This window comes from Paenibacillus sp. 203 (assembly GCF_037027525.1).
Classification (GTDB): Bacteria; Bacillota; Bacilli; order Paenibacillales; family Paenibacillaceae; genus Paenibacillus; species Paenibacillus polymyxa_B.
Genome location: NZ_JAXCHD010000008.1, coordinates 115,344 through 230,686 on the forward strand (window position 1 = coordinate 115,344; position 115,343 = coordinate 230,686).

Here is a 115,343-nt window from a genome sequence, read left to right on the forward strand (position 1 = left end):
AGGAAACGGATCGGATTTGTTATACGAGTGAGCTTGATCCTAAGTATGTAGATGTGATTGTAAGTCGATATATTTCTCATATTGGCAGCGATAACGGCGTTTATCTGATTCGGGATGGTAAGCAATATAGCTATCAAGAAGTAGTTGCTGAGCCAGAATTAGAGAATGCGTAGTTAACCTTTTCTCAATAAAAGTGTAGATATAAATACAATTGCAGCGAACAAGGAAACACTGAAGCTAACTATGGCATACGTTTTTCGATTTGTCTTAAACTCGGAGATGCCAGAAAATAAAAACATGAGGCTGAGAAAAAGCTGTGTAAATAAGGATGCGAGTCGGTTATTACCAGGATAAGCAAGTGAAAAAAGGGACGTGATAACAACGGCAGCAGCACACGCATATTTAAGAATTGGAAATATATTTATTCTTTTGAGCATAGGTCAGTTTCCCCTTTCTATATTGATTAGTATTTAATGAACCCCATTATACAATATTATACAACTATTTGGTTCGCTACGGTAATCAGTATGACTATCAAGAAGTTGTTGCTGAGTCGGCAAGGTCAGAGGTATCATGTGCTGACTAAACTGAAAGGGTGATTCAATTGGGTAAGACAAAAGTGAATATGGTCTAAAGGGCATGCAAGCTGAAAAGGTAAATGTGCTAAGGGGTGAGGAGGCTCAGGAGGACAACGAGTTGATTCAGAAGGTGATTGAGGATATTGAGTTATTTTACGAGGCTGAGTTAGAAGGGTAAGCTGATACATATGGGGAATGGCTGATAGTTGGCTGTTCCCTATTTTCGTGCTGGTCATATAGCTACTACTTATAGGGAAAAGAAGGAATTACATTCAAATTTGTTGAATTAACTCTGATAAGACAAATCAACATGTTCAACAGCATGAAAAGGGGAAGCTACATGATCTGGAATATAAGAAATCTTGTCGTATTTGTATTTGTCATTGTCATGTGGATGATTGTGGATCATTTACATATTAATAATGTGTTAGCTTTTATAATCATTTTTATCCTGATGTTTCTCGTACTATATGTTCCTATTCTTTTTACTGTATTATGGGATTCTAATTTGAAGAGAATAGAGAAGTTTTTAATGTCGCGTAAGAATAAACCAGAATACCATCTATTTTATGCTCTAGCCAATGAAATCGATGAAGAAGTAGAAGACTCAACTCGACTATTGCTCCAAAAGTATAAAGGAATTCACAAACAAGCGTTATATAAAACCGTTTTTGCTTTCTATAAAAAAGAAATTTTGACGGTTAAAGAAGAAATCGAATTGATCAAACCACTGGCATATAAAAATTACTATCGAGCTATCGTGTGTATGGAAGAAGAGAATAATATGAAAGCTCATAAAATCATTCACGACATTCCAACGTCTTGGATGAAAAGCGCGCTTCTTTCCGAATTGGAGTTGAAATCAAATCATCATACAGAAGCATTAAAACTGGCACAACAAGCCGTGCATCAGTCCAAAGGTTTGCAAAAGTATGTGTTATTTAAAACCTTTCAACGGAAATTCCCTGAGCTGCAGCCTGTTGAGGAAAGGTAACTTAAAAAACAGAAGTCTATGCACATTCGCATAGGCTTTTTTTCATGCTGGAGGTAAGCATAAGATGAGTAAATTTAATGAAAAACCAAAAAGAAACAAGCCTAAGATACTGACCAAGTATGATCAATTTGTTGTGCCAAGGCTGAAGGATATTCCCGTTTGGGTACGTGAAGGAGCCACAGATGAAGAGATTGCTAGGCGACTAAACATTCATATCTGGACATTAGGCGACTATCGCAGGAAGCATCCCAAATTTGCAGAAGTATTGGAACGCCCAACTAAGTGGGAAACCCATGTATATCCTCGGTTAGCGGAAATCCAGCAATGGTTCAAAGAAGGCGTGAATGCAGAGGACATTATCAAGAAACTCGATATAGGTAAAACGACTTGGTACGAGTATATAGATAAACATCCGATGCTGGCTGAACTAGTCAAATGGAGCAGATCTGTCCCTATATCTCACGTGGAAAATTCACTTTTGAAAGCTGCTACGGGGTATGAATATGAAGAAATAAAAACGATCATTGAAGAGGACAAAAATGGAAAAAAGAAGACGCGCATCGAAAAAGTGAAACGGTATCAGCCTCCCAATCCGACAGCGATGATCTTCTACTTAAAGAATCGCGCACCCAACGAGTGGAATGATCGCCGTGAGCTGGTGGTGAATACGAAAGCACTGGAACAGGAACGCAAGCAGCTATTTTTGGATATGATTGAAGCCGATGTAGTATATGCCGATTATGAAGCTATCGAAGAATCAGTAGAGATGGAGGATGGATACAAAGAGTCGGATAATTCGCAGCCATAACGTTATGCCGTCAGTATTTGTATAGATAAACGTCAGTTTCAGCCCTGAATGAGCCTGTAAATTACCCGAATTCAGTGCATAAGATAAGTTATGTATGGAGTGGACTTTGCCCCACATCAACGGTATGATGTGACACACAAAGCGAAGGGTGGGGGCGAATATGGAGTATATTCAAGGGTTTGAAGCGCATTTACGGAGCAAGGATCGGAGTGAAAATACGGTTTCCTGCTATATTCGGGACGTATTACAGTTCATAGCTTGGTATCGGGGCAAGACGGAGTATGGGCTGGACAAGTGGATTGAATTGGATGGGGTAGAGTATAAGAAGCATCTGCAAAGCACCAACCAAGCGATACTGACCATCAACCGTAAGATCGCCAGTATCAACGTATTTGCTCAGTGGATGCACCAGCAAGGCTATATTAGGGAAGAGATACATATCGAAGCAGTCAGGAACAAGGTGGTTCGGCAATACAAAGGGTTAGCGGAAAAGGATTTGTGGAAGTTGAGAAATGAAATTCATCGTATGGGCAATCGGATGCACATTTGTATGATTGAATTATTGATTGGGACTGGCATACGAGTAAGCGAATTGGTTGGTATCAAGCTGAAGGACATAGAAATAAGCGAACGCAAAGGATTATTGAAGGTGCTTGGTAAGGGGAATTCCATACGAAATATACCATTAAATAAGGATGTGCGGAAAGCCATTACTCGATATCTTGAAATTAGGCCAAAAGTGGAATCAGAATATCTATGTATGGGGCAGCGTGGAGCATTGGAACGAAATGCGATCAACCTGATTTTGAACAAATACGGGGATCGAGTCAACGTAAAGGTCACGCCCCATATGCTGAGACATACACTTGGCTATAAGCTGGTCAAAACGACTCCATTGACGACCATCCAGCAAATCTTTGGACATGATCACGTAGCCACAACCAATATTTATACCCTAACAACACAGCAGGATATGGCTGAAGCTTTGGCAAATATCGAGTGGTGAGAAGCCACTCTTTTTGTCGTGGATGGAGGGGTTCTTCTATGTAGATAAACGGAGTCGCCAGCAAAGGGCGCAGAAATTTTTGTGATGATTTTATAGTGAATATGAGAAAGGAGTTATACCCATTGAAACAATAAAGCAAGAAGAGCAGCGACAAGCTGAACTGCTTAAGCAGTATATGGAGAAGCATTTTAAACCACCGAAAATGAAACAACTGATCGAAATGTTCTCTTTCTCTGAACTGCGCAAGCTTATTGGTGAGATGGACATTGAATTTTTTGCATTGGCCTATTTTCCTAAATACTTTGATCGAGTATTCGGCAAGTTTCACAAAGAGCTATTCACGGAATTAAGACATATGCTTGCAAATACAGGACTGATTACGGCTTTCGGACTCCCAAGGGAGCATGGAAAGTCCACGATCAGTTCTTTTTTATTTCCGCTGTATGCCACACTATATGATAAATCGCAGTTTACATTGATTATATCTGCGACAGAACAAATTGCTCTTCCGTTCCTCGATATGATTAAAGATGAGCTAGAAACGAATACGATGCTGATTAAGGATTTTGGGATTCGAAAAGGGAGCCGCTGGAACAACAACGAAATATGGCTCAAGAGTAAAGGTGGACTGGACTCATGTATTATGATTCGTGGTATAGATGGTAGTTTGAGAGGTATTCACTATAAGCATCATCGTCCTACTTTGGTTCTAATGGATGATTTGCTCAAGGAGGATACGGCTCGCTCCGAAGCCAAGCGAGAACAAATTAAAAATACGTTTACGGATGTCATTCTGCCTATTGGCACAAGGGATACGAATATCCTGATCTGTGGAACCATTCTCAACGAAGAGGACATTATGGCTGATCTGCTCAAGGGTAAAATTCCAGGTGTGAGAAGTGTTCGTAAAGCAGCTGTACTACAGTTTTCAGAGCGTGATGATCTATGGTCAGAGTGGGAACGAATGTATAATAATTTGCCGGATGAGGATAGGATTAATACGGCCTTGTCCTTTTTTATGGCGAATGAGGAGGAAATGCTGGAGGGTACGGAAATCCTGTGGAGCGAGTATTTGGACTATTATTATTTGATGTGCAAGAAGCAAGCGATGGGCGAGAAAAGTTTCTATAAAGAATTACAAAACGATCCGCGTTCAACAGACGAATACATATTTCAGAATCTCAAGCATTGGGATAGGTTGCCTGAATTTGAGGACATGGAACTTGCCATGTATATTGATCCAGCCATCAAAGCAGGGAAGAAGAACGACTATTCTGCGGTTTCGATTATTGGGCAGCATCGGAAAACGAAGCAGATGTACGTGATCGATGGCAATATCTATAAACTGTTGCCGGATGATTTGTTTCAAGTAGCCATTGAAAAATTGAAGCTTTACCCTGTAGATAAACTGGGTTTTGAAGTGAATCAAGCACAAAGCTATATGAAGCAGAAATTTGAAGAAGAGTTATGGAAAGCGAAGATACATACACCTGTAGAAAGTGTGCATTCAAAAGGGCAGAAGCATGAACGTATTATTAGCTTGGAACCGGAAATCAAGAAGGGACATATTCTGTTCAATGCAGATAACCTCAGATACAATCATCAGGTGAAGGACTACAATCGCAATTGTACATATGATGACGCGCCAGACAGTTTATATGGGGCTGTCCAATTGATTCAGTCGGTCAAGAGTCTAAAATTTTATGATCGCAGCTTGTTATTTTGAAGCTTCTGCTAGATATTCATTCATTATTTTGATCCGACCTCGGTAAGCTAACGAGTAGGAAAACGCAACAAATTTTATCCAATAGCGTCTTAATATGGAGGGGAGTTACTGTGCAACAAATTTAACCAAAAAGGGAGCTATCATTTATGAAAAAAGCATTCTTTGGGTTTTTTCTTGTAATCTTTTTATTTATTTCATCGTCAACTACTTATGCAGCAGAAAGTCAAATCAAAGTTAATGGTGTTGCTATTGCATCCGATGTGAAGCCCGAAATTAAGAACAAACGTACAATGATACCTCTACGTGTCATTAGTGAAAATTTGGGAGCTAGGGTCGAATGGTCCAATTCAAAGGTTATTCTCACTAAAATCGATATGAAAGTAATGTTAACACTGAACAGTAGTACAGCGGTGAAGAACGGTAAAAAGATGCTGCTTGATGTAAAACCATACATGAAAAATAAGCGCATATTTGTTCCACTTCGTTTTATTGCAGAGACGTTTGGATGCAATGTCAATTACAGCAACTTTGCAGTAGCTGTTAATACTGAGCCATTGTTTATAGATGGTGTACAAGTAAAAGCATTACAACATGAATACCATATGACTTTGGGCGGCGTAGTTCAGCAGATTAATGGAAATGCATATAACAAAACGATCTATAATACTTTTGTAAAAAACAAAGGTAAAAAGGTCGAAGCACCTGCAGACTACTCTTGGAGAGGTACTAGTGACACACTTGGGTCCTATTATAAAAATGCACAATATGATTTTCTAGACCCAAAAGGGAACAGCTTAGTTCGTTTTGATGTTTATTCTTTATTTCGTTCTTTTCCATCTGAACCTTTAACAGGATACCCAGAGATTTTGATTCATGACGTATCCAAAGATGAGTGGTACTTATTTAGCGATACCGCAAATCGATCCATTGAAGAGTTAATTTATACCGCTGAAAAGAACGGTTTTCTGAAGGTTATAAGTAATACAGTTGTATAAAGTGATTTTTTCTTATTACACTAATTGGAAACGATAGTTGACGAGCTTGTAATAGTATATCGATGCCAATAGATGTTTGTTATAGTCCCCGTTTGGCTTAATCACGGGTATGTAAGGAGGTTAATATTCTATGGACGGCTGGAATGAGGAGAAGGCTCTGGAACAGAGTGATATTCATCAATTGAGTGGTGAGATCTATCAGATCCTACACGAGAGGATTGACAAGCTAGGTGTAGCATATGGCATCGTTAGTGAATTTAGTTATAACCCTGAGGAACCACCGTTCTGGACTATTACTATCGAGGACTATGAAACTGTGCTTACCTTGGCCATCTTGTTCCAATATAAGAAACAGCATAGAAATTTGAAGGATGCGTTAACTCATTTTATGCGCGATCACTTCCCATACTTCACTTAAGCAGAGTATCAACGGTGAAAGGAAATTCAACTAACGGGGACACGTTAATTCAACAAGGAACTACCCAGTAAAGGTGGTTCTTTTCTTTATTCAAGCAACAATTACTTAACCTATTTTGAAAGGAAGCATGTATTTGCAAATTACGGAACAAATCGTATTAGAGTGTCTAAATGAACTCCACTCGATTACATTAGTTAAACAGAAATATGCAGATTACTATAGTGGTCAGCATGCTATTCTCAAGAACTATGCGATGCAAGAAAGCCGAAGCAATCAAAAGCTCATTTTCAATTTCCCACGTAAGTTCGTGGATAATGAAGTTGGCTACCTGCTCGGTAAGCCAGTGAACTATGTGTCCAAGTCAGATCAGGATGAAGCCATACATAATATAGATGTACATATGAACCATTGGGACAAGGAGCATAATTTGCAACTTCGGAAACAATCCGAAATTTTTGGCGAGAGCTTTGAGTTGAACTACATTGATTCGGATGGCCAGTTTTCAGCCACGGTGCTATCTCCTTTGAATGCCTATGTACTGGAAGACGGAACAGCAGAACGAAATGTATTACTTGGCTTACATAAATTTACCCGTCGATTCGATAAGCAAGTGTATTTGGACGTGTATACCGACCATGAGATTCTACACTATACAATCGGCAGCGATAGTAAACCTAATCAGAGTAAGCAAAACCAAGCACCTGAATTAAAATATATCGGCAAACATAATCACATCTTTGGAAGAGTCCCACTTATCTCCTGTCCAGCCAATACGGAGAGGAAAAGCGGCTTCCATGATGTGATTTCTTTATTTGATGCCTATAATGCGCTGAATTCCGATTTGGTCAATGAAATTGCAGATCATCGCAACGCCTATCTTGTGATCGAGAATGCCAAGCTGGAAGCAGAAGACTTATTGAATATGAAGAAGATGGGGATTATTCAGGTTCCCGCTGGAGGAAAGGTAAGCTGGCTTACGAAGGAGATTAACGATTCTTTTGTGAAGAATGAATTGGACAATATTGAACGAAAAATCTTTGACATGATGGATCAGGTTAATTTTAATGAGAATTGGGCCAGCAATACATCTTCCTTAGCTCTGAGAAACAAGCTGCTGAATTTGGAGAATCGAGTAGCAATGCGTGAAGCCTTAATGGAAAAGGCAATCAAGCAGCGTTTACGGAATTTCTTTACCTTTCTGCACATTAAAGAAGGTGTGCAATATGATTACCGTGATATCGCGGTGAAGTTTACTCGTAACTTGCCGACAGATTTGGTTGGGATGGCTGATGTGATTGTGAAACTGAAAGAAGTGGTCTCTCAGGAAACGTTGCTTACATTGCTTCCATTTGTGGAGAATCCGAAGCTGGAATTCAATAAATTTCATACGGAGCAGCAACGATTAATTGCTACGAATAAGGAGGTATCAAATGCAGAATAAAAATAGCATCAGGCGGCTGGTTAAGAATAATTGTGCGTGTTATCTCGGAGCGAAGCATGGTATCTCCAATTATTGCTGTTTACAGGATGGTCTATGTACATTCTTTAGTCAAAATGATGACCTGCCCCGTTGTACCTATTTTGAACAAGGAGTGTTGCCAACAGATGAGAAGCTGGAACGAGAATATAAGTCTGAGCGGAATGTAGAATCTGAATTTAAAACAGCGCAACCGAGGGTGAACTGTCAGAAATGTAAGGCTACTTTTTCAGCAAATTCAAACCGGCAGAAATATTGTGAGAAATGCAGAGATAAGAGCGCGAACGAAAAGTCGAAGTTACGGATGCGCCAGATGAGAAAAAGCAGGCTCGATGTTACGCTTTAGGCTATCAAGAAACCAATAAACTAAGGGGGAAAAACAACCCAAAATGTGGGAACAGTATGTTTGTACCTATTTCTCATTTTTGCGATTTCTAATGCGTAACATCATTGTAGCAGATATGACGTAAACAAATTCAACATACATATAGGTGTTCGGAAGCTCGATCCCAACAGGTTCAGTGTTACGCTTTAGACTATCCAAAATCCGCATAAACAAAGGATGAAAAATAGGCAAAAGTGGGGAGTTGGGGTGTTCGTACCTGTTCCTCGTTTTTGTGATTTCTAAAGCGTTACATTCCTGTCCTAAGCATGACATTAAACGGCTCAAACATACATAAGCGTGTTCGGTTCTGTGGAGTCGGATGGGCAATAAAGGAGATTAACGAGAATGAAATTAGAACAAGTGAAGCAGTTGATTGAGGAAAACCAAACGAATGAGGAATGGCAAACGTATCTTCAGGGTTTGAATCCGTATAGCGTAGAAGGGATAGAGCAATATATCCAATCTAATCAGCAAGCAAAAAGTTGGTTCGATAGCACAGTGGACAAACGATCAGCTAAATCCTTGGAAACGTGGAAAGCGAATCATCTAGAGAATCTATTGAATGCGGAGATTAAGAAGCGATTTCCGGCTAAAGATGAGAAAGAAATCGAAGTCGAGAAGCTACGAGCCGAAGTGGAGAATATGAAGCTAGAGAAGCAACGTGAACGGTTAACCAGTCAAGCGGTAAAAATAGCATCTGAGAAGAAACTTCCACTCCCTTTAGTGGATTTTTTTATTGGTGCGGATGAAGACACAACGACAGCTAAGTTAACTATGTTGGAACAATCGTTGCAACTAGCTATACAACAGCAAGTCGAGCAACGACTCAAAGGGGATGGATATACGCCCCCAGCTAGTTCAACGAGTAGTACATTTACATTGGATTCGATTAAAGAAATGTCTCCCAACGAGATTAACCAGAATTGGGATCAAGTCAAACAAGCATTGCAAAACAAATAATAATAAACGAAAAGGACAAGGTGAATAGATATGACAGTACAGAATTTTATTCCTACAATTTGGAGCGCACGTTTAAATGAGAGTCTGAAAAAGAATCTCGTATACGGAAATGTGGTCAACACCGATTATGAAGGTGAGATTCAAGGCCAAGGCTCCACCGTGAAAATTAATTCGATTGGGGCAGTAACAATTGGTAACTATGATAAAGTTGCAGGGATCGGTAATCCACAGGAACTGGATGCTACGCAAAAGACGTTGGTGATTGATCAGGCGAAGTATTTCAATTTTCAAGTCGATGATGTCGATGCTGCTCAAGCGAATGTGAATCTGCTGGATGGTGGAATTGTGGAAGCTTCCTATGGACTGGCCAATGTAGTGGATCAGTATCTTGCTGGATTTTATACGGAGGTTAAAGCAGAGAACACGATTGGCAATGATACAACGCCTGTTATTCCAACGAAAGATACAGCCTATGATTTGCTGATTGATCTTGGCGTGCTGCTGGATGAAAACAATGTACCAGAAAGCGAACGCTTTGTGGTGGTTCCCGCTTGGTATTATGGCTTGCTTTTGAAGGATGCACGCTTTACCAAAGACCCGAATATTATCCGTACAGGTTATGTCGGAGATATTGATGGCATGACGGTCTATAAATCCAACAATGTGCCAAATACCGCAGGAGCTAAGTATAAAATCATCGCAGGTCATAAGAGTGCGATTTCGTTTGCTGGGCAAGTGGATTCGGTGGAAGCCTTCAGACCAGAGAAGCAATTTTCAGATGCAGTGAAAGGATTGCAGGTATTCGGAGCTAAATGTATCAAGCCGGAAGCTCTCGCTGTACTCACAGCCAATAAATCTTAATTGAAAGTGGATGATATGAGAACACATTATAATAGAAGAAACACGTTTAGGGTGTCCGTTTTGGATACCCTTAATTTCATTTTTGGAGGGTGATAAGATGTGGTTTTTGAATCAAGAGACAGGCTGCACATGGGAAGTCACAGATCAGGAGTTAATGCTGCGGTTACAGTCTAGTGGGCATTATGAGCAAGTAGAGGAACCGCAACCAGATGAGACTGAAGAAGATGAACCTGTAACGAAAGCTCAAACTGTCAAGAATATGAAACGTACCGACAAGCACAAGTAAAGGAGGAACAGGAGACAGTACATGAGTGATTTAATGAATTTGATGAAGCGATTATTGAGTATGGAATCAACAGACATATCCAAGGATGATATCCTGATCCACTATTTGAATAAAGCGAGGAGTAATATTTTTGGCTATTGTAATGTGGTAACACTGCCTGTGGAATACGATCATGTCATGGTTGATTATGCCGCATATCTCTATAAGAATAGGGATTCAGTTGGCTTAACAAATAAGCAGGAAGGTGAACGATCAGTTACATACGAAACAGGGATTCCGGCAAGTATCCTGCTTGCTCTTCCTCTACCTAAAATCAAGGTAGGGACAGATTAATGTTCTATGATACGAAGCTGGAAATTTTAGATGCTGAATTCATTCCTGTCCAGTTGATTATGGCAGATGTGCAACCTTATCGCAAAAGCTTTTCATTTGAAGATGGTTACATACTAGAGACGACATATCGAGCTTTCTGTCCATTGGAATCTTTATTGCTGTCGAACTGCTATATTCGAATTAGCAAGGATGTTTTTATTATTTTGGACATGAAGAAATGGAGCGATTATATGGAGTTGTACCTGTATCAATGCAAGCAGGATTTTGGTTTGGAGGTGGAGGAGTGACAAGGAGCCTAGAGCCGATGATAGATTTCTTCCTGCGAGAGAAAGGCGAGCTTGTACACATAAAAGGTGTAAGACAGCTTGGTCTGATCCAGGATGCGACAAATAATATTCAAATGACCGATGAAAAAATTATTCGAGCAGCAACACCCTTACATACAGGAGATAGCGTGGATTATCGTGATGAACGCTATCTGATCACCAGTCAGGTGGATCGAAATGAACAGTCTTGTCGAGGCAGAATGAAAAAGTGTAATCAACGGCTAGCTTTAAACTGGGATGGACAAGTAAAATGGTTTGATGCTGTGGTAGAAGCCAGAACGTTTCAACGGAAACAGGTAAAGTTATCTCCATGCCAGATGGAAACATTATGGTTACTGTACAGGACAACGCAGATACGAGGGGTATTAGATTAAGTCAACGATTTTATATGACTCATCAGCCGTTTAAAATAGTGGGAATGGATCGTATCCTAAATGGCATCATCCTGTTAAGCTGCACATTAGATAGCATAAATACAGCTTATGATGACGTGGAAAATAACATTGCGGACAAATGGAAGTACGAGACTGCTCACACATACTCATTACATATACATCAGGGGACGATAGCTCATGTACCTCTAAACGAAACAATACCGTTGAATGTAACTGCTACGGATAATGGGAATGAGATAGCCAATCCGACGATTACCTATACATCCAGTGATCCGAGTATAATTAGCGTAGACCAGCATGGACAGGTTATGGGCATCGTTTTGGGACAAGCAAGTATCACTGCGAGGTTAACGTATCACCCGGCAGTACAAAGCACCATTGAAATGAGAGTTGTCGAAACAGGAACGCATATCTATTCGATAGCCATTACTGGCAATTCAGTTCTAAAAACAGGCCAGAGTGCCTCATACGTCAGTCATATCTATGATCATGGAACAGAAGTGTTTGACCAGTCGGTGGAGTGGAGCTTACGAAATCAAGATGATTCAACTCCGATCATGGGGGGCGTGACAGCCAGCACAGGAAATAGTGTAACCATAAAAGCCGGAAGAAGTAGTGGATCTAGCAACAAAGCTCTTGTACTGACTGCTACCTTAGTAAGCGATCCTAGTATTACCATAGAAAAGACCATTAGCCTTAAGAATTTATTCTAAGTTTTATATCTATCGGCTTGCCCTATAGGTGAACCATTTTTATTTCAAAGGAGCACATACATATGCAACGAAAATCTATTGATTACTTGCTCAGTCTGAGCCTGTTGAAGCAATGGAGATCACAAAATGTCATTACAGGAAGAAGAGTTTATAGCGATTGATCAGCTTAATAAAAAATCTTTCAAGTAGCTATAACATGGGCAGAAATGGACTTGATGATGTGCCGAAAGCATTATACCATGTGACCGTATAAAGAAGATATCGAAGGGAGAAACGTCTATGGCACAAGCCGCATCCGCAAAAAAAGTTGTGATCGTTCCCATTAAAACGATGGACATCGTAGAGGGAATTCAATCTATACAAAAGAAGAAAGTCGCTGCCTATTGCCGGGTCAGTACCGATTCCGAGGAGCAAAAGGAGAGCTATACCAATCAGGTGAATTACTATACCCAATACATTCAAAACAACTTGGAATGGGAAATGGCTGATATTTATGCAGATGAAGGCATCACCGGAACCAGCACTAAAAATAGAACGCATTTTAATCGGATGATACAGGATGCTCGAAACGGTAAACTGGATCTTATTCTAGTGAAATCTATTTCGAGGTTTGCCAGAAATACACTGGATTTATTGAAATATGTACGGGAACTCAAAAGTCTCGGAGTGGCTGTATTCTTTGAACGGGAGAATATTAATACACTGGATACCACAGGTGAAGTATTGCTAACCATCCTAAGTTCCCTTGCACAAGATGAGAGTCGAAATATTTCGGAAAACAGCCGGTGGGGAATACTACGTGGCTTCCAAAACGGCAAAGTTTTCTGTAACACGAACCGCTTCCTCGGCTATGATAAGGATGAACATGGTGAACTGGTCATTAATGAGAAGGAAGCCGAGATTGTACGGCGCATATACGAGGAGTATTTGGATGGCAAAAGCTATCAAGCGATAGCTAGAGGTTTGATGCGAGATCACATTAAAACAGTCACGGGTGGCGATACGTGGTGGGATTCCTCCATTACCTTAATTCTGACCAATGAGAAATATTACGGAGCTTTGCTTCAGCAAAAGACGGTAACGGTAGATTTTCTAACCCACAAACGAATAAGGAATAAAGGACAGGAGCAGCAATATTTAATTGAGGACAACCATGAACCGATTGTATCCAAGGAAATATTTGAAGCGGTGCAAAAGGAAAAGGAACGGAGGGCCAAGCTGAAAGGGAGTGTGATGGGGGAGAGTAAAAGATACTCCAGCAAATATGCACTGAGCAGTAAAGTATATTGTGGATGCTGCGGAGCTATTTTTAAACGGCGAACCTGGAACAGCAATAATCCATCCAAAAAAGTGGTATGGCAATGCAAAACATATGTCAATGAAGGTAAAGCAGTTTGTGATGCCAAATCGGTTGATGAACAAATTTTACATTCTGCGTTTGTACGAGTATTTAATCAGATGTATGAGAACAAGGAAAGATTCATACGAACGTTGAAAGCCAACATTGAATCGATACTATCGAGCAAAGTAGGGCAAGAACCGCTATTGGACATCGAAGGACAGATGCAACAATTGAAATTCGACTTGAAGGAACTAGTGAATCTTAAGCTACGGAATCAAATTGATGAGACTATATATGATGAAGAAACGAACAGACTTTCCAGTGAGCTAAACGAGCTACGGCAACAGCTGCTGATATTAGAGGAGGAAGAGGATCGAAAGGAAAAAATTAAGGAACGTGTCGATGAGATTATTCAACTTTTAAACTCGCGGCAAGATATACTGGAACAATTTGATGATAACCTATTTAATGCGTTGGTGGAGAAGATCACAATTCTCTCACCAGCGCATTTTGTTTTTACCTTGAAAAGTGGAATGAGCATAGATGAAATCATAGAAGATTAATAGAACATTGTTAAATGAATTTATCGGCTAGAGAAACCATAGTCTGAGACTATCAATGGGCTAACGAATATTTGTGGGCTGTATGACGGGAAGAATCAATCGAATCCCGTCTTTTACTCCTTCCATATACATGGATTGTTTGTCTTGACTTAGCTGATAACCTATGGCTTCTTCCCATTCAGATAGCAGATGTTGAATATCCTCGTTTTGATTCATTTTGAATTCATCCATTTGCGTGAATAGATTTTTGTCCTCTGGTAAATTTGAAGCCTGTTGTTCACTGGCTAGTTCTAATTGATAAAATTGTTGGCATAATGCTTCTTGAAACCAATCTGGCCAATTTGACATTGTGTGCTTCCCCTCCCGTGGTTGAAGTGTGTGTATGTTAACTCTGATGGGGAGGGATGGCAAGTCATTATTTTTGTGTAAAGGGATGTCTGCTATAGAGGCATCTCTCTAGTACTAAGTAGTTTCGAATAGAATTACAGAAAATGTTCTATTTCTTTTTTTATTACAAATAAAAGTATTGATTCTGTAAATCTTATCCACTATAATGCACATAGAGTTATTTTTATGAATAAATTTCCATAACCAAAGAAACGCTGGCCAGCTTTCGATTATAGCATTACATTAAAATATGGAGAGTGAGTTTATAATTATGCTGAAGAAAACAAAGATTACTCTTTCTATTCTACTCATGGCCGTTTCCATTCCGAGCTTGGCTGCAAATGCTCAAGGGCAAGAACCTTCGTCGAATGAATTTAACCAGTATATTAAAGACGCTATTGAGCAAGAAATCCAACTGGAGGCTCCTGCTGCTGCAAAAGGGATATCAACATTAAACAACAAAGATTTTGATCATTCTGTTGATAGCCTTATGGAAAAAGGAGTACTTAAACAGGATACAATTCAAAAAATCGAAAAGTTGCAGGATGCCGAAGTGGTTATATTGAATATTGACGAAACTGGTGATCTGGTTGATGCTACTTCTTCCAAACAAGGAGATATTAAAGACCAATTTGAAAAGAAAGTTACCGATGCAACTTATAAAAGCGATGAGCTGGGTGAGAGTAAAGTGAGCGACCATAAAATTACTCTTCAATCTACTTTATCGAATAGAGGCAATACTGCTGGAAAGGAGACGGGAGCATTTCATCGACTTCAAACGCCAGCAAGCAATTCGTCCATCGTATATAATGGTGTAATGGCAGATTCTATCACCCTGCCAACTTATGATATTGCAAATGCCGATGCTGATAATGAAGCCGCTTATATGTATACAGGGGTAGATGGAGTCGCGGAAGTTGGATTTGAGGGCTTGAAATCTAAGAGTACCTCAGCCGGGTGGTATCCTGTTTTCCATGCAAAGGTACTCCATACTGTCAACGAAGGAGATGACAACGGCTATAGCCAGCCAAATTCAAGAGATACCACCTATGTTTATAGATCTAAAAGATTTGATAATGGAGCTACTATAAATGGATACAAAGTATTTTACTATGCTGGGAAATCTGATGAGCCTACTTTAACCATTAGAGAGCAAATTAATTATTCCAATATTTATGTGGTTAAATTTAATGGACTGGGTACGACTGGACGGTCTGTTAAGAGAGTGACTGCCATAGCTATGAATGGAGTATCAAATAGTACTACTTCTTTTAAGCATGGGTTCACATCTGCAGTTTGGAATAATATGCGCTTTCTAGTTAACAACAGTGCCAGTGCGAAATATCCCCAAAATGTTACCAATTTAAGTGATGATGTGTGGAATCATGGCGGAAGAATTGATTATACGAACAGTAATAATGTCGAGAGATACTCATTCTATGCCCGATAAAGATATAATATTATAACATTCCTAATGTAATAATTGGAACTTCAGTTTTATTGGGCAGTTGATCCAAAAAATAACGAAGAGGTTCTGGTTGATGAATGGAGAAAGGTGATACACTATGTTAAAACGTATAATTTTGCCCTTAGCTTTTATCTTTGTGTTCGTTTCTTCTCTCTCAGTTGAGAACGCTTATGCGGGATCTAAATATAGGTATAATGTTGAAGTTACTGTAAATAATAAAACTTTGGCAATAGACTCCAATCCAAATAATAGCACTTTGACAACAGACATCAATCCGTATATAGAGAGATCCACCAACACAGTATATGTCCCTATTAAATTCATATCTGAGGGCTTGGGAGAGTCTGTCTCGTGGAACAGGCCTAAACAAGAAGTTACAATTAAATCGAAGAATGGTACAATTATACGATTAACCGTGGGTAGCAAAGTTGCATACGTGAATGATGAAGAAAAGATGATGCCAAGTGCTCCCGATATGCCGGAATATCCAAATCGGGTTATGGTTCCTCTTAGATTCGTTTCGGAAGTTCTGGGGGCTACAGTAAATTCAACCACGATCAATGGAACATTACATGTTGATATTAAGAAATAATGCTTAATTGTTTGGGAATGAGTAACAAACCAATTGCTCTTCAAGTCTGATACATAAGGCTTGAGGAGCAATAATAATAACAATTAATGCATAGCAGGAAAAGTTTGGAATAGGGGTTCGACTCCCCACTGAAAACCCGCTCAATGAGCGGGTTGTTACTTTTAATCATTCGAAATTGTAGACCAATGTAGTCATGAAATATTTAAGGTATAGAGTTTGATGGAGCTTGTAGACACTCTGCTACGTTTAAATCATGTTGTTGATAAAACCGCCGTCGTAATGCTTCGAGAAACCAATCTGGCCAATTTGACATAGCGCATTTTCCCTCCCGTGGTTTGAGTGTGTGTATGTTAACTCTGATGGGGAGGGATGGCAAGTTATTGTTTTGTGTAGGGATGTTGAATTATCTTTAAAAGTATATTTTTCATTAAGAGAATTTTTGGTTTATATATAGATTTAAATATCGAGAAAAATACCCATTTAAGTAATAAAAATAACAAAAAATAGGTCAATCATGGTAGTATGTGACCATAATCGACCTGTCAATGTAACGGATTAGCGTTATTGGGGTTATAAAAATAAAGCATCTAATGTTCGTACAACCGGAATGTAGGAATCTTTATACGGGTATTACAAGGGTTAGATGTGTTATTGGTTGAATGAAGGGTTCATTCGGCACTGGGTAGGGCTTTTTAATCAGCCGCCAAGTAACCCTTGATTTCATCAGCTAGTTCAAGTACTCTCCTCCAATCAGGTGAATTTCTAACTGCATTAACATTCCACTCATCGCCTTGCTGTAATTCTAGAACTAAGTCTCTTAAGATAGAACTTTTATACACCATCTCATCACTAAGTAGCCCTGCATCATTAAGTCTTTGTAAGACATCAGCGTGTAAAAATGAAATTACCCCTGTATCGAATTCTTCAAAGATATTGTACCCAATTACCATATCATCCTCACTTAGAAGATATGTTCCACATTTATCAATCGTATCTACGTATAGCTCCAATAGTTTTTCTGCGGATATTTTTTCCATTAAACAAATCCCCTTTATTTTTGAATAACTGTAGCCTTATCGCCGGGTAACGGTTTATAATCAGGTCCCACTACCTTGACTTTGCCTGTCTGACCACTTGAGAATCCAATGTATGACCCTTCATGTACCCCTCCTCCTGGATGATAGAACACAGACTTATCGCCGTTTGTGAATTTCCATCCAGTACCTGCTGAGCCATAAGTACCTTTCGTCCATCCATCTCCAAGAGTTCTTCCAACTTCATCAGCTGATTTACCCCATAGGGCTTTGGGATTACTTAGAATATCATCATAAGATTTTAACTCTGTTACCCATGTGAAATTTCCGTTTCCATATTTGCTTTTGTAGTAATCATTCCATTCTGCTCCTGTTCGAGGTATCTGTGCAGAATCACCCGTCCCCTCAGTTTTAGGAGGTTTCTCCTTGGGTTTTCCTGCTTTTGAAGGCATAACTTCTGATGCGTTCTCAATAGGTTCGGATACATTTTTTGTGGTGATGCTCTTCTGATCTATTCGTTGTTGAATTCTCCTCACATTTTCTCTTGCAAGCCTAGCACTCTCAGAAGCCCCTTCTTTGCCCATTCTGGAGAATTCATTTTTGAGGGCTCTACCTTCACCACCTCGACCGTCGAGTGCCAACGGCTCGTGTGTTAGGTTTGCATAGCTCATCCATCGTTGTTCCTCTGGAGTAATACCTACTTGATTGGATAGAATCAAAAAATCACCCGGATAATTTTGTTTCCAGTCATCGTAGTATTTAAAGTCTGGATCTCCATTCGCTTTACGAACTACCCCGTCCTCAGCACGGTAACTTCCTGACGGGATTTCAGGTCTGTAGTTCTCGTAAGCGGCCCAATGGAGATGGTCTCTATTAATTTTCTCATACTCTTCATCACTGATCTTAGGAGGAGTATTTTCTTTTTTTGCTTTAAGAGCAGCTTCCTTTTCTGCTTTAAGAGCAGCTTCAGTTCTAGCTTTTTCTTGTTCTTTATATTCCCTCAGCATTCTATCTCGAACACTTTTAGGAACTTGCTGATAGGCATGAGCCATAGCATTAGACTCTTTCAGCAGGTTTTGAACCAACTCCAATGGGCCACCGGAATCAGCCAAATGACGCGCACTCGTATATACTTTACCTAAAATCCACTTGCTATAGTAAGCTTGTTTAGCTTGCTCATGCTCATATTGACTGATTAGTCCTTGGAGTGCTAGACCAGCCAAGTGTTTCAACGGATGAATGCCGTTCCCCTTACCGGCTCCAATCGTAGGAGTTCCTTTGCTCCGAACGGGGATCATTGCGGTTGCTTTCAGAATGAGACCCGTCGCAGGCCCACCTAAAGCTCCCGCAACAACGCCAGCCACTTTTCCCATCACTGGAATGGAACCTAATAGCTTGGACACCGTACCCAACAAAGAGTTGGCCTGTTGAAGTGCAGCCGGACTTGTCACTTTGGCGGTAGGAGTGCTGCTTGATGATGTCTTAGCTGCTGATGGAGCTTGCGCCGCCTCGTATGCTTTGATGCTCATCAATGGAGGTTCAGGTACAGGAGGGAGGTCAGCTACGAAAACAGGAGCTTTCACCGTACCTTCCTGATATATCACCGGAGCTTTGGTATCCGTTTCACCATCCAGTACCATGCTGCTGGCTCCGCCTTTTAGAAACAGCGCCGTTCCAGCTTCCAGTGAAAGTTCCTCGCCAGCATCGAGCTTCACGTGACCACCCTGAATCTGCACATTCCCTGGACTGTCGATGGTAATGCCGCTACTTTCATGCAGTGTAATGGAAAATTCACCGGAGGTGCATAGAGTCAGCTCATGCTCAGACATTTCTACGCCGCTACCTTGCACATGTTGCCATACCTTCACATTCGGCTGTCCATTGGTGTGTCGTTGTTGCCGCAGTGAATCCGTTACATAGGCATCCTGTTCGCGGTGGGTAGGCAGATACAATTCCACCTGTTCTCCTACTTCAGGCATATCGTACCAGCCGCTATGTTCTTCAGCTACATATCGAGTCGCTACAGGAAACCAACAGGCTTTGGCAGGATCTTGCTTCGGGTCGATGTCCAGTTGAAGCTGCACAAAATCCTGTTGTACCTTGAGCACCGTTCCTGTCAGCGAAATCCCGGTGACCTGATCGTTTTCATAGCGGGCATAGTGGATATTCTGTTCGGCTTGAAGGTCATAGCGGGTACGCAGTAAGCCATCTGCTAAGGTTGTCACTGCCTGAACCACGACCAGTTCTTTTCCTTGCCCGATAGGTAACGTGATAAGGTCGCCCAGCGCATAGTATTGCAGACTTTCAATCATATAGGTGACATACGAGCCAGCACGTTCGCCTGGCTTTTTCCCATCCAGCTCATGAAACGTTTTTCGTACTCGATAAAATACATCCCGCTCCACCTTATGCTGTTTGCCTTCCGGCATTCCGAAGAAAACCTTGGGCGAGGCTGCGGTTACCTCTGGCACAAGGACGGAACCAAAGCGAGCAGCGAGACGTTTTAAAAACGCCCAATCAGTCTCCTCATATTGTAAAACAAATGCCTCCAGTTTGGCATAGTGGCTTACCGTATCAATGGCATCTCCGTACTGATATTTTCGAACCAGCGCAGTGACCAGATCATCATAAGTGCGGTGAATATCTTGATAGGAGCGTCTTTTTACCTTGATATCCATCTGGTACGAATGGGAAGCGGCCTCCAGTTCAAATGTATATACGCCTCGCACACAGTGTACGGACATACGTGTAACAATTCCATGGAACAGTCTTCTCAGCGGTTGTCCCTGATCATCCAACTGACGAATCACAATCGGCTCTTGCTCCATATCCTGTCCAATGCATGCAGCTCCGTGTTCTTCGGAGAGCATACCACTGATATGTAAATAGGCATGATCATTAATGGTACGTGTTATTTGAAGTTGTTGGATGTGTAGTGGCTGAAAGGGACCATAAAAGCGTAGGCTTTCATATCCGATCCCATCTGATAATACGCTCAAGTGAGTTCATAACTCCTTTCTAGATGCGATGGGTATTTCCAAGTAAAGCACGTCTTCTTGAAATTGCTTTTGATTAAAGAAGCCGCAGATGAGTATAACAGTGAGTCCATATAAATATGTATAACAAGGTTTGTACGCTAAAAAGGGGCGGGAGGTGATATTTAATAAACAACCCAGCATATGTATTTATCGGTTAAAAGAGAGATTTAGTTTACAGAATGACCCATTCATTGGGGGGGGCGATGTGTATTTTTGGAAGGAGGAAGTACGGAAGGGAAATGTGGAGTAGAAGAAAGCGTATAATAGATAAAAAATACAATAAAAAGGAATATATCCCTTCCGTCGTCTCAACACATGTGGAGTGTTGTTCACTATTGGTCAGAAAAGACTAATAGTTGAGGTGTATTGGCGTTTGAAAAAGGTAAAAATCAAAACAAACTTACTGATAAAAACATCAATAAGATTATCGAAACGTACCGAAATCGTGTAGATGTTGATAAATATGCTCACGTGGCATCACTTAAAGAAATCAAAGAAAACGAGTTTAACTTAAATATTCCTCGCTACGTGGATACGTTTGAAGAAGAGCAAGTCATTGACCTTGCCGAAGTGAGTAAGCTTTTAGAGCAAGATAAACAAGAAATCGCTGAACTTGAAGCCAAAATCAATGAACAGCTGAAAATTTTGGGTATTCATGTGTAGAAATTGACGAAAAGGGTCAAGGATATTATTCCTCGGCTCTTTTTTTAAGCTATTCGCATGGGAACGACGTAGGCTGGGGGAAGTTATGCCGTGCAGTATTTCTATGAACTGCGGTGCAGTACGTTATAGAAGATGGCAAGGAGGGCGGCGCTCTTCCTTTTTTTGCGAGTCTTTTGGGGAGTATGCTCCTCAATTGAGTATGATATACTCATTTAGATGTCTATGCTTAACATATACTGCCGTTTGAACTACGTTGCTTAAACATGTTATATGTGAAGAAGAAGCAAGGACATGAACAGGTTAGCTTTACCATCTTGGGACCAAAGATTTGTCCTGGTATTTATAGAGGAGTTTTTGATATGACGAATAATTTTTGGCGTGATTTGCCACGACCTTTTTTTATACTGGCACCGATGGAAGATGTGACGGATGTTGTGTTTCGCCATGTCGTAAGTGAAGCAGCCAGACCGGATGTGTTTTTTACGGAGTTTGCGAATACAGAGAGTTATTGTCACCCGGAGGGGAACAAAAGTGTACGCGGGCGTTTGACTTTTACAGAGGATGAACAGCCCATGGTGGCCCATATCTGGGGAGATAAGCCGGAATATTTCCGTGAAATGAGCATTGGTATGGCGAAAGAAGGCTTCAAAGGCATCGATATTAATATGGGTTGTCCTGTAGCGAATGTAGCGGAGAATGGGAAGGGAAGCGGCCTGATCTGCCGTCCCGAAATCGCAGCGGATATCATTCAGGCCGCCAAAGCCGGGGGACTGCCCGTCAGTGTGAAAACAAGGCTTGGTTTCACTGCCGTAGATGAATGGCGCGACTGGTTGACCCATATTTTAAAACAAGACATTGTGAATTTGTCCATTCATCTGCGGACCAGAGAGGAAATGAGCAAAGTAGACGCTCACTGGGAACTAATTCCGGAGATTAAGAAACTTCGTGATGAGGTGGCACCAGATACACTGCTGACCATTAACGGAGATATTCCGGACCGTCAGACCGGCTTGAAGCTCGCTGAGCAATATGGAGTGGATGGCATTATGATTGGGCGTGGTATTTTCCAGAATCCATTTGCGTTTGAGAAGGAGCCGAAGGAACACAGCAGTGAGGAATTGCTTGAATTGCTGCGGCTTCATCTAGATCTCCATGATCATTATTCAGCGCAGGAGCCACGTTCGTTCAGCCCTCTCGCCCGCTTCTTCAAAATATATGTCCGTGGATTCCGAGGGGCAAGTGAACTCAGAAACAGCTTAATGAACGCCAAATCAACAAGTGAAGTGCGTACATTGCTTGATGAGTTTGGAAGCAAGGATCATGATGAGGTAGAGGAACGTGGAAATTAAATTGCCAAGTTGAGGGTTGGGCTGTTAGTAGGCATTGAAAACATAGGAGGAATATATGTCCTGGAGTAAATTGAAGCAACAACTGGAGAGCTTCCTCTGTCCTGCGTTAGACGGAAGGGTAGAATACCGAGCGACCAGTTACCGTTATTTGTCTGATAAGTCTGGAATTTGTTATATAACTGTAGATAAGAAGAACATACTCAATATGAATGATATCACTAGTCCAATCAAATGGTATCAGACGGAGTTGGAAATCAAGAATGATCCCAATATCCAAGTTCCTATCAGCAATGAAGAAATTGAAGCGGTCAGAAAAGATACCAAAGGGACCGTTCCAGAGGATCGTCTACAAGTAATTGCAAGAGGTAGAAAAATATCAGAGCATGCAAAGGAGCTTTTGTCAGCACAGGCCTCATTAAGCAAGTCTAATTTTAATGTTGTAGCTAATAAATTTTTAACTACTTCTATAGAGGAAAGCTTAGAGAGTAATGATATCTTATTGAATATTCTAGCTTTAGTGGACAGACGAGTTGGAAAAAAGCGAATATTAAACATGACCGAGAAGATGAAGTTAAAGCATCCCAGTGTGCAGTATTTTTATGAACTAAGGCGTAGTACGTTATGAAAATAAATAAATTCCATTGATGGGGGCACGTCGTGTCAGGGTTGTCCTCACTGCAATTTGAAAAATGTATGGGAGAAACAGTAAAAAGGGGCGACAAGCCCCTCTTAATTGTGTGATGCTGATAATTTTCGTTTATTTACAGAAATCGTAGCAAATAGTTTCAAAATTTTTCATCGCAAAAAAACTTTTTTCTCATTTAATGATCTTGCTATATTCGATAAAAGCTGAATTGTATTCCTTATTTCATGTTCCGTAGTGTCTGGGTGAATTGCACAGATTCGGAGAACAGTTTTTCCATTAAGTTGTGTCGTAAGCACAGCGGCATATCCATTCGCCACCATTTCTTGGGGGATCCTTTTATTGAGTGAATCTAATTCTTGCTCAGATAATCCAGTTGGCGCATATCGAAAATTAACAATCGCTAATTTAGCGGGGGTTACAATTTCCCAATGATTATGTTTTTTGATTTCATCTTCAGCCCATTCTGCGAGTTGAACTCCATGCTCTATAACTTCACTGACAGCATTCGTTCCTAAAGCTTGCAGTGTCACCCATAGTTTCAAACTTCGAGCAGGCCGGGTTAACTCAGGACCCAGATCCCAATAATTCATATGTTCTTCATCAGTCTCGGCATCTTTCAAATACTCTGGATGGGTGCTGAAGCAATTTTCGAGGTGCTGCTTTTCTTTGGCTAAAACCACACTACAGGAATAGGTCTGCATTAGCCATTTGTGTGCATCCCAGGTGATACTATCTGAACGCGATATCCCGCTCAAAAGAGACTTATATTTCGAAGAAGCCAAAATCGACGCACCGTAAGCTCCATCCACGTGTAACCAAATATTATGTTTTTCACATAGGTCAGCAATTTCGTTTAATGGGTCAATGCTTCCCGTATTGGTTGTGCCTGCCGTGGCAATGATTGCAAAAGGCTTCATCCCAGCCGCTTGATCATCCATTAATTTTTTTTCTAAGGCTGAAACATCCATACGAAAATTTGTATCACTTGGAACCTTCCTGATTTGATCACTGCGGAATCCGAGGATGCGTAACCCTTTGGCGACCGATGAATGAGTTTGATCTGAAACATAAGCAGTTCCAATGGCATATTCCTGCTCGGATAACTTTGCATTGCGTGCAGCTGCTAAAGCGGTCAAATTCGACAGCGATCCGCCCGACAGAAATAAGCCTCCAGCAGTATTGGGATATCCTGCTTGGTCACACATCCACCGGATCACTTCCCCCTCTAAAAGGCTTGCGCTCGAACTCAGCATCCAGCTTCCGGCATGGGTATTATAGGCGCTGGTCATGATATCTCCTAACCACGAGTAAAGAGACATTGGACCAGGAACCAATGCGAAAAAGCGAGGGTGTTGCATGAAGGTTTGGTGAGGATAGACGTTTTTCCTCATTTCATCGACGACCTCTTGTATCGGTCTTCCTTTTTTCGGAAAACCAATTCCCCTTAAATGAGCTATCGTATCCTCATCTGCAATGTTGATTACTTTTTGAGATCGAATGTTATTATTTTCTGCTATTAATGAATGTATGAACTGCTCAATAATCTCGCCTAATTGCTGATTTGGTTCTTGATTCATCATAAGCATCTCCATCTCCTTTGTTTAACTTCAACCAAAGTATAATATAACATCTGTTGTCATATTGTGAGATTCACCGATTTCATCATTACGTTTATTTTTAGGCACTTTGCTATTACATAAATTAATTTTCAAGGTCGAAGATGGCTATATGACGGGGCTTACTGGAATGGAGTTGTTAAAAGATTTGGATTTTATGCTTTTTCTAGATCCATTGCAAAATGTGATTAATCATATAAAGCAGAAAATGGCTAGTTTGATATCTAGAATAATGAATTCGTCTTATCAAGTTTATTTCTGCTGTTATGCTAAACCCACCCCGTAAACTCCAGTATAGACGCTTTCGCAGATTGCGCTTCGGATTGTGCCCCTTTACGCCATTCTTTGGGCGGCTTTCCCATAAGCCTGGAAAAGCAACGGTTGAAGCTGGAAATGGAGTGAAAACCGACTTGTTCGGAGATCGAAAGAATAGAATCCTCCGTGCTTTTTAACTGCTTGCAAGCCTCTTCGATTCGGGTGCTGTTTAGGAAATCGAGAGGCGACGTCCCCATAATTTCATGGAATTTTCTTCGGAAATGAGTTGTACTTAAATGGCACAGATCGGCCAAAAAATCCATGGTAATGGGGTTCATATAGTTTTTCGTGATGTACTCCAGAACTGGAGAAATGACAAAATCGCTTTTCAGGCTATGCTCTGTTTCTTGATCTGCCAACAGTTCATTCCTGGAATGAATTCTAAGGAGTTCTATGTAAAGTGATAACAATAAACCGTAGGTACTTTCCTGATAGTAAGGATTCTGCTGTTTTAATTCCTCTACGATTGAAGTCGCAAGTGTATAAACCTTGGGATGTTGCTCCTTATTCAATATACAGTTCATTCCCTTCACCACCCACAAATTCGGCTCGAAGTTGCTGTAAGCACTTTTAAATGAATGTTGAAAGAGGTCCTCTGGCGAAAAAAAGATATAAGACCAAAGACTGGCTGTATTGGGCGAACTATACGTGGTATGAGGAAGATACCTGGGGATGAAGGTCACATCGCCCGCTTTGAAGGGTACAGATTCTCCTTTGATCTCCATGATGCCGCTATCTGAATAGCATATACCAATCTCCAAATGGTTATGGAAATGGAGATGCTCACTTTTAATATCTGAAATCTTCCAACGATCACCGCTTAATAGCAAGACAGGGAAATTTATAGGCAAGCTGTAGTGCCGATATTCTATAACGGGCTTCTTTTTTCTGGGCATATTCAATACCCCCATGACTTTGATTTTAACCAGCAGATATACATAAATGATTAGAATTGCGCAGTTTTGTTGCGAATATGCTTAGATGGAGACTATTTTACTGCGTACAATGGAATAAGTAAAGCGTTTCCAAAACAGTGACGAACAGCTCTCAAGCGCCCTTGGGGGCGTGTGCGATAGGAGAGGGGAATAACGATGCTTCAATTGAATTATGAGAAGGAAGAGATATTAAAAGTTATCGACAAAGTTGTCAGAAAAACAATGGCGATGGATTTGACGTGGGATTGGCCTTGCGGTGTGGCTTATTATGGTGTATCCACGGCCTATACAAAAACAGGTAATAAAGACTATTTGAATATGCTTAAGCAGTGGGCGGATGAATATATCGAGCTGGGTCTGCCGCACTGGACGGTAAACACATGTGCTATGGGCCATATGCTGATCACATTGTATGAAGAAACAGGGGACCAGAAATATTGGGATATTGTGATGAGCAAGGTGGATTATATTCGGAACCATGCTCTCAGGTTCGGAGACCATGTTCTGCAGCATACGGTATCTGTTGCTAATGATTTTCCAGAACAGGCATGGGCGGACACGTTGTTTATGGCGGCATTTTTTCTGCTCCGTGTAGGAACCAAATTAAAGGATGAGGAAATGATCCAGGACGCCTTAAACCAATATTACTGGCATATCAAATACCTGCAAGACCCTAGTAGCGGTTTCTGGTACCATGGCTACAATAATGTCAAGCAAGACCATATGTCCGGATTTTTCTGGGGGAGAGCGAATGCTTGGGGAGCCTATACCATGTCGCAAGTTAAAATTCATTTGAAAGACTGGTATTTATATCCGCAGTGCATGGACGTGGAGTGTTCGCTTCGGGATCAACTGGCGGCACTGAAGGGGGTTCAAACGGAGAACGGCCTGTGGCGGACGGTACTGGATGACGAGGATTCCTACGAAGAAGTGTCTGCATCTTGCGGAATCGCGGCAGCCATGATCAATAACGGCAATCCGCTGCATACCAAATACGTGCAAAAGGCATTGGAGGGCATCTTGAACCATATTAGCGAGGACGGACGGGTACTAGGTGTGTCGGGCGGCACAGCGGTTATGAAAGATCGGGATGGGTATCGGAATATTCCAAAAGACTGGATTCAGGGCTGGGGTCAAGGCCTGGCATTGGCCTTTCTGTCTGATATGTTGAATTAGGAGGGAACCAAGTTGTCCAAACAAACTACGGGGAACTTTACACTACCGGGAGAATCCGGTTATGAGGCGCTGACCCTAAAATTAGCTGAACGGTGGGGTGCCGATGTCATCCGTGATAGTGACGGCACGCAATTGTCCGATGAGATTATTAACGCTGGGTACGGCATATATTCGACAATCTGTATCATCAGAGATCATAATGAGTGGGCGTCCCACCATCTGGATAAGCTGCAGCAGTGTTTTTTAATTACAAATCCGAAGGTAGCTGTACAAGATTATGTATCCATCTATCTGATGGAGGATTTTTTTGCTGAACAATTCAAAGTTAATGATTCCAAAGAGGCGTTTAACTATTGGCAGGTTTTTGACAGAACGACCGGAGAGGAAGTTCCAAGAGAACAGTGGAATTATGAAAGGGAATCCGGAAATGTGGTCATTACCGGAATTGTTCCTTGGCATAAATACACGGTAAGCTTTATGGCCTACCGGATCTGGGAAGAGATTTCCATGTACAATCACACAACGAATCATTGGGACAAAGAGCATTTGATGCAGATTGATCCCATCTATGCAGAAACGCAAAAATATCTGCTGGATTGGATGGAAGATTGGTGTCTCCATCATAAGGAAACCACGGTTGTTCGGTTTACCTCCTTATTTTATAATTTCGCCTGGATCTGGGGCAGTAATGAGCGCAATCGCCATCTGTTCTCTGACTGGGGTTCATATGATTTTACGGTAAGTTCAAGAGCGCTTGATCTGTTTGCCAAGAAATACGGGTATTCGATGACTGCCGAGGATTTTGTGAATGGCGGGAAATACCGCGTCAGTCATATCCCGGCTGAGCAGCGCAAGCTGGATTGGATGGCATTTATCAATGATTTTGTAATCGAATTTGGCAAGAAATTAATTGACATTGTGCATAGGTACGAGAAGCTGGCCTATGTTTTCTATGATGACAGTTGGGTTGGCATGGAGCCTTACAATGACCGTTTTCAAGAGTTTGGATTTGACGGGTTGATTAAATGTGTATTCTCAGGTTATGAGGCGAGGCTTTGTTCAGGTGTAAAAGTGAATACGCATGAGATTCGGCTGCATCCATACTTATTTCCAGTTGGTTTAGGCGGGCTTCCTACCTTTATGGAAGGGGGAAACCCCACGCTGGATGCCAAAAAGTATTGGATTAATATCCGGCGCGCCTTGCTGCGGGAGCCTATTGACCGGATTGGGCTGGGCGGATATTTACATCTTGTAGAGCCTTACCCGGATTTTTGCGATTACATCGAAAAGATTGCCAATGAATTCAGAGAAATTAAGGAACTGCACCATGAAGGCCAACCCTATCACATGAAGACGAAGGTAGCTATTCTGCATAGCTGGGGAAAATTAAAATCGTGGACATTGTCCGGCCATTTCCATGAAACGTATATGCATGATTTGATGCATGTCAATGAAGCTTTATCCGGATTGCCGATTGAAGTGCAGTTCATTGATTTTGAAGATATCCGTCAGGGAATTCTACAGGATTGTGATGTAGTGATCAATGCCGGCTCTGCTGGTTCAGCATGGAGTGGTGGGGAGCACTGGAATGACAACAAGTGTGTAGACTTACTGACCCAATGGGTTTATGAGGGTGGTGTCTTTATTGGTATCAACCAGCCTTCTGCGGTTGAAGGCCACGACAGCTTTTTCAGAATGGCACATGTTCTCGGTCTGGATGAGGATACAGGCTCCAGGGTAGGTCATGGAAAATGGACTTATGAGGTTAGGGATGAGCATGGTTTGGTTCCTGAAGGAGCCAGTATAACGCCAAAGAATAGCATTTATCTTACCGATGGGTCAGCTGCGGTAGTGAAGGAAACGAGTGGTATGATAGCATTGTCTACTCATGCCTTCGGTAAAGGAAAGGGGATCTACCTTCCTTCTTTCGAATTCAGCTGGGAAAACACAAGGTTGCTGCTGAATATAATTCGGTTTGCAGGCAATGAGTTACATGAAACGAAGTACATTACAGATAACCTATATACAGAGTGTGCTTATTATCCAGAAAGTAAAATATTGGTTGTTATTAACAATAGCGATCAACTTCAAAGAACGACGATTGAAACGGAATACGGCAAACAAACCATGGAATTAGATCCGTATGACACCATGATCACCCATATCGGCTTAACAAAATCGGTATAGGAACGGAAAATAATGAGAAGTAGCGGTATCAAGCCCTCCTTTATTTTAAGGAAGGGCTTTTTGTTTCAGCATCAAAAAATCAAGCTAATTTACCGGGGATTTTGTCCATTCAAAAGTATCTACCTCATCATTAACTATAAGTAGAACAATTAAGGAGATGATTTCTTTGAGAAAGGCAACCTTAATGAAAATTAAAAATGCGGAAGCAAAGTTGGGAAGAAAGCTAAAAAAAAGAAGTCATGTGGTTATGAATCTTAAAAAAGCCATTCGTGTAACTCAACTTGGAGATGGATTCGCACGCTTCACTTTCGCTCCGATCACTATTTCTCCTAATAGCTTTAGAAGCACTACGATTAACGGTAACGCCTACAATTTGATTAGCGGTGCATGGACTTTCTCTGGAAATGAACAAGGGTTTCTTCTCAATAATTATTCCGCGGCCGAAGACAGATGGGTGTTTACTGCATGGAATCCAACTGGATTCACAAGAACGGTATCCTATGCTGTTATCGCCAAACGGAAGCCATAATTCAAATGTCATCGTTAGCAAGGAAAAGGAACGTGAGCCTTCTTTTCCTTGCTAAAATGTAGAGAAAATTTTGAACAAACCTTCGATGATCTTATAATTTTTGATAGTGGTTTAAGAGGTGCTCAACTCTATCTTTAATAATCCTTTTTAAAGATTCTGGCTTCACTGATCGTACATAATGACCATATCTCATAAAATAATGAGCGATAAACTCCTCTTCTCCAGGATTATAAAATCCCTTAATGACTGTCTTATCACTATTTTCTATTTTCATTGAAGGATAATGTTCTTTATAAAAAATATCCTTGGCTTGTTCTACAATCTCTACTTCAAAGTCAATGCTCTTCTCAGATTGATACATTTCTAATGAACGATTAAGGAGTTCATCTATAGAAAAGCGAGAATTGTTCTCCTCTTCTTCTACAAAGGTGATTCGATCACATCTGAAAACTCTATATTTATTCGTATGTAACTCTATTCCAGTAGCATACCATTGGCCAAACTTAGCGGAAATTTTGAAAAATTGAACATAGTAACTTTTGTTCTGATTATTTTTTACATATTTAACTTTACACGTACTCTCATTAAGAATGCTTGTTAGAATTTTATCTAAATAGCGACTAACATGATTATGCTGATATATTTCAAATTGTAGAACCTTTTTCATTTTATGAATCTGGTTTATTTGTATTTTAGAAAGACAGTGTTCAAACTTTTCATTCAGTTGATTAACACTTAAGTGAAAGGGTGTGGATTGATAAGCTTCTAACGTTAACATTGCAAAGTACAGAGCATACACTTCATCCATCGTAAAAATAATGGGGGATAACAATCTATTTTTTAGGATACCATATCGTCCATGTCTGCCATGTTCCGAAAAAATAGGCATACCTAATTGTTCCAATGAACTAATATCACGTAGAGCTGTACTTTTTGAGATATGGTATTTATCCATTAGGTCATTTAAATTAAAAAACTCTCGACTGTTTAAGTATCTGATCATGTCATTTAATCTTTCTGATTTCTTCATCTAAATCTCCTTATAAAGGTGTCATATTTTGATACCTTTTTATATGATAATAAGTTCAAGGGAATAGATCAAATTCATAAGATATCTACACATATAAAAGGAGATTGATACCATGAGTACAACATTAGAAGTAGCTATTTTCTTATCCATGAACGGAAAGGCAAAAGAAGCTATACATTTTTACAAAAAACATTTCAACGCAGAGGAATTGTTTCTTGTTACCTATCAAGACATGGCCCAACGTGACAGCTCCATACAGCTTACTGATGAAAATAAAAATTATATTTCTCATTCAGTCTTAGCAATCGGAAAAACAAAGGTAATGATAGCAGAAGATACAATGAATCCCAGTGAAGAATATACAGTAGGGAATAATACTTCATTATGTATTCAAAGTGCTGACCTAGAAGAAATTAAACATTTTTATAATAGCTTGATTACGGATGATCGAGTGAAAATTATTGTGCCTTTATCAAATAATGTGTTTAGCCAAGCCTACGGTATTATTGAAGACCCGTTCGGTATTCAAATACAATTAATGTTTGATAATCGATTATAATAAAAAAAGCATGTTCGATGTTTCATAATTGGATAATAAATGGGCAGAAGTAAAAACTAAAATGGGAAAACCTAAGATACCGCAGCAGAAAAGGAGACACTATGACGGAGAAAAAAGAAATAGCAGATCAAAAAGGGTGGAACTTCGACAACAGTTACTCTCGTTTGCCGGAATCATTGTTTACAAAGCTCAACCTGACTCCTGTCCGCTCACCCAAGCTGATCATTCTTAATCATCCGTTGGCAGCATCACTGGGGTTGAACGGTACAGCGCTGCAAAGGAATGATGGCGTAGCGGAGCTGGCTGGAAACCAGGTTCCAGAAGGAGCCGTACCTCTTGCTCAAGCTTACGCAGGGCATCAATTCGGGCATTTTAACATGTTAGGAGACGGTCGTGCTCTGCTGCTTGGCGAACAGATCACTCCCTTGGGTGAACGGGTTGATATTCAGCTCAAGGGCTCAGGCAGAACGCCATATTCCCGTGGTGGTGACGGCCGTGCGGCACTTGGTCCGATGCTTCGCGAATACATCATCAGTGAGGCGATGCATGCGCTGGATATTGCTACCACCCGCAGCTTGGCGGTGGTATCCACGGGTGAGTCGATCATCCGGGAAACCGAGCAGCCCGGAGCCATTCTGACCCGTGTGGCTGGCAGTCATCTTCGCGTCGGAACCTTTCAATACGTCTCAGCATGGGGCACGTCCCAAGATCTCCGTGTTCTGGCTGATTATACCTTGGAAAGACACTACCCGGAAGTTGCCAATGACGAAAACCGTTACCTTTCACTGCTTCAGGAAGTGATTAAGCGTCAAGCCGAGCTGATTGCCAAATGGCAGCTGGTTGGTTTTATTCATGGGGTGATGAACACCGACAATATGACCCTTAGCGGAGAAACCATTGATTATGGTCCTTGCGCCTTCATGGATACCTATGATCCTGAGACGGTGTTCAGTTCCATCGACAGGCAGGGACGCTATGCTTATGCCAATCAGCCGCATATTGCTGCGTGGAATCTCGCGAGATTTGCTGAGACGCTCTTGCCACTGCTGCATGACAACAGGGAGCAGGCTGTCACACTGGCTGAGGATGAAATTTCAGATTTTGTAAAAATGTTTCACCATTATTGGCTTGCAGGAATGCGGGCGAAGCTAGGGATCTTTAACGAAGAGCAGGAGGATGAATCTCTTATTGAGGAGCTTCTGAGTATCATGCAGAAGCATCGTGCCGACTACACCAATACCTTCCGTGCCCTAACTTTGAACAAGCTGGAAGATACGGTTCTGTTCAGCACTGCGGAATTCACCCAGTGGCACGAGCAGTGGCAGGCGAGGCTGGGCAGACAGCAGGAATCACAAGCCTCCTCGCGTCAGCTGATGCACAGCAGTAATCCTGCAATCATCCCACGCAACCACCGGGTAGAAGAAGCACTAGAAGCTGCGGTGGAACGAGAAGACTACCGTGTGATGGAGCAGCTTCTTGAAGTTCTTTCGAACCCTTATGCTTACTCTACCGAACAGGAAATTTACTCTACATTGCCTGAGGAATCCACCTGTCCTTATCGAACCTACTGTGGTACCTGATGTGGAGCAAACGATTTGAAGATAACCTATATCATGCGTTGGTGGAGAAGATAGCCAATCTCTCACCAACGCTTTTGTTTTTATAGGGGTAGGTTGTAACTGTTTAATCCAGCTCCTGACCGTCATTTTCGATCTGTATGTGTCCGCAATAAAGACATTGATGCGTACAGTTCTGCGTAAGAGCAGGCTGGCCTTCGATGCGCATGTCACTTTTTCCGTTCAACCAAGGCATCGTAAGGACAGGAATACACGGGGCCTTTTTCACTCCATAAATATCGACCATCTCACTGGCTTGCACAGCCGGATTCAGCGGACTGGAGCAATTTCCAAAAGATTTTATGTTCACTCCAGGTACATAATCTCCAATATTCATCTGTGCTTTATTTTTGACATACACCCCATGACTAAAAGGGCGCTTCAAACGCGTAGGCTGTGTACCGTAACTACAGCTTAAAATCGCACCCGCCACAACATAGCTTTTTTTCGCACCTGTTCCAGGTTGCACACTTGCTTCTTCCATACGGATTATTCCTCCTTTGTGGCCATCTCCACTTTTTGCACACGAACACCTGTAAATGGACGACGCAGCAGACTTTCCGCTACCGCGAGATTGATATAGACATGTGCTTCCAACAAGCCGGCAATCCGAAATATAGACGGTTCGATTTTCCCGTACTTAAGTACCAGTTGCTTCAAAGTATGGTCGGGATACCACTCGGTTTGTGAGGAAAGACAATCCACCACAGGTGGACGCAGTACCCAGTACACATCCTGCCTGGCTTTCTGAAAATCGGTAAGTATAGCGGCCTTCCATTCCAGCTCCGGCATATATTTTTCCAACAGGGCTTTCATGGAGTCTGAAACCAGCGGCAAAGGGAACTCCAGAAAATCCGGATATACGGTTCGTGGATCTGTATGTACTGCTAAAAACAGGGGAGTGTCCTCCGCCTGAATGGTGCGATCCGAAAGGATATCCTCCACTTGTAAGGAAGACAGGGGAGCAGTCTCCACCCGATGCTTTACGCGCTCGTCCGCCATGAGTCGGAAATACCTCATGACATCCACTCTCCTTTACTCACTGTATCTGTTATCTGTGTAGCCAGTGGCGATTCTACAACAGCAAGGCCAATAGCTTGGCTTAGTTGGTCATCTGTAAAGATTACCCGGTGTAGCTTTGCTCCTGTAAAATTAGCTCCTATTAAACAAGCACCTATAAACGAAGCGCCAGTAACATCGGCTCCTACAAAGCAGGCACCTGTTAGATCCGCGCCGTTAAATAAAGCTCTTTGCAGCGCGGCATCTTGGAAAGCAGCCCCTTGAAGCTGTGCATGTTGAAAACTAGCTCCCTGTAAATTAGCTCTTGTAAAATTCACTCCATCCAATCCTAACGGTTCCCAATCCAGCCAAGCATCCGATCCATATTCGCAATTGCTTATAACTTCGTCCAGTACAGCCTCTTGCAGGGAACAGCCACTAAAATCGGCTCCGTGAAGCAGGCTGTGCGAAAAGTTGGTTTCATCTAGCTGAGCTTCTTGCCATACCGTGCCTACGAGGATACAGTGATGCAATCGACTTTGTTGCATCCCGATCTGGCGAAAGACTGTATAGCGAAAATCCAAGGAGCTGTAATCTCCATCCGACAGTTGAACTTGAGACAGGGCTTGGTAGCTGTAGGCCGATTCTTCTCTTTCCTCCAGCCAAGACTTTATTATGTTTGCATCCATGGGTCTCCGATCTTCCCGATACACAGAGACACTATGATCCATATACTCTCCGACGCGAATCTCAACAGCTTCTTCACGATCCAACGCCTCAAACTCTGGTAGGTTGACTGCTTGCTTCATAGCCTGACGAACCAGACTAACGATCATCGTATGAAGATATCCCGCTGCTTCCAGCATGATCTGTTCTAATTCAAGTTCGGAAAGGGAGACTTGCTGCTTCAAAGTTTCAGCCCCAAGCTGTTCACGTAATTGAATCCAATAGAAAAAAATCCAACTTGCATCGTACTCCAACTGAACGGGCTCAGCATCAAGCATCCATAAGGCATCCGTAGCTTCAACAAGATAAACGGGTTTCTGTTCAAGCCATGTGGTACGCAGCATAGAGTAGGTGATGTAACCAATATGACCTTTACGACCTGTGAGTTGTTTTTGCCGAACCAGCTCACAAAAGGCGCGAAAATGTTCTACTATATGCTGTAATCTTTGTGTTTGTGTTGATTTACAGTTCAACGCCCATTCTTTGCGAATGAAAGACCAAGCCTGATGAAGAGCCGCTTGTTGCTGATCTAACACATCTGTTTGCTTTTCCATTTCTAATCATCCTTAATTCGACTTCACTTCGCTGCCTTTCATGTCTGCCGACCCACTTAATTCGATATGACTGCCATTACAATCCATACGGAGCTGACTACCTGCGGACAGGCTCATTGTCTTCCCCGCAGATAGGCTGAGATTGCCTCCCGCCGTAATATTCACCTGTTTGCTGCTCGCAATATGAATGCCTTCCTTATCGTCCAGTTTGATATAAATGGCGCCGTCCTTACCTGTAACGACCAGTTCATCCGGTCCTAGCCGGATTTCCTTGCCATGCGGGGTACGCCATATTTTCATTTGCGGATTGGAAAAATGGTTATGCGTACTCTTGCGATCTGCCCGTCTCACCGCACTACCTGCTACGCCGTCTTCTTCCCGGCTACCGGGGAAATAGAGGGAAACTGAATCGCCTTTTTCTGGCATAACGTACCAGCCGGTATGGCCACCGCCACTGTACACAGTAGAATAGTTGAACCAGTGTGCTTGGTTGGTGTCCTGTTGTTCATCACAATCCAGATGAATGCGCACTTGATCCTGACGTACGTCCAGCACAATACCGCTTAATGAGGCTCCTGCCAGCTTATCCTGGTAGTAGCTTTTTTGCCGAAATCCCTGGTAAGAACCCAACACATACTGATGCCGCAGCAGTCCTTGACTCATAGCGGTGTAGGCTTCCATCACATACAGGTTATGCCCCTGAAAATTCAACTGAGCGCCCAAGTCGAGTACCTCATCCGTTTCTACCTCATAAAAAATAAAATCGTGTTCACTCAGTTTGGTCTGTTCATTCTCCTGAAAATAACGAAAAGGTAGCAACTGCTTACGTACGGTATAACGGGTATGATCCAGTATCGCCTGTGCAGGGCTGTCCTCAATACCAAAATAAAATTTGGGACTGTCAAAACGAGCTACAGGCATCAGACTCGTATGATAACGGGAGGCTATGCGTCTTAAAAAAGCCCAGTCTGTCTCCTGATACTGAATGGCAAGCCGCCCGATGGCTTCTCCGCCAGTAGCCCCGTCGATCACATCCAGCCCTTCATAGTCCTTACCTATGTGCTCCAGCATTTGAGGAATCGTCATTTTCGTATACTGAAAAGAACGAGTACGCTGCTTCATGTCCATCCGGTACGTATGGGAAATGGCTTCCACCTCCAGATAGTACACACCTCGCACGACTTTTACCTCGACCGAGAGGGCAATCCCACTAAATAGCGGCTTGCTTGCGCCAGATTCATCTTGTTGGCTGACTTCAATGATGGTATTTTTTTCTGTCGTTTCCACATAACTGTCTTGTAAGTCTTCGGGGATGATACCTGTAAAATAAAGCCGAGTATGCTCGTTAACTTTTTTCGTTAAGGTAAGCTCCTCCAAATCAATTTGTTCATAAGGGTGAATTTGAATTTGATCGTATCCCAGACTCATGGTGTAATCATTCCTTTCTCATTTGTAGAATAGGCGGAGGGTGGAAGGACAGAAAGGGATTGAACCCAGTATTCTGCTACAGGTAACCAGACTTCGAGATCTGCTTCCAGACAGCTAAAGGAACCTATGACAACTCGTCCTTTGTGGATAAAGAGCAGCATTTCGTTGTATAGATTACCGTCGATCCCCGCCACCACAAAACGAATCTGTCCAACTGAAAGTCCGGAACAGTTGGTGACCATTTCGGTACCTAACCAGTTGCGTATCGGTTGTACAGACCGTAGAATATCCCCCATTTGCTCTACAAAATCGGGCAGTTCTTCCGCTTCCAGAGCAGTATCTGTAGGATTAAAAGTGATGTTGATGGTCTCCTCAGATGAGGTATAAATGATCTTTGGTCGATGCTCTGAAGGATATTTGATTATAGCTTGCTCCATTGGCATAGGAGTAAAGGACTTGGGGATGTAGAAACCAATCTCTCCGTGTAGTATTGTAATGGGCTCCAACGTGAGATAATCATTTTCAATATGAAGTAGCTTTGTTTCTTCAAACCTGGAACCGTCCTGTTCCGATTTCTGAGTTTGAGCTGGGATGGATTTCACATTATCGTTATTAGCTGTCTTCTGATCCACCATTTTAGCTTTGAGGCTAAGTATATGCTCGTCTAGATAGTTCATAGAAAGCCCCCTTTTAGGAAAAATACGCGTTTGTACTTGAATATGTAAAGATGGGAGGAGATATTTAAGTACAGAACCAACATATGTATTTATCGGTTAAAAGAGAGATTTAGTTTACAAAATGAACCATTCGTTGGAGAAGCATTGTTCGATATCAGATCCTATTTCATTCCATAACGCCTTTTTGCCGTAATAATTCGGTTGTAGTACTCCAAAGTAGGCGTTGCATCTTGATATCCCCACCAGGATATGTCGGTACAATCGGCTTACCAGTACCAACATTAAAATATCCGCCTGTCACTTCTTGATATTGGGATTCTGTTGCTAAACGAATAATGATGTCCGCTCCTTTCCGTGGGTCTCCGATATGCAAAGCGTTCAATATTTTTGCAAGTATCGAAGAAAATCCTAACTCGCGACCAAGGCCGGTAACGTTAAAGCCTGGATTAAGTGCGTTAACTACGATCCCAGTTCCATCCAGCTGACGTCCAAGTTCTTCTGTAAACATGATATTAAGAAGCTTGGTCTTTCCGTATATCTTAGATGAACCTCTTGCGGTAAATACAGATGTATCTGTTAAATCCTCCGGTAATTTTAATTCACCATGGTTGCGTGATGCTTCAGAAGCCACATTGACGATCCTAGCATTTGCGGGTTCCATGAGTGAATTGAGTAGTGTATGCGTTAACAGCCACGGGGCAAGATAGTTTACGGCTATCATTTCTGCCAAACCCTCTGAGGTTATGCGTTGTTCAAATCCATGTAATCCAGCATTGTTCACTAATACATCAATCTTTGGATAATTAGCTTTAATTTCATCTCCCATACGTTTGACATCTTTCATAAGAGACAGGTCCCCGAAAAAAAAGTCTACCTTTGTACTTGGCGCCAGATCTTTTAAAATATTTTTAGTCATTTCAGCACGTTTTTCATTTCTGGCTGTTAAGACTAGATGTGCTCCACGTTTGGCTAATTCAATTGCTACCCATTGTCCAAGACCGTTAGTAGCACCAGTGATTACAATAATCGGGTATGTCGACATATAGATCATCCTCCAAATTCTCGATCCAATTACATCCATATTCATGTCTACGCTTTACGGTTGTGGATGCTTTATAATGTAGATCTTCTGCTTGACACTTACCAAAGTTGAAAATATGATTGATATATATCAAGTATATGTATTTTGATTGATATATGTCAAATATATATTCGAACTCATTCAAATAAGGTGGAGACATATGGATAATAAAACTCAACATCCAGATTCTACAAGAGAGCAATTAGAACTGAATCTTGGTGAACAACTTAATGCACTTATAAGCGCGTCGCATGCACTCAATGTAAAAACTGCGGCACTTTTCGATCCATCATTACAACCTGCAGCTTTTCTGATTGTACGTTGTCTCCTGTCATACGGTCCGGCAAGCGCTACATTTTTGGCGGAATCCACCGCTATGGATCGAAGCTCTGTCAGCCGTCTTGTTACTCAGCTTAAACACTTGAATTATGTAAAAAGTGAAACTCATCCTGAGGATCGTCGGGGAGTGTTGATATCCCTGACAGCCAATGGTCGTGAAAAAGCCTTGGAAGCTTTAAAAGAAAAAGAAAAAGAGTTTTATCAACGTATTTCAACATGGGAGGATTCTAAACTTGAAGCGTTCATCGAGATGCTGAAGTGTTTTAACGGGTATGATTGCGAGGATTAATGATTCAACATCAAGCATCGTATGATGAAAAAAGGAGGCATTTTAAAAGTGAAAGAAAAAAATGTTAGGGAAATTTGAACAGTGGGGGAAGTCCCATGGATTTTCCGGGATCAAACTGTTATCTCATCCAAGTCGGATACAGGCTCACAGGTTCTACGAACGACGTGGCTATATGTTTACCAAGGATCAAAAAAATTTTATAAAAAATCTCAAATAAATACATATTCACTAGTTATATCACAAGGCAATGTTTGAAATGTTGCTCTTTCATTCGGGATTCATGTTTTCCACTGTATGAATACAGATTTCAAATAGGCTTAATATCGTGATATTTATCATTGAAGAAATATGTATGTTTAGCACTCTAATGTATTGCATTAAATTGACCATTGTTCAGAAAATATGAATAGCCTTCCTTTCCATTTCATGCCTAAAAATGTCTACTAATTAGCAGTTGTATTTAGGCGTTTTTTGTCATACAATGCATCTAATGCTACGGACTCGGTCTTAGAAACAGTAAGGTTTGGACGGTAAATAGGACGTGGTTTCCTTGTATATTTACGAATCGTGGAACTACTTTGTAGTCGTTCACTCACGACCACGTCAGTCTGAAAAATTAATAATGTTTGGGGACAGTTTTCCGGATCATTAGCGTTTGATGATGAACATATACGAAGGGGAGCGTTCTTTTGGAATCGAAACAATTAACGAGAGGGCTAAAGCCACGGCACGTTGAGTTGATTGCGCTTGGAGGTACGATTGGCGTCGGTTTGTTTATGGGGTCGGCAAGTACGATAAAATGGGCAGGTCCCTCAGTGCTGTTGGCATATCTCTTAGCGGGGATTATTATGTTTTTTGTCATGCGGATCATGGGGGAAATGCTGATTCTTGAACCGGTGACAGGCTCATTCGCTACATTTGCTCATAAATATATCAGCCCTTTAGCCGGTTTCTTGACCGCCTGGAGCTATTGGTTTTTATGGGTTACCGTAGGGATGGCAGAAGTCACTGCGATTGGGGTATATGTGGGCTACTGGTTCCCAGATATCCCGCAATGGTTGCCGGCTTTGGCAGGTGTAATTATTATTGCATTGGCCAATTTGGCGGCTGTGAAATTTTATGGGGAATTTGAGTTTTGGTTTGCGATGATTAAAATTGTCGCCATTATCTTTATGCTAGTAGTTGGTACGGGGATGATCTTCTTTGGACTCGGTAACGGTGGACAACCGATAGGGCTATCCAATCTGTACAGCCAGGGAGGTTTCTTTGCAGGTGGTTTGAAAGGGTTTCTATTTGCACTCTGCATTGTAACAGCGGCTTATCAAGGGATAGAGATGGTAGGTATTACGGCAGGTGAAGCTGAAAATCCGAAGATGACACTGCGAAAAGCCATTAAAAACATCATCTGGCGTATTTTGATTTTCTACGTGGGTGCAATCTTTGTCATTGTTACGATTTATCCTTGGAACCAAATAGGCGAGATCGGCAGCCCATTTGTTCTGACTTTTGCCAAGGTAGGAATTGTGGCTGCTGCGGGTATCATTAACTTTGTTGTACTTACAGCTGCGATGTCTGGTTGTAACAGTGGTATTTACAGTGCGGGCAGAATGTTATATACATTGGCTAAGAACGGACAAGCTCCTAAGTTTTTTGGGAAAGTTTCTCCAAGCGGCGTCCCTAGAAATAGTATAATAACGACCATTTCCTTGCTGCTGGTAGGGGTGTTATTTAACTATTTAATGCCTGATTCCAAACTGTTTCTGTATATTTACAGCGCCAGTGTTCTTCCAGGCATGGTACCGTGGTTTGCATTAGCCATCAGTCAATTTAAATTCAGGAAAAAGTGGAAGGACGAAATGAAGGATCACACCTTTAAATCTCGTTTTTTTCCGATCAGTAACTACATCACCATTGTCTTTTTGTTGCTGGTGATCGTTGGAATGTGGTTTAATCCAGACACACGCTTGTCGTTGATTGTCGGGGCAACATTTATGGCGATCGTCGTTGTTGGATATTTTGTCTTTGGCATAGGAAAGCGGCAGAGAATTGAAGAATTAGAGGAAAACTAAAAGATTGCTAAATACGTAACATTTGCCGAGCGCAATTCAGATGATCCTGAGTTCGCTCGGCTTTTCTTTTACATGACGAGGGAGGGGCTTATGGAAGGGTTGTTACTGAGGTATAGAACCGTGTGGTTATCCTGTTCGCACTACAAGTGTAAATATAGATACAAAAAAAGTGAGAACGAAAATGGAGAAGTTGATTATTGCTACACTCTTACGGTTAGCCTTAAACTCTGTAATTCCAGAAAATAAAAATATAAACCAGAAAAAATTGCGCGATTTTGTATGAGTCCCTATAGGTGTCTGGGTATGCGAGTGATAAAAAGGAAGAGATCATAACAACTACAGCAAATATTAAAGTGATGATTCGGTAAATATCCATTTTCTTGAACATAGATAAATTCCCCCTTCCTATATAACGCCTAGTACATTATATATTTTAAAGGTCAGACCGTGGGACTTCAAATAAATACAAAGGAGGGAAAATGATACTGGATATCTGCAACCGGAGCAACAACGGTTTCGACTACATAGTTCACCAATTTGGACAATACGAGACAGGCCAGTATGATGCTACTGTGAGCAATACTGCAGACTAAGCTACAAGAGAGAATGCGCATACGTTTCATGTCCACGTGTTTATATTTGAATTTATATTTTTCTAATATTTAACTGTTAATAGAATTATTGAAAAGCTATAATGCTAATAATGATTTGAGTGTATTTGGAGAAAGAGGTTGAGGGTATGTTGTTGAAAAAATGGTCATTATTATTGATGATAGGTATTCTCATGGTGGCATCTGTGGGCTGGAACGGTGGAGTATCTTATGCAGCTACAGAATATACTTGGGATAAGTACAAGGGCACTGAGGTCAAGACATATAGATTGACTGCAGTACCTGGAAGAGTCGAATATATGGATCAGGAAAGGTTTTTTGCAGCTTTAAGCCAAACCCCAAATGTGTATGGAGATTTCAGCGGCTATAAAACGGGGAAAACAACTGGAGTTGTAACCGAGAGTATAACGGATGATGTGTACAAATTTACAGTTACTGATTTTCTTCGCGATCAAGAGCCTGAGGTTGTAGAGTATATAAATCCTAGAGGCGGAATTCCTCATAGATGGAATGGAACTAGTGATATTCAAATTTTTATGAGAGGGTCAGAAGCGGCTTCTTTGTCTGAGCTGTTTTATGAGGGGACACCCAGTGAAGGACGCTTTCAATTTAATGCTAACGATATATATTTAGTTACATTCTGGTCCAGTACCGTAAGACTTATCAGTGGGATGTCTGCTGAAGCGTTAATAGAGGAAGGTCCTCACACGTTTAACAATCGGGAGCTTGTAGGTCAAGTAACCAGCGAAGATCCTACAGCTTATCCGCAAGATGGGATTTCAGAAGGTTATTATTATGTTTTTAAGGGTACGGGGAACAAAGAATCAACTGATGATGGAGATAGCCAATAAAAACAAAAGAAGAGATAACATTGTGTAGGGTGCTTTATACATGATGTTATCTTTTTTATTGTGATGCTCGCATTAGAAAATTTAGTAATGAAAAAATGCTGGAAATTTAATTCCCAATGAAAACCATTTTAAAAGATCGGGATATATGCCTTTAAAATAATGACAATATTACGGATAGAACCGTAATCTATAATTACTTTTTTTGCTGTCTTTATTCAATCCTAGGGATATTATTCCGATAATTCAAGTATATACAGTTTGGTGTTAATTGAAATGAAATCCGTTTGAAAACAAAAGAAATAATTTTCAAAATTCACACAGAAGTCCAGGTGCAAGTAACCTGATGCTATATTGTAAAGGAGGTGCAAGAATCCAAAATAATATGAAATATGAAAAAAAGTTAAAACAAATTAGGCAGTACATCGCTGCTATACTGGCTGTTTGGTTGTTCTGTATACATACTGTGCCTGTTTTTGCAAACAGGGCCTTTAACGATATTGAACATTCATATGCAGCCGATGCAATTGAAGCCATGGCTGCTCAAGGGTATGTTACGGGTTATCAGGATGGTAGTTTTCGACCTGTACATTTTATTTCGCGACAGGAGTGGGCGAGTATTTTCGCTAAAACGTTAAAGCGAACTTCGGTTAACAAAAGCGTTGCTCCTTTTAGTGATGTGTCACCATGGGCTCTACCCTATGTGCAGACCTTGCAAGCAGAGAACATTACCAAAGGAATTAGTGATCAGTTATTCGGTGCAAAACACAATATGACTCGTCAGGATATGGCAGTGTGGTTTGCCAGGTATTTCGGTGTCACTGAAGATACCCGTGCTTCCAATAAATCCAGTTTTGTGGATCAGTCTGATGTATCAGACTATGCACAAACGAGCGTATGGCTGATGGAACGTTTGGAGCTGATCGAGGGGGACACGAACCATTATTTCCATCCCAAAGAGTCTGTGAGACGGCAGGATGCTACACTGGTAGCGTATCGGATATGGCTAGGTGGCGACGGTCTAAGAGAACGTGCCAAGCGTTTGCTGGAGTCATTAGGAAATGGAACTGCAACGACGAATCAGCCAGCCAGTCCACCGGATGCAAAGAAGATTGTGGTCGACCTGGCGCCAGAAATTAGTCACCAGCGTGCGAATCCGGAAATCGAAGAGCCTAAAAGCCACAGTCCAAGGCCCGATCCACCGGTATCTCCGGTAACACCTACAGAGCCGAACCCGGAACCGCCAGTTGTACGACCAGATCCTGGGCTCAAACCACCAGTGACACCACCTGTGAATCCGTCAGAACCACCGGACCATTCTTCGGATTTTCTAGTGGATGAGGTCGTAATCAAGGCGCCCGAGTTGGTAAATCAACCAGAAACGTATCCTTCGTATCAGCTGTCCTTTGATCTCTACAATAAAGGGCACTTGGTAAGCATTCCCGATGTTAGCGTCACAAGTGTTACTTACACATTTAGTGATACATTAGGTGTATTTGATGAACATGGGAAAATTGCGCATTCCGAAAATATACCTGCTGCTGATGATTACATTCCTGTAGAGATGGAAGTCATCATTGCTAAACCCCATCAGGTGCTTAAAGCACAGACCAAGCTGATCGTGAAAGGGAAGACTCCTCCGGTAGAGGAACCGAGTGTAATCAGGTCCGTATACTTGGCGACGTACTCCATTTCACAGGCGGCGACTCTAGACCCTAATGCCTGGAGCATGCCCTATGTATTTCAAAATGCAAAGGGAGAGGTCATACCGTCCGGTCTATTGCCGTCAGACTTGAAGCTTCGGATTGAGGATTCCAGAGGGATATTTGACGAGGATGGACATATTGCCAATCTGCATCTGATACCTGCATTGAACTCTGTCATTCCATTCAAGATTGAGGTTGAGTCACCCTCTCAGGGAATTCACTTCATATCCGATGCGGAGTTAACTGTAGTACCAGGGGCACGCAAAAAGCAATATTTTGCTATCTCCATGATGCTGCAGGGAAAAGATGCGGGCAGTACGACCACGATAGAGCAAATTGAGCAGTCACGTCAATTGCTGATGGATCACTTTGGTCCCAACGTAAAAGTGACGTGGGCCATGGAAAATAGATTTATTTTTGTGGAATCAAATCGTCCGCAGCTTAAAAAGGTTTTGGAATATGTGGATCAGTATGGCGATGAAGTCGGGATTTTGGATGGGTATCCGAATAATCTGTTTGGTCTCCCTGAATGGGAAGCACAGATGAACGAGTGGTTGTATATGTATCGTTATAATGCACTCAATGAGCTGCACCAATCTGGTTCGTTAGGATCACCTTCGGTGTTTGAAAGCATGGATACAGACCAATATCGGAAGTATCTGCCTAAATCATTAACTGGCTTTACGGTGAATCCTGAGCAGGCCCAATGGCTTAAGGATCACTTTAAGATCACCTCAGCGATGGGTTGGTCGGCTACACAGTATAATGTGAACAACATGTATGGTGAGGGTTCACCTTTGATGCCTTACTGGTCCCATAAGGATAATCCGATTGTTCCGGCACAGGGGCTTACAAATAATAGCGGTATCGTATTTATGAACTCGATTACGATTGATCCGATTGGATCACGTTATACCAAAGATTCCTCACGCTGGACTCTCCATCCGGGCGATCCATATGTGACCGAAACGGATGCGGCACCACAACTGTATATAGCGCAGCAGTATTTAGATAACCCGTATCAACGTTTGAATACAGTAAACTACATGTCCATTATTTTGGATGTCAACTGGCTTGCCAAAAACCATAACATGTCTCAAATATGGGAGAACTTTGTGAATCACTTCCCTGTTGACCGTGAGGTTGAGATTGTAGGCGTGGACGGGCTGAAACAGATTTATGAATCGGTAGCTGGATTGAGTAATGATCATACGGAGTTTTCGCTCATGTTTAGAGGCTCAGGCTTTAAGGCAGTTATGGACTCCAATAATTCACCAGCCAATCTGCGTTACTTGTGGACTGAAAACGCCTCACAGCGGATTATTTTATCCAAGGAGGATGGAGATGCGGCATGGTCCATTATTGACTTTACTGACTATACCCGAAGTCCGGTTCCGAAGATGGCATACAATCTGGATAAGAACACGGATGTAAGCTATGTCACTGGAAGGAACTTTAAGCTGCATCCTACAGCTCCGTTAACAGCAGATGAAATTCAGCGCGTAAAGGATCGTTTGAAGGAGATTTACTTTGCAGAAGAAGTAAACTATCAGTAAGGATTTTGAATGACAGATTTTTTATAAGACTTGAGATTTTATGAAAAAGGGGCGCCCATAGCCATGGAAATGGCTGTGGGACGCCTCTTTGTTTTAGAGTAAAGGTTTTACACCCATTCAATAACCTGATCTACAGAGCGCCGGGTTTTGCCGCGCGGCTCGTTCAGACGGTATCCAAATGCCACCATACAGGAAATACCGAAATGCTCGGCATCCATGATGCCTTCTTCGGAGAGGATGCGTTCAATTTCCTGTTTATTAAAACCTTCGATAGGACAGGAATCAATGCCGATTTGAGCTGCGGCAGTCATCATGTTACCCAGTGCGATGTAGGTTTGTCGGCAGCCCCATTCGAACAAGGCTCTTTTATTTTCCTCCAGCCCAAAATCAGATTTTAGAAAGGCGTCATACACTTTCTCTCTGCCTTGAATCACTTCAGCGGGTAATTGCTGCACGTTCTCCATCATACTCTTGATATAATCGGAGGAGGCTACCATATCTTCTGGAAGTCTAGAGAGGATGAGTACAAAATGGCTGGCTGTTGGCAGTTGTTTTTGCGCCCCCCAAGAATAAGGCAGCAGCTTCTCACGCATTGCTTTACTCTGAACTATAACAAATTTCCAAGGTTCAAAGCCAAATGAGCTTGGAGATAAACGACCGGTTTCAAGAATAAAATCAAAATCGGAATCGCTAATTTTCTTATGACTGTCAAATTCCTTCGTTGCATGTCTGAACTCGTATGCAGATAAGATTTGATCTTTAGTAGTAGTTAAGGTTTCCATCGTTATTCCACTCCTTATGATGTGATTAAAATTGACGCTTACCAAGTGACATGCTTAATATTAGAATATACATGATCGTTTTTGAAGTACGCACATTAATGTGCTGTAGTATATAAAATGATACCAAGGAGGAGAAAAGCCTATGCGCAATCGGAAAGGCGGCTTTGGGGAATGTACCGCTGGAAATGATCAGGCGTGTCCAGTTGAGTTCACGCTGGACGTGATTGGGGGCAAATGGAAAGGGATTATTCTATATCATCTTATGTATGGGACTAAGCGATTTAGTGATTTTCGGCGGATCTGTCCGGGAATTACTCAGCGTATGCTGACACTCCAATTGCGCGAGCTGGAAGAGGACGGAGTCGTTCACCGTGAAGTCTACCAACAGGTTCCTCCTAAGGTCGAATACTCTCTAACTGAATTTGGAAAAACGCTGATCCCGATTATTAACCTGATGAAGGATTGGGGAGAAGAATATAAAACAAAACAGCGATCATCAGAAAGCAGCCTTCAGCAGCCTAGCCCCAATGTGTAGGTTTTTGAGACGGCTCCACGAAAAAAGACCTGGCCATCATTTTTTGGCAGGTCTTTTGTTTTTTAAAGTGAAATGATGCAAAGTTCGTTTTCAGTTGACAGCAAGGACGACACTTGATATATTTCTTACGATATTGATAATCATTATCATCTGTTTCAGAGATCATCTCCACAATATATAGGGGGCTAATCAGTTGAAAAGAAAATCGTATTTTATGATGACAGCTATGTTACTTGTATTGTCTGTATTCATCAGCGCTTGCGGCGGAAATAATAATGGAAGTAGTCCGGCTTCATCTTCAGAAGATAAGCAAGAGTCGGCTACTACTGGAGAGACTAGAAGCTTTAAAACGGTTAAAGGGGATATTCAAATTCCTGCAAAGCCACAGCGCATTGTAACGGATTTTTACGGCGGAGAATTGCTGTCCGTGGGTGCTAACGTGGTGGGTGTGGAGCCGACTGCGTTTCAAAATCCTTTTCTGACCGATTTGCTGAAGGAAAAAGGAACCAAAGAGGTGGGTGATCCGACCAATTTGGAAAAGACGCTGGAACTCAAACCCGATCTGATCGTGGTTATGAAGGATACGAATTATGAGGCTTTGTCTAAAATCGCACCTACCCTGTACATTCCTTACGGTACGACGACTAATATCTATGATACGGTCAAGCTGTTCGGCGATATCACTGGGGAAAAGGAGAAGGCCGAGCAATTTATTACTGCATTTGATAAAAAGGCCGCTGAAGGTCGCGCACGTCTTAAAGGTGTGATTGACGAAAAGGCAACTTTCGGTTTGTATGAGCTGACGGACAAGCACGCACTTTGGATCTTTGGCGACAATGCGGGGCGCGGCGGCCAAGCTGTATACAATGCGCTTAAACTGAACATGCCAAAGAAAACAGTGAACTCCAAGGAACAAACGGTGCAGCTTTCGATGGAGGTATTGCCACAGTATGACGCAGATTATATGTTCCTGACTACGTATGACCCCGAGAAAAAGGGTGACGCGCTCAAACAACTAAAGTCGTCCGCTGTGTGGGGGAATCTTCCAGCGGTGAAGAACAATAGAGTGTTCTTTAACGATTTTGATACGTATTATCGTTATGATCCAATCGCTATTACCGGGCAAATTGATATGATCGTAGATATGCTGGTCGAAAGAGAAAAAGAGAATAAAGCTAAACAATAGATCTGAAATTCTGCGTTGTAATGAATTGCCCAAAACAGATAGGAATTCGCATATTATACGCAGTATATAGCATTAAAAACCAGTCCAACATGAATCATATATGGACTGGTTTTTAATTTACTATTTTGTCGTAATTTCAATAGTATCTTCTTTTTGTATCCAATCTACTTTGGCCCCTAGCGTTTCGCTGAGTAGCCTTAATGGAAGATAACCAATACCATTCACCATGAAGGGCGGATTGGTGAGCTTTACAGCTTTATCGTTCACTTTTGTTTGGCTGGTTTTGAAATTTACTTCTAGAGAGACAGGATGGTCTTCTGTCTTAGACTGATTCATTTTCGCTATTTTGCTGTTGAAATCATAAGCGATCTCGGCCCCCAGTTTGTCAAAAACAGAACGAAGGGGAATAAACGCCTGCCCGTTGCGGGTAATGACACCATTACTCAGAGAGACAGGCGAACCATTGAGACGGACAAGAATCGGTTTTTGTACAGGAACTGGTGAACTATACAGAAACTCATAGTCCCCTATACCGAGCTGCGCGTGTTTGTTGACACCCCAGCCCCATAGGGCGCCATCTGTTTTTTGCATGATTACGTGCCGTGGACCTGCTTTGATGCTTTGAATATTTTTAGCAAGTAATGTAAAGGGTGCATTGGATGGTAACTTTTCACCATCTAGAGACGCAACATATACATTCCCAGCTGTGGTGAGGGCAAGTATGGAGCGTTCGGCGAAAAAGGCGTCTTTAACATCCTTTACTCCTGTTAATAGTACAGGGGTATTTTCGTTGTGATAGGTTGTATTATCTGAGTAACCCGTAACTGTAGCACCCCAGAACCATAGCCGACCTTGCTGATCAATTGCGAGATTGGAATACCTATTGGCCTTGATTGTCTTGATATCCGATAAGGCTTGAATTTGCGATACGGATAGAGTTTCGGACGGAGTTGCATTTTTATCAAATTCTTTGGGCCACGTCCACACGGTGCCATCTTTTTTTAAGGCTATGTTTTTAGCGATTGACGTAATATCCTTTAATGATGAAATAGGTTCGAAGCCCTGCAAGGCTTTTGTATTTTTCCATACACTGCCGTCTTTTTTTAGAAATATCCAGCGTTCCTCATAATCCGGTCTTTCCTCATAGTAACTATCAATATTGGCAATCTCGTCGATGCCAGATAGGGTTTGAAAAGGACTAGAGATGTTTCCATTGTCGAGCCGTTCAGCGGAAGATATGCTGCCTTCGCTGCTCAGAGCGAGCACATGATCATTCAAATTACTTACAGCTGCGAGGTTCTGTAATCCTTCCAGAGGAACGAATTTCACGGATTCAGCAATATTATTTCTAGGCACATACCAAGCAGAGTGGTCTTGTAAGGTAAATACCAGATCGCCCTCGTTGATGATATTAGAAAATGTTTTTACAACGTCCGGCTTACCCTCTACACGAGTCGGTACGGATTGATTATAACCCCACAGCCACAAGCTTCCATCAGACTGAATCAGACTCCCGGAATCATAGGCGCGAATATGGGATGTGGAGTTATCTCCGGCCGCCCATACACTGGGACTGAGCAGCAATAACGTGATTATACTGAGTAATAGAGCCCGTCTTTTCATACGATTTTCCTCATTTCTTGATCAATGTATCCCCCTATCCATAGACGTAGATTATATAGAAAAGTTTTCCAAAATGTATGAATTTCAATAAAATAACCTCCAAACCCACGATTAGAGATGGATTTGGAGGCTATTTTTAATGAGTAAGCAGAATATGTTGGTTCGAACAGGTTAAACACGGTTATGAGCAATCTAATTCGCTATTCGACTGCGCACCATCAACAAGGTTTGTTCTTTGATCTGTCCGATTTCACGGATGAGTGCGGCTGTCTTGGTCTCATAGGAGTATTTGACATCCAAATCTTTCAGCGAAGCAAGGTTAATATCGACGGTAAGCAGGGCAGATTGAGCGGCGGCTTCGAACAAGATCGCGCCGATGCCAAGATCCGAAATCACATTTTTATTGGACATTTCCACAATGTTGTAGGCTTGCGACAATCCGTCCCGGCATACTTCCAGCAGGCGCATGGGTACCTCAATGGCAGCGATCACCGCTGTCTGTAAGGAATGGGTACGATAGCGCTTCTCTTCGTCCGTTTCCTTGGGCAAACGCAGCGCGGTCATGTACTGTTCAAAGGATTGGATGTCTGCGACCATTAGTTCCTCACAATGTGCAGACAATCTTTCCATGCTGCTAATGACGTCCGTGATTTGTTCATGGATATGCGCATATTTTTCTCCTTGTGAAAGGTTGGCGGTCATGGAGGTCATAGCCGCGCCTAGTGCCGCAGCCAGTGCGGATACACTTCCTCCGCCGGGGGTAGGCGCTGCACTTGCAGCCTCTTTTAGAAAATGCCCGATGGAATGATTCCACGACAGTTCACTCATGAATAGACCACCTCTCTGGAGTAGTGTTGCAGATGTATTGCTTTGAGCAGATTTTTATACAAAATCGCAGTTGTTAAGGTGCCAACGCCGCCGGGAACCGGAGAAATGGCATGGACCTTTTCCCCAACGTCTAAAGCGGCATCCCCCACTATTTTTCCCTCTAGCGTCTCATTAATTCCCGCATCTACCAAAATCAGACCGGGATGAACCATATCCTGTGTAATCACATCAGGGCATCCGACTGCGACGAAGGCAATGTCTGCATGGCTCAGATGCTCTGCAATATCACGTGTTCCTGCATGACAGGCGGTAACGGTGGCATTTTCTCTTTGCAACATGTGGAAAAGGGGAAGTCCCACTGTCTGTCCGATGCCCACGAGAGTGACATTTTTGCCTGCCAATGTGTGACCGTAATGCTTGAGCAGCTCGATACAGGCTTGTGGTGTTGCGGGATATAGTCCTGCGTCACCTGTTACGGTAGCCAGCTTGTTATCAGGTGTAATCCCATCAATATCCTTGTAGGGGGCGATGGATTGTTTAATAACGGAGGCGGAAAGATGTTGGGGAAGCGGCAGTTCCAGCATAATGCCATGTACATGGGGTGCATTGTTCAGACTGCCGATCAGGTGCAGTAGCTCGGTTTCGCTAACATGACGATCAAAAGTATGAAGATGAAATGAGATGCCCAGCTTCTCCGCTACTTTTTGCTTGGTCCGGGCATAGTAGGCAGAAGCCGGATCGCCTTCTACCAATAGTGTCGCCAGATGGGGACGGTGTCCTTGCTGCTTCATTTCTTCTACCTGTGAACGGATCGTTGCATATACTTGCTCAGCTGCTTCTTTGGATTTCATGATAATAGCCATAGTCCGAGCCTCCTCTGAATTTATCGCGTGATTTATCAACAGGTTGTCATGGTCTTGTAAACGAAAAAAAGTATTTGCACAAGGTCGTCAAGACAGACGAATCCTCTGCAAATACTTCTCCCAGGCGAACGGTACGCTTTTTTTGTATGCTCCCTCGTGGTTCATTCCACTGACTTCGCCAGTCACATACAGCGTTATTATAGCTTATATTTTAACAAATAATCCTCAGAAAAGAAACCCGCGAACATTTGGAAAAGGGATTATGTTACTTGTCTATATGACAAATGTCATATACCCGAGCTGACGTTTATGACTACAGCGTCTACAGTCTTCACCTTATACTGAGATTAGATCAACATGTACGCCTAACAGGATCAAGGTATAGGCGTCATTTTAAAGGAGGATCATAATGAGTATGACACAACTCCCATTAGCCCAATTAAAAAAAAATATGGCTCCCTACGAGAAAATAAACACGAAATCCAGCGTTCTGCAACTCATCAATACTTTGGGTCCACTGATCCTATTGTGGTATGCTGCTTATCTTAGCCTGTCGGTTTCGTACTGGCTGACGCTTCCCATTGCCATTGTTGCATCGGGGTTTGTGGTACGGACGTTTATTATTTTTCATGATTGTGGTCATCAATCCTTCTTCAAAAGCCGCAAGCTGAACGACATTGTGGGAACGATTACAGGTATTATTACGCTCTGTCCTTATCATCAATGGAAAAATAGTCATGCGATCCACCATGCAACCAGCAGTAATCTGGATAAAAGAGGCACAGGTGACATGTGGGTGCTCACGGTAGAAGAGTACACAGAGGCTTCCACATGGACACGGCTGGCCTATCGCATATATCGAAATCCTTGGGTTATGTTCGGACTAGGTCCGATCTATACTTTTTTGATTTCCTATCGCTTTAATATCAAGACAGCCAAACGCAAGGAAAAAATGAACACTCATGTGACGAATATATCCATCGTTGCATTGTATGCACTGTTGTGCTGGGCTATTGGATGGCAGGCCTTCCTTCTGGTACAGGCACCTATCTTTTTTGTATCCGGTATGTTGGGCATCTGGTTGTTCTATGTACAACATCAATTTGAGGATTCGTATTTTGAGCACGATGAAGAGTGGAGTTATATTAATGCAGCCGTAGAAGGCAGTTCTTACTACAAGCTTCCTAAAGTATTGCAATGGATCACGGGGAATATCGGATTTCATCACGTTCATCATTTGAGCCCCAAAGTGCCAAATTATAATTTGGAAAAAGCGCATGAAGCGACACCGTTACTTCAAAAGGCGACCACGATCACAGTGAGTAGCAGTCTGCAATCATTAAAGTTCCGACTTTGGGATGAAAATACGAAAACCTTTTTGACCTTTAAACAAGTAAAGCCGCTCCTTAGCAAACGTGTTGCAGTCACGAAACCCATCCCTACACCTGTTGTAAGCACAGAAAGAAAATAACGTTGTACAAAACTTGGTATGATATGATAAGAGATATAAGTCAAGTGAAGTAGAAGAGGGTGGCAGGATGCAAAAATGGTATCAGATTTTTCAAAGAAATACGGGACTTAGCCCTTATGTGTGGGTCGTCTTTTATATCCTGCCCTTTTACTACTTTAGTTCTTCATCTACAAGTCATATTATTCTGGGTACTGCTATTATTTTAGTGTTTTTTGCATGTTATGTATTGGCTTTTGTCTCGAAAGGCTGGCTTATATACTTTTGGACCAGTGTACAAATTGCCATATCGATTACCATGACACTGCTGTTTAGTTATATGTATTTTTCCATATTTATCGCCTATCTGATCGGTAATATTAAAAGTAAGGCTGCATTTACGACGCTGTATATTATTTTAATGGTTATTACGATTGGATTGATCAATTACGGTTTTGTTTCTCAGAATCCCATTTTTATTAAACAGATTCCTTTTATCCTGCTCAATCTGATCGGTGTGATTCTCCTTCCGATTACGAATTTTAATCGCAACAAAAGCGATCGGCTCCAAGTCCAATTGGAGGATGCCAATAAGAAAATATCGGAATTGATTAAGCTGGAGGAACGGCAAAGAATTGCGCGTGACCTGCACGATACCTTAGGTCAGAAGCTGTCACTCATTGGGCTGAAGAGCGATTTGGCGGGCAAACTGATGGATCAGTACCCGGAGCGGGCTCATGCTGAAATTAACGATGTTCGTCTCACGGCGAGAAGCGCACTAAAAGAGGTGCGGGAAATGGTTACTCAAATGCGCGGTATGCGACTAGAGGATGAACTGCTACGTATTCGGCAGATTTTAAAGGCTGCTCACATTGAATTGACTCTAGAGGGCGACCCGAAGCTGGAGCATACATCATTAATGAATGAAAATGTCCTTAGTATGTGTATGAAGGAAGCAGTGACAAATGTGGTTAAGCACAGTGGAGCCACCGCTTGTTCCATCACCATTGAGCCGTCCCGTAAGGAATTAACCCTTCGGATTCAGGATAATGGAGTCGGTATTACGAGAGAAAATGGAACCTTTCGTGGAAACGGCCTGAAAGGTATGAAAGAAAGGCTCGAATTCGTGAACGGATGTATGGAGCTGCGTTCAGATCAGGGAACGACCTTGGTCATTAAAGTGCCTAATATCACTGAAAAGCCGAATGAGGAGGTGGGGCCATGATTCGAATTGTCATCGCGGAGGACCAGCGTATGCTGCTGGGTGCTCTAGCCTCCCTGCTGGACTTGGAAGAGGACATGAAAGTAGTCGGAAAAGCTAGCAACGGGGAAGAAGCTATAGAACTGGTGAAGTTGCATCAGCCAGACATATGCATTATGGACATCGAAATGCCGATCAAGAGCGGATTGGATGCGGCTGAGGAACTCAAAGGCTTGAACTGCAAGGTGCTGATTTTAACTACGTTTGCCCGCCCCGGGTATTTTGAACGAGCGATCAAGGCGGGGACACACGGTTATTTGCTCAAGGACAGTCCTAGTGAAGAGCTGGCTTCCTCCATTCGAAGTATTATGGCAGGTCGGCGTATTTATGCCCCGGAACTGGTCGATGATGCTTATGCCGAAGTCAACCCGCTAACAGAGCGTGAAAAGACCGTTTTAGCGCTCATCGCTGACGGAAAGAACACAAAAGAGATTGCTGGTGAACTGTATTTAACGACAGGGACGGTGCGCAATTATATTTCAGTCATTCTCGATAAGCTGGGTGTCAGTAACCGGATTGAGGCAATTACACGTTTTAACGAAAAAGGTTGGTTTAAATGAGAAACAGGGACGCTATGAAGCAAAATGTAGCGCTCTGTTTTTTTTGTTTTATCCATAGATTTGGTATGCCTTTAGCGTACTACCTTGTGATACAATAGGATAGTTGTCCACAGGATGGACTGGAGTACAAGGAGGAGCAGAACCCCATGAAACAAGCCCCATTTATAGCCGTTGAAGGGCCAATCGGAGCAGGTAAAACGACGTTAGCTTCGATGCTTTCAACCGAGCTACATTTGCCGATGATCAAAGAGATTGTCGAGGAGAACCCATTTCTCGATAAATTTTATCAAAATATAGATGAGTGGAGTTTTCAGCTGGAAATGTTCTTTCTCTGCAATCGGTACAAGCAGCTGGAGGATACCGGTCTGCAATATATCGAGAAAGCTCAGCCCGTTATTTCTGATTACCATATCTACAAGAATTTAATTTTTGCCGAACGTACGCTTAAGGGTGTGAAGCTCGAAAAATATCGTCAAATCTATCATTTGCTCACAGACGATATGCCTAAGCCGGACATTATCATTTATATTAGAGCAGATTTGGATACCTTGCTGGGGAGAATTCGCAAGCGTGCACGCTCTTTTGAACAGGAGATGGACCCCGCCTATCTGGAGCAATTGATCATAGATTATGATAAAGGCATGCAGTTTCTCGCTGAACAGTCCCCTTCCCCTCGTATATTGACCGTGAACGGGAATGAAATTGATTTTGTAGAAAATCAGGCACAATTTAAACAAATTGTTTCCGATGTAAAGGAGCTTATATAGTGAATAATTACAACATTCCTGCGAATGCCCTGATTACGGTAGCGGGCACAGTGGGTGTAGGCAAATCTACGCTGACTGGTGCTTTGGCCGGACGTCTTGGTTTTAAAACCTCTTTGGAGCAGGTTGATCATAATCCCTATCTGGAGAAATTTTATCACGATTTCGAAAGATGGAGCTTTCATTTGCAAATTTATTTTCTCGCGGAACGCTTCAAGGAACAAAAGAATATTTTCTTGTCTGGTGGAGGTTTTGTACAGGATCGTTCTATTTATGAGGACACAGGCATTTTTGCGAAAATGCATGCCGATCAGGGAACGATGAACCCTACCGATTATGAAACGTATACTAGCCTGTTTGAGGCGATGGTGATGACACCGTTTTTCCCACACCCTGATGTGTTGATCTATTTGGAAGGCAGCTTGCCTTCCATACTGAGTCGGATTGAGGAGCGTGGTCGCGAGATGGAGATCCAGACCGAGCGATCCTATTGGGAGCAAATGCATCGCAGATATTCCAATTGGATCAACGAATTTGATGCCTGTCCTGTACTGCGTCTGAACATTGATGAGTATGATGTACACGACCCAGCTTCCATGGATGCCATTTTGGAAGAAGTAGGAAAAGTGATATCAAAAAAATAGAGATATAACCCCAAATAAATGACAGGGACTGTGGTACAATCAGTATAAATTATGCTGATAGGCTACAGTCTTTTTTTGTCGAATGAACATGTTGAGGCATGAGATATGAATAACGGTATAGTGGACAAGTTTAGGCTGGAATGCGAGAATAGGTACATATGAATTGTAATGACTCACGGGAAGGATGGGATACTGTGATGCGTTTTGGTATTGTTGGAACCAACTGGATAACAGAGAGGTTTATTCAAGCTGCGATGGAGACGGACGAATTTTCCCTGACGGCGGTATACTCACGCACAGAGGATAAGGGCAAAGCTTTTGCTGACAAATATAACAGCCAGCCGGAGGTTTTTACAGACCTGGCGCAAATGGCCGCAAGTGATCAGGTCGATGCCGTATATATTGCCAGCCCCAATTCCTTACATGCGGAGCAGGCGATCTTATGTATGAATCACGGAAAGCACGTGTTGTGTGAGAAACCCTTTGCGTCTAATGCAGCAGAGGTGAAGAGCATGATCGAAGCCGCGCGCAACAACGATGTTCTGCTGATGGAGGCCGTGAAATCCACACTGATGCCTAACTTTAAAATAATAAAGGATCATATGTATAAAATAGGGCGGGTTCGGCGTTATTTTGCAAGCTATTGTCAATACTCCTCACGCTTTGATGCTTTTAAGCAAGGTAAGGTATTGAATGCATTTAATCCGGCCTTTTCCAATGGTTCCTTGATGGACCTTGGAGTATATTGTTTGTATCCTATGGTGACTTTGTTCGGAAAACCTGAGGAGGTTCGGGCGGTTGGTGTACTTTTATCCTCTGGTGTCGATGGCGAGGGCAGTATCGTGATGAAGTATCCTGATATGGATGCTATCGTCATGTATTCCAAAATTACAGATTCTTATCTGCCTGCTGAAATTCAGGGTGAGAATGGAACGATGGTGATCGATAAAATCAGCCAGCCCTATGAGGTGAAAATTCATTATCGGGACGGCACAATTGAGGATCTAACCAAAGCTCAGACGCGTGAGCCAATGTATTATGAAATTCAGGAATTTATTGATTTGATCAAGAGTGGTGAACGCAACAGTTCCATTAACTCCTTGGAGTGTTCACTTACAGTCGCTGAAGTGATGGAGGAGGCAAGACAACAATTCGGCCTTCGTTATGAAGCAGATTTGAAAAATACTTCCTCACATTAGTTGGTTAGCGATTTAACAAATCCCTTAATAACTTTCTAAGACTCCGTCACTGCTTCTTATATGGGGTCAGTCTAATATTATATGTCAAGAGCACCTAGAACAGGAAGAAGGGCTGCCGGTTTCGCAAACTTTGCAAACATCCGGTAGGCCTTTTTTGGTTTATATACCTAAAGCATAATCTTCGGTGATCAAAGTAGGATAAAAACACACTCATAACTTCATTTTTACAAAGTACTATATTTCCAAAAACAACGTATTAACAATTGATTGTTATGATCATAATTATAACTTTTACATATTTAACCGCAAAGAGGAGTGTACACATGTTTAAGAAGTTTCAAAAATGGTCAGCAATATCTATGTCTATTGCTCTTATGCTAGGTTTGATTACTGGTCCGTCTGCTTCGGCTGTCTATGCTGAATCATCAGGGAACACAGATAGTATTAGTAAAATTACAGCTACATTTTATGGAGACACAAAAGGCTCCAAAGGGTTTACCTGGTATACTTCAAAACTGCTCACGAACAGCACTGTTCAAGTAATAAAGAAAACGGATTCAGAAGCTGATTTTACGAAAGCTATCGCATTTGAAGGCACTTCCTCTCCATCGACCAATTCTGCAGAAGAGCTTGTCCATAAAGCCGTAGCTACAGGTCTTCAAGCGGACACAGCTTATTATTATCGTGTGGGTGATGCAGCGCGCGGGATATGGAGCGAAACAGGTGCGTTTCAAACGGCTCCTAAGAGCGGTGAATTTACCTTCATTGATCTAGCTGATACACAAGCAAAAAGCGAAGATGAAGCCATATTGTCTTCACAGACGCTCAAAAAAGCACTTCAAACTGTAGGTAATGCTCAGTTTGTAGTCCACAACGGAGATATTGTAGACACCGGTACCAAAGAAGAGCAGTGGGACTGGTTGTTGGGACATTCACAAAAAAGTCTTTTGAATACAACCATTGTTCCTTCAGCAGGTAATCACGAGGATGAGAACTACGCTTTTTATGATCACTTTAATATTAATGAACCAGCTGGTTCTGCTACTAAAACAGGAGCGTACTACTCCTTTGATTACAGCAATGCTCACTTTATTGTACTGAACTCCAATGAGGACTCAGAGAAATATGCCAATTTTTCTGAAGATCAAGTTGAATGGTTAAAGAAAGATGCTGCGGCAGCCAAAAGGGCAGGTGCAAAGTGGATCATTGTTAACATTCATAAAGGTCCCTATACTACCTCTAATCATGCAACAGACTCTGACATCATAGATAATAACGGAGTTCGTAACCAGATTGCACCTTTAATGGCTGAGCTGGATATCGACTTTGTTGTGCAAGGGCACGATCATATTTATGCACGTACGAAACCAATCAATCAAAAGGGTAAAGCAACAACGCCAACAAAAGTAAAAGATACATTAAATGAAAAGACGATTGAATACAGTGTGAATCCAGACGGAAGTATCTATGTCATCCCAGCAACCGCTGGCCCCAAAGTTTACTACAAGAACCCAAGCGAAAAACTTGGAGATAAGTACTATAATCTCTTTGAACTAGCTGAAGAGAATCATGCGGCAGTATATGGCCCAGATCCGAGTGACAATCGTAGACCTACACGAGGACAGGTACAGAATTTTGTTGGTATCACCATAGACGGAAACAAACTTACAGCCGTAACGTATGAAATTGATCAAAACAAAAATGATGCCAAACCTTTTATTGTGGATCAATTCGGAATCATCAAAAAAGATTGGTATAATTGATTTCATAGTTTCTAAATGATTATAAAAGGATATCCTACAGTCTGGTTGGCTGCATGGGTATCCTTTTTCATTTTCTTAGGGGATATCTACTATTGTACTTGTAATACTTACGCCCTGTTCGGAAGCTGGTAAAACGTACATGATGCAATTAACGACTTTACAAGTTTAATCATGGAGTGACTTACAGGAGGATGAAACGACGATGGCTTATCAAGAAATCAATGGAGTACGAGTATGGGGAGCACCTGATCCAGGGGCATTATCTCAAGCCCGTACATGTGCCGAAAACGGCAATGTGATTCAGGCGCTGCTGATGGCAGATCATCATAAAGGCTACAGTCAGCCGATTGGCGGTGTGATGGTGTATGACGGACAAATTTCGCCTTCAGGTGTCGGGTATGATATCGGTTGCGGGAATAAGGCGGTAAGAACGAAGCTGTTTGCAGCAGATATTATGCCGCGTATTTCAGCCGTGATGGATGAGATTGCACGTCATATTTCGTTTGGCGTAGGCCGTGTGAATGCAATTCAGGTAGACCATGAGCTGTTCGATGATCCGGACTGGGCGGTATATGCAGCGATTGGGAAACAAGAATATGACAAACTGAAGTCCTTGGCGAGAGAACAGCTGGGTACAGTAGGGAGTGGCAATCATTTTGTTGATGTATTCGTGGAGGAAGCGACAGGACAGGTCTGGATTGCCAATCATTTTGGCAGCCGGGGCTTTGGACACAAAACAGCAAGTGGGTTTCTAAACTTGGCCGCTGGACGAGAGTTTCTCGGAAAGGCGCCGGGAGAGCATATGGATCAGCCGCCTGTGCTGCTGGATATGAACAGTGAGCTGGGGGACATGTACTACCGTGCGATGCGCCTTGCTGGACGCTATGCGTATGCGGGACGTGACTATGTGATAGAACAAGTGCTTGGTATTATGGGGACCGAAGCAGACTTTACTGTGCATAACCACCATAATTACGCATGGAAAGAACAGCATGATGGGCGTGACACCATTGTGGTCCGTAAAGGCGCCACTCCCTCGGCACCTAGCCAAGATGGGCTTTATTGGAGGAAGCATGGGCGATATTTCGGTAATTGTGCGTGGAAGAGATACGGTAGAAAATCGGGATTCCTACTATAGTACAGTCCATGGCGCAGGTCGTATTATGAGTCGTACCCAGGCAGCCGGTAAAATGAATTGGAAAACCCGTACACGGAGTGGTGGACAAATCACAGACGTACAGATGAAGGAGGCCGTTCGGAACTATGGTGTCGAGCTGCGCGGAGCCGGTACAGATGAAAGCCCGTTCGTCTACCGTAAACTGCGCGAGGTACTGGATGCTCATTCCGAGACTGTAGAAGTTATGCATGAACTGAAGCCTATTGGGGTATGCATGGCTGGGGCCAATGAATTTGACCCTTATAAGGATTAATCAAAAGACTATGCCCGGCAGAAGTGTTCATTCGCCGAGCATAGTCTTTTGAGTACATGCATGAGTATATAATAGAAGGAATTCATTGCTTAGTACACTTGTTAGCAGCTCTATGTCTACAGCTTATCAGCAAAAAGCTGTTCTTTAATATAAGCGACCGGCATCTCTTGGCCTGTCCACAGTTCGAAGGCTAATGCGCCTTGCCACAGCATCATGCCCAGACCGTTAATGGCGGTTGCACCTACGGATTCTGCTTGCTCCATCAGCTTGGATTTAGCTGGGCTGTACACTACATCGGTTACGATCAGGTCGGAACGAAGCATGGACACATCTTCAATCACACTTTTGCCTTCCAGCGGTTTCATACCAACACCTGTACCGTTAGCGAGAATATGACTTGTGCGGATCTCTTCACGTAGCTGTTCTTGATTTTCCAATGGATAGATATTCGCCTTGACTTGGGTGTGTTTCATATCTTCATTAATAATACGGACATTTTCTTCTGCACGAGCAAAGAACTGATCGTTACGGGCAAAGATTGAAATTTCAGCCAGACCTGCTTGAGCCGCTTCAATAGCAATCGGTGTAGCTGCGCCGCCAGAGCCGACAAGTGTCATTTTCTTACCTTTCAGGTCAATGCCGTGTTCACGCAAGTTGCGAACATAACCAGATCCATCAGTACTGTAGCCTTTCAGTTTACCATCTGTGTTTACGACGGTGTTGACGGCACCTGTAAATTTAGCACTGTCGTCCAGCTCGTCAAGGTACTGTAATATAGCTGTTTTGTTAGGCATGGACACGTTATAACCGCGTATGTTCAGAGCGCGCATCCCCCGTACCACTTCTTCAAGTTGTTCATTTCCTACTTCAAAAGCCATATACGCGTTATTTAGACCCAGCTTTTCAAACGCAAGATTATGCATAGCCGGGGACAAAGAGTGTCCGATTGGTGTAGCAAGCAGTCCGATTAATTGTGTTCTTCCGTCAATGCGTCCAGCACTTTTCATAATATAAGCCTCCAAGTAATCTGTGTGGTTTAATGAAATACTTTTTTATATCGATAAGCAACAAACACGGCCAGCAAAATACTGATTACAGCAATCGCAATATCCAGAATGAATACCGAGGTAATTCCCAAACTTTTGGACATGCCCCCGGTAGCCAAAGGCATCAGGATGAACGAAAGACTGGCTGCTATGTTCACGAAAGAAGTCGTAGTGCCTTTGTTCTTGCGGAAAAATTCCGTCATAACCGTGAGGGCAATTTGGAATATGCCTGCGGTAGACAAGCCAATCAGGAATGAACTGATCAAAGTAGCGACAGGATTGTGCCATGTAATTAAAGCCAACAAAGAAAGCAGGGCAATAAGCGGATATACAATCATGACAGTAATCGGTTTAATGAATCTACCAAGTACCACAGCTAACAGAATAACGGAAACCAATGAACCTATACTATAGTAGCTCAGCAGTTTAATGGCACTGGCTTTGTCCATGCCCAGGGCCTCTTGTCCAAAGGTAGGCAGCCATAGCTGCACGATCATGAACAATACAGTAGAAGTAAAACCAATAATAATCAGAGATAAACCTTCTTGCCAAAACTTAGGCTCGCTGCGGAAAGTATCTGTGGATTGTGCAGCCTCCGTTGAAGCCTTTTGTTCCTCTGCTTTGTGGTTGGGGAAAGCTGTTATCGACAAGAAGATACCGTTCAGCAGATAAATCCCTGCTGGAATAAAGAAGGAATAACCATAGAACATGTCGTGATTAATAAAGAAAGCAATCATGAATGGAATCACAATGGCACCGATCGAGATGGATGCTTTGACCAGCACCGTTGCAGACCCGGCTTTTTTTCCAAAGCCTTCAATTAATGCAGGATACGTTCCTGCATCCATCATAGAGTTGCAAAGCCCTGCGATAATAGCAAACACGAATGCCAACGTATAGTTGGGCGCAAGTGGAATGCCGATCAGGAAGATTAAATAAGCAAATGATGCAATAACAATGAGTGGTTTTCTTCCGTATTTGTCTGACATTTTTCCGGCTACCCCGAGAGCGAGCAGCTTACCGATCCCAATCGCGGACACCAGATAGCCGATGGCTGCTTTATCCGTGTTCAATTGAACGGTCAGGAAGCTCATATTCGACGATAGAATAACATTGATCATACCCAGAAGAAAATAGTTGATGTAAAGCCCTGCTGCCATTCTGATATAAGGATTTTTCATAAGTGTAACTCCCAACTTAAATTTTAGATCAATGGCCTAGGTAGGCATCGTCCAGCTGTATTACATTACGCCTACAGATAAGTGAAATTATTCACATTCTTTCTATGTCATTATTATATAAGGAGTGTTATTATAAATCCAATGCATATTTTTATCGTTTTTCATAGTTTGGGTCTATAATTTAAAATATGAATTAAAGAAGGAGAGTACATCATTATGAACCTGAAGCACTTACAATATTTTCGTGTACTTGCGGAGATGGAGCATTTTACCCAGGCAGCTGTGCGGCTATGTATTACTCAACCCAGTTTAAGTCATGCGATTTCAGAATTAGAAAAAGATTTGGGAGTTCATCTGTTCGAGAAGCAGGGGAGAAATATTCGGTTAAACAAATACGGACGATTTTTCCTAAAGTATGTGGAGCACGCGATGGATGAATTAGAAAAGGGAGAGCATAATTTACGAGAGTTAGTGAGTCCAAGCCATGGAAATATAGATTTAGCGTTCATTTACACGTTAGGCTCGCATTTCATTCCAGCGATTATTCAAGCCTTTTCAGCTCTGGATGCCCGTAAAGATATCTCCTTTTCGTTTCACCAAGGGAATACGAACGATATTATCCAGGGGCTAAAGCAGGAACATTATGATGTGGCGTTCTGCTCTCACATGGAAAATGAACCGGATGTGGAGTTTATTCCGTTGGCTCAGCAGGAACTGGTTGTCATTGTTTCGCCTGAACATCCACTGGCGACTCTAGACCAAATTGATCTCAAGGATACGGCAGATTATCCGGTAATCTTCTTCAACAAAAAGAGTGGGGTGCGGCCCATTATTGAAAATTTGTTCGCCAAAGCGGGTGTTACGCCACAGATTATTTGCGAGATTGAAGAGGATACAGCAATGGCAGGACTGGTGTCTGTCAATTACGGAATTGGGGTTATGCCTCGCATTTCATCGTTAGATTATTTTAACGTCAAAACATTGCCTATTGTAAATCCAGAATACGAGCGTTTTATCTACCTAGCCAGCATCAAAAATAGATATTTATCCCCGGCAGTAGTGGACTTTCGGAACTTTGCACTAAGTTACGGCAAGGAGTTCTATCTGAAAACGCATCAGCGCGTCTAGGCTGAGGTCCCGCAATATTTAAACTTGATAAATCTTAAAATGTGTTCTATACTTCATCATCGACACAGGTAATGTGAAATGATTCACATTTTTAATACTACAAGACTTACTTACAAAAGCAGGTGAATTCATGATGAAACGTTCTTCTTTTCTAGTGGCGACAGGCCTTTATGTAAACTATCTTTTGTTCGGCATGTTTAATATTATGCTAGCGTCCCACATGTCTTTTTTAACAGAGCATTTGCATACAGATCAGGCGGGCATCAGTCTCTTGGTTTCTGCGATGGGATTTGGCAGGCTGTTTACGCTGTACATATCCGGCGTGCTCTCCGACCGTTATGGTCGTAAGCGGTTTATTGTGGCAGCAGGGCTACTGATGGCTGTATTCTTGGTCGGTATACCGCTGAGTCCCAGCTTTGAGATGGCGATCGTACTGGCAGTGCTGGCAGGTGTAGCGAATTCTTTTCTTGATTCAGGTACTTATCCAGCGCTGATCGAAGCTTTCCCCCAATCCTCTGGTTCGGCTACAGTGTTGGTGAGAGGTTTTATATCCGTCGGGGCGGCATTTTTGCCGTTAATGATTATCTTTTTTATGAATCACGACATTTTCTACGGGTTCTCTTTCTTTTTACCAGCCCTCATATTTGCTTTAAATGCAATTTACTTGTTCAAGATGAAGTTCCCAGACATGCGGGTTCAGTCACCCAAGAAGCCAGTTGGTGATACTTCTGTATCAAGCGCTGAGCAAACGGGAAAATTGGAGACAAATGACCGGAGTAAGCCGCGGTTTTGGCAGGAGGGGCTATGTCTTATCTTGCTCGGATTTACGGGACCTACCTTGCTTTATATTGTGCAATTATGGCTGCCTACTTTTGGACAACAGTTTATCGGTATGACCGAATCAGTGTCTCTCAGATTATTAGTTTATTACAATGTCGGTTCACTGATTTCCGTGTTTGTATTGGTAATTGTGTTAAGAAAATGGGTTAAACCTGTTCACATTATTCTTATTTATCCATGTATTTCCTTGTTGGCTTTTGGAGCGCTTCTTCTTTTCAAGTCAGGGGCGGCGGCCATTATTTGTGCGAGTGTCATTGGGTTTTCAATATCGGGTGTACTCCAGCTGACGTTAACCGTAATGAGTGAATTTTTTAGTCAACGTAAAGGACAGATTACCGGGTTTGTTTATACAGCAACCTCGCTGTCATACACGGTCATTCCTGTGTTTACAGGCTTTCTTTTGAAACATTCTCAGATACCGAGTGTTTTTATGCTAGCTATTATTGTGAATGTGCTAGGGATCGTACTGGCGGTGTTTGTTAATTTTCGGTACAGTTTAGTTTTTCCAGCAAGTCGCAAATTGTCCCCTAAAATCGTACTGGATACCAAATAAATGACGACAGGACCTAATCATCTGCATGCTTATTCAGAATGCGTTATACTATGAATTATTGTACATGTTCGACTTGAAACTGTAATTTGGGAGTGAGATAGAGATGGCTAAAATCGTAAAGGTGAGAGATGTTCTGATCGGTGAAGGAGCGCCAAAAATTTGTGTGCCCATGGTGGGAGAAACGTTGGAGCAGTTGAAGGAAGAGGCTACTTATTTGCGTACGCTCGACCTGGATATCGTGGAGTGGAGAGTCGATTTTTTCGAGCATGTGGAGGATTTGGAAAAGGTGAAAGCTGCCTTACATGAAATTCGGTCTATTTTAGCAAATATTCCGCTCGTATTTACGTTCCGTAGCGCTCGGGAAGGCGGAGAAAAGGAAATCAGTGCGGCGAGTTATGTGGATTTGAACCGTACAGTAGCCGAAACGGGACAAGTTGAACTTATTGATGTAGAGCTTTTTAATGAGGAAGCTGATGTGAAGACGCTGGTAGAAGCAGCACATAAGCATAACGTATATGTGATTATATCTAATCATGATTTTCATAAGACGCCGTCGAAGGAGGAGATTGTGTCCCGGTTACGCAAGGCGCAGGAATTGGGAGGCGATCTGCCTAAGATAGCAGTGATGCCGACCAATACAGCCGATGTTCTCACTTTGCTGGATGCCACACGTACCATGGCAGAAGAGCATGCAGATCGGCCGATTATTACGATGTCGATGGCGGGGAAAGGTGTCGTGAGCCGCCTGACCGGAGAACTGTTTGGTTCGGCTCTGACCTTTGGTGCTGCTAAGAAAGCTTCCGCTCCGGGGCAGATTCCTGTCACTGAACTGAGAGAGATATTGACGGTGCTGCATAGCCATTCTTAAAAGATGGATAGCATTACTCGCCAGTCAGTAATATATCCGTAGTGAACCAAAAAGGAGGGCCCCATGCGGTAAGCATGCTGGAGCCCTCCTTTTTGGTGTAACTCTTAATTCAATCCGCGAGTAGGTTCATATAACTCCCAACCTAGATTCAGCGTTTGAATAATATAGTCTGCGACTTCTTCCGCATCCAACTGATCCGTATCGATCTTGGAGTGATTCACCGCGTAAATGTCCTGTCTGGAACGGAAAAGATCCTCAATTTCCCCTAAAGTCTTGTTTTGTAGATTGGGGCGGGTGTCAATCAGCATCTTAAGCCGATCTTTCCAGGAATCCCAATTCAAATCCAAGAAGAAAACAATCGATGAAGCCAAACAAGCTTGTTTCACCTCTTCCTGTAAAAATGCACCACCGCCAACGGAAATGATTTTAAGGCGTGTGTTGCTGCACAGCTTCAAAATATGCTCTTTTTCAATCTCACGGAAACGTTTCTCTCCATAAGTTTTGAAAATCTCGGTTGTTGGCATGTTGTACTCTTGTTCAATCTCCTGGTCAATATCCACGAAATCGCGATACAGCTTGCGAGCTAGATGGGAACCGATCGTCGTTTTGCCTACACCCATAAAGCCAATGAGCACAATATTTTGTTCTTTTAACGGAATCTCACTATTGTTTTGCACGATAACCACTCTTTTCTCACCAGTAATGTTGAGATGTAACGCTTCAAAGCACTAAATACATTATACGTTCATCAAACGTGTCATTCAATAGTATAGATCACATCAAAAATAAGGTATAGGACGGAAAAGAGCTTGTGAATACCATTATAGTGATCTAGAGTAAGTCAACGAGACTAGATATTCAAGTCTTGTGATGCATAAATTGCTGAAAAACAGCGTTGTACAAGTATAAAAAAGGCAAAATTGTGTACTTAATTGAAAAAGAGCACATATTTTGCCGAAAAAAATATTGAAATTACTGGAAGCAGGATTATAATAGAATTATACAAATTGTAAATGTAACCGCTCTATTTACAATTTGTGTGCACCTGAATTTATAGAATGAATTTACTTTGAACCAAAAACCAAGTATACATATGTAAATAGTATAATAATGCTTTATAGACATGTATCGGTTAATGGGTTCATTGTACGAAGGTGGTGATACGGTCTACGCGTTCTAGTCAACGAAGAATTGGAACAATAAAAAATATCTACGAGAGGGATGAATTGAAATGAAAACAAACACAGCTAAAGTATTGAAAAAGGGAATCAGTCTCGCTTTATCAGGAATGTTGGTCGCTTTATTTGTCGGCAATTATTCTGCACATGCAGCACCAGAAGTCGTTCATAAGACCATACTTGTTAAAGCTGGAGAAGTATACGATGGTAAAGGCAAGACTGTAGTGGCTGATCCCGATACCTTGGGAGACGGAAGCCAGAAAGAGGCTCAAAAGCCTATTTTCAAGCTTGAAAATAATGCAACACTAAAAAATGTGACCATCGCTGCCCCTGCTGCGGATGGTGTGCATGTATATGGCAACGGAACTATTTCCAACGTAACGTGGGAGGATGTAGGTGAAGATGCCTTGACGCTTAAAGAACCAGGCACGGTAAACATTACGGGCGGTGGAGCGTTCCATGCGTACGATAAAGTATTCCAAATTAATGCCGAAGGCACGATTAACATTAAAAACTTTAGAGCCGATGATATCGGAAAGTTGGTTCGCCAACTTGGGGGTTCTACATTCAGAGTGAATATGACTTTGGATAACTCGGATATTTCCAATGTAAAGGACTCGATCCTGAGATCGGATGGTCCTAACAGCAAAGCTAAAATTACGAACACTCGTTATCACAATGTGAAACAATTGTTCAAAGGCTTTAAGTCTGGTAATACGAGCGAGTCCGGCAATACTCAATATTAATCGGTATAGAATAGAGTAAGGATAGGAGTATGGATGTGATAAGGGGCTGCCAACAGGTCGCGTGATCTGCTTGGGCAAGCCCCTTTTTGGGTGCAGCGAGTTACCCCAAGATGATCTGGGCTTCGTTCGGAACGAGGACTGTGATATGATCGTGCTATTACATTTTATACAAAAAAGTTGGGTGGCTATGAATCCTTTTCATCAATATGTGAATGTTGACGGTACCTTAAATGATACGCTGGTGCGGAATCGTGAAATTTTATATACAGGTACGAATGGCCGGCATGTGGAACGTTTTTACGTGTCATCCTCTGAAAGTTATATATTTAAACCGCTAACCAACGATGGTCAGGAGGGGCGTGAGAGATGGGTGTATGAGCATGTGCTTCCTGCGTTATCACCGATCTATCCTCGATTGCTAGCCTGGTCTGATGCAGGTGCGGATGGCGGAGGAGAATGGATGGTTTTTGAGGACCTTGGTTCGTTACATCATCTACACGCAGACGAAACTTTATTGCGAGCTGTTGGCCTTGTTGCATGGTGGCATGCTTTGCCGACGGATCGTTTTGCTGGGATGCCGTTACGGGGACCCAAGCCACTTATTCAGGAGATGGTTTCCGAGCTATATACGCGCAAGCCGGATGTGTTAAAGCTTTGCAGCTCACTGGGTTTATCTAAGCAACAGATGCTGCGTATATATGTACAGCTGGAGCATGTATCTTTTTCACAGCAGGTTGTACTGTCTCATGGTGATCTTCATCCGGGGAACTATGCGCTGAGCGGGGAACGGCTTATGGTATTGGATTGGGAGCATGCTCATCTGAACACACCGCTGTGGGATGTATATCACCTGATCGATATGTCCCATCCGTTGTTTCCCCGACGCATGACGTCCGAATTGCGTATTCGTATGCTGGACACATACGTGGAGCAGCTGGAGCTGTTAGGGAAAAGAGTGGATCGAACGGCATTTATGCTGGAATATGGCATGTTTGCGGTGGTATTTTCGCTCTGGATGCTGTTGTTAATCACAAGTGATTTGCAAAGGATTGGAACGAACCTGCATAGAAACGCCGACAAATGGTCAAAAGAGCAATTAGAGTCCCAGTTGGATGAAACGTTAGCCTGTTTGAACCAATGTGCAGCAATGATGGATTGGGGACAAGCCCAACAATGTAGATAGTAGCTTAAGACATAGACTGTGTTTAGTTAGCCAAAGAAGGTAGGGAATATATTCATGAAAAAAGTCGGTTTAGTCATGAGAAAAATACAATTTGCTGAAGCGCAGGGTCCACGTATTTTTGCAGAACGCCTGAAGCAGATCGGGTCGGAATTGGGGGTGGACATCGTATTTGTATCACCGGAGCGCCATGTGAGCAGCCATGACTGGCTTCCGGGCTATGAGCACGAAAAGGGAGACCTGGTCAACTATGACATCGTACTGGACCAACTCCATGAGCAGCAGATTGAGCACGTTATTTATACGGTATCTGGCTTTACCTATTTGAACATGTTTTTTAAAAACAGCGTGCTTTTTCCGCATAGTTTTCCTGATCCGGCGCTTACAGGCTATGAGATGATGAAGCCTTTTTATCAGATCGTGGACAAGGCTATTGTACAGACTGCGTTTCTCAAGCAGGAGATGGCTTCGAAGTTTGGCGTTACCGATGTGACAGTCATCCCGATCGGATTTAATGAGCGTCTGGTGGAAAAGCATTTTGATCCCTCGCAAGTGGTAGAGAACCGGGTGATGTGGATTGGTAGAGATGAGGAGAACCGACGTCCGGATTTGGTGCTGGAGTATGCGAGGCATAATCCTGACAAGGATGTCTATATGGTATTTGGCGGTGAACGCTACAAGGAAAGTATGAAGAAGTACGATATCCCGGACAATGTTAAACTTCAATTTGCGTTGACGCAAGATGAGGTATTTGCACTGATGAACACGGCGAAGGTGTATTGGAGCTGCTCTAAATTCGATACATTCGCAATGCCGCTGACCGAAGCGCTCGCTATGGGGAAAATTGTCGTGAAGCCAGAGCATCCTTGCTATGGACATATCAGCTCTACGCATTCTTTTTCAGGGAATGAGAAAAACTGGTTCGAGCTGGTCAATATGGCTGCCGCCTCACCGCGTCGGGTTTCTACAGAAAATCAGGCATACGCCATGGAACAGTTTTCAAGTCAGGTGATGAAGCAGGGCTATCGGGACTTTTTTGATCATTGGTTAAGCTGAACGGCGAGGCAAAATACTATGGTTGCAACAAGCGTCTGAATGTCCAGAGTGAAATAAAAATAACCCGCAAGGGGGTCACTTTTTTAAAAAAATGTCCATCTTGCGGGTTGCGGTTCATTGTGTTTTTCAAAGGGGCTTTGTAGTGTTTGCAACCAGGTTGCGCCTTTTATTGGCGAATTCTTTGACTTATCGTTTGGACTTTACTGGAACTGGGGTTCCTTTTTTAAATCGAGTCGGTCTTCTCGGAATTCTGTTAATGCCGGAGTCCTCCGATTTGGAAGGTAACGCTCTGCGAGTTGTCTTTGTTGAGAGTAAGCTTTGGTTGGTTCTGCTAAACTCAACAGTGTAATTTTCTACAGATGAATCAATGGCAAGTCGGCGCATCCCCACTCGTCTGGATGATCCTCTGCTATCGTTCCAACACCAATGAAAATCATGGCTAGTATTTCTCGGAAGCCGTGTGCGGTACGTGCCACGCCATGTATTTCTGGAGTGATCTTCAGCATAATAATAGAATGTGGTTCCCCCTACAGACCCGCTCCATATTTCTCTCGTATCACCAGGCTCTAGCCGATACCAGCCCATTTTAGAATAATTCATGGGATGACAGTCGGAATCAGGATAAGCATAGGCAGCATAGATCGTGTTACTCGTGTTGTTTGTAAAAAAAAGGCTCATCATACACACTTCTTTCCTCGTAAATTTGTATTGCAATGCATACTATGAGGAATTTAGAAGAAGAGAGTGGACAATATCCCTCAATCTATGAAAAATGAACCAATCGTTTACGTCCAACTTGCTGTTTTTAGAGATATGCCGCCATTTATTGTTCTCCGGTTGATAGCTGTACACTGTCCAACAAACAGAACGATTCTATGACTGTATCTCCGCTGTTGCTTTAGTATGAGCCGTCTTACGATCCACAATGTAGCTAACTATCATGAGTAGCAGACCGCCGACAGTGATTAGCGATGCAACCCATGGAATAGCGGCTAACCCCATTTGATTAATAACGACTCCACCGATAAAAGCGCCGCCTGCGTTACCCAGATTCAATGCGGAATGACTGGAGGTAGAAGCAAGCAAAGGAGCCTCATAGGCCAGATTCATGATGCGAACCTGAATACCCGGCATGATGCCGAACGCAGCAATGCCCCAGATAAAGACGGTAATGACGGCCAATACCTGGCTTTGAAGCGTAAATGTCAGAATGGCCAAAATAATAGCCAGTACAGCATAGTTTGCGATCAGAGATGGAAGTAGTCTCCAATCCGCAAGCTTGCCGCCAACGATATTGCCGATCGTTACCCCTAGACCAAACAGGACGAGAATCCAGGTAATGCTATGTTCGGCAAAGCCACTAATGTCCGTAAGCAAAGGCGTAATGTACGTAAAGACAGTGAACAGACTACCACAACCGACTGCACCTGTGAGCAGCATCAGCAGCACTTTTGGATTCAACAGGCTTTTGACTTCTTGTTGGAGACTGGAAGGCTTGTCCTGGTGAATTACCGGAATGTAACGAATGATACCAAAGAGAGAAATCAAGCCGATGACCACAATAGCTCCAAAGGAAGCACGCCAGCCGAGTTGTTGTCCGATAAAGGTTCCAAAGGGCACACCAATAATGTTCGCCACGGTCAAACCGGTCAGCACCATAGAAATGGCACCCGCGCGCTTGTCAGGACGAACCAGTCGGGCAGCGATCAGGGAACCGGCTCCCAAAAAGGTTCCGTGCGATAATGCAGTAGCCATACGGGCCGCAATCAGAAATTCGTAACTGGGAGCAATGACGGAAAAAAGATTGCCTAAAATGAATATGGTCATGAGTAGGCATAGCAGCTTTTTCTGCGGAACCTTATGGGTTAATACAGTAAGCACAGGCGCACCAATGGCTACACCAAGCGCGTAACTGGTGATTAACTGCCCGGCTTGCGGAATCGTAACATGAAGATCATGGGCTACATTGGGCAGTAGTCCCATAATGACGAATTCGGTCATGCCGATGGCGAAGGCACCAAGGGTCAACCATAGCAAGGAGGGGGGAAAGCGATTTGCTGTCATATTTTCTTGATTACTCATAAGTGTCTTGTATCCTCCTGGAAAAATAGTAATGCGAGTATATCATTACAGGCGATATCTGGCGACCCATTTTGCAAGAATTTTACATACTAAGTTGATGAGTTTTATGTAATTTACAAAAGCGACAGGTAGGAAGGAGCCAAGTATGTTATTTTGGTAGTATGATATTAAGATCGTAAATGACGCTGTAAGGAACGATCTAAGGAGGATACAACGATGGCACCTAAAGTGGTACATAGTATTACAGATTTAATAGGAGATACACCTTGTGTAAGACTCCAACGGCTCACAGGGCCGCAGGATGCGGAAGTGTATGTGAAGCTGGAGTATTTTAATCCAAGCGGCAGTGTTAAAGATCGGGCGGCGGGCAACCTGATTGCCGAGGCTGAAAAGGCAGGACATCTAAAGCCGGGAGGCACCATTATTGAGCCGACGAGTGGCAACACGGGAATTGGTCTTGCGATGAATGCGGCAGCCCGGGGTTACCGTGCAATTTTGGTGATGCCCTCGAATATGACGAAGGAACGGATCAATATTCTGAAAGCCTACGGGGCTGAGGTCGTACTGACACCAGCGGAAGAACGGATGCCAGGAGCGATTCGCAAGGCACTCGAACTGGGGGCTGAAATTGAAGGGAGCTTTATCCCGCATCAATTTGAAAATGAGGCCAATCCCGATATCCACCGCACGACGACGGCACTGGAAATTTTGGAACAGACGGAAGGGAAGCTGGATGTGTTCGTCGCTTCTTCGGGAACGGGCGGTACCATTACGGGAACAGGTGAAATGCTACGTCAGCATTTGCCGGATCTGCGGATTGTTGTAGTTGAGCCGAAGGGTTCGCCAGTGCTATCTGGAGGAAAACCCGGTCCACATAAGCTGGTTGGCACCAGTCCAGGCTTTGTTCCCACCGTGCTGAATACGGAAGTGTATGACGAAATCGTGCAGGTTTCCGATGAGGATGCGATAGCAATGACACGAGCGATTGCTGCCCAGGAAGGGATTCTGGTTGGTCCCTCTAGCGGAGCTACGATATGGACGGCGATTCAGGAAGCGCGGCGTTTGGGAGCAGGCAAACGGGTACTTTGCATTGCCCCGGATACCGGAGAACGTTATCTGAGCATGGGGATATTCGGATAAAAGATGTGGATGGGGACCAAAGTGGAACACGACCGTAAGTAAGTGGTAAAATAGGTGTGTGATAGCGGTTCCACGAACTATTCATATGTGGATGAAGCAGAGAATATTTTGAGGAATGAAGGAGGAGCAGCATGAAGATTATGCCTTTACAGAAACGTGGAATCTCCGATAGTCGGCTGGCGCTCGGTTGTATGCCTTTTGGTGGAGAATGGAGCCATGCACCGTTTACGCAGGAGCATGTCGTTGAAGCGGAAAGAGCTGTAGAAGCTGCACAATCCATTGGGATTACGATGTTCGATCATGCGGATATCTATCGTATGGGGAAAGCGGAAGAGATTTTCGGCCGGATTTTAAAGGGACAGCCGGGCTTGCGTGAACAAATCGTAATTCAGTCCAAATGCGGCATTTTTCTGCCAGATGGTACGCTCCCGGGCCGCTTTGATTTCTCATATGCTCATATTATGGAGTCCGTGGATGGTATCCTGAAGCGTCTGGGTACCGAATATTTGGACATCCTGCTGCTGCATCGCCCTGATCCGCTGGTAGAGCCGGAAGAAGTAGCGAAGGCGTTCAGCGAGCTTAAGACATCTGGCAAAGTACGGCATTTTGGCGTTTCCAATATGAATGTAAGCCAAATTCGGTTTCTGGAACGGAGCCTACCGGAGCCGCTAATCGCTAATCAGCTGGAAATGAGCCTGGCCCATCTGCATTTTGTAGATCAGACAGTACATGTGAACCAGCAGGCAGGGACAAATGTACATTTTGGCGAAGGTTTGATGGAATATTGCCAAACCGAGGATATTCAACTCCAAGCCTGGGGACCGCTGGCGCAGGGACGTTTTAGCGGAGGTCCTTTGGAAGGGCAGCCTGAGCATGTCGTTAAGACGGCAGAACGGGTGCAGAAGCTAGCTTCTGAAAAGGAAACGACACGTGAAGCGATCGTCCTTGGCTGGCTTATGAAACATCCGGCACGGATTCAGCCTGTCATTGGCAGCGCCAATCCTGAACGAATCAAGGCATGTCAGGATGCGGAACGCCAGAGCGAGCTGATGACCCGTGAGGAATGGTATGAATTGTATGTCAGTGCGCGCGGACAAGCCTTGCCATAAACTCGTACTTCGGACCCGTTTGTTACAGCAGGCGTATGTGGATGTAAGTGTATGACCTCGTTTATACGAACTGTAGTTTAATAAGGCCCTCCCTTCGTCTCATTAACAGACGGAGGGAGGGCCTATTTACATGGATACATCTCATATTGCCTCATTAGCTATTCCTCTTCGTAGCGTGCAAGGGCCTTGGACGTTGTTTCCTTCATTCGTGAGATCAGCCGGGAGCCTTGGACGACCTTGACACGTTTGCCAAGGAAACGGATTTTGGATAGCACATATTCACATTCGTCTGCCTGGAAGGTGAGCGTAATACGATAGGTATCTGCTTCCTGAACATATTCGACCTCTTTTTCAAAGCAGGAAAAAGCATATAAAATACGAGACATTTCACCGTTGTATATGGGAATAATTTCGATGATGCCTTGCTCTTTGCGCGACTCCAGTATGCCGAGTATACGTTGGGTGAATTTTTCGGCCTCTTCGGGTAGAAGCTCATCTTCCCTGATGTTCACGATATTAGACAGCTTGGTAGACATGAGCGCGCGGTGTCTGCGGTTATACCACAGCAGGCTCCATTCTTTTTTGACCATGGAGAACTCCAGCTTATATGGAAAACCGGACATTTGCTCATGCATGCGTCCGTTGCGCAGTTTGTAGGTCATACAGATGCCTGAACGGGACCGCAGAATGGGACGCAATTCACGCAGGAGTGGATGATATACCGAGACAGCAGGGATACCTGCTTTTTCCCGCAAACTTCCATCGGCCTCCAGCGGCTCGTCGTCTGCGAGCATCTGCCGAAGCTTGTCAAGCGTAGACGGGGTGAAAGCCTCTATTGCTGCCGAGTCTGTCAGCATAGATTGGAGCCAGACTCTTTCCTGCGATGTGGTAGCAAAAGCGCCCGATTCATCCAGCCGAGAGACGATCTGATAGTTAAATATTTTCTCGAACAGGCTCATAATAGGCTTGCAGCTCCTTCCATTCCTGTCTGAATTCCTTACGCAGCCGCTGGGGCTCCAATACCTCACAGCTTGACCCAAAGCTGCGAATCCACGGCTTAATCTCGGTGATTCCATTCACTGTGATTTCATAGATAAAGGATTCACTTTCTTCCTCCGCAATCGTACCCCACTGTCCCTGTGACAGCACACGTTCCCGAATAAAGTTGCGCTTCGCGCCCTCAGGATTAAAAAAACGTACCCGTACCTTCACAGGACGACCGGTATCAACAAGCCAGCTGTACCGCATTTTTTCTTCCAACACCGCTAGCAGATCGGCATGAAACTGCTCTGGTACAGGCTTGCCCTCCACCAATTGAGTCATGCCCTCCATACGAAACTTCATGATTCCTTTACCGCCTACATGACCAAGAACATACCAACGTCCATATTGATGATCATAGATGACTTGCAGGGGAAGAATGGTATGTTCACGGCCCTCCGTCTCTTTTTCAAACAGCGGGTTTGTGTTCTGTGACCCGTACATGCTTCGTTTAGATGTCGAAAAATATAAAAAAGTTACACAGCGACGTTGCCGAATGGCATGCAGAAGCGGATGAATATGGGCTTCGTCCAGAATGCGTGAATAATAGTGGTATTTATATAAAAAAGGTTCAATCATATCCCGATCTCCGGCTTGACGGCGCATAGCTTTTTTTAGATGATCTCGCAACAGATATCCCTGAACAGAGGGAAGCTGGGTGTTGGCCATAATGTCTACAAAATCATATAAGTCCAGTAATTCCTCGTCCGTCAGTCCTGTCACCAAATCGTTGCGGACAGCATAGCGGTAAGGTCTGCCGCCGGGTTCCTTGCGAACCACGCCCACTTCGACCAGATATTTCAGATCGGAACGAATCGTTTTTTCATCTGGCAGCGAACTGTCGGAAGGCAGCCCGTTGCAGCAAGCATCCAGCAATTCCATAGTGGTCAGAGGCTGTGACTGTAGCGCTGTCAGCAGAAGAGATAAGCGGACGCTTTCTGATTCCTTGAGCGATTTGGCCCGAAACAGGAATAGTAGTAATGGATCAGCGGATTCGTAATAATTAAAGCGCAGCATCCCATTAAAATCATGTCCCTGGTCCTCAGGCAACTGCTGTTGTACGGATTGGACGATTTCCTTGAGACGCCGGATTGTTTTATCAAAGGTATGCACTGAAATGCCCAGTCTGTCTGCAAATTGCTGCCGATTATAAGCGCCGCTGGTCAGTGTGAGCATGCGCAGGAATTGAATTTCTTTATCAAAACTCTCTCTCGCCATGATGCATTCCCCGTTTCTGTTGCCGTTCTCCGAAAGCAAGTATCCCTTTATTCTAACAGGGAAGGGATGCAGGAAAAAGGGAATTTATTCATCTTTGTAATACTTCCACCATGTTCACGACTTCCAAAGTAAAGCATCATAGGGATATAAGATAGCACGATGAAATAAGAAGCAATACATAACAGAAGGGTGATGCAACATGTTTGGACGGGAGAGGAAACGGCTATGCGTCTTCGCCGCTTATTAATAGGTGAAACGGATGAGTCGATTAGAGAACAGATTCGGGAAATACTTTAATGATAAGGGAGGGAACAACATGACAGATGTGAAGCATGGGCAGGGTTCCATTCAACCAGAAATGCGCGAAACGATTTTGCGTGAGCTGCGCGCGTTGGAGCAGGAGGAGCAAATACGTATTATATACGCCTGTGAATCAGGCAGTCGGGCATGGGGGTTTCCTTCACAGGACAGTGACTATGATGTACGATTTATCTATGTAAGACCCATAGAATGGTATTTGTCTATTTTTGATAAGCGGGATGTGATTGAGCGGCCAATCAGCAATTTGCTGGATATGAACGGCTGGGATTTGAAAAAGGCACTCCATTTGTTTCGTAAATCCAATCCGCCTTTGCTGGAATGGCTGCAATCTCCGATTCCCTATCTGGAGCAGTATTCAGTGGCTGCCCAGATTCGTGCGATATCGCCGTTAACCTTCTCTCCGAAGTCCTGTATGTACCATTATCTGAATATGGCGCGAGGAAACTATCGGGATTATTTGCAAGGAGAACAGGTGAAAATTAAAAAGTACTTTTATGTACTACGCCCACTTTTGGCCTGTGGCTGGATTGAACGTTACAACAGCATGCCTCTGATTGAATTTGGAGACTTGCTAGAGGAATTAATTCCGTCAGATACAGAACTTTATCAGGTGATCGGGCATTTGCTGCAACGTAAAAAAGCGGGCGAGGAACTGGATATGGAGCCACAGCTTTCGGTGGTGAATGATTTTATCCAGCAGCAAATTGCTTATTTTGAACAAAAGGCGCCCTTGCTTCAGCATGTGGAGAGTGGACGGGATCAGCAGTTGGATGATTTGTTCCGCGCTGCGGTGAATGAAGTATGGAAAGCATAAGCTGGGAAGGAGAAGTCGAGTATGCACATCACGCTAAAAGCAACTGGAACCCATGCAGGGATGATTTCGCATTTGCTTGCTAAGAATCCTTACAATACGTATGATCGCACAGAAAAAGGCGCACGTGTACGCATGGTGTACACCGTTTTTACCGAGGAAGAGGCTGAGATCGTCATTCAGGCCTCGCCAGATTCGATAGATTTGGTCAAAAACAGTCCAGACAGCTATGACATTACACAATATATTAATGACCGGGAGTTTGTAACCAGCAGCTTATTTTGCACTTATATTCGTGGCTCGCTTGGCACGGCCCTGAACGGCAAACCCAAGGAAGACTATGTAGGATGGGTGACGCACCCTTTTGCGCTGGAGTTATCGTTTGGGCCCATTGCTTCGGATTTGCCGGATTCTGTGGTGGAAGGACTATTTGCTCCGCTGGGTTATCAAGTGGCTATAGAACGAGGGGAAGCGGACTATTCTTTTCAGCTGAAAAATCGAAGCACCGTCAGATATGTCACATTAAGTGGTCATCAGACAGTGCAGTATGCGCTTCGTCAGTTATTGCTGTTGATTCCGGTGCTGGATAATTATAAGCACTACTATATTAGTGAAGAAGAGTTTGACAAGCTGAGACGTTACGGAGAAGGCTGGCTGCCAGAGCATCCACTACGCGAGCTGATCATTCGACGCACGCTTCGTTTTACCAATTTGATTGAGCAATTTGAGCAATCTGATTCTGCTGAAACAACAGGTACAAAAAAACACATTGAAAAGGATACTGTCCAAGCTCAAAAGGATAAGCACGAACAGGTTCAACAGCAAGAACAGCCACAGGAGGAAGGGAAGCAGCAGCCTACTGTACGGCTGAATGAACTGCGATATCAAGCCATTATGGACGTGATTCGCAAGCTGCCTCGAAGACAGAAAATCGTAGATTTTGGTTCAGGGGAAGGGAAGCTATCGGCTCGGATGGCCCGAATGACGGGCATTGAAGAGATTTGGGCGGTCGAGCCGTCTGCGTATGCACAAGTGAGAGCCATGGAGCGTTTTGCCAAGCTGGAAAGGCATGCCGACGCGATCAGCCCTACACCCATGATGGGCTCTCTCTTTTATTATGACGAACAATTGCGGGGCAAAGATGTGATGATTCTATGTGAGGTCATTGAGCATGTGGATGAGCATCGTCTGAACCGGGTGATGAAGACAATTGTGACGGAGTATCAGCCGGGCGTGCTGATCGTGACGACTCCCAATCGTGAATATAATGAAGTGTATCGTATGAATCAGCAAGAGCTACGGCATGGCGATCACCGTTTTGAATGGAGTAGAAGCGAGTTTCAGGAACGATGTGAGCAGTGGATTGCGGAAGCTCCTTATTCGGTAGCGCTGAAGGGGATCGGAGAAGAGGTCGAAGGCTTTGGACAACCGACCCAAATGGCTATATTTACGCGCAGAAAGGAGCAGAAGGAAGCATGAGCAATTCATCCAAACATACGATTCATTTACCGCATGCTGGACTGGTTGTGTTGGTTGGGGCCTCCAACAGTGGCAAAACTACATTATTGGACAGGCTGGTGAGCGAAGGGATTCTACTGGAGACAGAAGTGGTATCCTCGGATCATTTTCGCAAGCTGGTCGGAGATACGGAATTTATAGACTGGAGTGGACTTCCAAGGCTGGAATCGGACGTACTGTTCTATGAGTATCAGCAAATGTCAGCCAAGGCGTTTGAGGCGATGGATACGATTCTGGCTATGCGCTGTCGCTTGAATAAACTGACGGTTGTGGATGCCACCCATTTGTATGCTGAGGACCGTCAAAAATATGTACAGCTGGCAGCCAAGGCGCATGTTCCTGTTATGGCCTGGGTACTGGATGTACCCGAAGCTGTGCTGCTGGAACGGGATTTAGGCAGGGAGCATCCGCGTGGCCGCCAACGGGTCAAGCAACAGGCACAGCTGTTAAAGCGGAACCTGCGTGGTATCCGTGAGGAAGGCTTTAACGCTTGCTATATCCTTAAGGATATAGAAGAAATGAATTTTGTCCGCCGTGCGCAGCCACTGTTTCATGAGATTGGCTCAGGTATTGACATCATTGGTGATATCCATGGGTGCTATCGTGAGATGCTGGAAGTGATAGAGCGGCTAGGATATACGGAAGATACGGAAGGACTATACCATCATCCAGATGGCAGAAGACTGGTATCTGTCGGGGATGTGATGAGCCGTGGCCCAGAATCGTTACAAGCGGTGCAGTTCTGGAAAAAGCACGTGGATGCCGGACTAGCGTATATGATTGACAGCAATCATGGCTGGAAAATCGGGCGTTACCTCGATGGAAGAAAGGTGACTCTCAGTCATGGCGATGAACGATTTGCAGAGGAACTGGCCCAATATGAACAAAAAGCGGGCAAGGCAGCGGCGGAACAGCTTAGAAGTGAGTTGAGAGATTTTCTGCTACATGCACCCTCTCATCTTATTTTTGGCAGAAATGGATTGCGACACGTGGTCGTGGCTCATGCCGGGATTAAGGATCATTTTATTGGCAAACAGTCGGCACGTATTTCTGATTATTGCCGTTATGGAGATACGGAAGGACAGGATGCGAACGGAAAACCGATTCGCAAGGATTGGTTCGTAGACCATGAATCGGGAGAAATAGTAGTATGGGGACATGATCCGAGACCGCAGCCTACCCTTGTGAATCAGACGGTGAATATTGATCAGGGTGTGGTATTTGGCGGTATGCTGACCGCTTATCGTTATCCGGAAAAGGAATTTGTCAGTGTTCCGGCACATGAGAACTATGCGAATGATCCCGATAGCCCACTTGTCCGGTGGCAGAGAAAACGGTTTTCCCCGCCGAATTTACGCAAGCTCATCGCTGGTTACAGTGTGCTGACGGAATCGTATGGCGAAGTGCGCGTACAAGGAGAATGGATCAAATCCGCTATAGATACCGTGTCACATGTAACTGTACCCATGGAGGAGCTGGTGTATATTCCACCGACGATGAGTCCTGCTCCAGCGGTGTCTGCAGAGGCAGGATATCTGGAGCATCCCCGTGAGGCGCTAGCTTATTATCGTGGACAAGGAGTACAAACGATGGTTGCCGAGAAAAAACATATGGGTAGCCGGGCTATTTTGCTATTATTCAAAAACGAACAGGCTGCTGTTCAATATGTAGGCTACCCGACATTGGGCACGATTTACAGTCGGAGCGGGAGAGCTTTCTTTGAACAAAGCCTTGGGAAGCAAGTGCTGGAAAAGCTGAATGTGGATCTACAGACGGCTGGATATTTTGAACGGAACCAGACGGATTTTGTGTTGCTGGATGCGGAAATTGTACCGTGGAATCTCAAGGCTCGGGAACTGATTGCTGCACAGTATGCCCATGTGGGGGAAGCAGCTCTGCTGGATCGCAGTAAGCTGGTAGACAAGCTGAAGCAGGCGAAGGTTGCAGGTCGAGAGGTTGGAGACTGGTTGGAGGAAATGGAACAGAAGTACGCGAATGCTGTAACGTTTCAAGAGGCTTTTCAAAAATATTGCTGGGATGTGGACGGTCTAGATGAAATTCGTATCGCACCGTTCCATACGCTGGCACACAGCGGAAAGACTTTTTTCGACCATTCTCATATTTGGCATATGGAGCAAAACCGGGAGCTGGCTGGGCTGTCTTCCCTGTTTATGGAGACAGAGTATCGCGTTATTACGGACGAAGCAAGCGAGGAAGAGGTCATTCGCTGGTGGAACGAGATGACAGAGGATGGTCATGAGGGGATTGTGATCAAGCCGGAACGCTTTTTGATGAAAAATCGGGACAAGATGATTCAACCTGCAATCAAGGTGAGAGGCCGGAAGTACTTGCACATCATTTACGGTATGGATTATCTTGCCCCTGAGAATTTAAAACGTCTGAAGCAGCGTCGAACGAACAAAAAGGAGCGTCATGCCCTGATGGAAGGAGCGCTTGGTGTGGAAGGCGTGGAACGTTTTGTCCGCAAGGATACGGTAGATCGTATTCATGAATGCGTCCTTGCCGCGCTATCGCTGGAATCGGAGCCGATTGATCCGAGATTGTAGTTTGCGAAGGAGGGATTGAGATGGAAAGGGGTACACCGTTAATTGATATTGGTGTGAACTTGATGCACCGTTCGTTTCATGCAGATCGGGAACAGGTGGTAGAGAGAGCCGCGGCTGTAGGGATTTCACCGCTGATTATTACCGGGACCAGTGTCCGCAGCAGTCGGGAGGCTTCTCAGTATGCAGCACGTTATCCGGGCAAGCTGTATGCCACAGCTGGCGTGCATCCCCATGATGCCAAAGACTGCAGCGCAGACACGATTCAGCAGCTCTGCCAGCTGGCGGGTCAGCCGCAGGTCGTATCCATAGGGGAATGCGGATTGGACTATAACCGTGATTTTTCACCACGTGATGTGCAGCGTCGATGGTTTGGGGAGCAAATCCAACTGGCGGGTGAGCTGAATATGCCGTTATTTCTGCATGAACGAGATGCACATGAGGACTTTGTCGCTATGCTTCGGGAGTATCAAGGGCTTGTCGATAAAGCGGTAGTGCATTGTTTTACTGGCACTGAACAGGAATTGCATACGTATGTAGAAATGGGACTGTATATCGGGATCACCGGCTGGATTTGCGACGAACGGCGTGGCAAACATCTGCGTGAACTGGTCAGAGATATTCCCTTGGACCGTCTGATGATTGAAACGGATGCTCCATTTTTGACCCCGCGTAATTTGCCCGTGAAGCCCAAAGAAGGGCGTAATGAGTCCGTGTATCTCGCTCATATTGCTGCTACGGTTGCCGAATGTACAGGTCGAAGCATGATGGAGATCGAAATCGCGACGACGGAGACAGCCAAACGTTTCTTCGGTTTATAGGATTGTCAAAGCCATAGATGTGGTATATATTATAGTGAATTAAAAAAGCATTGTCGGGAGCTTGAGAAAGTCAGGCTGAGAGGGTGGCCCTTGCCACTGACCGTGAAATCTGATCTGGGTAATGCCAGCGTAGAGAAACCAAGAACACTATACAGGAATGCCGCTTGTTTTGCGGTTGTCGATAGATTCAATGTATGTCCTAGCATTTTACCTTGACCCTGACTTTGGCTTGGTATCAGTGTAGTAGCTTAGACTACTGGTTATATAAGGCATATCGACGAATGATGTTTTGTATGGTGCTTCACCTTTTACTGCGCATAAAGCTTGCCTGGAGATTCAGCTCCAGACAAGCTTTTTTTATGGCCAAGAGGCCAATTATAAGGAAAAAGGGGAGCACGCAATAATGAATACTGCTGTAAGAGCGTCCAAAGGGTTGAAGCTGACTGATATTTTGGTCACGATTGTGATATCTGTTGTGTTCGGGTTGGTCTACAAAATATGGGGACCTGCTTATGATTTGATGAAACCATTTGGTCTACACGCCGAGCAATTGATGTATGGCATGTGGTTTATGGCAGGCACGTTTGCTTATCTCATCATTCGCAAGCCGGGTGTTGCGATTTTGGCAGAGGTGGCAGCGGCAACGGTCAGCGCTTTTTTGGGAAGCGAATGGGGCATGTCCACCTTATACTATGGCCTGCTGCAAGGCTTGGGAGCGGAGCTATTTTTTGCGGCTTTTCTGTATCGGAACGCAAACCTATGGGTTGCTTCGCTAGCTGCGGCTGGGGCGGCTGTCACTTCTCTGATTTTAGACTTCAGTTACGGGTATATCGATCAGCTATCGACCTGGAACTATGTTTTGTATATTGGCTTTCGGATGATTGGCAGTATTGTGATTGCCGGGGTATTCGCGTTCTATCTGGCTAAGGCATTGGAGGTAACCGGAGTTACACGAAGTTTGAGACCTGCAACGGAACAAGATTATAAGGGGCTGGATTGATGAGCCGGGCAACCGAAGATGTGGTGGCTTCGATCACCCGTCTACGGTTGAAATTTCCCGGTGAGCAAGAGCTGCTTTTTCACAATATGTCTTTGTCTGTCCACAAGGGGGAAAAGCTGCTGCTACTGGGACCGAGTGGATGCGGTAAATCAACGCTGCTCCAAGTGTTAAGCGGTCTGATTCCACGCACGATAGAAGTGCCTATGAAATGCGATGCTGCTGTAATCCCAAGTGTCTCAGGTATTGTATTTCAAGATCCTGATACGCAGTTCTGTATGTCATATGCAGACGAGGAACTGGCTTTTGTGTTGGAAAATAATCAGGTTCCCCGGGAACAGATGCAATCCCGTATTCGCGAGCTGCTGATACAGGTTGGTCTATCAACGGATGATATACACATGCCCATTGGCAACATGTCACAGGGAATGAAGCAGCGTCTGGCGATTGCGTCTGTGCTGGCTATGGAGCCAGAAGTGCTTTTTCTGGATGAGCCGACGGCTTTGTTGGACGAGGAAGGCACCACACAGGTGTGGGATACCATTCGCAACATTTCGGTAGACCAAACGCTGGTGATCGTAGAGCATAAAATTAATGAAATCGTCCATGATGTGGATCGGATTGTGGTGCTTTCTGCTCAAGGGGAGATCATTGCGGATGGAAGGGCAGAAGAAGTATTTCATGTGCATCGGCAGGCATTGTCTGAGTACGGCGTGTGGTACCCGGGAGTATGGAATGAATCGTCTTCGCCGCGTTGGAGTGAATCAGTGACACAGCAGAATGGTACGGGGAATGGTACGGAGATTGATTTGCTGGAGCTGAAACATTTTAGTGGTCTCCGCGGTTTAAGTTCAGTGATTTATGTGGAGCATGCGCAGGTGAAGCCTGGCGACTGGATTGGCGTGGTCGGTGAAAACGGGGCTGGCAAAAGCTCGTTGCTGCTCTCCATGATGCGTTTACTTCGCACACAGGGACGTTATAGCGTGCGCGGAATTGAGGCAGGCAGTACGGAACAACTGGCAGAGCGCATCGGGTTCGCATTTCAAAATCCCGAGCTGCAATTCGTAGCGCATACCGTACGAAAGGAACTAGAGTATTCGTTACCGAAGAGCTTGTTTAGTGCTGAGCAGTGCCGGGAGCGGGTGGATCGGATGCTCGTACAGTTCGGATTGGAGCGGCTGGACGAGCGTCATCCGTATCAGCTTTCGTTAGGCCAAAAAAGGCGGTTGAGTATTGCTACGGCCATGATCCGTGAGCCGGAAGTGCTGCTGCTGGATGAGCCGACTTTTGGTCAGGATGCGCGTAATACCTTTGTCATGCTGGATATGTTGGAGCAGTTGAGAGCGGCAGGCACGGCCATTCTGATGGTCACACATGACCCGGAAATTGTCCGTCGATATTGTACCGATATATGGCGGATTCAGAAAGGGGAACTACAGTATGAACCTGTCCTTTCCCCATCATAAAACATGGCTGCATCGCGTGAATCCGGGCTTAAAGCTCGTTATGTTTTCCATACTGTTTGTGGTCGTTATAGTCATTCATGATCCGAATGTCATGTTTAATGTTGCGTGTTCTATGCTGTTGCTGCTTGTCTGGTTAGGCCATCCATGGAAGAGGCTGCTGCTGTACGGATCTCCCTTTATATTGGTGTTTCTTTCAACTTCAACGGGCATGATGATGTTCGGCAAAGGGGTGACGACCTGGTGGACATGGGGCTTGATCCATGTGACGCAGGAAAGCTTTTACCGAGGCATGCATCTGGGCTTTCGTGCGCTGAGTATGGCTGCGGTAGGGTTGCTGTTTGGTTTAACGACTCGTCCGGTGGACCTTTTTTATTCACTGATGCAGCAATGGAGGCTCCCTCCGAAGTATGCGTATAGCTTTTTGGCAGCCATGCGGCTGATGCCCATGATGGTGGAGGAGTTCCAGGCATTGAGACAAGCCCACCGTATTCGAGGTTTACATCAGCATGTGTCCAAATGGAATATGTATGCGACGCTTCGCAGGTATGCGATTCCGCTGCTCGCTCAAAGTATCCGGCGTGCGCAGCGCATTGCTATTGCTATGGAAGCCAAGGGTTTTGCTAATGAAACCAAGCGAACGTATTATTATGCGATTGGCTATTCGGCTGTAGATATTTTATTTATTTTCTATTTTGTGGTGATGCTTACGCTGGCTTGGGGATTCGGTATCCGCTTTCCTTATGTAGGGGTATGGGATGTACGTTAATTGTTGTCAAAATGCTTTGCCCGTTTTCTGCTCTGTGGTATATTAATGCAATGGGAATTGACGGCTCGTACAGACCCGCCCGGGCTGGCGGGCTTATTACATTTTCCCGCAGAAATGGATCATCAGGAGGCCAAGTTTCATGATTACGCTGCATCAGGTAAGCAAGCATTATACCACCTCAAGCGGCCAATTTCATGCGGTTCAATCCGTGTCCCTTCAAGTGGAGGAGGGGGAAATTCACGGTATCATAGGTGCCAGCGGTGCCGGCAAGTCTACGTTGCTCCGGTTGATGAATGTATTGGAAAGGCCGGATGAGGGAAACGTGGTTGTAAACGGGGAAGATCTGACTCGCATGCCGGAAAAACGTCTCCGAGAAGCGCGGCGATCCATAGGGATGATTTTTCAGCATTATCATCTTGTTCACAATCGGACGGTCAGTGGAAATGTGGCAATGCCGTTAGAGCTGGCAGGTGTCGCGAAAAAAGAGAGAGCGGAACGTGTGCGCGAATGCCTGCAATTCGTCGGTTTAGCTGATAAAGCAGAACAGTATCCGGCACAACTGAGCGGAGGCCAAAAGCAACGCGTGGCGATAGCCAGAGCGCTGGCGAATCGACCTGCGGTGCTGCTGTGTGATGAGCCGACCTCGGCGCTTGATCCGCAGACGACCGCGGATATTTTGGGCGTGTTACGGGAGATCAACCGTGAACTGGGAGTTACCATTGTAATCGTAACGCACGATATGGATGTAGTACGCAATATTTGTACCCGTGTATCAGAAATGCGAGATGGGCAGCTACTTTCAACGCAGCGTGTAGCTGACACTGCGGTAGGTTCAACAGCGGGAGCAGGTGAAGCTGATGAATGAAATGCTGAGCATCATTGCGCAATATCAGTCTGAGATATGGAAAGCCATCGGAGAGACGTTTATCATGGTGGGGATTTCTATTGCAGCAGCTGTACTGTTAGGGCTTCCGGCAGGAACGATTTTGTATTTGTGTGGTAAAGGGCAAAAATATGAAAATCGACTGCTGTTCACCCTATTGAACAGTGTGGTCAATGTTATCCGCTCATTCCCGTTTTTGCTGCTCGTCGTGTTTATGATTCCATTTACACGTCTGGTCGTAGGGACGGCGCTGGGCACGATGGCTGCAACGGTTCCCTTGTCAGTGGTGGCCATCGCCTATTATTCGAGGCTGGTGGAGCAATCATTGCTCGAGGTGCCCAAGGGTGTAATTGAAGCCGCTACTTCTATGGGGGCATCCACCCTCCAGCTTATTTTTAAATTTCTGTACGTGGAGGCTCGTTCCGGGCTTGTACTGGGTTTGACCACGTCCACCATTAGCTTCATCTCCTACTCCACGGTGATGGGCATTGTGGGCGGCGGCGGGGTAGGCGATTTTGCCATCCGCTACGGTTACCAGCGTTTTGAAACAGGCTTGATGGCGTTCACCATCGTCGTCATGATTATTTTCGTACAAACAATCCAGTTCACCGGAAGCACCATATCCCGCCGGATCGACAAGCGGTAAGGTGGAATTGTAACTTTCACTATACTTGCACAACTCACTATGGAAATAAAAATGACTTTACAGTACCTCAAAAGCGGAGCGGGCAGAATTGTTCTGGAGAAGCGTCAGCGTTCGCCTTTGAAATGGGATTCTAACCTATAAATTGTGTTACAAATCAGAGAGAATCCCATTTCAACAGCGATCAGAAGAACAATCTGCACGTGAAGCGGCTGCGGCTCCCACTGTAACTCATTTTTTATCTTCCCAATCACAATTTACTTGGAGGTTCCTCATCAAATGAGTCGGAAAAACAACATGAAAACGAACTTGAAATTACTTACACTATTTGCTGTCGTTATGCTACTGGTTGCTGGATGCGGTGGTCAAAAGCAGGCTGCTCCAGAAACACAGTCTAAAGAAGCAAATTCCCAAAAAGAAGTGACCTTGAAAGTAGCAACGCTAATCCCACCGATGACAGATGTGCTGGATATCGTGAAGCCGCTGCTTAAACAGGACGGAGTCAATCTGGAAATCGTCGTGCTTTCAGACAATATCCAACCGAACAACGCATTGGCAAGCCGGGAAGTAGATGCTAACTTCTTTCAGCATGCTCCTTTTATGCAACAATATAATGAAAGCAACAAGTCTGATTTGGTGGCGATAAAACCTATTTACAACGCCATTTACGGCGCGTACTCCAAAAAATACAAGAACGTTAAAGACCTGCCGGAAGGTGCGACTATTGCCATTGCCAATGACCCGGCCAATACTGGACGTTCTTTAGTAATGATGGAGCAAAATGGTTTGATCAAGCTTAAAGAAGGTGTAGGCTATAATGCTACACAGGCCGATATTATTGAGAATAAGAAAAAGTTTGTGTTTAAAGAAGTGGATTTGTTGATGCTGGCGCGGTCACTGGATGATGTGGACATGGCTGCCATGTATCCCGCATATGCCAAGCCGCTCGGTCTGACACCGAAGAAGGACGCGCTGATTACCGAAAAAGACGATACGCACTTTGCCATTAATCTGGTAGCGCGTAAGGATAATGCAGATTCCGATGCCATTCAAAAGTTGGCAAAGCGAATGACCGGACTGGAAGTACGCAAATTTTTTGAGGATAATTACAAGGATAGCGTTGTTCCAGCATTTTAAATAAATAAGTATTAAAACATTATTTATGATGATATTTGACCTGTATAATGGAGTGAAGTCTGTGAAGAGCAGATGGTCTCCCTTGTGCAGGTCTTTTTTTCATCCTTAATATGGAAAGGAATTATCGAAAACAAGGTATAAAGTCTTATTTTTTAAGGTTTTAGGGTGTTGCACCGCTGCGAATTTTGGTCATAAAGGGCGATGGAGTAATGATAAGGAACATATTAAAATAAAAATACGAACAAACATTCGTTTTCGATTTCTTTAACGGTGTTTTTATATGGGTCGAAAAATTCAGCTGACAACGGGCCAAAAGCGTGAATAAAAAGGAAGGGGAACGACATGAAGCTGTTTGTAACTGTAAAAAGTTTGGGGAAGCGCAAGCCAGCACTCGCACGACAGGAAATAGAGCTGAGTCCTGCTCCAGAAACATTGCGAGATTTGATTACTGCAACCGTTGCTTTGAATGTTCAAAAGCTGCGGGAAAAGCAGGAAAGTGTCGCGCTGATTCCGTTCCTCACGGGAGAGGAAGTTCAGGCACAAGGCGAGATAGGTAAAGTAGGATTCGGTTCCATATATAATGATGGTGTCCCGGATATTAAGGATGCCGTGAACACGGCGATGCAGGCTTTTGAAGATGGTTTATACAGAGTTTTTGTATGTGACGAGGAAACTATTGAACTGGATGCTCCTTTGTCACTTAAGGATGGGAATGAGATTGTATTTATACGCTTCACAATGCTGGCTGGAGGCCTATGGTAGAGGGGGAAACGAAACATGCATCAAGAGAACAATGAGCAAGAATATTTCACCACACTGAAGGAGCGCGCGGCGCAACTGGATGGACCACAACAGGAGTTGGCTCAGTATGTTGTGGAACTAGGTAAGCTTCATTACATACAGGAGAACGAGGAGCCATTTAATGAATGTCAGCGAATATTAAAAGAACGGGCGACAGAAAGAGGAGAACCGCTGTTTAAGCCACTGACAGAAGTGTTATATGCTCTAATTGGACAAACAGCGGGCGATGTATTCGCACATCTAACGGAGCATGTGACTGAATATCCATACAGCACAGGGTATGCGCGCAAACCGTTTCGCACTTCGGATATTACGGCCCATACTTCCCGGGTTTATAAAAGAATGGTGCAGTTGATCCGAATGGACTGTATCGGGTTCTCCGTAATGGATTATTTAACAAAAAAGGATTATGAACCAGGCAGAGATTACCGGATTCAGGAAACGATTGGTGACTGGATTGCTTATGAGTTGGATCACGGTAATTCACAGGTGCTTGAGGCGTTAAAAGCTATTATTTATGGGGATAATCAGGCGGCGTTACTTACGCGCAATATGATTAAAGGCATGCTCCTGAGTCATCAGGAGGAGAATTATCGCATGATCGGCGAGCTCTTGGCAGCCGCCAAACTCCAGGAGGGATTGCGCCAAAGTATCGTGGAACAAATGGATGAAGGAACCCCGGAGGCTCTAATATATCTGTTGAAGGTAATCATCGACCAAGGCTTCATTCGTTACAGTTCAGTGGTGCGGGCGCTTGCAGTATGGACGGGAATGGGCTTGGAATCCGCCAACCAGCGGGTCGTTCGCCAACTGATCGAGCAGGCATATGAAGCATTGACTCGTAGTGAACTGCGCCAGGAATGGCTGACCAGCTCAAATGCTAATGAAGTTTATATGAGTTTGTGGGCTACGGCAGTACATGAGGAACGTGATTTGTATGGACAGGTTCGGAAACTCATGGAGCAAGGAGCAACTTACCAGAAGATCGTAGCACTGTATGTACTGTCTAACAGTGACAACAAGGATGTGCGCCTCGGAATTGCGAGGGAATATCTGGATGAAACGGACCCGGAGCTTCAATATTGGATACTGACGAACTATACAAGCAATTATTTTTATGAATGGGTAGAAGGCGGGACGGTCGCGGATCGGATCGTTAAAGTGGTGCGTACTCCTTTGCTGGAGAGCAAAGAGGAGCGGCGTAAGGATTTTGAACGACTTCATAACCTGTTTGTACATATGAAAAAGGGTGAGTCCACCGAGCCCTCCAAGGTGCTGGATTTTGTTAATCTGTATCACCGCTCAGATGCACCTATTCAAAAAATGCTGTATCTCGCTGGTTATGATATGGATGCTTCCTGGATTGGGGAAATTATAGCCTTAAAGGAACAGATTAGCCCTAATCTGCGTGGCGAACTGTTGAACCATTTTGTGCAAAAACCTGAGGATGCGGTACAACGTGATTTTATTTTTTCCAGTTTGTCTGACAAAAGTATGAGTATCCGTGAGTTCGCTGTGGCCAAGGCGCGTAAGCTGACGCTGTCGGAACCAGAAATGCAACAAATGGAAGCCTTATTAAAGCTCAAGACGGGATCATTGCGCCAAAGTGTCATTGGTGTGTTGCTCTCACAATCGGAAGAGCCGCTCGCTGGCTCATTGGAACGCTTGCTGCGTGCTAAGACGGAGCTGCAACGATTGGGTGGACTGGAAGTATTGACGAAGATATATGCAGACCCGGATCGTGCCGAACAGTATGACAGCCTGCGGACTTTGGCGGATATCATTCAGCAACCTACAGCCAAAGAGGAGCAACTGCTGTCCAAGCTGGGACAGGAGGATGCTTTTACAGGGGCTAACGGTTTTGGACTGTACGATCCGAATGTCAAGGAAGCTTGGTTGGAAGAGAAAGTTGATCTGGGTGATTTTCGATTGGCCGATGTTTTTGTTAGTCCATTGGAGAAGCTCAAGCAGTTCTTGAGTGGACTGGACGAGCTTGTTCATCAACATCGTGATGTGGAATATACTGCGGAGTATTATTCGGGCTACAAAGATACATTGCTTATTGGGACGAACCTTCGCCCTCTACGGCTGGTTCAGGTCGATGAAGAAGTAGATTCCAGACTGTCTTTATATCCTCTCTATGAGGAGTGGGACCGTTATTTGCAGGAAAGCGGCATGGAAGCGCGTGAACTGCTGGAGCTTGTTTTTTATGACCGATTAGAGCCTATGAACCGAACGCTGGATCGCTATTATCGATACTTTTCTTTTAACATGGACTATTCAGAACAAAGCAAGCACAAGCTGCTGGAAGGATGGCGTAAAGATTTCGCTGAGCAAATGTATCCTTTGGATCGCATTAACGAGGTGCAGAAGTGGATGGCAGAGCTGACCTATTCCGATCAGGTAAGCACACTAGTTAATGCTTATTTTATGGACACATCCGGTGACCAAACATTTGACGTAATTGACCTTGCTTTAAATTCACTAATGCAAGGCATGCCTAAGGACAGACCTGAAGAGGATATGGGAATGCTCCATCTATTGTCTGGCCCGTGGGTGGCACTGGAGAAGGGGCAGGTCCATGATGATGAGTCCTTTAAGCGCTTTTTCCATACCTTTGTGAACTACGCAGAACTGCTAGGAGCGGAAAATCGTTTTTATTCTCCGCTGGATCTGGAGGATTACTTCAAAGCATATGAAAAAGGGTTGATTGGTGTAGGTGAAGTGTATCGGGAGCTGCTGGCTGGTAGTGAAAGCAGAAGACATATGAGTTCCTTAACCAATGCCCGCAATACATGGATTTCTAGCAAACCAGAATTTTTGGAGATACGTCGTACGGTTATTGATCGACTGCTAGAGGTTGAATTGGTTCGAGGCGATTTGCCTACCGAGGCTACGCCAAAGGTTATGGGCTTGAGCCAATTTGAAGGTATGGATTATTTCATCCGTATTCTGGAGGGTCTCGACAAGGAAACGTTTGTGCGTGGTTATGTGTACGGCTACGGTGATCGTATTACCAAAAAGGAATCGTTCAGCCACTTGCTCAAGGCATGTTATCCGAGTGATGGCGAGGATGCCCCGTTGCTCAAGGAAAAGCTGAAGAACACTAAAATTACAGATAAACGTCTGCTGGAGGCGGCTATGTATGCACCGCAGTGGATTGAGATTGTAGCAGACTATCTCGGTTGGGAAGGGCTTCGCAGTGCGGCATGGTATTTCCATGCGCATATCAATGAAGGTTTTTCGGCCGAGAAGGAAACGATTGTAGCTCATTACTCGCCGATTGCTCCACAAGATTTTAATGATGGTGCCTTCGATATTCACTGGTTTCATGAGGCCTATGAGACGTTGGGCGAGGAACGTTTTGACCTGCTGTACGATTGTGCCAAGTATATTTCGGCTGGAGCCAATCATCGTCGATCCCAGTTGTTTGCAGATGCGACGCTGGGTAAGCTCAAACGGAGTGAAATGGAAAAATCAGTGGAGGACAAGCGAAACAAAGACCATTTGCTGACCTACAGTCTGATTCCACTTGCTCAGCCGCCTGAACCAGATATACGCGAACGTTATGATTTTATCCAGAGGTTTCTGGAACAAAGCAAAAAATTCGGCGCACAGCGTAAGGCCAGTGAGGCACTCGTTTCACGGATTGCACTCGGGAATTTGGCACGTAACGCAGGTTATGATGACGTAACCCGTCTCGTATGGGATATGGAAGCTCGTAAGCTGGATGATCTTCGGTCTTATTTTGAGCCACATGCTTTGGACGAGGCTACAACGGTGCAGCTCATCATTGATACTGAAGGAGCGGCAGATATTGAAATTGTCAGCAAAGGCAAGACGCTGAAATCCATTCCGGCTCGTTTCAAGAAGGATGAGTATGTTACGTCGCTGAAGGAGCTTAAAGGAGATCTAGTGGATCAGTACCGCAGAGCTCGCAAAGAATTGGAACGCTCTATGGAGTCTGGTACGACCTTTATGGTGAAGGAATTGAGAGGATTGCTGGGTAATCCTGTGCTTGCTCCGTTGGTGCGGACACTGGTGTTCAAGGCTGATGATCACCTCGGATATTTTAATGAGGAAACGTTGGTATTGACGGCTCCTTTTGCTGAACAGCATACTATAGGAGAAGAGGATAAGCTGATTATTGCCCATCCCCTTCATTTGTTCGAAAGTGGTCGTTGGAGCGAATTCCAGAAGGACTTATTCGACCGCCAGATACGCCAGCCATTTAAGCAGGTGTTCCGTGAGCTGTACTTGCTGAATGCTGATGAACGTGCAAATGCGACCGTTTCCCGTCGATATGCAGGACACCAGGTACAGCCGAATAAAACGGTATCCCTATTGAAAGGTCGCCAATGGACAGTCAGCTATGAGGACGGACTTCAGAAGGTGTACTATGCTGAGAACCTGATTGCGAACCTGTATGCCATGGCGGACTGGTTCTCACCAGCGGATACCGAGGCTCCTACACTGGAGACAGTGCAGTTCTTTGATCGGACAACGTATAAGAGCGTACCGTTGGACGAAGTTCCTCCTGTTCTGTTCTCCGAAGTTATGCGAGACGTGGATCTGGTCGTCAGTGTTGCCCATGTAGGTGGCGTTGATCCAGAGGCCAGTCTGACGACCATTGAAATGCGTAGGGTTATTGTGCACGAATCACTTCGCCTGCTGAAAATTAGCAATGTACGCTTGGATGGGAATTATGCACGTGTAGATGGGACTCTTGGCGAATATGCTGTGCATCTGGGAAGCGGGGGTGTCTACAAGCAAGCGAAGGGAGCACTGCATATTATCCCGGTGCATTCGCAGCATCGTGGACGCATCTTCCTGCCGTTTCTGGACGAGGACCCAAGAACAGCCGAGATTCTATCCAAAGTTGTGTTGTTGGCTGAGGATCAGAAGATCAAGGACCCGCAAATTATTACACAGCTTCAAGCGTAGAATAGAATTCTGATATATATAGATTCATAATTAACTCAACGTTCGCACCTAAACAAGGATTTCGCATCCTCGACTGTGTAGGTGGAAACTTAGTTTAGTTGCGGAGGTTGAGTTATTTAATATTGAGCGTTTATCGAGCACGAATAAGGAGATATGGGTAATATTTTAGGTTCTGTGGTTTGATAGGAATCTAACAGTATAACAATCGACGATCATAGGAGAACACAGCGATGAATAATAGTATCTTTCTAAAAGAGTACTCAACCGAGTATCAATCACAAGTTGTCGATTTAATTTTACATATTCAAAAAGATGAATATAATATCGCCATAACCAAAGAAGATCAGCCGGATTTGCTTGATATTGAAAATTTTTATCAGCGTGGTAACGGCAACTTCTGGGTGGCTCTTAGTGAAGGAACCGTAGTAGGGACTATAGCTTTGTTAGATATTGGGAACCGTAAGACAGCACTCAGAAAGATGTTTGTAAAACAAAACTATAGAGGTAAAACATTCAATGTTTCGAATCAATTATTGCATCATGCCATAGGATGGGCTAGGGAAAGGTCTATTGAAGAAATCTATCTTGGAACAACACCACAATTCGTAGCAGCTCATCGTTTTTATGAGAAGAACGGCTTTGTTAGTATAGCTCCTGGAGAATTGCCGATTGGTTTTCCAGTCATGAAAGTGGATAAAAAGTTTTACAGATACGTCATTCAATAATGGGTATAAATGAAGATGCTGCTAGGCCACAAAAGAAACCGTCGTCTAGCAAATGTTTCTTTTGTTTAGGACAGGCGTTTGCTAGAATAAAAGGGTATGTTGTAAGTCAACGTTAACCAAATTGCTGGGAGGGACACAAGTATGAGCAAAAAGATTCAATGGGGAATTGTCGGCACAGGCTGGATCTCAGATCAATTTGTGGCTGATTTGGCGCATGTTACGAATGGAGAAGGGTATGCTGTTGGATCACGCACTATTGAAAGCGCTACCGAATTTGCAGCTAAGCATCAAATATCAAGGGCTTACGGGAGCTATGAGGAATTAGCACAAGATCCCGAGATAGATGCTATTTACGTAGGGACTCCTCATCCTTTTCATAAAGAAAATGTTCTGACGGCTCTTCGGGCGGGGAAAGCGGTCTTGTGTGAGAAACCCTTCACCGTCAATAGTAAAGAATTGGAGGAACTGATCGGCTTTGCACGTGAGCGTAAGCTATTCCTGATGGAAGCAATGTGGACACGTTTTTTGCCTCCGATTCGCCAAGTGCGAGAGTGGATACATGCGGGTCTCATTGGCGAGGTAAAGCTGGTTAAGGCGGAATTTGGTTTTCGGGTAGATTGGAACCCGGAGGGGCGGCTTTTGAACCCTGAGCTGGGCGGAGGTGCTCTATTAGATGCAGGGATTTATCCGGTTTCTTTTGCTTCAATGGTCTTCGGCCCTGAACCTGAGCATGTATGGAGCACTGCTCATATCGGGGAGACAGGCGTTGACGAGACATTTTCGATCTTGCTGGATTATGGAAAAGGACGCACGGCTATGCTTAACGGGGCAGTCCGTCTCGGATTGACGAATGAGGCATACATCCATGGAACAAAGGGCTATATCCACATTCCGTCATTCTTGAACAGCACATCGGCTACTTTAGTTGTGGACGGTGAAGAGGCACAAAACTTTCAGGATGACCGATCCTCTACAGGCTATGCCTTTGAAGCAGAAGAAGTCGGGCGTTGCTTGCACGAAGGCTTGCTCGAAAGTTCTACTATTTCTTTGGATGAATCATTAGGAATTATGAAACTGATGGATCAGATTCGTTCACAGTGGGGGCTTCGGTATCCGTTTGAATAATCACGTTAATTCCAGGGACCTTTCAGGTTCTCTGGAATTTTTTGTTTGTGGGCGTTTTTTTATACCAGGATTTTGCAAAATTCGATTCCAATCGCTCCGAAGTGCAATATATAGACGAACTAAACCATTTCGATCATACATAATTATTTCCAATTCCCAAATAGCGACTTTGGTCGCACGATAGGTAACGCCATATGAGTCAATCAAGAGTGGGACATATGAATCATTTTTTGTGATTTAAATTAGTTAAAAAATAGTCATTAAAAAGTTACAAAAGTGTAATTTTATTATCAGTTAAGTGAATTGTGAGCGCTCTCTTTTTATGGAGCAGAATGAAGGTCCTAGTGCTGTACTTCCAAAAACTTTCAATGAAATTTTCGAAAATGTACGGTAGGGTGGTAAACGTGTCACTTGAGCCATTGCGGCTTTTGCTGACTTGCTTGCTTATCCCGTGGCTCTCGATTCTTGTCGGAGCTCGCAGGATCGAGAGCCTTTGCAAGCCTGTGAGAGTTGAATAGGCATTCACCTCATGACCTAACATCAAGGAGGAGTTACAAACGTGAAAGTGAAATCTACATGGTTGTTCCGTATGGTGATGATGACAGTTATCGCGGCTGTTGTGATCGGACCTATGAATATTGCAGGAGCGGCAGGAAGCCAGACAGATCGGCCTTGGATGAACACGGCCCTGTCGGCTGAGAAACGGACAGCGTTGCTGCTGCAAGAAATGACGCTGGAAGAAAAAATAGATTTGGTGACTGGTAAGGTCAACAATTACTATGGATTTTATAATAATTCGATGGAGCGGTTGGGTATTCCGGCACTGACGATGGCAGATGGACCTGCGGGTGTGCGCATCGCCAATCCAGATGTGCAGGACAAGCAATCTACTGCGTTGCCTGCTCCAATTGCGTTGGCTGCAACGTGGGATACCCAAGCTGCCAAACAGTATGGTGATTTGATCGGAGACGAGGCTTTTAATACAACTCATAATGTTGCGCTTGGACCGGGGATGGATATTGCCCGTATTCCATGGGGATCGCGAAACTTTGAATCTATGGGTGAGGACCCGCTACTGCAATCGCAAATGGCGACTGCTTATGTCAAAGGTATACAAATCCACCCTGTTTTGGCAACTGCGAAACATTACCTTATGAATAATCAGGAAACGGAGCGCTTCACGACGAATGTCAAAGTCAGTGACCGTGCGTTGCATGAGATTTACATACGCCCGTTCCAAGAAGTCATCGCCAAGGCAGATTTGGGAGGGGCCATGTGCTCCTTTAACAAGGTCAACGGCGAGTCTGCTTGTGAGAACAAAACTCTTTTGACGGACCTCTTGAAGAAGGAGCTGCAATTCAAGGGCTTTGTGATGAGTGATTACGGTGCGAACCTGAGTACAGTCGAATCAGCAAATAGCGGATTGGACCTGGAAACACCGGGTACACCATATGGTAAATGGGGAGATCAGCTGCTGGCGGCTGTTAAGAATGGCAAGGTAAGTGGAAAAACGATTGATGATAAGGCTGGGCGCATTCTGGTGCAAATGTTCAGCAAAGGTTTATTCGATCACCCGGCTCAAAATAATCAAATTGATATCCGTGACCATGGCAAAACAGCCCGTCAATTGGCTGAGGAAAGTATGGTACTGCTTCAAAATAAAAACAATGCATTACCGTTGTCTAAAGATAAACTCAAGTCCATTGCTGTGATTGGCCCCGATGCAGATAACGGCACTGTGGCAGGCGGAGGCAGTTCGTTGGTGAACCCGACGTATACCGTGAGTCCGTTAGAGGGCATCCGCAATCGTGTCGGCAAAGGAGTTACCGTCCAATATGCACCGGGCACAGACCCGATCTCTGCAGGAGACATTATGCCAGGGCCATCTGCTGTTCCATCTTCACTGTTGACTACGTCTGATCAGAAAGAGGATATCAGTGTTGGATATGCGACTTATGGAGATGGCGAACAGGGGCTTCGAGGCGAATACTGGAAGAATAACAAGATGGAAGGCAATCCGATTCTTGTACGCAATGATGACCAAGTCAATATGAACCTTGGATTTTATAATTATCAGGGCTTCAATGCGAAGTCCCCTAAAGTTCCCAATACACCAACGACACTGAACGGCTTGATATCTGCACGCTGGACAGGGGCAATTGCAGCTCCCAAGGATGGTGACTATGCATTGTCATTAACCAGTTTGGGATCAAGCAAGCTGTATCTCGACGATAAGCTATTCGTGGATAATCAAGGTGAAAAGCTGGGCACTACGAAGAAAAACATCTCCCTTAAAGCGGGTGAAAAGCACAAGATACGTATTGAATACCGCGCTGATTATCCGACAAATGGTCGTGATTCCGGTGGTATGGTTCGTCTGGGCTGGGAACCTCCAGCAGATACGTCAGATAAGTTGATTGATAACGCTGTGAAATTGGCGAAAAAATCGGATGTTGCGATTGTTGTTACGCGTACGTATGAGAGTGAAGGATATGTTGAGCGTTCCGATATGGAACTGCCGAACAATCAGGATCGGCTGATCCGTGCGGTTGCGGCTGCAAATCCGAAAACCATTGTCGTACAAATGAGCGGCAGAGCCGTGCAGATGGATACCTGGCAGGACAAAGTCCCTTCCATCGTACAAGCATGGTTTGCTGGACAAGAGCAAGGAAATGCTATAGCACGCGTCTTATTCGGTGATGTGAATCCTTCTGGTAAATTGCCGGTAACTTTCCCGGTTAACGAGCAGTCTACACCCGTGTCCTCACCAGAGAAGTTTCCAGGCGTGAACGGTATAGGTGACTATTCAGATGGTATTTTTGTAGGCTATCGTGGGTATGAGAAATCGGGTATTCAACCGGCGTTCTCCTTTGGACACGGTTTATCCTATACGACATTCGGATATAGTGATCTGAAAACAAAACAGCATGCGAGTGGAAAAAAATCCGATCGTACGAGTTCCGTCGAAGTTTCGCTAAAATTGAAGAACACTGGCAAAACAGCCGGAGCTGAGGTTGTACAGGTGTACAGCGGTAAGCTTCCGACAAACGTAGAGACTCCTTCCCGTCAACTGGCAGGCTGGTCCAAGGTCGAGTTGAAGCCGGGTCAAGAGAAGAAGGTACGCATTGAGCTCGACCCGAAAGCTTTCTCTTATTGGGATGAAAAGTCCAAAGCATGGGTTATGCCAGCGGGTGAAGTGCCCATTTATGTGGGTAGCTCCTCACAGGATTTACGACTGACAGGAAGTGTTACGATTCCGGCAACCTCTACAGAAAAAGCAAAAAAGTAATCCCGTTACATTTGTTTTAAAATGGTTATATTCAAGAGAGCGCGGGCACAAGCACCGGCTCTCTTTTTGCTATCGGTATGTAAACGTCCAACAGGTATGCAAAGGGAAACCCAAGTGAAAGCTGAAATAGTAGGGAGGATGGGGACAGGATAATGATGGGGAGAGGAGGATATAGATGAAAAAACTCCAAAAGCAACGACGTACTGACATCTGGCTGCTTATAGCTGCAGTAGCCATTTTGATCTGTGCGGTCCTGGCCAGTATGGCTATACGGAATGTTCCGGGGCCGAAAGCAGAAAATAACGTCAACATGTGGCTAACAACACCCGATCCGGCGAATCGCCTAACCCAACAAACCCCGATCCGTTGGGATAAGGATAACAGTAAAGAAAATGCAGCGAATGCGGATACACTGACGGTTGAGATTAAGCCAGATATTCATTATCAGACGATGGAGGGATTTGGCGCAGCGGTGTCCGGTTCGTCCGCATACCTGATGAATCATGGCATGTCTGCCAATCAGCGTGATCAGCTGCTAAATGATTTGTTTACAGCCAGTGGCATTCAACTAAGTTATATTCGCCATACCATTGGTGCCTCAGATTATTCCGTAGATGAACAGGGACAGCCTGGTAGCTATACCTATGACGATGTGGCAACAGGCAAGGACTATGAGCTGAATCATTTCTCCATCGCCAAGGATCGGGATGTGATCGATGTATTGAAGCAAATCCTGAGAAGAAACCAGGATTTAAAGATTATGGGAACCCCATGGACAGCTCCGCCCTGGATGAAATATGGGGAGCAGATTTATAACGGCTGGTATTTGGACTATACCGATCCGCGTGTCTACCAGGCATATGCTGACTATTTTGTTCGTTATCTACAGGCTTATGCGAACGAGGGAATTCCGATTCAGGCGATTTCCATTCAAAATGAGCCAGAATTCACGACGCCCAAGTATCCCAGCATGAGTATGGGAGCAGCAGAACAGGCGAATTTTATTAAACAATATCTGGGTCCCACCCTAAATCGAAACCATTTATCTACTCACATTATTGCCTTTGACCATAACTGGGATACAGGGAGCGAATATGCCAAGACCGTGTTAGGAGATGAACAGGCTCGAAACTATACGCACGGAACGGCCTTTCATTGCTACAAAGGAGAGCCCACAGCGATGACAGATGTGCATAATGCATTCCCTGATAAGCCTGTATATATGACAGAATGTAGTGGGGGAGCGTGGAGTCCGGGCTTTGGAGATAATTTGAGCTGGGATATGTCCAAGCTGATCATTGGTGCACCCCGAAACTGGTCGCAAAATGTCCTCTTTTGGAATATCGCACTTGACCCGTCCGGGGGTCCGACCAATGGGGGTTGCGCCAACTGTAGAGGTGTAGTAACCATCGACCCGTTAAGCGGTGCAGTTACGAAAAATGTGGAGTACTATGCGATTGGGCACGCCAGCAAATTCGTCCGTCCAGGTGCGGTACGTATTGATTCTACACATTATAGTGGGAGTATTGAAACGGTCGCCTATCGCAACCCCGACGGTACGCTTGTCCTGATTGCCGCCAATACGGGAGAGAACACAAAGACATTTAAGGTTCGGCAGGGAAATAAGGTTTTCAAATCTACCCTTCCATCCAAGTCCGCGGCTACCTTTCAATGGAATCCTACGGCTTCCTGACACGGCCTGTACATCAACGTTTTAGAGCGCTTAGCCCATCTGGGTGAGCGCTCTTTTTTCATTTGCTACAAAACCCAGACTGCGAAAAAAAATTAATATTGTTCAGAATTGGTTCAGAGGCGGATGATAAGATCTTTTCACTAATAACAAGAATGAACCGTTTACGGGGGATAGTCTGATGAATCAAGAAACGAATAAAGAATGGCAAAAAGTGCTGATGGTGACGTTGCTGGCAGGTATGGCATGGGGACCCCATTATTTTACTTTTTTAAGAGTCCAGCTTAAGTAGGTCGTAGGAGTTGCTGGCAGAGCGACTATATTTCAGGTTCATCAAGAACCACAGGAGGCATCTCTTTTGTTTTTTTCACAATATGTCGATGGTGGAGACGGTCGCATCGTGCTGCAATTGTTTTACAACCGAGAATGTGACTTCTCTCATAAATTAGAAGGATATGAGCTGGAGGTTCACCAATTCATGAAAAACACGAACCGTATGAACGTATCCAGCATAGCACTATATCCGGTTAATCCAGTAATACCGTATCTGATCATAAATAGCTCCTTTTACGATTTCATGGATGTGACGAATGTTGCCTATTTTAATCAAGAGGGTCATTTCTATAACCCAAATGAATTTAATACGGTCGCATATGTACTCAAATATCATGAAACTATACCCGAAAGGTACTTATCAATATGTAGGCAGGCATACACCTTAATCGGTGTGTTTGTCTGAGCTCGCTGTCTTTTGAAGACAGGTCATGAATTCTTATAAAGGTGTAACCCATCAACTATCGTGGGTTACGCCTTTTTGAATACTGAGCATTTTGTATTCATCCAAGCCTTTACTGTACAAGGAGATTTTCAACATGAAACCAGGGGCATGGGGAGTTCTTCCGCAGCAGTATCAATATGCTTGAACAATGTACCCAACTGAATTACAATACAATTGATAATGATTTTTAATATCAATTAGAATGAAAAGGGGGAGTTGGACTACATGTTTGGATTGACCAAAAAGCTACATATTTATACAGCACTTATTCTGTTGATATCGGTGCTGGCTGGCTGTGCCTCGGGTGGAACTACAGGGACAACAGACCCTTCAAGTAAGTCTGCAAGTGGTAATGAGAGCAATGCAGCAGGCAGTGGTGCGGACGAGCAGACCAGAGTTATCAAACATGCCATGGGTGAAACGACAGTTAAGGGAACTCCGAAGAGGATTGTAACCTTGTTCCAGGGTGCCAATGATGTTGTTGTTGCACTTGGTGTTAAGCCAACGGGTGTTGTGGAATCCTGGGTTCAGCAACCCGTATATAAATATTTGAGAGATGATCTGGATGGTGTGACGCAAGTAGGTCAGGAATCACAGCCGAATCTGGAAGAGATCAACAAGTTGAAGCCGGATCTAATCATTGCCACCAAAACAAGACATGAGGATATCTATGATCAACTGTCCCAGATTGCTCCAACGGTAGTTACCGAGACTTTGTTTGACTGGAAAGAGACGGTAAAGACGGCTGGTGAAGCGATGAATATGAAGGAACAGTCGGACAAGTTGCTTGCTGATTGGGATGCAAGGGTAGCGGATTTTAAAGGCAAAATGGGTGACCGTCTTCCCGTTGAAGCGACTATTACGAATTTTAGAGCCGATCAGGTTCGCATTTTCTATATGGGATACGCCGGAAAAATATTGAAAGAGCTTGGATTTACCAGACCGCCTGGACATGATGAAGACACCTGGGGGGTGGAGTTGACCTCGAAAGAGAACATCCCCGATATGAACGCAGATATGATCTTCAACTTTAATTCAGGCACGGAAACAGAAGCTATTGAGAAAAACTATAAGGATTGGACCAGCAGTCCGCTCTGGAAAAATCTCGATGCGGTGAAGAATAATAAGCTAGTACAGGTTGATGAGGTGGCCTGGAACATGGGGGGCGGATACACATCGGCCAACATGATGCTGGACGACCTATACAAGCAGTTCAATCTGAACTAATGGGAGCAAGACCTGCCATGTACCAGGACATTCGTATACGAAGCGTATGGGCAGGCAGGTCTTTTTGCATTTCACGGATGAAAGAGTGAGAATATGTTTCCCCTTTTTACGAAGGCAAGTGCGAAAATTTATGGACTATCCGGCTTATTCATTTTGCTATTACTCGCCTGTGTAGCCAGCATGATACTGGGACGTACACACATAACATTTCAAATAGCAGTGAATGCACTACAACACTATGACGAAAGCTCAGTGGAGCATGTCGTACTTCTGACGGAACGTTTGCCACGCACAATTATTGCCGCTGTTGTTGGTGCAAGTTTGGCGGTGGCGGGAGGACTCATGCAAGCGCTAACTCGTAATCCGCTCGCTTCACCAAGTGTGTTTGGGATCAATGCGGGCGCCATCTTTTTTATCGTTATTGCCATCGTGGTGCTGTCGGTGTCCTCGCTCAGTACGATGATGTGGTTTGGTTTTGCCGGGGCAACCATCGCAACAGTGATTGTGTACGTGCTTGGGTCCATCGGTCGTGATGGTCTGACTCCCATCAAGATTGTGCTGGCGGGTACCGCTATCTCTGCACTTTTTGCTTCGTTCACACAGGCAATCCTGGTGCTAGATGGAACGGGATTACAGGACGTGTTGTTCTGGCTTGCAGGTTCAGTGAGCGGTCGAACACTTGACATGCTGTATCCTGTACTGCCATATATGACGGTTGCCGCTGTGATATCCCTGTTTATGGGCCGGGCAATCAATCTGCTTTTGACCGGTGATGATATCGCCAAGGGCATGGGACAGAACGTGCTACTGGTTAAGGTACTTATGGGAGCCGTTACAGTATTGCTGGCCGGTGGTTCTGTTGCGGTGGCCGGTTCGATTGGTCTGGTAGGATTAGTCGTACCGCATATCATGCGGGCGTTTGTAGGCAACGACTACCGCTGGCTTGTTCCCTACTGTATTCTGGGCGGTGCCATTTTGTTATTGGCGGCGGATGTGGTTGCACGGCTGATCATCATGCCGCAGGAAGTTCCGCTTGGCGTTATGACAGCGCTCATTGGTGGTCCCTTCTTCGTCTATATTGCCCGCAAGGGGGGGACAAAGATATGAGGAAGATGATTACTTTTCGCAATAAAAAAGATACGTTATCCTTGCAAATGGAGCACAAATCGCTGCTCATTATCGGAATCTGTATGGTTTTGGTATTGATTGCATCCATTGCAGGAACCAGTGTGGGTAATGATTTTATATCTCCGCTGAATGTGCTACAGACGATTTTCGGTCTGGGCACAGGTGATCATGACTTTGTCGTGTTGACGCTAAGGCTGCCGCGTGTGCTGTTATCGTTGCTTGTGGGTGCAGCACTAGGCATGTCCGGTGCCCTATTGCAGGGGATTATCCGTAATCCGCTCGCTTCGCCGGATGTGATCGGGATAACGGGAGGAGCTGCCGTTGCCGCTGTAGGTTTTGTCACCCTGCTGGGTGGAACCATCAGTATCAAGCTGTTACCGTTGTTTGCCATTATGGGGGCGATGATTACTGCAATCATCATCTATCTTCTTGCCTGGAAAAAAGGAGTTAGCCCGATTCGGCTGGTGTTGATCGGAATCGGAGTGTCAGCCATTACGGGGGCCGGGACGACCTTCATGCTGATCCTTAGTCCATTCTATACGGCTGGTCAGGCGTATATCTGGCTGACGGGGAGTGTGTATGGAGCATCGTGGACCGATGTTAGAACAATCATCCCGGTGATTGTAATCGTGCTTCCGTTGGCGATCTGGTTTGCCCAGAGTCTGAACGCACAGGAATTCGGGGATGATCTGGCCACCGGGCTGGGGGTCACTGTACAGCGTCATCGTTCAGCGCTGCTACTATGCAGTGTACTGCTGGCCGGGGCTGCTGTAGCTGTCGCGGGGACGATTGGTTTTGTCGGTCTGATTGCGCCGCATATTGCCCGGAAGCTGGTAGGGCGCATGTTTGGCAGCATGTTCATCGTTTCGGGTCTGGTCGGTGCCCTGCTTGTGTTTGCTGCTGATCTGATTGCCCGTACGGTATTTCTGCCGCTTGATGTTCCGGCAGGGGTATTTACCGCCGGGGTAGGAGCACCGTTTTTCTTGTATCTGTTGTTCAAGAATCGAAATCAGTTTTGAGGAGGAGAATGCTGTGAGTATTCTGGAAGCCAAGGACCTTACGATCGCCTATGGCGCAGAGCCTATTATTGAGAATTTGAACCTGACTATTCCCAAGGGGAAAACTACTGTCCTGATTGGCAGCAACGGTTGCGGGAAGTCCACCTTGCTGCGAACGATGGCGCGACTGCTGAAGTCCAGTTCAGGCTCGGTACTGCTGGATGGCGAGGAGATTGCGAAGTTGCCTACCAAGGAAATTTCAAGACGCATGTCCATTCTGCCACAAGGTCCTTCTGCTCCAGAGGGACTGACGGTAAACCAACTGGTTCGGCAAGGGCGGTACCCACACCAGACATGGCTGAAACAGTGGTCCTGTGAGGACGAACGCATGGTCAGGCTTGCGCTGGAATCCACACATCTGACTGCTCTGGCTGATCGGCCCGTGGACGCATTATCTGGCGGACAACGCCAGCGCGCCTGGATTGCGATGACACTCGCACAGGGAACAGAAACCCTGCTGCTGGATGAACCAACGACTTATCTGGATATGACCCATCAGATTGATATTCTGGATCTGCTGTTCGATTTGAATGAACAGGAGGGGCGCACCATAGTGATGGTGCTTCATGATCTGAATCTTGCGTGTCGCTATGCTCACCATATTGTGGCTGTCCACAATAAGTCCATCTACGCGGAAGGAAAACCGGAAGACATTGTTACGCAGGACATGGTCCGCACGGTCTTCCAAATGGAGTGCGACATTGCGGTTGATCCGCTGTTTGGCACACCCATGTGCATTCCGCACGGGAAAGGAAGGATGTTAAATGAAACCACACGCTACAGCCACTTGGCTTGATGATCAAGAGATGCAGGCCTTGGCTGCCGAATATCGTCTGACCTGGGAGCTCTCGACAGATCGTACATTTTCGATGCCATTTACGGACTTGCTGGACCCGTCCAAAAGCCTGAACTATTTGCAAGGGGTGAGAGGCATCTTTGAGACGGACTCCGAAACGGCTACTGTATCTCTCTTTGCTAAACGATATGCTTACTTGATCACAGCTTCGGGTCTCTATGCCATGTCACGCTTCAACAAAGGCTTGAATTATGAGATTGCCAACGGCACGATTGAATCCAGTTATTACGGAGAAGCATGGCTTCCCAAGGCTCGGCTGACCGATTGGCAGACGACCTCACCAGAGGCGGATCAGCGTGACGTATGGAGAGATCAGGTGATTGAACAGATGTTCGCCGGCAATCTGGCTAAGGTATGGCAATCGCTGTCCAAGGCAACCCGGATTTCCCGTTCAGTCCTGTGGGAGAACACGGCCATTTACGTATACTGGCTCTATGAGAACAAGTTTGCCGAAGGAGCCACGCCTGAAGAAAAGCAGCGTGTCGAAGAGGACTTCCATTATCTAATTTGTGATGCACCTGCGCATCTCTTTGGTGAATCCCGTAACCCGCTCAAGCAGTTTAATACGCCCAAACGGGCAACAGCTGTCTCAGATACACCTATTCGTGTACGCAAAACTTGTTGTTTCTATTATCTCGCCGCAGATGATCCAGAAGATTGCTGCCCGACCTGCCCCAAATTAAAGCATTAATACCGATGATTATCATCCACATCCCCAGCCTATACTTCATTGCATCTCAATACAGCGAATAGCACAGGCAAGCTTATGACATAACGAAATTCAGAGCTTGCCTTATTTGTTGTGTGGGGGTTATATCATCAATTGAGACTAAACCATGCCTAGAATAGCTGTTTTTATAACATTAATCAAAGATATTTATAACATCTAGTAGGATAAACGTACTTTTTCTATAAGATGCAGTGAGACATTATGATTACTTGTTTAATCTTATTTAAGGTATCTGGTAGATTTCGCCATGGAGCACCAATTGAGCCGCCCAAAGCATAGCATTTAGTATGTGTCGATTGTCCACGGAGGTATGTCCTATTTGTGGTTTTCTTTCAGGTGGAAACATCTTGGATTTCGTATCATGTATTCATCTAATTTTTTTAACCTATTTATTCCTCGTTGAGCAGTTTGAGGACACAGCCTAGTTTGAAATATAAAAAAACTTTTTAGGACTCTTATTTTCTCTCCAATAACTCACTATAGTAGTCGGATATTCCATTTACTCCCATTAATTTATGAGCTGGAATACCCGAAATTCTCTAAACGGAAGATTTCGAAATAGCTATATCATGATTTTTCAAATATTCGATTGCTTTTTTGAGTTTTTCTTTGTTCTCTATTGTGACTCAAATTGCTCAGCAGCTTTCCAACACTTAGATATTTGAGCCTCGTCATCTTTCTCTTGAAAAGACTTTCTTGAAGCAGCAATCAAATGATTTAAACCAGAATCATGTAGTGTTTCAGGAGAAATACCACTCTGAACAAAGAAATCTTCCATAGAACACAATCTATTTTGTTTTTCACAGTCTTTTAGATATTTAGCTAGTAATGTATTTATGTTTTTATGGACGTGTGGTCCTCTCTCACGTTTCGGTAAGTTTATTAGCAAATGTTGAACTTCTTTTTGATAGTAACCGTTTAATTCCTATTTTACTAACGTCCCTGTTAGTTGAATAAGAGTACAATTTGTGATTTATTAGGAGGACAGGAATTGATGCATCAGCAGAACGACTTTCGCACATAAGACTTATCGGAGGAATTTATGGATAATAAAAGGTGCTTTTCAATTGGGGAAGTTTCTAGATTAAAAAATGTTACGATAAAAGCCTTACGTTATTATCATAATATTGGCTTGTTGATACCTGCATACATTAATTCCAATAACGGTTATCGCTATTATACAATTGATCAATTCATCTATCTGGATATTATAAAAATTTGTAAGCAAAGTAATGTAAGTGTTAAAGAAATTAAAGCCTTATTTGCTAAAGCCGATACTAATTACCTTAAACTTTACTTAGAACAGAAAAAAGAAGAAATTCATAAAGAAATAAAGAAATTAGAACAACTTAATAAACGAATAGAACTATTAAGGGCAGCTATTCATTCATCTGAAGATGAACTTATGAACAATGGATTTAATATTCAGACATTTGAAGACAGATACTTTTTAAGTTTACCTACACAAGGTGGAGAACTTAATAAGATAAAGTCATTCGATAAATTAGATGAAAAATTAGGCGAATTTGCAGCCCATACGTTTCAGTATGGATTAATTTTTTCATGTCACTATGATAATTGGGAAATCAGTGATGTATTTCGTCTAATAACATCAGATGATTATAGATTACTTAAAGATACCTCTAATGTACCTGAATTACCCAAGGGGGAATATTTAACTGTTAATTGTACGAGAGATACTGAAATTGAAACATTTCAATTAGTAAAAGAATATTTGAAGAAAAACAGTTTGACGTGTAATAAGGTTTATATGTTTTATTTAGTGACAGATGTTTTTAATCAATATAATCACTTCTCCCAATTTCAAATAAGTCTAAAGCCCACCCCATAAATGAAGTGGACTGACTTTTAGCTTAAAGTTTGTATTCATAAATAAAATTTGTATTTTCGAGTTTACCGATAGGTAGATTAAATACAGTTGCTTTTTCATCAAGACGGACAAACCCATTATGGTCATAGAATCCATAGTTACACATTGTGTCTGTATACAGATAAATTTTATTTGCTTTTGTATCTCTTAAGTAAGAGATGAGCTCATTAAATAATTTTTTTCCTACCTTTTTTCCTCTAGCTTCTTCAGAAACAGCAAAGAATTCTAAGCAACCCTGAAACTCATTTTCTTTTCCTCTAATTAACTTGCTGTTTGCCTCATTAGTCATGGAGGTGAGTTCAACAAATACTTTTCGTTCTATGTCATTTAGATTTAAGAGTTGTAGCAATTCACTTGTATAATCTTCTTGTAGCAATCTATAAGATGTTGCTTCACCAACTCTTGAACCAAAAATTACACCAATGACTTCTCCATCTAATGTAGCTACTCTTCCAAAAGTACTTCTGTTTAATATTGGACTTATGAACATCATTGTAACTGCTGCATTTATGATGCTCTCATCCTCGATAAAATCTTTTGCGTTCCAAGTATCTGCAATAATTGCTTTAATAGGTTCTATATCCTCTTTTCTAATGTCTCTAATATCTAAGTTCATTTTGACTTCCTCCTTTTAATTGATTAGCTTACAAATTGAGTTTAATGTCTCCTCTAATGGGGAGAGTCAAGTATTTATTGCAATGCTTTTTTTCAACTAACCGTTTATTGAATAAAAAGGCTCTCCTTATTTCAGGAAAGCCGCCGTAAGTATATTAAAAAAGAACAAAATTCTGCCGATGGTTAATACCACAAGTCGATACTCATCTTGTTAAAATATCTTTTTTCATTTTATTCCCGTCTTTACTCGCTTTACGGGCATTTGCGTTGTCTCATTTGGATGTTATAAGCTGTCTCATTCGATAATTTAATTAGTCTCCATTGATGTTATAACCCACATTGTGCCCATTGTTCCATGTACAATCCTTCATTTGGGGATTCTCTCCCTGCAAAAACATCTTTTTTTTCCTAAAAAGCTTATTATTGACAAGGTGACTGAAATTGCCATAAAATAGATTTTGTTTGAAACTGATAATCATTATCAATATTATTTCCATCAAATCAAACCGATGAAAGCACAACCAGGAGCGAACGCCTTCATTCGGTCGGGGAGGATTTTCATTGTTTCCGAAAGGAATTCATAATCTGCAAAACCGACTCATCATAAGCAAAGCAAGAGAAATGGGAATAACCTGCGAGCCACTTCTCGCAGAATGTGAAGATTTTCTAGAATTGTCCTATGGGGACAAGCGCAGAGTCATTAATAAAACCAGATCGCATCGTCTACCCTTGATCGCTGGACTGCTCGCTAAGAACAAGCAGGTATGTAATATGCTACTGCATGAGCGGGGAATGCCTGTGCCGCCGTTTATCGTTATCGAGGCAATGGGTGACAAGGCAGCGCAGTTTCTGAAACTGCATCGTTCCATTGTAGTGAAGCCGCTGGACGCAAGCGGCAGTGCAGGTGTGACACTGGACGTTCGAACAAACGAGGAACTGGAAGCGGCTATTGCCCGGGCGGGTACCCATAGTAACAGCATCATGCTACAGCAATTCATAACGGGTTTGGATTATAGGGTACTGATCATTAACGGGGAAGTGGCAGCAGTAAATGAGTATCGGCCTGTCTTTGTAGAAGGGGACGGCACCTCAACCATCCGGGCGTTGATTCGAATGTTGAATCGGCAGCGAATCCAGCATACCCGTATAGGGAAGTTCGAGGCCTTTCCCAAGATTGATGAAGACGCAGAGCCTTTGCGAAAGGTTCTGCTTGGACAGGGAATCACGCTGGAGGAGGTACCTGCGGCAGGAAGAGAGATCGAGCTATATGATCTTCGCAATTCGGCCGCCGGAAACATTAGTGAGTTTTATGTGGACTGTACAGAAGCGATTTTTCCTGATAATGCACAAATGGCAATTAAAGCCGCAGAAGCTCTCCAGATTGATGTGGCTGGCATTGATATCCGTTGTGGGGATATCGGCCAGCCGCTGACAGCAGATCAGGGAGGCATTCTGGAAGTCAACGCATTGCCGGACCTGACGCACCATGTCTTTCCCTTTGGGGGAACCACACGTGATGTCGTCCGATTGTACCTGGAATATCTTTTTGAAATGGAACATCATTTCGAAAAGTCGATTACAGAATAAGGGCAATTCATTGCCTGTTATGGCTCAATGTCCCGCTTACTTTGTTCTCGCTCCTATGGTGTGGTCGGTACATTCGAATGTGTGTGCCCACCCGCCGCAAGCGGTGGCATCCATCCAGCATTCTGCTGCTGGTCACCAGTGCAGGTCTCTGGATGATAGGTCTGCTAAAGACTTGCCGGGGTCGGAACACCAGCGAATATGGCCCGATGAGCGGCACTGAAAGAGGTTAGTAGGCTCTCGGCTGTGCCATCCTGTTGGCCTTGTCCCTCGTTTTATTTATAACCCGAAAGAAGGTTGGCAACATTGTTCGAGATGGAAAACAGGCTCAGGTCTGAAGCAGAGCAGCAGGCGAATGTACACTCTTGTAAGTTGCTGCTCAATTGTTATATCCGGGAGCTTGCGGTGGAGAAGGAGGGCGACATTCGGATTAATCCAGATGCGATGACGTACGCAGTTGCTTTTCAGGCCAGCGGGGTGACGATAACCGGACAATTCGCGTATTACTCGGCTATGGGTGAGCATGAGTACCGAAGCATACAACAGCTTCACGGGCAAGCGGTGCATTATCAGGACCTGGTTCGCTGGATCACCCGGGAGCTGAGTGAAGACACGGCGTATGGAAACAGTCGGCATGAGCAAGGTGGGTTGACCCGTGCGGCTGCTGTGCGTGATTTTGCGGAAAAGGTAGATAACAGCGTGAATAATCTTGTGCTGTATATCGAGCAGGCTGCTGGACTTGGCATGTATGATTACTGTACTTCCGAACAGTCTCTGGTGTATGGACATCCCTTTCACCCGTTTCCCAAAAACTCCAAAGGTTTCACTGAACACGACGTACGGATGTACAGCCCGGAACTGCGTACCTCGTTCCAACTCTGTTACGTTGCTGTCAGGAAGGACGTATATAGGCAGGAATGGGTAGATGATCCCACCAGGATCAATCTGCATGCCAGCCTGCACGGGCATGTGGAACAAGTTTGGGAAGCGGAGTACGGTGAGCATGGGGATGAGTATGAACTGCTGCCTGTCCATCCCTGGCAGTATACGTACGTATTGAGCTTGTCCGAGGTCCAGCAGTATATTCTGGACAAGAAACTCATTCCGATAGGCAGCTGTGGACCGAAGGCCTATCCGACCTCCTCGGTACGCACCGTTTATATTCCAGAGCTGAATTGCAATATCAAGCTGTCACTGAACATACAGATTACCAACATGATTCGCACCAATAGTGCGGAGCAGATGCGAAGGACGCTGGACGCCTCCAGGTACGTCAGGCAGCAAAATTGCTTCGGTGCAGATCAGCATACGCAGATTGCCTATGAGACAGGTGTAGCCACTTGTGATTTTCAGGAGGAAGAATTAACAAGTTTGTTTACTGTCGCATACAGACCGATTGAGTTTGACCCGGAATGTACATATGTCCTGTCGAGTCTGGTAGAAGCTCCCTTGCCGGGAATGCAATCACGACTCATGACGATGCTGGGTGGCGTACGTGCTGAAGCCGAGCGCTGGTTTGCACGTTATCTGACCTTGTCTTTGCTGCCCATTGTACGAGCGGCCGGAGAGCGAGGCATTCACTTTGAAGCTCATTTGCAAAATACTCTCGTGACGCTAAGAGACGGAATGCCTGAGGCATTTATCGTGCGTGACTTGGAAGGAGTCAGTGTCGATGAGGAGCTGATCCATGAGGTGGATACCGCTCCCTCTAGATTGTTGTTTTATCCACGGGACAAGGCTTGGGCGAGGACATCCTATTACTTTATCATCAATCATTTGGGTTCCCTCATTCATGCGATGGCAAGGGATGTGAACATACCGGAGGAGCATTTCTGGGCAAAGGTCCGCGAAGTGCTGGTGAAGGAACTAGACCGAACTGGAAACGTATATGTGCAGCATTTGCTGACCGCGGACAGTTTTCTGGCGAAACAAAATCTGGTGAGCTGTCTCAAGGGGATCAGTCAGACCCCGGCGTATGTGACGGTGAGCAATATAATGAACCGAATAGGGAGTGAAGTGGCGTGGGGTTCATAGGGTACAGGGCTGAGAAAGGTCACAAGACGGCAGTATACACGGATGTACAGGAACGGATCATGCGGCAGACGCTGGAAGCCATGTGGTTCGAGGGTATCCTTGACTGTAAGGTGGATGGGAACGAATGGCGCACTGTGGGGCGGAATACGTCAGGGCAGGCTGTGACATACAGCTGTGAGGCGGAGCAGAAATTTTCATTTGGCCGAGTGAAGGTGGCGAAGGGCTCGATTCGAAGAGAGGGCGTGCCCTGCACCGATCTGGATCTGTTTCTGGAGGAAATGGTACTGAACCTTCTGGAGGGTGCGAATGTGACGGCCTTCATTCAGGAATTGCTGGAGACGATGGCGAAGGACAGCCAGTGCCGGGCTTTGCTGCCTGAGAAGATTCCGGATAAAGACCGACACTACGATGCCCTCGAAAGCCATATGAGCGACGGTCATCTCTACCATCCAAGCTACAAGTCGAGGCTTGGCTTCACCCTAAAAGACAATCTTGCTTACGGTCCAGAGTTTAACTCGGATGTGACCGTATACTGGATTGCCGTGAAAGAAGGACTTGTGCAAACGGCTCTCTCCACAGGCTACACGTCAGAACAGTTGGTGAGACAACATCTCACAGAGGCGGATATCAGCCGATTTGATCGGATGCTTCAGTCGGAAGATTCTGAGGGGTATCGCTATATGTTCATTCCTGTTCATCCATGGCAATGGGAACACCAGCTGGAATCGGTGTTTGCCCGGCAACGAATGAACAGAGATATCGTTTTTCTCGGCCCTTCGGCATCAGCTTATCGCGCCCAGCAGTCCATTCGTTCCCTGTCGAACCGAATGAATCCAGAAGCGCCTTATCTCAAGCTGGCACTGAGTATTACCAATACGTCCAGTACACGTATTCTCGCACAACACACGACCCAGAACGCACCGCTGATCAGCGACTGGTTGGAAGCACTGATTCGGGAGGATGAGTTGCTGCAACGGGAACAGTTTGCCATTCTGAAAGAAATCATGGGACTCTCGCTCCGGTACGAGAACTTGCCTGCAATCCAGTATGGACGAGCGTATGGCACAATCGGGGCGATCTGGCGTGAAAATGTATCTGTTCATCTGCAAGAAGGCGAGACAGCTTGGCCCTTAAATGCACTTATGCTAGTACAGTCGAACGGGGTACCGTTTATCCAGGGTGCAGTTGAGCGTCATGGCATTCAGAAGTGGAGTGAAGCCCTCGTTCGAACGGTATCGCTACCCATTATTCATCTGCTCTATGCACACGGCATTGCGCTGGAATCGCATGCCCAGAATATCATTCTGGTGCTGGAAAATGAACTACCGAAACGGATCATCATCAAGGATCTTCACGATGGTGTCCGCTATGTACCCGAGAAGTTGCTGAACCCAGAAAGAGCCCCGAAGCTGCACCCCGAACCGGAGACCCATCGCAAGTTCAATCGGTATTCCTTTATCTACGCAAGTGATGTGTCGGAAGTCCGGGACTATACGTATGA

100 protein-coding genes, 4 pseudogenes and 2 riboswitches (2 of these 106 cut by a window edge) are annotated in these 115,343 nt (G+C 44.1%); of the genes and pseudogenes, 76 read left to right on the plus strand and 28 right to left on the minus strand.

Features of this window, described 5'->3' with window-relative positions:
* Positions 1-173 carry the end of a DNA modification methylase gene (locus tag WA407_RS19030; protein WP_336078123.1) on the plus strand. Its footprint begins 1,081 nt before the window's first position, so only the last 173 of its 1,254 coding nucleotides appear in the window; the start codon falls outside the window, past its left edge; it ends in the stop codon at positions 171-173.
* Here WA407_RS19030 and WA407_RS26775 read toward each other — a convergent pair whose 3' ends face one another.
* Positions 174-437 carry a DUF3953 domain-containing protein gene (locus WA407_RS26775; protein WP_442952043.1) on the minus strand — a complete coding sequence of 88 codons (264 nt, stop codon included), beginning with the start codon at positions 435-437 and terminating at the stop codon, positions 174-176.
* A 481-nt stretch (positions 438-918) separates the two neighbouring features.
* Here WA407_RS26775 and WA407_RS19035 point away from each other — a divergent pair, with 481 nt between their 5' ends.
* The 16 genes from WA407_RS19035 to WA407_RS19110 all read left to right on the plus strand — a co-directional run bounded on the left by WA407_RS19035 (position 919) and on the right by WA407_RS19110 (position 14,166).
* On the plus strand, positions 919-1,572 hold the full coding sequence (locus WA407_RS19035; RefSeq protein ID WP_336078124.1) for a hypothetical protein: 654 nt from the start codon (positions 919-921) through the stop codon (positions 1,570-1,572).
* A 64-nt stretch (positions 1,573-1,636) separates the two neighbouring features.
* Positions 1,637-2,380 (plus strand): transposase, encoded by a 744-nt coding sequence (locus WA407_RS19040; RefSeq protein ID WP_336078125.1) that lies wholly within the window; start codon positions 1,637-1,639, stop codon positions 2,378-2,380.
* A gap of 160 nt (positions 2,381-2,540) precedes the next feature.
* The gene (locus WA407_RS19045; RefSeq protein WP_336078126.1) at positions 2,541-3,386 is read left to right on the plus strand and encodes a tyrosine-type recombinase/integrase; all 846 of its coding nucleotides are present in this window, start codon (positions 2,541-2,543) and stop codon (positions 3,384-3,386) included.
* Positions 3,387-3,561: 175 nt separating this feature from the next.
* Positions 3,562-5,112, plus strand: coding sequence for a phage terminase large subunit (gene terL / locus WA407_RS19050; protein WP_336078127.1), 1,551 nt, complete (start codon positions 3,562-3,564; stop codon positions 5,110-5,112).
* 146 nt (positions 5,113-5,258) lie between these two features.
* Entirely contained in the window at positions 5,259-6,107 is an 849-nt protein-coding gene (locus WA407_RS19055; RefSeq protein ID WP_336078128.1) for a copper amine oxidase N-terminal domain-containing protein, read from the plus strand.
* 130 nt (positions 6,108-6,237) lie between these two features.
* Positions 6,238-6,525, plus strand: coding sequence for a hypothetical protein (locus tag WA407_RS19060; protein WP_336078129.1), 288 nt, complete (start codon positions 6,238-6,240; stop codon positions 6,523-6,525).
* A gap of 133 nt (positions 6,526-6,658) precedes the next feature.
* On the plus strand, positions 6,659-7,966 hold the full coding sequence (locus tag WA407_RS19065; protein WP_336078130.1) for a phage portal protein: 1,308 nt from the start codon (positions 6,659-6,661) through the stop codon (positions 7,964-7,966).
* A complete protein-coding gene (locus WA407_RS19070; RefSeq protein ID WP_336078131.1) occupies positions 7,956-8,348 on the plus strand; it encodes a hypothetical protein in 393 nt (130 codons plus the stop codon). The genes WA407_RS19065 and WA407_RS19070 overlap by 11 nt, the downstream gene beginning before the upstream one ends.
* Positions 8,349-8,732: 384 nt before the next feature.
* A complete protein-coding gene (locus tag WA407_RS19075; RefSeq protein WP_336078132.1) occupies positions 8,733-9,347 on the plus strand; it encodes a DUF4355 domain-containing protein in 615 nt (204 codons plus the stop codon).
* 30 nt (positions 9,348-9,377) lie between these two features.
* Positions 9,378-10,208: a P22 coat protein - protein 5 domain protein gene (locus WA407_RS19080; protein WP_336078133.1), complete on the plus strand. Its 831-nt coding sequence runs from the start codon at positions 9,378-9,380 to the stop codon at positions 10,206-10,208.
* A 97-nt stretch (positions 10,209-10,305) separates the two neighbouring features.
* Complete coding sequence (locus WA407_RS19085; RefSeq protein WP_336078134.1) at positions 10,306-10,494, plus strand: hypothetical protein; 189 nt, start codon at positions 10,306-10,308, stop codon at positions 10,492-10,494.
* A gap of 21 nt (positions 10,495-10,515) precedes the next feature.
* Positions 10,516-10,827: a phage head-tail connector protein gene (locus WA407_RS19090; RefSeq protein ID WP_322157806.1), complete on the plus strand. Its 312-nt coding sequence runs from the start codon at positions 10,516-10,518 to the stop codon at positions 10,825-10,827.
* Entirely contained in the window at positions 10,827-11,114 is a 288-nt protein-coding gene (locus WA407_RS19095; RefSeq protein WP_322157805.1) for a hypothetical protein, read from the plus strand. Before WA407_RS19090 ends, WA407_RS19095 begins: the two co-directional genes overlap by 1 nt.
* Entirely contained in the window at positions 11,111-11,527 is a 417-nt protein-coding gene (locus tag WA407_RS19100; RefSeq protein ID WP_336078135.1) for a hypothetical protein, read from the plus strand. The genes WA407_RS19095 and WA407_RS19100 overlap by 4 nt, the downstream gene beginning before the upstream one ends.
* Positions 11,464-12,261, plus strand: coding sequence for a hypothetical protein (locus WA407_RS19105; protein ID WP_336078136.1), 798 nt, complete (start codon positions 11,464-11,466; stop codon positions 12,259-12,261). Before WA407_RS19100 ends, WA407_RS19105 begins: the two co-directional genes overlap by 64 nt.
* Before the next feature lie 279 nt (positions 12,262-12,540).
* Complete coding sequence (locus WA407_RS19110; protein WP_336078137.1) at positions 12,541-14,166, plus strand: recombinase family protein; 1,626 nt, start codon at positions 12,541-12,543, stop codon at positions 14,164-14,166.
* A 60-nt stretch (positions 14,167-14,226) separates the two neighbouring features.
* On the opposite strand, the gene WA407_RS19115 is transcribed toward WA407_RS19110, so the two are convergent.
* Positions 14,227-14,514: a hypothetical protein gene (locus tag WA407_RS19115; protein WP_336078138.1), complete on the minus strand. Its 288-nt coding sequence runs from the start codon at positions 14,512-14,514 to the stop codon at positions 14,227-14,229.
* A 289-nt stretch (positions 14,515-14,803) separates the two neighbouring features.
* On the opposite strand from WA407_RS19115, the gene WA407_RS19120 reads away from it, so the two are divergent.
* Entirely contained in the window at positions 14,804-16,003 is a 1,200-nt protein-coding gene (locus WA407_RS19120; protein WP_336078139.1) for a hypothetical protein, read from the plus strand.
* 115 nt (positions 16,004-16,118) lie between these two features.
* Positions 16,119-16,613, plus strand: coding sequence for a stalk domain-containing protein (locus WA407_RS19125; RefSeq protein ID WP_016821839.1), 495 nt, complete (start codon positions 16,119-16,121; stop codon positions 16,611-16,613).
* 692 nt (positions 16,614-17,305) lie between these two features.
* Here WA407_RS19125 and WA407_RS19130 read toward each other — a convergent pair.
* Positions 17,306-17,650, minus strand: a complete 345-nt coding sequence (locus WA407_RS19130) for a hypothetical protein (RefSeq protein WP_336078140.1) — start codon at positions 17,648-17,650, stop codon at positions 17,306-17,308.
* Positions 17,651-17,664: 14 nt separating this feature from the next.
* Positions 17,665-20,646, minus strand: a complete 2,982-nt coding sequence (locus tag WA407_RS19135; protein WP_336078141.1) for a contractile injection system protein, VgrG/Pvc8 family — start codon at positions 20,644-20,646, stop codon at positions 17,665-17,667.
* Positions 20,647-21,054: 408 nt separating this feature from the next.
* Here WA407_RS19135 and WA407_RS19140 point away from each other — a divergent pair.
* From WA407_RS19140 to WA407_RS19150, 3 genes and pseudogenes are all read left to right on the plus strand, one after another.
* A pseudogene (locus tag WA407_RS19140) lies at positions 21,055-21,348 on the plus strand (N-6 DNA methylase); the annotation flags it as partial.
* A 359-nt stretch (positions 21,349-21,707) separates the two neighbouring features.
* Positions 21,708-22,697 carry a tRNA dihydrouridine synthase gene (locus tag WA407_RS19145; RefSeq protein WP_254327194.1) on the plus strand — a complete coding sequence of 330 codons (990 nt, stop codon included), beginning with the start codon at positions 21,708-21,710 and terminating at the stop codon, positions 22,695-22,697.
* A 55-nt stretch (positions 22,698-22,752) separates the two neighbouring features.
* Positions 22,753-23,322: an SF0329 family protein gene (locus WA407_RS19150; RefSeq protein WP_336078142.1), complete on the plus strand. Its 570-nt coding sequence runs from the start codon at positions 22,753-22,755 to the stop codon at positions 23,320-23,322.
* A 170-nt stretch (positions 23,323-23,492) separates the two neighbouring features.
* Here the strand turns inward: WA407_RS19150 and WA407_RS19155 are convergent, their stop codons facing one another.
* Positions 23,493-24,923: a pyridoxal phosphate-dependent decarboxylase family protein gene (locus WA407_RS19155; RefSeq protein ID WP_336078143.1), complete on the minus strand. Its 1,431-nt coding sequence runs from the start codon at positions 24,921-24,923 to the stop codon at positions 23,493-23,495.
* Positions 24,924-25,228: 305 nt separating this feature from the next.
* The gene (locus tag WA407_RS19160) at positions 25,229-26,170 is read right to left on the minus strand and encodes an AraC family transcriptional regulator (protein WP_254329610.1); all 942 of its coding nucleotides are present in this window, start codon (positions 26,168-26,170) and stop codon (positions 25,229-25,231) included.
* A gap of 195 nt (positions 26,171-26,365) precedes the next feature.
* Here WA407_RS19160 and WA407_RS19165 point away from each other — a divergent pair, with 195 nt between their 5' ends.
* The 3 genes from WA407_RS19165 to WA407_RS19175 all read left to right on the plus strand — a co-directional run bounded on the left by WA407_RS19165 (position 26,366) and on the right by WA407_RS19175 (position 30,101).
* A complete protein-coding gene (locus tag WA407_RS19165) occupies positions 26,366-27,385 on the plus strand; it encodes a glycoside hydrolase family 88/105 protein (RefSeq protein WP_336078144.1) in 1,020 nt (339 codons plus the stop codon).
* A 12-nt stretch (positions 27,386-27,397) separates the two neighbouring features.
* Positions 27,398-29,572: a 1,3-beta-galactosyl-N-acetylhexosamine phosphorylase gene (gene gnpA, locus WA407_RS19170; protein ID WP_336078145.1), complete on the plus strand. Its 2,175-nt coding sequence runs from the start codon at positions 27,398-27,400 to the stop codon at positions 29,570-29,572.
* Between the two features lie 157 nt (positions 29,573-29,729).
* Positions 29,730-30,101: a hypothetical protein gene (locus WA407_RS19175; RefSeq protein WP_231109497.1), complete on the plus strand. Its 372-nt coding sequence runs from the start codon at positions 29,730-29,732 to the stop codon at positions 30,099-30,101.
* Positions 30,102-30,192: 91 nt separating this feature from the next.
* On the opposite strand, the gene WA407_RS19180 is transcribed toward WA407_RS19175, so the two are convergent.
* Positions 30,193-31,131 carry a helix-turn-helix transcriptional regulator gene (locus WA407_RS19180; protein ID WP_250259336.1) on the minus strand — a complete coding sequence of 313 codons (939 nt, stop codon included), beginning with the start codon at positions 31,129-31,131 and terminating at the stop codon, positions 30,193-30,195.
* A 112-nt stretch (positions 31,132-31,243) separates the two neighbouring features.
* On the opposite strand from WA407_RS19180, the gene WA407_RS19185 reads away from it, so the two are divergent.
* Together WA407_RS19185 and WA407_RS19190 are read left to right on the plus strand one after the other, a co-directional pair.
* Positions 31,244-31,690, plus strand: coding sequence for a VOC family protein (locus WA407_RS19185; protein WP_336078146.1), 447 nt, complete (start codon positions 31,244-31,246; stop codon positions 31,688-31,690).
* A 101-nt stretch (positions 31,691-31,791) separates the two neighbouring features.
* On the plus strand, positions 31,792-33,270 hold the full coding sequence (locus WA407_RS19190) for a protein adenylyltransferase SelO (RefSeq protein WP_336078147.1): 1,479 nt from the start codon (positions 31,792-31,794) through the stop codon (positions 33,268-33,270).
* Positions 33,271-33,373: 103 nt separating this feature from the next.
* Here WA407_RS19190 and WA407_RS19195 read toward each other — a convergent pair whose 3' ends face one another.
* The 6 genes from WA407_RS19195 to WA407_RS19220 all read right to left on the minus strand — a co-directional run bounded on the left by WA407_RS19195 (position 33,374) and on the right by WA407_RS19220 (position 38,732).
* Complete coding sequence (locus WA407_RS19195; RefSeq protein ID WP_013308879.1) at positions 33,374-33,790, minus strand: DUF4280 domain-containing protein; 417 nt, start codon at positions 33,788-33,790, stop codon at positions 33,374-33,376.
* A 5-nt stretch (positions 33,791-33,795) separates the two neighbouring features.
* Complete coding sequence (locus WA407_RS19200) at positions 33,796-34,326, minus strand: hypothetical protein (protein ID WP_336078148.1); 531 nt, start codon at positions 34,324-34,326, stop codon at positions 33,796-33,798.
* The gene (locus tag WA407_RS19205; RefSeq protein WP_336078149.1) at positions 34,323-35,585 is read right to left on the minus strand and encodes a pentapeptide repeat-containing protein; all 1,263 of its coding nucleotides are present in this window, start codon (positions 35,583-35,585) and stop codon (positions 34,323-34,325) included. Before WA407_RS19205 ends, WA407_RS19200 begins: the two co-directional genes overlap by 4 nt.
* A 12-nt stretch (positions 35,586-35,597) precedes the next feature.
* Positions 35,598-37,013 carry a phage baseplate assembly protein V gene (locus tag WA407_RS19210; protein ID WP_336078151.1) on the minus strand — a complete coding sequence of 472 codons (1,416 nt, stop codon included), beginning with the start codon at positions 37,011-37,013 and terminating at the stop codon, positions 35,598-35,600.
* Positions 37,010-37,690, minus strand: coding sequence for a hypothetical protein (locus WA407_RS19215; protein ID WP_336078152.1), 681 nt, complete (start codon positions 37,688-37,690; stop codon positions 37,010-37,012). The genes WA407_RS19210 and WA407_RS19215 overlap by 4 nt, the downstream gene beginning before the upstream one ends.
* 166 nt (positions 37,691-37,856) lie before the next feature.
* Positions 37,857-38,732, minus strand: a complete 876-nt coding sequence (locus tag WA407_RS19220) for an SDR family NAD(P)-dependent oxidoreductase (protein WP_336078153.1) — start codon at positions 38,730-38,732, stop codon at positions 37,857-37,859.
* Positions 38,733-38,931: 199 nt separating this feature from the next.
* Here WA407_RS19220 and WA407_RS19225 point away from each other — a divergent pair, with 199 nt between their 5' ends.
* The 3 genes and pseudogenes from WA407_RS19225 (at position 38,932) to WA407_RS19235 (ending at position 41,468) form a co-directional block, all read left to right on the plus strand.
* Positions 38,932-39,399 carry a MarR family winged helix-turn-helix transcriptional regulator gene (locus WA407_RS19225; protein WP_061831604.1) on the plus strand — a complete coding sequence of 156 codons (468 nt, stop codon included), beginning with the start codon at positions 38,932-38,934 and terminating at the stop codon, positions 39,397-39,399.
* Positions 39,400-39,472: 73 nt separating this feature from the next.
* Positions 39,473-39,616 (plus strand): annotated as a pseudogene (locus WA407_RS19230) (GNAT family N-acetyltransferase); the annotation flags it as partial.
* Positions 39,617-40,088: 472 nt separating this feature from the next.
* Positions 40,089-41,468, plus strand: coding sequence for an amino acid permease (locus WA407_RS19235; protein ID WP_235307357.1), 1,380 nt, complete (start codon positions 40,089-40,091; stop codon positions 41,466-41,468).
* 455 nt (positions 41,469-41,923) lie between these two features.
* Here the strand turns inward: WA407_RS19235 and WA407_RS19240 are convergent, their stop codons facing one another.
* Positions 41,924-42,091, minus strand: coding sequence for a hypothetical protein (locus WA407_RS19240; protein WP_336078154.1), 168 nt, complete (start codon positions 42,089-42,091; stop codon positions 41,924-41,926).
* Between the two features lie 116 nt (positions 42,092-42,207).
* On the opposite strand from WA407_RS19240, the gene WA407_RS19245 reads away from it, so the two are divergent.
* Positions 42,208-42,930, plus strand: a complete 723-nt coding sequence (locus tag WA407_RS19245; RefSeq protein ID WP_254329620.1) for a hypothetical protein — start codon at positions 42,208-42,210, stop codon at positions 42,928-42,930.
* Positions 42,931-43,312: 382 nt separating this feature from the next.
* Positions 43,313-46,189: an S-layer homology domain-containing protein gene (locus tag WA407_RS19250; RefSeq protein ID WP_336078155.1), complete on the plus strand. Its 2,877-nt coding sequence runs from the start codon at positions 43,313-43,315 to the stop codon at positions 46,187-46,189.
* Between the two features lie 107 nt (positions 46,190-46,296).
* On the opposite strand, the gene WA407_RS19255 is transcribed toward WA407_RS19250, so the two are convergent.
* On the minus strand, positions 46,297-46,971 hold the full coding sequence (locus tag WA407_RS19255; protein WP_235307360.1) for an NAD(P)H-dependent oxidoreductase: 675 nt from the start codon (positions 46,969-46,971) through the stop codon (positions 46,297-46,299).
* A 142-nt stretch (positions 46,972-47,113) separates the two neighbouring features.
* Here WA407_RS19255 and WA407_RS19260 point away from each other — a divergent pair, with 142 nt between their 5' ends.
* Positions 47,114-47,506: a winged helix-turn-helix transcriptional regulator gene (locus WA407_RS19260; protein ID WP_165179453.1), complete on the plus strand. Its 393-nt coding sequence runs from the start codon at positions 47,114-47,116 to the stop codon at positions 47,504-47,506.
* 193 nt (positions 47,507-47,699) lie between these two features.
* Positions 47,700-48,692: an ABC transporter substrate-binding protein gene (locus WA407_RS19265; RefSeq protein WP_235307361.1), complete on the plus strand. Its 993-nt coding sequence runs from the start codon at positions 47,700-47,702 to the stop codon at positions 48,690-48,692.
* Between the two features lie 120 nt (positions 48,693-48,812).
* On the opposite strand, the gene WA407_RS19270 is transcribed toward WA407_RS19265, so the two are convergent.
* The 3 genes from WA407_RS19270 to WA407_RS19280 all read right to left on the minus strand — a co-directional run bounded on the left by WA407_RS19270 (position 48,813) and on the right by WA407_RS19280 (position 52,006).
* Entirely contained in the window at positions 48,813-50,315 is a 1,503-nt protein-coding gene (locus WA407_RS19270; protein WP_336078156.1) for a stalk domain-containing protein, read from the minus strand.
* A 192-nt stretch (positions 50,316-50,507) separates the two neighbouring features.
* A complete protein-coding gene (locus tag WA407_RS19275) occupies positions 50,508-51,143 on the minus strand; it encodes a cyclodeaminase/cyclohydrolase family protein (RefSeq protein WP_336078157.1) in 636 nt (211 codons plus the stop codon).
* Complete coding sequence (locus tag WA407_RS19280; RefSeq protein ID WP_336078158.1) at positions 51,140-52,006, minus strand: bifunctional 5,10-methylenetetrahydrofolate dehydrogenase/5,10-methenyltetrahydrofolate cyclohydrolase; 867 nt, start codon at positions 52,004-52,006, stop codon at positions 51,140-51,142. The genes WA407_RS19275 and WA407_RS19280 overlap by 4 nt, the downstream gene beginning before the upstream one ends.
* 111 nt (positions 52,007-52,117) lie before the next feature.
* Positions 52,118-52,202: riboswitch (ZMP/ZTP riboswitch) on the minus strand.
* 213 nt (positions 52,203-52,415) lie between these two features.
* On the opposite strand from WA407_RS19280, the gene WA407_RS19285 reads away from it, so the two are divergent.
* The 8 genes and pseudogenes from WA407_RS19285 to WA407_RS19320 all read left to right on the plus strand — a co-directional run bounded on the left by WA407_RS19285 (position 52,416) and on the right by WA407_RS19320 (position 61,074).
* Entirely contained in the window at positions 52,416-53,477 is a 1,062-nt protein-coding gene (locus WA407_RS19285; RefSeq protein ID WP_013308916.1) for a fatty acid desaturase, read from the plus strand.
* A gap of 67 nt (positions 53,478-53,544) precedes the next feature.
* On the plus strand, positions 53,545-54,678 hold the full coding sequence (locus WA407_RS19290; protein ID WP_250259325.1) for a sensor histidine kinase: 1,134 nt from the start codon (positions 53,545-53,547) through the stop codon (positions 54,676-54,678).
* Entirely contained in the window at positions 54,675-55,274 is a 600-nt protein-coding gene (locus tag WA407_RS19295) for a response regulator transcription factor (RefSeq protein ID WP_017426246.1), read from the plus strand. Before WA407_RS19290 ends, WA407_RS19295 begins: the two co-directional genes overlap by 4 nt.
* A gap of 146 nt (positions 55,275-55,420) precedes the next feature.
* Positions 55,421-56,041: a deoxynucleoside kinase gene (locus WA407_RS19300; protein WP_061830657.1), complete on the plus strand. Its 621-nt coding sequence runs from the start codon at positions 55,421-55,423 to the stop codon at positions 56,039-56,041.
* Positions 56,041-56,682, plus strand: a complete 642-nt coding sequence (locus tag WA407_RS19305; RefSeq protein WP_013308920.1) for a deoxynucleoside kinase — start codon at positions 56,041-56,043, stop codon at positions 56,680-56,682. The genes WA407_RS19300 and WA407_RS19305 overlap by 1 nt, the downstream gene beginning before the upstream one ends.
* A 197-nt stretch (positions 56,683-56,879) precedes the next feature.
* Positions 56,880-57,881: a Gfo/Idh/MocA family protein gene (locus WA407_RS19310; RefSeq protein ID WP_268819935.1), complete on the plus strand. Its 1,002-nt coding sequence runs from the start codon at positions 56,880-56,882 to the stop codon at positions 57,879-57,881.
* 323 nt (positions 57,882-58,204) lie between these two features.
* Positions 58,205-59,644, plus strand: a complete 1,440-nt coding sequence (locus WA407_RS19315; RefSeq protein ID WP_336078159.1) for a metallophosphoesterase family protein — start codon at positions 58,205-58,207, stop codon at positions 59,642-59,644.
* A gap of 202 nt (positions 59,645-59,846) precedes the next feature.
* Positions 59,847-61,074, plus strand: a pseudogene (locus WA407_RS19320) (RtcB family protein).
* 116 nt (positions 61,075-61,190) lie between these two features.
* Here WA407_RS19320 and WA407_RS19325 read toward each other — a convergent pair.
* Both WA407_RS19325 and WA407_RS19330 read right to left on the minus strand, forming a co-directional pair.
* Entirely contained in the window at positions 61,191-62,081 is an 891-nt protein-coding gene (locus tag WA407_RS19325; protein ID WP_336078160.1) for a shikimate dehydrogenase, read from the minus strand.
* Between the two features lie 29 nt (positions 62,082-62,110).
* Positions 62,111-63,301 (minus strand): MFS transporter, encoded by a 1,191-nt coding sequence (locus WA407_RS19330; protein WP_336078161.1) that lies wholly within the window; start codon positions 63,299-63,301, stop codon positions 62,111-62,113.
* Positions 63,302-63,517: 216 nt separating this feature from the next.
* On the opposite strand from WA407_RS19330, the gene WA407_RS19335 reads away from it, so the two are divergent.
* From WA407_RS19335 to aroD, 3 genes are all read left to right on the plus strand, one after another.
* Positions 63,518-64,429: a LysR family transcriptional regulator gene (locus WA407_RS19335; RefSeq protein ID WP_336078162.1), complete on the plus strand. Its 912-nt coding sequence runs from the start codon at positions 63,518-63,520 to the stop codon at positions 64,427-64,429.
* A gap of 130 nt (positions 64,430-64,559) precedes the next feature.
* A complete protein-coding gene (locus WA407_RS19340) occupies positions 64,560-65,822 on the plus strand; it encodes an MFS transporter (protein ID WP_336078163.1) in 1,263 nt (420 codons plus the stop codon).
* Positions 65,823-65,925: 103 nt separating this feature from the next.
* Positions 65,926-66,690, plus strand: coding sequence for a type I 3-dehydroquinate dehydratase (aroD, locus tag WA407_RS19345; RefSeq protein ID WP_254329633.1), 765 nt, complete (start codon positions 65,926-65,928; stop codon positions 66,688-66,690).
* Positions 66,691-66,794: 104 nt separating this feature from the next.
* Here aroD and WA407_RS19350 read toward each other — a convergent pair whose 3' ends face one another.
* Positions 66,795-67,367 (minus strand): shikimate kinase, encoded by a 573-nt coding sequence (locus WA407_RS19350; protein WP_029517614.1) that lies wholly within the window; start codon positions 67,365-67,367, stop codon positions 66,795-66,797.
* A 554-nt stretch (positions 67,368-67,921) separates the two neighbouring features.
* Here WA407_RS19350 and WA407_RS19355 point away from each other — a divergent pair.
* From WA407_RS19355 to WA407_RS19365, 3 genes are all read left to right on the plus strand, one after another.
* On the plus strand, positions 67,922-68,614 hold the full coding sequence (locus tag WA407_RS19355; RefSeq protein ID WP_235307372.1) for a pectate lyase: 693 nt from the start codon (positions 67,922-67,924) through the stop codon (positions 68,612-68,614).
* 145 nt (positions 68,615-68,759) lie between these two features.
* Complete coding sequence (locus tag WA407_RS19360; RefSeq protein WP_254329634.1) at positions 68,760-69,797, plus strand: aminoglycoside phosphotransferase family protein; 1,038 nt, start codon at positions 68,760-68,762, stop codon at positions 69,795-69,797.
* Between the two features lie 54 nt (positions 69,798-69,851).
* Positions 69,852-70,850: a glycosyltransferase gene (locus WA407_RS19365; RefSeq protein ID WP_336078164.1), complete on the plus strand. Its 999-nt coding sequence runs from the start codon at positions 69,852-69,854 to the stop codon at positions 70,848-70,850.
* 353 nt (positions 70,851-71,203) lie between these two features.
* Here WA407_RS19365 and WA407_RS19370 read toward each other — a convergent pair whose 3' ends face one another.
* The 3 genes and pseudogenes from WA407_RS19370 to WA407_RS19375 form a co-directional block, all read right to left on the minus strand.
* On the minus strand, positions 71,204-71,356 hold the full coding sequence (locus WA407_RS19370) for a hypothetical protein (RefSeq protein WP_250267512.1): 153 nt from the start codon (positions 71,354-71,356) through the stop codon (positions 71,204-71,206).
* 19 nt (positions 71,357-71,375) lie between these two features.
* Positions 71,376-71,531, minus strand: a pseudogene (locus tag WA407_RS26780) (DUF1036 domain-containing protein); the annotation flags it as partial.
* Positions 71,532-71,723: 192 nt separating this feature from the next.
* A complete protein-coding gene (locus WA407_RS19375; protein WP_254329636.1) occupies positions 71,724-72,932 on the minus strand; it encodes an MFS transporter in 1,209 nt (402 codons plus the stop codon).
* A gap of 216 nt (positions 72,933-73,148) precedes the next feature.
* On the opposite strand from WA407_RS19375, the gene cysK reads away from it, so the two are divergent.
* Together cysK and WA407_RS19385 are read left to right on the plus strand one after the other, a co-directional pair.
* Positions 73,149-74,072: a cysteine synthase A gene (gene cysK / locus WA407_RS19380; RefSeq protein ID WP_254329637.1), complete on the plus strand. Its 924-nt coding sequence runs from the start codon at positions 73,149-73,151 to the stop codon at positions 74,070-74,072.
* 131 nt (positions 74,073-74,203) lie between these two features.
* A complete protein-coding gene (locus tag WA407_RS19385) occupies positions 74,204-75,181 on the plus strand; it encodes an aldo/keto reductase (RefSeq protein ID WP_254329638.1) in 978 nt (325 codons plus the stop codon).
* Positions 75,182-75,339: 158 nt separating this feature from the next.
* Here WA407_RS19385 and WA407_RS19390 read toward each other — a convergent pair whose 3' ends face one another.
* Together WA407_RS19390 and WA407_RS19395 are read right to left on the minus strand one after the other, a co-directional pair.
* Positions 75,340-76,140 (minus strand): WYL domain-containing protein, encoded by an 801-nt coding sequence (locus WA407_RS19390; protein ID WP_336078165.1) that lies wholly within the window; start codon positions 76,138-76,140, stop codon positions 75,340-75,342.
* On the minus strand, positions 76,115-77,440 hold the full coding sequence (locus tag WA407_RS19395) for a helix-turn-helix transcriptional regulator (protein ID WP_336078166.1): 1,326 nt from the start codon (positions 77,438-77,440) through the stop codon (positions 76,115-76,117). The genes WA407_RS19390 and WA407_RS19395 overlap by 26 nt, the downstream gene beginning before the upstream one ends.
* Positions 77,441-77,756: 316 nt before the next feature.
* On the opposite strand from WA407_RS19395, the gene WA407_RS19400 reads away from it, so the two are divergent.
* From WA407_RS19400 to WA407_RS19505, 22 genes are all read left to right on the plus strand, one after another.
* Positions 77,757-78,575, plus strand: a complete 819-nt coding sequence (locus WA407_RS19400; RefSeq protein WP_336078167.1) for a nucleotidyltransferase domain-containing protein — start codon at positions 77,757-77,759, stop codon at positions 78,573-78,575.
* A 21-nt stretch (positions 78,576-78,596) separates the two neighbouring features.
* Positions 78,597-80,051, plus strand: coding sequence for a 3' terminal RNA ribose 2'-O-methyltransferase Hen1 (locus WA407_RS19405; RefSeq protein ID WP_235307389.1), 1,455 nt, complete (start codon positions 78,597-78,599; stop codon positions 80,049-80,051).
* Positions 80,048-82,657, plus strand: a complete 2,610-nt coding sequence (locus WA407_RS19410) for a polynucleotide kinase-phosphatase (RefSeq protein WP_336078168.1) — start codon at positions 80,048-80,050, stop codon at positions 82,655-82,657. The genes WA407_RS19405 and WA407_RS19410 overlap by 4 nt, the downstream gene beginning before the upstream one ends.
* 20 nt (positions 82,658-82,677) lie before the next feature.
* Positions 82,678-83,475 (plus strand): TatD family hydrolase, encoded by a 798-nt coding sequence (locus WA407_RS19415; protein ID WP_235307391.1) that lies wholly within the window; start codon positions 82,678-82,680, stop codon positions 83,473-83,475.
* A 44-nt stretch (positions 83,476-83,519) separates the two neighbouring features.
* Positions 83,520-83,629: riboswitch (TPP riboswitch) on the plus strand.
* A gap of 249 nt (positions 83,630-83,878) precedes the next feature.
* Positions 83,879-84,475: an ECF transporter S component gene (locus WA407_RS19420; protein WP_061830613.1), complete on the plus strand. Its 597-nt coding sequence runs from the start codon at positions 83,879-83,881 to the stop codon at positions 84,473-84,475.
* Complete coding sequence (locus tag WA407_RS19425) at positions 84,475-85,938, plus strand: ABC transporter ATP-binding protein (protein ID WP_336078169.1); 1,464 nt, start codon at positions 84,475-84,477, stop codon at positions 85,936-85,938. The genes WA407_RS19420 and WA407_RS19425 overlap by 1 nt, the downstream gene beginning before the upstream one ends.
* Positions 85,913-86,704, plus strand: coding sequence for an energy-coupling factor transporter transmembrane component T family protein (locus WA407_RS19430; RefSeq protein ID WP_336078170.1), 792 nt, complete (start codon positions 85,913-85,915; stop codon positions 86,702-86,704). The genes WA407_RS19425 and WA407_RS19430 overlap by 26 nt, the downstream gene beginning before the upstream one ends.
* Positions 86,705-86,843: 139 nt before the next feature.
* Positions 86,844-87,569, plus strand: coding sequence for a methionine ABC transporter ATP-binding protein (locus WA407_RS19435; protein WP_013308946.1), 726 nt, complete (start codon positions 86,844-86,846; stop codon positions 87,567-87,569).
* Entirely contained in the window at positions 87,562-88,233 is a 672-nt protein-coding gene (locus WA407_RS19440; RefSeq protein ID WP_013308947.1) for a methionine ABC transporter permease, read from the plus strand. Before WA407_RS19435 ends, WA407_RS19440 begins: the two co-directional genes overlap by 8 nt.
* A 276-nt stretch (positions 88,234-88,509) precedes the next feature.
* Entirely contained in the window at positions 88,510-89,367 is an 858-nt protein-coding gene (locus WA407_RS19445) for a MetQ/NlpA family ABC transporter substrate-binding protein (protein WP_336078171.1), read from the plus strand.
* 342 nt (positions 89,368-89,709) lie between these two features.
* Entirely contained in the window at positions 89,710-90,129 is a 420-nt protein-coding gene (locus WA407_RS19450; RefSeq protein ID WP_061830603.1) for a hypothetical protein, read from the plus strand.
* A 15-nt stretch (positions 90,130-90,144) separates the two neighbouring features.
* Positions 90,145-95,112: a DUF4132 domain-containing protein gene (locus tag WA407_RS19455; protein ID WP_336078172.1), complete on the plus strand. Its 4,968-nt coding sequence runs from the start codon at positions 90,145-90,147 to the stop codon at positions 95,110-95,112.
* 230 nt (positions 95,113-95,342) lie between these two features.
* Positions 95,343-95,837, plus strand: a complete 495-nt coding sequence (locus WA407_RS19460) for a GNAT family N-acetyltransferase (RefSeq protein ID WP_336078173.1) — start codon at positions 95,343-95,345, stop codon at positions 95,835-95,837.
* Between the two features lie 141 nt (positions 95,838-95,978).
* Complete coding sequence (locus WA407_RS19465; RefSeq protein WP_336078174.1) at positions 95,979-96,962, plus strand: Gfo/Idh/MocA family protein; 984 nt, start codon at positions 95,979-95,981, stop codon at positions 96,960-96,962.
* A gap of 559 nt (positions 96,963-97,521) precedes the next feature.
* Positions 97,522-100,251, plus strand: a complete 2,730-nt coding sequence (locus WA407_RS19470) for a glycoside hydrolase family 3 C-terminal domain-containing protein (protein ID WP_336078175.1) — start codon at positions 97,522-97,524, stop codon at positions 100,249-100,251.
* Positions 100,252-100,426: 175 nt separating this feature from the next.
* Positions 100,427-101,944, plus strand: a complete 1,518-nt coding sequence (locus WA407_RS19475) for a glycoside hydrolase family 30 protein (protein WP_336078176.1) — start codon at positions 100,427-100,429, stop codon at positions 101,942-101,944.
* Positions 101,945-102,299: 355 nt separating this feature from the next.
* Positions 102,300-102,680 carry a hypothetical protein gene (locus WA407_RS19480; RefSeq protein ID WP_254351129.1) on the plus strand — a complete coding sequence of 127 codons (381 nt, stop codon included), beginning with the start codon at positions 102,300-102,302 and terminating at the stop codon, positions 102,678-102,680.
* A gap of 264 nt (positions 102,681-102,944) precedes the next feature.
* Complete coding sequence (locus WA407_RS19485) at positions 102,945-103,946, plus strand: ABC transporter substrate-binding protein (protein WP_235307401.1); 1,002 nt, start codon at positions 102,945-102,947, stop codon at positions 103,944-103,946.
* A 93-nt stretch (positions 103,947-104,039) separates the two neighbouring features.
* Complete coding sequence (locus tag WA407_RS19490) at positions 104,040-105,053, plus strand: FecCD family ABC transporter permease (RefSeq protein ID WP_336078177.1); 1,014 nt, start codon at positions 104,040-104,042, stop codon at positions 105,051-105,053.
* Positions 105,050-106,093 (plus strand): FecCD family ABC transporter permease, encoded by a 1,044-nt coding sequence (locus WA407_RS19495; RefSeq protein WP_336078178.1) that lies wholly within the window; start codon positions 105,050-105,052, stop codon positions 106,091-106,093. Before WA407_RS19490 ends, WA407_RS19495 begins: the two co-directional genes overlap by 4 nt.
* A 13-nt stretch (positions 106,094-106,106) precedes the next feature.
* Positions 106,107-106,928, plus strand: coding sequence for an ABC transporter ATP-binding protein (locus WA407_RS19500; protein WP_336078179.1), 822 nt, complete (start codon positions 106,107-106,109; stop codon positions 106,926-106,928).
* A complete protein-coding gene (locus WA407_RS19505) occupies positions 106,897-107,679 on the plus strand; it encodes an IucA/IucC family C-terminal-domain containing protein (RefSeq protein WP_336078180.1) in 783 nt (260 codons plus the stop codon). The genes WA407_RS19500 and WA407_RS19505 overlap by 32 nt, the downstream gene beginning before the upstream one ends.
* Before the next feature lie 655 nt (positions 107,680-108,334).
* Here WA407_RS19505 and WA407_RS19510 read toward each other — a convergent pair.
* The gene (locus WA407_RS19510; RefSeq protein WP_172828301.1) at positions 108,335-108,496 is read right to left on the minus strand and encodes a hypothetical protein; all 162 of its coding nucleotides are present in this window, start codon (positions 108,494-108,496) and stop codon (positions 108,335-108,337) included.
* Positions 108,497-108,760: 264 nt separating this feature from the next.
* Between WA407_RS19510 and WA407_RS19515 the strand changes: the two genes are divergently transcribed.
* The gene (locus tag WA407_RS19515) at positions 108,761-109,570 is read left to right on the plus strand and encodes a MerR family transcriptional regulator (protein ID WP_061830581.1); all 810 of its coding nucleotides are present in this window, start codon (positions 108,761-108,763) and stop codon (positions 109,568-109,570) included.
* A 22-nt stretch (positions 109,571-109,592) separates the two neighbouring features.
* On the opposite strand, the gene WA407_RS19520 is transcribed toward WA407_RS19515, so the two are convergent.
* Positions 109,593-110,225, minus strand: coding sequence for a GNAT family N-acetyltransferase (locus tag WA407_RS19520; RefSeq protein ID WP_254329656.1), 633 nt, complete (start codon positions 110,223-110,225; stop codon positions 109,593-109,595).
* Between the two features lie 560 nt (positions 110,226-110,785).
* Between WA407_RS19520 and WA407_RS19525 the strand changes: the two genes are divergently transcribed.
* The 3 genes from WA407_RS19525 to WA407_RS19535 form a co-directional block, all read left to right on the plus strand.
* The gene (locus tag WA407_RS19525; RefSeq protein ID WP_336078181.1) at positions 110,786-111,811 is read left to right on the plus strand and encodes an ATP-grasp domain-containing protein; all 1,026 of its coding nucleotides are present in this window, start codon (positions 110,786-110,788) and stop codon (positions 111,809-111,811) included.
* Positions 111,812-112,123: 312 nt separating this feature from the next.
* Complete coding sequence (locus WA407_RS19530; protein ID WP_336078182.1) at positions 112,124-113,842, plus strand: IucA/IucC family protein; 1,719 nt, start codon at positions 112,124-112,126, stop codon at positions 113,840-113,842.
* A protein-coding gene (locus tag WA407_RS19535) for an IucA/IucC family protein (RefSeq protein WP_336078183.1) crosses the window boundary here: on the plus strand, positions 113,830-115,343 show its 5' portion. 271 nt of this gene lie beyond the right edge of the window; 1,514 of the gene's 1,785 nt are visible here — the first part of the coding sequence; the start codon lies at positions 113,830-113,832; the stop codon falls past the right edge of the window. Before WA407_RS19530 ends, WA407_RS19535 begins: the two co-directional genes overlap by 13 nt.

What these genes read in the sequence shown, in the direction of transcription:
- WA407_RS26775 (WP_442952043.1), bottom strand. Translation starts at nt 437, where the DNA reads ATGCTCAAAAGAATAAATATATTTCCAATTCTTAAATATGCGTGTGCT.
- WA407_RS19035 (WP_336078124.1), top strand. Translation starts at nt 919, where the DNA reads ATGATCTGGAATATAAGAAATCTTGTCGTATTTGTATTTGTCATTGTC.
- WA407_RS19040 (WP_336078125.1), top strand. Translation starts at nt 1,637, where the DNA reads ATGAGTAAATTTAATGAAAAACCAAAAAGAAACAAGCCTAAGATACTG.
- WA407_RS19045 (WP_336078126.1), top strand. Translation starts at nt 2,541, where the DNA reads ATGGAGTATATTCAAGGGTTTGAAGCGCATTTACGGAGCAAGGATCGG.
- terL (WP_336078127.1), top strand. Translation starts at nt 3,562, where the DNA reads ATGGAGAAGCATTTTAAACCACCGAAAATGAAACAACTGATCGAAATG.
- WA407_RS19055 (WP_336078128.1), top strand. Translation starts at nt 5,259, where the DNA reads ATGAAAAAAGCATTCTTTGGGTTTTTTCTTGTAATCTTTTTATTTATT.
- WA407_RS19060 (WP_336078129.1), top strand. Translation starts at nt 6,238, where the DNA reads ATGGACGGCTGGAATGAGGAGAAGGCTCTGGAACAGAGTGATATTCAT.
- WA407_RS19070 (WP_336078131.1), top strand. Translation starts at nt 7,956, where the DNA reads ATGCAGAATAAAAATAGCATCAGGCGGCTGGTTAAGAATAATTGTGCG.
- WA407_RS19075 (WP_336078132.1), top strand. Translation starts at nt 8,733, where the DNA reads ATGAAATTAGAACAAGTGAAGCAGTTGATTGAGGAAAACCAAACGAAT.
- WA407_RS19080 (WP_336078133.1), top strand. Translation starts at nt 9,378, where the DNA reads ATGACAGTACAGAATTTTATTCCTACAATTTGGAGCGCACGTTTAAAT.
- WA407_RS19085 (WP_336078134.1), top strand. Translation starts at nt 10,306, where the DNA reads ATGTGGTTTTTGAATCAAGAGACAGGCTGCACATGGGAAGTCACAGAT.
- WA407_RS19090 (WP_322157806.1), top strand. Translation starts at nt 10,516, where the DNA reads ATGAGTGATTTAATGAATTTGATGAAGCGATTATTGAGTATGGAATCA.
- WA407_RS19095 (WP_322157805.1), top strand. Translation starts at nt 10,827, where the DNA reads ATGTTCTATGATACGAAGCTGGAAATTTTAGATGCTGAATTCATTCCT.
- WA407_RS19105 (WP_336078136.1), top strand. Translation starts at nt 11,464, where the DNA reads ATGCCAGATGGAAACATTATGGTTACTGTACAGGACAACGCAGATACG.
- WA407_RS19110 (WP_336078137.1), top strand. Translation starts at nt 12,541, where the DNA reads ATGGCACAAGCCGCATCCGCAAAAAAAGTTGTGATCGTTCCCATTAAA.
- WA407_RS19115 (WP_336078138.1), bottom strand. Translation starts at nt 14,514, where the DNA reads ATGTCAAATTGGCCAGATTGGTTTCAAGAAGCATTATGCCAACAATTT.
- WA407_RS19120 (WP_336078139.1), top strand. Translation starts at nt 14,804, where the DNA reads ATGGAGAGTGAGTTTATAATTATGCTGAAGAAAACAAAGATTACTCTT.
- WA407_RS19125 (WP_016821839.1), top strand. Translation starts at nt 16,119, where the DNA reads ATGTTAAAACGTATAATTTTGCCCTTAGCTTTTATCTTTGTGTTCGTT.
- WA407_RS19130 (WP_336078140.1), bottom strand. Translation starts at nt 17,650, where the DNA reads ATGGAAAAAATATCCGCAGAAAAACTATTGGAGCTATACGTAGATACG.
- WA407_RS19145 (WP_254327194.1), top strand. Translation starts at nt 21,708, where the DNA reads ATGACGAATAATTTTTGGCGTGATTTGCCACGACCTTTTTTTATACTG.
- WA407_RS19150 (WP_336078142.1), top strand. Translation starts at nt 22,753, where the DNA reads ATGTCCTGGAGTAAATTGAAGCAACAACTGGAGAGCTTCCTCTGTCCT.
- WA407_RS19155 (WP_336078143.1), bottom strand. Translation starts at nt 24,923, where the DNA reads ATGATGAATCAAGAACCAAATCAGCAATTAGGCGAGATTATTGAGCAG.
- WA407_RS19160 (WP_254329610.1), bottom strand. Translation starts at nt 26,170, where the DNA reads ATGCCCAGAAAAAAGAAGCCCGTTATAGAATATCGGCACTACAGCTTG.
- WA407_RS19165 (WP_336078144.1), top strand. Translation starts at nt 26,366, where the DNA reads ATGCTTCAATTGAATTATGAGAAGGAAGAGATATTAAAAGTTATCGAC.
- WA407_RS19175 (WP_231109497.1), top strand. Translation starts at nt 29,730, where the DNA reads ATGATTTCTTTGAGAAAGGCAACCTTAATGAAAATTAAAAATGCGGAA.
- WA407_RS19180 (WP_250259336.1), bottom strand. Translation starts at nt 31,131, where the DNA reads ATGAAGAAATCAGAAAGATTAAATGACATGATCAGATACTTAAACAGT.
- WA407_RS19185 (WP_336078146.1), top strand. Translation starts at nt 31,244, where the DNA reads ATGAGTACAACATTAGAAGTAGCTATTTTCTTATCCATGAACGGAAAG.
- WA407_RS19190 (WP_336078147.1), top strand. Translation starts at nt 31,792, where the DNA reads ATGACGGAGAAAAAAGAAATAGCAGATCAAAAAGGGTGGAACTTCGAC.
- WA407_RS19195 (WP_013308879.1), bottom strand. Translation starts at nt 33,790, where the DNA reads ATGGAAGAAGCAAGTGTGCAACCTGGAACAGGTGCGAAAAAAAGCTAT.
- WA407_RS19200 (WP_336078148.1), bottom strand. Translation starts at nt 34,326, where the DNA reads ATGAGGTATTTCCGACTCATGGCGGACGAGCGCGTAAAGCATCGGGTG.
- WA407_RS19205 (WP_336078149.1), bottom strand. Translation starts at nt 35,585, where the DNA reads ATGGAAAAGCAAACAGATGTGTTAGATCAGCAACAAGCGGCTCTTCAT.
- WA407_RS19210 (WP_336078151.1), bottom strand. Translation starts at nt 37,013, where the DNA reads ATGAGTCTGGGATACGATCAAATTCAAATTCACCCTTATGAACAAATT.
- WA407_RS19215 (WP_336078152.1), bottom strand. Translation starts at nt 37,690, where the DNA reads ATGAACTATCTAGACGAGCATATACTTAGCCTCAAAGCTAAAATGGTG.
- WA407_RS19220 (WP_336078153.1), bottom strand. Translation starts at nt 38,732, where the DNA reads ATGTCGACATACCCGATTATTGTAATCACTGGTGCTACTAACGGTCTT.
- WA407_RS19225 (WP_061831604.1), top strand. Translation starts at nt 38,932, where the DNA reads ATGGATAATAAAACTCAACATCCAGATTCTACAAGAGAGCAATTAGAA.
- WA407_RS19240 (WP_336078154.1), bottom strand. Translation starts at nt 42,091, where the DNA reads ATGAAACGTATGCGCATTCTCTCTTGTAGCTTAGTCTGCAGTATTGCT.
- WA407_RS19245 (WP_254329620.1), top strand. Translation starts at nt 42,208, where the DNA reads ATGTTGTTGAAAAAATGGTCATTATTATTGATGATAGGTATTCTCATG.
- WA407_RS19250 (WP_336078155.1), top strand. Translation starts at nt 43,313, where the DNA reads ATGAAATATGAAAAAAAGTTAAAACAAATTAGGCAGTACATCGCTGCT.
- WA407_RS19255 (WP_235307360.1), bottom strand. Translation starts at nt 46,971, where the DNA reads ATGGAAACCTTAACTACTACTAAAGATCAAATCTTATCTGCATACGAG.
- WA407_RS19260 (WP_165179453.1), top strand. Translation starts at nt 47,114, where the DNA reads ATGCGCAATCGGAAAGGCGGCTTTGGGGAATGTACCGCTGGAAATGAT.
- WA407_RS19270 (WP_336078156.1), bottom strand. Translation starts at nt 50,315, where the DNA reads ATGAAAAGACGGGCTCTATTACTCAGTATAATCACGTTATTGCTGCTC.
- WA407_RS19275 (WP_336078157.1), bottom strand. Translation starts at nt 51,143, where the DNA reads ATGAGTGAACTGTCGTGGAATCATTCCATCGGGCATTTTCTAAAAGAG.
- WA407_RS19280 (WP_336078158.1), bottom strand. Translation starts at nt 52,006, where the DNA reads ATGGCTATTATCATGAAATCCAAAGAAGCAGCTGAGCAAGTATATGCA.
- WA407_RS19285 (WP_013308916.1), top strand. Translation starts at nt 52,416, where the DNA reads ATGAGTATGACACAACTCCCATTAGCCCAATTAAAAAAAAATATGGCT.
- WA407_RS19290 (WP_250259325.1), top strand. Translation starts at nt 53,545, where the DNA reads ATGCAAAAATGGTATCAGATTTTTCAAAGAAATACGGGACTTAGCCCT.
- WA407_RS19295 (WP_017426246.1), top strand. Translation starts at nt 54,675, where the DNA reads ATGATTCGAATTGTCATCGCGGAGGACCAGCGTATGCTGCTGGGTGCT.
- WA407_RS19300 (WP_061830657.1), top strand. Translation starts at nt 55,421, where the DNA reads ATGAAACAAGCCCCATTTATAGCCGTTGAAGGGCCAATCGGAGCAGGT.
- WA407_RS19310 (WP_268819935.1), top strand. Translation starts at nt 56,880, where the DNA reads ATGCGTTTTGGTATTGTTGGAACCAACTGGATAACAGAGAGGTTTATT.
- WA407_RS19315 (WP_336078159.1), top strand. Translation starts at nt 58,205, where the DNA reads ATGTTTAAGAAGTTTCAAAAATGGTCAGCAATATCTATGTCTATTGCT.
- WA407_RS19325 (WP_336078160.1), bottom strand. Translation starts at nt 62,081, where the DNA reads ATGAAAAGTGCTGGACGCATTGACGGAAGAACACAATTAATCGGACTG.
- WA407_RS19330 (WP_336078161.1), bottom strand. Translation starts at nt 63,301, where the DNA reads ATGAAAAATCCTTATATCAGAATGGCAGCAGGGCTTTACATCAACTAT.
- WA407_RS19335 (WP_336078162.1), top strand. Translation starts at nt 63,518, where the DNA reads ATGAACCTGAAGCACTTACAATATTTTCGTGTACTTGCGGAGATGGAG.
- WA407_RS19340 (WP_336078163.1), top strand. Translation starts at nt 64,560, where the DNA reads ATGATGAAACGTTCTTCTTTTCTAGTGGCGACAGGCCTTTATGTAAAC.
- aroD (WP_254329633.1), top strand. Translation starts at nt 65,926, where the DNA reads ATGGCTAAAATCGTAAAGGTGAGAGATGTTCTGATCGGTGAAGGAGCG.
- WA407_RS19355 (WP_235307372.1), top strand. Translation starts at nt 67,922, where the DNA reads ATGAAAACAAACACAGCTAAAGTATTGAAAAAGGGAATCAGTCTCGCT.
- WA407_RS19360 (WP_254329634.1), top strand. Translation starts at nt 68,760, where the DNA reads ATGATCGTGCTATTACATTTTATACAAAAAAGTTGGGTGGCTATGAAT.
- WA407_RS19365 (WP_336078164.1), top strand. Translation starts at nt 69,852, where the DNA reads ATGAAAAAAGTCGGTTTAGTCATGAGAAAAATACAATTTGCTGAAGCG.
- WA407_RS19370 (WP_250267512.1), bottom strand. Translation starts at nt 71,356, where the DNA reads ATGCTGAAGATCACTCCAGAAATACATGGCGTGGCACGTACCGCACAC.
- WA407_RS19375 (WP_254329636.1), bottom strand. Translation starts at nt 72,932, where the DNA reads ATGAGTAATCAAGAAAATATGACAGCAAATCGCTTTCCCCCCTCCTTG.
- cysK (WP_254329637.1), top strand. Translation starts at nt 73,149, where the DNA reads ATGGCACCTAAAGTGGTACATAGTATTACAGATTTAATAGGAGATACA.
- WA407_RS19385 (WP_254329638.1), top strand. Translation starts at nt 74,204, where the DNA reads ATGAAGATTATGCCTTTACAGAAACGTGGAATCTCCGATAGTCGGCTG.
- WA407_RS19390 (WP_336078165.1), bottom strand. Translation starts at nt 76,140, where the DNA reads ATGAGCCTGTTCGAGAAAATATTTAACTATCAGATCGTCTCTCGGCTG.
- WA407_RS19395 (WP_336078166.1), bottom strand. Translation starts at nt 77,440, where the DNA reads ATGGCGAGAGAGAGTTTTGATAAAGAAATTCAATTCCTGCGCATGCTC.
- WA407_RS19400 (WP_336078167.1), top strand. Translation starts at nt 77,757, where the DNA reads ATGACAGATGTGAAGCATGGGCAGGGTTCCATTCAACCAGAAATGCGC.
- WA407_RS19405 (WP_235307389.1), top strand. Translation starts at nt 78,597, where the DNA reads ATGCACATCACGCTAAAAGCAACTGGAACCCATGCAGGGATGATTTCG.
- WA407_RS19410 (WP_336078168.1), top strand. Translation starts at nt 80,048, where the DNA reads ATGAGCAATTCATCCAAACATACGATTCATTTACCGCATGCTGGACTG.
- WA407_RS19415 (WP_235307391.1), top strand. Translation starts at nt 82,678, where the DNA reads ATGGAAAGGGGTACACCGTTAATTGATATTGGTGTGAACTTGATGCAC.
- WA407_RS19420 (WP_061830613.1), top strand. Translation starts at nt 83,879, where the DNA reads ATGAATACTGCTGTAAGAGCGTCCAAAGGGTTGAAGCTGACTGATATT.
- WA407_RS19425 (WP_336078169.1), top strand. Translation starts at nt 84,475, where the DNA reads ATGAGCCGGGCAACCGAAGATGTGGTGGCTTCGATCACCCGTCTACGG.
- WA407_RS19430 (WP_336078170.1), top strand. Translation starts at nt 85,913, where the DNA reads ATGAACCTGTCCTTTCCCCATCATAAAACATGGCTGCATCGCGTGAAT.
- WA407_RS19435 (WP_013308946.1), top strand. Translation starts at nt 86,844, where the DNA reads ATGATTACGCTGCATCAGGTAAGCAAGCATTATACCACCTCAAGCGGC.
- WA407_RS19440 (WP_013308947.1), top strand. Translation starts at nt 87,562, where the DNA reads ATGAATGAAATGCTGAGCATCATTGCGCAATATCAGTCTGAGATATGG.
- WA407_RS19445 (WP_336078171.1), top strand. Translation starts at nt 88,510, where the DNA reads ATGAGTCGGAAAAACAACATGAAAACGAACTTGAAATTACTTACACTA.
- WA407_RS19450 (WP_061830603.1), top strand. Translation starts at nt 89,710, where the DNA reads ATGAAGCTGTTTGTAACTGTAAAAAGTTTGGGGAAGCGCAAGCCAGCA.
- WA407_RS19455 (WP_336078172.1), top strand. Translation starts at nt 90,145, where the DNA reads ATGCATCAAGAGAACAATGAGCAAGAATATTTCACCACACTGAAGGAG.
- WA407_RS19460 (WP_336078173.1), top strand. Translation starts at nt 95,343, where the DNA reads ATGAATAATAGTATCTTTCTAAAAGAGTACTCAACCGAGTATCAATCA.
- WA407_RS19465 (WP_336078174.1), top strand. Translation starts at nt 95,979, where the DNA reads ATGAGCAAAAAGATTCAATGGGGAATTGTCGGCACAGGCTGGATCTCA.
- WA407_RS19475 (WP_336078176.1), top strand. Translation starts at nt 100,427, where the DNA reads ATGAAAAAACTCCAAAAGCAACGACGTACTGACATCTGGCTGCTTATA.
- WA407_RS19485 (WP_235307401.1), top strand. Translation starts at nt 102,945, where the DNA reads ATGTTTGGATTGACCAAAAAGCTACATATTTATACAGCACTTATTCTG.
- WA407_RS19490 (WP_336078177.1), top strand. Translation starts at nt 104,040, where the DNA reads ATGTTTCCCCTTTTTACGAAGGCAAGTGCGAAAATTTATGGACTATCC.
- WA407_RS19495 (WP_336078178.1), top strand. Translation starts at nt 105,050, where the DNA reads ATGAGGAAGATGATTACTTTTCGCAATAAAAAAGATACGTTATCCTTG.
- WA407_RS19505 (WP_336078180.1), top strand. Translation starts at nt 106,897, where the DNA reads ATGAAACCACACGCTACAGCCACTTGGCTTGATGATCAAGAGATGCAG.
- WA407_RS19510 (WP_172828301.1), bottom strand. Translation starts at nt 108,496, where the DNA reads ATGGAAGATTTCTTTGTTCAGAGTGGTATTTCTCCTGAAACACTACAT.
- WA407_RS19515 (WP_061830581.1), top strand. Translation starts at nt 108,761, where the DNA reads ATGGATAATAAAAGGTGCTTTTCAATTGGGGAAGTTTCTAGATTAAAA.
- WA407_RS19520 (WP_254329656.1), bottom strand. Translation starts at nt 110,225, where the DNA reads ATGAACTTAGATATTAGAGACATTAGAAAAGAGGATATAGAACCTATT.
- WA407_RS19530 (WP_336078182.1), top strand. Translation starts at nt 112,124, where the DNA reads ATGGAAAACAGGCTCAGGTCTGAAGCAGAGCAGCAGGCGAATGTACAC.